The organism is Paenibacillus sp. CMM36 (assembly GCF_053570945.1).
The window spans coordinates 1-83,691 of record NZ_JBSEDY010000018.1; the positions used below are offsets into that span (position 1 = coordinate 1).

77 protein-coding genes, 1 pseudogene and 1 other annotated feature are annotated in these 83,691 nt (G+C 44.5%); of the genes and pseudogenes, 12 read left to right on the plus strand and 66 right to left on the minus strand.

The features are described from left to right. Positions 1-245: 245 nt before the first annotated feature. The 8 genes and pseudogenes from ACWA2B_RS24330 to ACWA2B_RS24365 all read right to left on the minus strand — a co-directional run bounded on the left by ACWA2B_RS24330 (position 246) and on the right by ACWA2B_RS24365 (position 8,994). Positions 246-1,657: pseudogene (locus ACWA2B_RS24330) on the minus strand (helix-turn-helix domain-containing protein). Positions 1,658-1,989: 332 nt separating this feature from the next. Beyond that, on the minus strand, positions 1,990-2,172 hold the full coding sequence (locus ACWA2B_RS24335; protein WP_069010248.1) for a hypothetical protein: 183 nt from the start codon (positions 2,170-2,172) through the stop codon (positions 1,990-1,992). Between the two features lie 391 nt (positions 2,173-2,563). Continuing rightward, positions 2,564-3,448 carry a protein tolB gene (locus ACWA2B_RS24340; protein ID WP_342435062.1) on the minus strand — a complete coding sequence of 295 codons (885 nt, stop codon included), beginning with the start codon at positions 3,446-3,448 and terminating at the stop codon, positions 2,564-2,566. Between the two features lie 46 nt (positions 3,449-3,494). Beyond that, positions 3,495-4,400 (minus strand): copper amine oxidase N-terminal domain-containing protein, encoded by a 906-nt coding sequence (locus tag ACWA2B_RS24345; protein ID WP_069010250.1) that lies wholly within the window; start codon positions 4,398-4,400, stop codon positions 3,495-3,497. An 86-nt stretch (positions 4,401-4,486) separates the two neighbouring features. Further along, complete coding sequence (locus ACWA2B_RS24350; protein ID WP_241081085.1) at positions 4,487-5,371, minus strand: copper amine oxidase N-terminal domain-containing protein; 885 nt, start codon at positions 5,369-5,371, stop codon at positions 4,487-4,489. Positions 5,372-6,344: 973 nt separating this feature from the next. Further along, positions 6,345-7,226, minus strand: a complete 882-nt coding sequence (locus ACWA2B_RS24355) for a copper amine oxidase N-terminal domain-containing protein (protein ID WP_069012758.1) — start codon at positions 7,224-7,226, stop codon at positions 6,345-6,347. A gap of 122 nt (positions 7,227-7,348) precedes the next feature. Beyond that, positions 7,349-8,239, minus strand: coding sequence for a copper amine oxidase N-terminal domain-containing protein (locus ACWA2B_RS24360; protein ID WP_449292705.1), 891 nt, complete (start codon positions 8,237-8,239; stop codon positions 7,349-7,351). Between the two features lie 470 nt (positions 8,240-8,709). Further along, entirely contained in the window at positions 8,710-8,994 is a 285-nt protein-coding gene (locus ACWA2B_RS24365) for a hypothetical protein (protein WP_029517074.1), read from the minus strand. Between the two features lie 1,113 nt (positions 8,995-10,107). Here ACWA2B_RS24365 and ACWA2B_RS24370 point away from each other — a divergent pair. Further along, complete coding sequence (locus ACWA2B_RS24370; RefSeq protein ID WP_029517073.1) at positions 10,108-10,371, plus strand: hypothetical protein; 264 nt, start codon at positions 10,108-10,110, stop codon at positions 10,369-10,371. Between the two features lie 150 nt (positions 10,372-10,521). On the opposite strand, the gene ACWA2B_RS24375 is transcribed toward ACWA2B_RS24370, so the two are convergent. Then, positions 10,522-11,592, minus strand: coding sequence for a hypothetical protein (locus ACWA2B_RS24375; RefSeq protein ID WP_449292706.1), 1,071 nt, complete (start codon positions 11,590-11,592; stop codon positions 10,522-10,524). Further along, complete coding sequence (locus ACWA2B_RS24380) at positions 11,582-12,157, minus strand: sigma-70 family RNA polymerase sigma factor (RefSeq protein WP_449292707.1); 576 nt, start codon at positions 12,155-12,157, stop codon at positions 11,582-11,584. Before ACWA2B_RS24380 ends, ACWA2B_RS24375 begins: the two co-directional genes overlap by 11 nt. A 611-nt stretch (positions 12,158-12,768) precedes the next feature. Between ACWA2B_RS24380 and ACWA2B_RS24385 the strand changes: the two genes are divergently transcribed. After that, positions 12,769-13,977, plus strand: coding sequence for a helix-turn-helix domain-containing protein (locus ACWA2B_RS24385; RefSeq protein ID WP_449292708.1), 1,209 nt, complete (start codon positions 12,769-12,771; stop codon positions 13,975-13,977). Between the two features lie 136 nt (positions 13,978-14,113). Here the strand turns inward: ACWA2B_RS24385 and ACWA2B_RS24390 are convergent, their stop codons facing one another. Then, complete coding sequence (locus ACWA2B_RS24390; protein WP_449292709.1) at positions 14,114-14,884, minus strand: SDR family NAD(P)-dependent oxidoreductase; 771 nt, start codon at positions 14,882-14,884, stop codon at positions 14,114-14,116. Between the two features lie 817 nt (positions 14,885-15,701). On the opposite strand from ACWA2B_RS24390, the gene ACWA2B_RS24395 reads away from it, so the two are divergent. Next, positions 15,702-16,676, plus strand: coding sequence for a stalk domain-containing protein (locus ACWA2B_RS24395; protein ID WP_449292710.1), 975 nt, complete (start codon positions 15,702-15,704; stop codon positions 16,674-16,676). A gap of 452 nt (positions 16,677-17,128) precedes the next feature. On the opposite strand, the gene ACWA2B_RS24400 is transcribed toward ACWA2B_RS24395, so the two are convergent. Next, positions 17,129-17,374, minus strand: a complete 246-nt coding sequence (locus ACWA2B_RS24400; RefSeq protein ID WP_341011428.1) for an NAD(P)-binding domain-containing protein — start codon at positions 17,372-17,374, stop codon at positions 17,129-17,131. Between the two features lie 594 nt (positions 17,375-17,968). Here ACWA2B_RS24400 and ACWA2B_RS24405 point away from each other — a divergent pair. Continuing rightward, positions 17,969-18,805, plus strand: coding sequence for a copper amine oxidase N-terminal domain-containing protein (locus ACWA2B_RS24405; protein ID WP_449292711.1), 837 nt, complete (start codon positions 17,969-17,971; stop codon positions 18,803-18,805). Between the two features lie 261 nt (positions 18,806-19,066). Here ACWA2B_RS24405 and ACWA2B_RS24410 read toward each other — a convergent pair whose 3' ends face one another. The 10 genes from ACWA2B_RS24410 to ACWA2B_RS24455 form a co-directional block, all read right to left on the minus strand. After that, complete coding sequence (locus ACWA2B_RS24410; RefSeq protein ID WP_161626997.1) at positions 19,067-19,225, minus strand: hypothetical protein; 159 nt, start codon at positions 19,223-19,225, stop codon at positions 19,067-19,069. A gap of 259 nt (positions 19,226-19,484) precedes the next feature. Beyond that, positions 19,485-20,294, minus strand: coding sequence for an SDR family oxidoreductase (locus ACWA2B_RS24415; protein WP_023988269.1), 810 nt, complete (start codon positions 20,292-20,294; stop codon positions 19,485-19,487). A 265-nt stretch (positions 20,295-20,559) separates the two neighbouring features. After that, entirely contained in the window at positions 20,560-21,396 is an 837-nt protein-coding gene (locus ACWA2B_RS24420) for a hypothetical protein (protein ID WP_340932003.1), read from the minus strand. A gap of 12 nt (positions 21,397-21,408) precedes the next feature. After that, the gene (locus ACWA2B_RS24425; protein ID WP_013309992.1) at positions 21,409-22,161 is read right to left on the minus strand and encodes a vWA domain-containing protein; all 753 of its coding nucleotides are present in this window, start codon (positions 22,159-22,161) and stop codon (positions 21,409-21,411) included. An 84-nt stretch (positions 22,162-22,245) separates the two neighbouring features. Further along, positions 22,246-24,291, minus strand: a complete 2,046-nt coding sequence (locus ACWA2B_RS24430) for a serine/threonine-protein kinase (protein WP_029517065.1) — start codon at positions 24,289-24,291, stop codon at positions 22,246-22,248. A gap of 201 nt (positions 24,292-24,492) precedes the next feature. Next, positions 24,493-24,768: a WXG100 family type VII secretion target gene (locus ACWA2B_RS24435; protein WP_013309990.1), complete on the minus strand. Its 276-nt coding sequence runs from the start codon at positions 24,766-24,768 to the stop codon at positions 24,493-24,495. A gap of 249 nt (positions 24,769-25,017) precedes the next feature. Beyond that, on the minus strand, positions 25,018-25,554 hold the full coding sequence (locus tag ACWA2B_RS24440) for a WXG100 family type VII secretion target (protein WP_029517064.1): 537 nt from the start codon (positions 25,552-25,554) through the stop codon (positions 25,018-25,020). A gap of 5 nt (positions 25,555-25,559) precedes the next feature. Beyond that, positions 25,560-26,402, minus strand: coding sequence for a hypothetical protein (locus ACWA2B_RS24445; protein WP_029517063.1), 843 nt, complete (start codon positions 26,400-26,402; stop codon positions 25,560-25,562). A 16-nt stretch (positions 26,403-26,418) separates the two neighbouring features. After that, positions 26,419-30,414: a type VII secretion protein EssC gene (gene essC / locus ACWA2B_RS24450; protein WP_029517062.1), complete on the minus strand. Its 3,996-nt coding sequence runs from the start codon at positions 30,412-30,414 to the stop codon at positions 26,419-26,421. Between the two features lie 67 nt (positions 30,415-30,481). Beyond that, entirely contained in the window at positions 30,482-30,802 is a 321-nt protein-coding gene (locus ACWA2B_RS24455; RefSeq protein ID WP_029517061.1) for a hypothetical protein, read from the minus strand. A 389-nt stretch (positions 30,803-31,191) separates the two neighbouring features. Here ACWA2B_RS24455 and ACWA2B_RS24460 point away from each other — a divergent pair, with 389 nt between their 5' ends. Beyond that, entirely contained in the window at positions 31,192-31,431 is a 240-nt protein-coding gene (locus ACWA2B_RS24460; protein ID WP_013370782.1) for a hypothetical protein, read from the plus strand. Positions 31,432-31,560: 129 nt separating this feature from the next. On the opposite strand, the gene ACWA2B_RS24465 is transcribed toward ACWA2B_RS24460, so the two are convergent. Continuing rightward, positions 31,561-31,710 carry a hypothetical protein gene (locus ACWA2B_RS24465; protein WP_023988262.1) on the minus strand — a complete coding sequence of 50 codons (150 nt, stop codon included), beginning with the start codon at positions 31,708-31,710 and terminating at the stop codon, positions 31,561-31,563. A 216-nt stretch (positions 31,711-31,926) separates the two neighbouring features. On the opposite strand from ACWA2B_RS24465, the gene ACWA2B_RS24470 reads away from it, so the two are divergent. Beyond that, complete coding sequence (locus tag ACWA2B_RS24470; RefSeq protein ID WP_449292712.1) at positions 31,927-32,946, plus strand: flagellar motor protein MotB; 1,020 nt, start codon at positions 31,927-31,929, stop codon at positions 32,944-32,946. Between the two features lie 118 nt (positions 32,947-33,064). On the opposite strand, the gene ACWA2B_RS24475 is transcribed toward ACWA2B_RS24470, so the two are convergent. The 3 genes from ACWA2B_RS24475 to ACWA2B_RS24485 form a co-directional block, all read right to left on the minus strand. After that, positions 33,065-33,403 (minus strand): L,D-transpeptidase, encoded by a 339-nt coding sequence (locus ACWA2B_RS24475; RefSeq protein ID WP_029517059.1) that lies wholly within the window; start codon positions 33,401-33,403, stop codon positions 33,065-33,067. An 82-nt stretch (positions 33,404-33,485) separates the two neighbouring features. Further along, positions 33,486-34,583, minus strand: coding sequence for a ribosome small subunit-dependent GTPase A (rsgA, locus tag ACWA2B_RS24480; RefSeq protein WP_029517058.1), 1,098 nt, complete (start codon positions 34,581-34,583; stop codon positions 33,486-33,488). A 479-nt stretch (positions 34,584-35,062) separates the two neighbouring features. Further along, positions 35,063-35,659, minus strand: coding sequence for a DUF2087 domain-containing protein (locus ACWA2B_RS24485; RefSeq protein ID WP_029517057.1), 597 nt, complete (start codon positions 35,657-35,659; stop codon positions 35,063-35,065). 294 nt (positions 35,660-35,953) lie between these two features. On the opposite strand from ACWA2B_RS24485, the gene ACWA2B_RS24490 reads away from it, so the two are divergent. From ACWA2B_RS24490 to ACWA2B_RS24500, 3 genes are all read left to right on the plus strand, one after another. Continuing rightward, positions 35,954-36,925 (plus strand): YpdA family putative bacillithiol disulfide reductase, encoded by a 972-nt coding sequence (locus tag ACWA2B_RS24490; protein WP_029517056.1) that lies wholly within the window; start codon positions 35,954-35,956, stop codon positions 36,923-36,925. Positions 36,926-36,947: 22 nt separating this feature from the next. Beyond that, complete coding sequence (locus ACWA2B_RS24495; protein WP_029517055.1) at positions 36,948-37,391, plus strand: DUF441 domain-containing protein; 444 nt, start codon at positions 36,948-36,950, stop codon at positions 37,389-37,391. Between the two features lie 115 nt (positions 37,392-37,506). Next, on the plus strand, positions 37,507-38,019 hold the full coding sequence (locus ACWA2B_RS24500) for a hypothetical protein (RefSeq protein WP_029517054.1): 513 nt from the start codon (positions 37,507-37,509) through the stop codon (positions 38,017-38,019). Positions 38,020-38,152: 133 nt separating this feature from the next. On the opposite strand, the gene ACWA2B_RS24505 is transcribed toward ACWA2B_RS24500, so the two are convergent. Both ACWA2B_RS24505 and ACWA2B_RS24510 read right to left on the minus strand, forming a co-directional pair. Beyond that, entirely contained in the window at positions 38,153-38,455 is a 303-nt protein-coding gene (locus ACWA2B_RS24505) for a HesB/YadR/YfhF family protein (RefSeq protein WP_029517053.1), read from the minus strand. A gap of 348 nt (positions 38,456-38,803) precedes the next feature. Further along, the gene (locus ACWA2B_RS24510) at positions 38,804-38,998 is read right to left on the minus strand and encodes a hypothetical protein (protein WP_080658615.1); all 195 of its coding nucleotides are present in this window, start codon (positions 38,996-38,998) and stop codon (positions 38,804-38,806) included. A 40-nt stretch (positions 38,999-39,038) separates the two neighbouring features. Here ACWA2B_RS24510 and ACWA2B_RS24515 point away from each other — a divergent pair, with 40 nt between their 5' ends. Both ACWA2B_RS24515 and ACWA2B_RS24520 read left to right on the plus strand, forming a co-directional pair. Further along, entirely contained in the window at positions 39,039-40,796 is a 1,758-nt protein-coding gene (locus ACWA2B_RS24515; protein WP_318626636.1) for an ABC transporter ATP-binding protein, read from the plus strand. After that, complete coding sequence (locus ACWA2B_RS24520) at positions 40,796-42,880, plus strand: ABC transporter ATP-binding protein (protein ID WP_449292713.1); 2,085 nt, start codon at positions 40,796-40,798, stop codon at positions 42,878-42,880. The genes ACWA2B_RS24515 and ACWA2B_RS24520 overlap by 1 nt, the downstream gene beginning before the upstream one ends. Positions 42,881-43,005: 125 nt before the next feature. Here the strand turns inward: ACWA2B_RS24520 and ACWA2B_RS24525 are convergent, their stop codons facing one another. The 3 genes from ACWA2B_RS24525 to ACWA2B_RS24535 form a co-directional block, all read right to left on the minus strand. Then, positions 43,006-43,974: an S-layer homology domain-containing protein gene (locus tag ACWA2B_RS24525; protein ID WP_318626638.1), complete on the minus strand. Its 969-nt coding sequence runs from the start codon at positions 43,972-43,974 to the stop codon at positions 43,006-43,008. 262 nt (positions 43,975-44,236) lie between these two features. Beyond that, entirely contained in the window at positions 44,237-45,967 is a 1,731-nt protein-coding gene (gene argS / locus ACWA2B_RS24530; RefSeq protein WP_340931993.1) for an arginine--tRNA ligase, read from the minus strand. A 62-nt stretch (positions 45,968-46,029) separates the two neighbouring features. Next, positions 46,030-46,286 (minus strand) — a binding site (T-box leader). 77 nt (positions 46,287-46,363) lie between these two features. After that, on the minus strand, positions 46,364-46,693 hold the full coding sequence (locus ACWA2B_RS24535; RefSeq protein WP_023988251.1) for a four-helix bundle copper-binding protein: 330 nt from the start codon (positions 46,691-46,693) through the stop codon (positions 46,364-46,366). Positions 46,694-46,957: 264 nt separating this feature from the next. On the opposite strand from ACWA2B_RS24535, the gene ACWA2B_RS24540 reads away from it, so the two are divergent. After that, positions 46,958-47,473, plus strand: a complete 516-nt coding sequence (locus ACWA2B_RS24540; RefSeq protein ID WP_029517048.1) for a MogA/MoaB family molybdenum cofactor biosynthesis protein — start codon at positions 46,958-46,960, stop codon at positions 47,471-47,473. 66 nt (positions 47,474-47,539) lie between these two features. Here ACWA2B_RS24540 and ACWA2B_RS24545 read toward each other — a convergent pair whose 3' ends face one another. From ACWA2B_RS24545 to ACWA2B_RS24715, 35 genes are all read right to left on the minus strand, one after another. Further along, the gene (locus tag ACWA2B_RS24545) at positions 47,540-49,003 is read right to left on the minus strand and encodes a nicotinate phosphoribosyltransferase (protein WP_023988249.1); all 1,464 of its coding nucleotides are present in this window, start codon (positions 49,001-49,003) and stop codon (positions 47,540-47,542) included. A gap of 118 nt (positions 49,004-49,121) precedes the next feature. Then, positions 49,122-49,688 carry a cysteine hydrolase family protein gene (locus ACWA2B_RS24550; RefSeq protein WP_029517047.1) on the minus strand — a complete coding sequence of 189 codons (567 nt, stop codon included), beginning with the start codon at positions 49,686-49,688 and terminating at the stop codon, positions 49,122-49,124. A 67-nt stretch (positions 49,689-49,755) separates the two neighbouring features. Next, on the minus strand, positions 49,756-50,544 hold the full coding sequence (locus ACWA2B_RS24555) for an NUDIX domain-containing protein (RefSeq protein ID WP_023988247.1): 789 nt from the start codon (positions 50,542-50,544) through the stop codon (positions 49,756-49,758). Positions 50,545-50,609: 65 nt separating this feature from the next. Continuing rightward, complete coding sequence (locus ACWA2B_RS24560) at positions 50,610-51,032, minus strand: PaaI family thioesterase (protein ID WP_029517046.1); 423 nt, start codon at positions 51,030-51,032, stop codon at positions 50,610-50,612. 122 nt (positions 51,033-51,154) lie between these two features. Further along, on the minus strand, positions 51,155-51,607 hold the full coding sequence (locus ACWA2B_RS24565; protein WP_023988245.1) for a RicAFT regulatory complex protein RicA family protein: 453 nt from the start codon (positions 51,605-51,607) through the stop codon (positions 51,155-51,157). 80 nt (positions 51,608-51,687) lie between these two features. Next, positions 51,688-53,241: a tRNA (N6-isopentenyl adenosine(37)-C2)-methylthiotransferase MiaB gene (miaB, locus tag ACWA2B_RS24570; protein WP_029517045.1), complete on the minus strand. Its 1,554-nt coding sequence runs from the start codon at positions 53,239-53,241 to the stop codon at positions 51,688-51,690. Positions 53,242-53,541: 300 nt separating this feature from the next. Next, positions 53,542-54,114 (minus strand): phosphate propanoyltransferase, encoded by a 573-nt coding sequence (pduL, locus tag ACWA2B_RS24575; RefSeq protein WP_013309962.1) that lies wholly within the window; start codon positions 54,112-54,114, stop codon positions 53,542-53,544. 142 nt (positions 54,115-54,256) lie between these two features. Beyond that, positions 54,257-55,345, minus strand: coding sequence for a low temperature requirement protein A (locus ACWA2B_RS24580; RefSeq protein ID WP_029517044.1), 1,089 nt, complete (start codon positions 55,343-55,345; stop codon positions 54,257-54,259). Positions 55,346-55,522: 177 nt separating this feature from the next. Next, the gene (locus ACWA2B_RS24585; protein WP_029517043.1) at positions 55,523-56,590 is read right to left on the minus strand and encodes a dipeptidase; all 1,068 of its coding nucleotides are present in this window, start codon (positions 56,588-56,590) and stop codon (positions 55,523-55,525) included. Positions 56,591-56,712: 122 nt separating this feature from the next. Further along, on the minus strand, positions 56,713-56,973 hold the full coding sequence (locus ACWA2B_RS24590; RefSeq protein WP_007430104.1) for a stage V sporulation protein S: 261 nt from the start codon (positions 56,971-56,973) through the stop codon (positions 56,713-56,715). A 129-nt stretch (positions 56,974-57,102) separates the two neighbouring features. Then, positions 57,103-57,897 carry a TIGR00282 family metallophosphoesterase gene (locus tag ACWA2B_RS24595; RefSeq protein WP_013309959.1) on the minus strand — a complete coding sequence of 265 codons (795 nt, stop codon included), beginning with the start codon at positions 57,895-57,897 and terminating at the stop codon, positions 57,103-57,105. Between the two features lie 77 nt (positions 57,898-57,974). Beyond that, positions 57,975-59,519 carry a ribonuclease Y gene (gene rny / locus ACWA2B_RS24600; protein ID WP_449292714.1) on the minus strand — a complete coding sequence of 515 codons (1,545 nt, stop codon included), beginning with the start codon at positions 59,517-59,519 and terminating at the stop codon, positions 57,975-57,977. 374 nt (positions 59,520-59,893) lie between these two features. Further along, the gene (locus tag ACWA2B_RS24605) at positions 59,894-60,643 is read right to left on the minus strand and encodes a regulatory protein RecX (RefSeq protein ID WP_069011415.1); all 750 of its coding nucleotides are present in this window, start codon (positions 60,641-60,643) and stop codon (positions 59,894-59,896) included. A 195-nt stretch (positions 60,644-60,838) separates the two neighbouring features. Beyond that, the gene (gene recA, locus ACWA2B_RS24610; protein ID WP_023988239.1) at positions 60,839-61,900 is read right to left on the minus strand and encodes a recombinase RecA; all 1,062 of its coding nucleotides are present in this window, start codon (positions 61,898-61,900) and stop codon (positions 60,839-60,841) included. 241 nt (positions 61,901-62,141) lie between these two features. After that, the gene (locus ACWA2B_RS24615; protein ID WP_449292715.1) at positions 62,142-63,410 is read right to left on the minus strand and encodes a competence/damage-inducible protein A; all 1,269 of its coding nucleotides are present in this window, start codon (positions 63,408-63,410) and stop codon (positions 62,142-62,144) included. A gap of 95 nt (positions 63,411-63,505) precedes the next feature. Continuing rightward, positions 63,506-64,093 (minus strand): CDP-diacylglycerol--glycerol-3-phosphate 3-phosphatidyltransferase, encoded by a 588-nt coding sequence (gene pgsA, locus ACWA2B_RS24620; RefSeq protein WP_013309954.1) that lies wholly within the window; start codon positions 64,091-64,093, stop codon positions 63,506-63,508. A 209-nt stretch (positions 64,094-64,302) separates the two neighbouring features. After that, positions 64,303-64,794, minus strand: a complete 492-nt coding sequence (locus tag ACWA2B_RS24625; protein ID WP_013309953.1) for a YajQ family cyclic di-GMP-binding protein — start codon at positions 64,792-64,794, stop codon at positions 64,303-64,305. A gap of 144 nt (positions 64,795-64,938) precedes the next feature. Next, positions 64,939-65,103 (minus strand): hypothetical protein, encoded by a 165-nt coding sequence (locus ACWA2B_RS24630; RefSeq protein WP_023988236.1) that lies wholly within the window; start codon positions 65,101-65,103, stop codon positions 64,939-64,941. An 84-nt stretch (positions 65,104-65,187) separates the two neighbouring features. Continuing rightward, positions 65,188-66,324, minus strand: coding sequence for a helix-turn-helix domain-containing protein (locus ACWA2B_RS24635; RefSeq protein WP_449292716.1), 1,137 nt, complete (start codon positions 66,322-66,324; stop codon positions 65,188-65,190). Between the two features lie 30 nt (positions 66,325-66,354). Next, a complete protein-coding gene (locus ACWA2B_RS24640) occupies positions 66,355-67,128 on the minus strand; it encodes a DUF3388 domain-containing protein (RefSeq protein WP_013370747.1) in 774 nt (257 codons plus the stop codon). A 227-nt stretch (positions 67,129-67,355) separates the two neighbouring features. Then, positions 67,356-67,610, minus strand: a complete 255-nt coding sequence (locus ACWA2B_RS24645) for a DUF3243 domain-containing protein (RefSeq protein ID WP_013309950.1) — start codon at positions 67,608-67,610, stop codon at positions 67,356-67,358. A gap of 102 nt (positions 67,611-67,712) precedes the next feature. Continuing rightward, positions 67,713-68,480: an elongation factor P 5-aminopentanone reductase gene (gene ymfI, locus ACWA2B_RS24650; RefSeq protein ID WP_029517039.1), complete on the minus strand. Its 768-nt coding sequence runs from the start codon at positions 68,478-68,480 to the stop codon at positions 67,713-67,715. 20 nt (positions 68,481-68,500) lie between these two features. After that, positions 68,501-69,781: an EF-P 5-aminopentanol modification-associated protein YfmH gene (gene yfmH / locus ACWA2B_RS24655; RefSeq protein ID WP_165147547.1), complete on the minus strand. Its 1,281-nt coding sequence runs from the start codon at positions 69,779-69,781 to the stop codon at positions 68,501-68,503. Between the two features lie 2 nt (positions 69,782-69,783). Beyond that, positions 69,784-71,064: an EF-P 5-aminopentanol modification-associated protein YfmF gene (gene yfmF, locus ACWA2B_RS24660; protein WP_029517037.1), complete on the minus strand. Its 1,281-nt coding sequence runs from the start codon at positions 71,062-71,064 to the stop codon at positions 69,784-69,786. A gap of 160 nt (positions 71,065-71,224) precedes the next feature. Beyond that, the gene (gene sleB / locus ACWA2B_RS24665) at positions 71,225-72,076 is read right to left on the minus strand and encodes a spore cortex-lytic enzyme (protein WP_342425964.1); all 852 of its coding nucleotides are present in this window, start codon (positions 72,074-72,076) and stop codon (positions 71,225-71,227) included. A 225-nt stretch (positions 72,077-72,301) separates the two neighbouring features. Then, positions 72,302-74,974, minus strand: a complete 2,673-nt coding sequence (locus ACWA2B_RS24670) for a DNA translocase FtsK 4TM domain-containing protein (RefSeq protein ID WP_449292717.1) — start codon at positions 74,972-74,974, stop codon at positions 72,302-72,304. A 103-nt stretch (positions 74,975-75,077) separates the two neighbouring features. After that, positions 75,078-75,290: a YlzJ-like family protein gene (locus ACWA2B_RS24675; protein WP_023988229.1), complete on the minus strand. Its 213-nt coding sequence runs from the start codon at positions 75,288-75,290 to the stop codon at positions 75,078-75,080. Next, entirely contained in the window at positions 75,287-76,135 is an 849-nt protein-coding gene (locus tag ACWA2B_RS24680; RefSeq protein WP_029517034.1) for a ClpP family protease, read from the minus strand. Before ACWA2B_RS24680 ends, ACWA2B_RS24675 begins: the two co-directional genes overlap by 4 nt. Positions 76,136-76,364: 229 nt before the next feature. After that, complete coding sequence (locus ACWA2B_RS24685) at positions 76,365-78,044, minus strand: ribonuclease J (RefSeq protein ID WP_013309942.1); 1,680 nt, start codon at positions 78,042-78,044, stop codon at positions 76,365-76,367. 349 nt (positions 78,045-78,393) lie between these two features. Continuing rightward, entirely contained in the window at positions 78,394-79,275 is an 882-nt protein-coding gene (dapA, locus tag ACWA2B_RS24690) for a 4-hydroxy-tetrahydrodipicolinate synthase (protein WP_029517033.1), read from the minus strand. A gap of 39 nt (positions 79,276-79,314) precedes the next feature. After that, the gene (gene dapG / locus ACWA2B_RS24695; RefSeq protein ID WP_069011410.1) at positions 79,315-80,532 is read right to left on the minus strand and encodes an aspartate kinase; all 1,218 of its coding nucleotides are present in this window, start codon (positions 80,530-80,532) and stop codon (positions 79,315-79,317) included. Positions 80,533-80,555: 23 nt separating this feature from the next. Then, on the minus strand, positions 80,556-81,593 hold the full coding sequence (locus tag ACWA2B_RS24700) for an aspartate-semialdehyde dehydrogenase (RefSeq protein WP_013309939.1): 1,038 nt from the start codon (positions 81,591-81,593) through the stop codon (positions 80,556-80,558). Positions 81,594-81,727: 134 nt separating this feature from the next. Then, a complete protein-coding gene (locus tag ACWA2B_RS24705) occupies positions 81,728-82,321 on the minus strand; it encodes a dipicolinate synthase subunit B (protein ID WP_029517031.1) in 594 nt (197 codons plus the stop codon). Beyond that, a complete protein-coding gene (gene dpsA / locus ACWA2B_RS24710) occupies positions 82,318-83,217 on the minus strand; it encodes a dipicolinate synthase subunit DpsA (RefSeq protein ID WP_029517030.1) in 900 nt (299 codons plus the stop codon). The genes ACWA2B_RS24705 and dpsA overlap by 4 nt, the downstream gene beginning before the upstream one ends. 33 nt (positions 83,218-83,250) lie before the next feature. Next, on the minus strand, positions 83,251-83,691 hold a 441-nt coding region (locus ACWA2B_RS24715; protein ID WP_449292718.1), incomplete at its 5' end, for a transposase.

Sequence of the window (83,691 nt, forward strand, 5' to 3'; positions counted from 1 at the left end):
AGATCCTTCACCCATGGCTGATCCGACAAATCCTCCAAGTACTCCAACCACGTATCGCGGTCCTGGTAGCCCTCATTTGTAAAAATGTCCGGCTGATCGCCTGAAACTTTGGAACCCTTATAATCGTCAGTTGTAAAGTTAGCAGAGCATTGTTTGTGTTTCTCCTCTGTTACATACCTCCAATTTGATCATTAAGTTGAATGTGACTATGCGATTGAACTGGCACAGTAGCAATAAACAAAAAACTAGTCGCGATGATCAGCAGTACCATCTTTTTCAACATTCTCTAACCACACCTTTTCAATAAGATTTAAAAAATCTGCTTTGGTTTCAAGAACCGCATAATCCCGAAAATGTAAAAACAGCCCCATACAATTTATAAAATAAGTCTCATTATTTAGTGTATGATAACTTACCATTGCATACATCAAATATTTAAAACCATCACTATATATACCTTGATGTAAATAATAATAAGCCAATTCATATCCAAAACGTGCACATTGCTCTGGTATTACTTGATTAGTATACATATCATCAAACAACGTTTCCGGCTGAGTGAGAGAACTAACTTCAGTTTCAAAACGCCGAAGTATTTTATCTACATCAATCTGATATCGGTTAGCAGCCATCAAAACATTTAGCAGTTTGGTGACCATTTCTTTATTTGTTTTATTTGTTGATGCAATGTATTCAACATAATCCGCAAGCACACCTGTATCTCCAGATAAGAGTTTATTAACGTAAGTATTACCTTCGGACCAATGTTTGTACAAATTGACCCAGTGCTGAGTATCCTCGTCTGTCTCTATGACCCAATCTAAATTAGCGTAGGCGTATGTATATTGCAGAGCTTGTTTATAATCGCCTTGAGCTTCACAGACACATGCACACAACAGGTCAGCATAAGCGATGTAACCGAATAATGGACTCCTTGTTTTCTTGCCATAATCCTTTCGCTTTTCCTGCTTATGCTTCATAGTGTATTGAATTTTCGCTTTATCCCTCATTTTACAAGCTGTTGCATCAAGCTTGTCCCATTTACGTAAAGACCTATACACATTCGCCAAATCCTTTAATGCATCAAGCTGAACTATTTCATCCAGACGCTCGACATAAGGTTCAAATAGTATGGCTGCCTTGAGATTTCGGCTTTGATCAGCTCCAACTTGAATCGTGAATATACGATATTGGCAGGTGGCCAAGCGTTCAGAATGCTGATATTTCTCCACTTCTGCGACATTCTCATAGAGAGGCAGCGCAGCAGCATGTCGTCCCTGTTCAAATAATGCTTCTGCAACATCAAATAGCCTGGACGCATACAGCGGATTATCCATGATATGCCCTACCATTCGACGGATTGCATCCAGCTTGTCCAGTTCTGCACAACGATACAATAATGGCTCGATTCGCCTAAAATTCGGGGAAAGATCAATGATGTAATTTTCTATGTATAGGTCATAAAAATAGCCTTCTGGCAAATCCATAGCCACAGTAATTCGGTCCAGCTGCTGTACGGAAACAGGACGATGCTGAGTAATCCAATTACTAAGCGTTCTTTGATGTACCCCTGAATATTCGGCAAATTGACTCAACGTCATATCATTTGTTTTAGATAATACTCAAACTCCGCTGAAATCGTAGGTGTATGCTTCAAGTCATAACCACCCTTCACATAAAAATTCCATTATTTTAAAAATCACCCTCTATTCTTCTCCATAATTAACCATCTGTCAATATATTATGCAACTAATGTTCATAACGAAAATTCAGCATAACTTACACATATTGAGACATATTGGACGAACGACATCCTGAAATGATTGGATGGTTCCAAGTAAAAGGTTTCACAATGTTGACATGACTATAGCATTTCCCTATGTGCATTCTCACCAGTAAATGATATAGAGATCCCATGCAGAAACTCTGTTGGACCTTTTAATTACATGAAAAATCCCCTGATGTTGATGCAATCAAGGGATACATAGGTCATTTCTCTCGCTTTGATAATGCAAAGTTGATTATTTCTCCAGTCACAATTCCTGTCAAAATTGCATAGATTCCCATAGCGCTCATCTTATACCCCAAAGCGTAAAATAAGCCTATACCTATTGCGTAGCTCAATAAAATCGCTGCATAACGCCTTAGAAACTTACTCATGAAAATGCTCATAAGCAACTCCCCGGTTAATTTTATACTTCAATTATTGTAAAAGTTTGGTATCAATTATCAACACAAATTCCGTAATTGTTTCTCCTAGCTGTGAATATCCTTCCGACCGCATTCTCTAACTTTGTGCCTCTTCATTCTAGACAGATTGCATTGCTGATATCGAGTATTTGCGCGTCATTGCGAACCACACATACTTTCGTCCCATGATCAGCGCGGCTAATTTCCATCACATATGCTTTTTTCAGCCCTTTGTTGACCACAAGCAATCATTAAATATTCAAAAGTAAATCTATAATGTTGATAGAGTGCATTAAAGTTGAAAAAAGTGGAGTTTAAAATTATGACTATATAGATGATACGGTTTCAAAAATGCTCTCTCTGTATATGTCAATCAAGATTTCGGTGTTAATTGAGATATCTTCTGCTCATCATTCTTAGTTAAAGAACCCTTCTTTAAAATTGATTTTTTTGTTTCTGAGTAAGTATAGAGTACTGCTTGTGGAGAATCGTCACCTTTACTCACAAAGTCAAAACTTTTCCCATCTTTATGCCAAACTATAGATGAAATCAATGTAAAGTCCTTATCGGACACATGCATATAGCTCTTACGCTCAACATTGTATAGTCCGATATAACTTGAACCTAGATCACCGATTCCAAACGCAATCTTTTTTCCATCAGGCGACCAGTTATAGGCATCAATCTTTTCGCTCCCGGCTCCGTCACTATTCATCTCAAACATGTTTACAATAGTTTGAGTCCCATCGGATAAATTAATTAAAATAAGTCTACTTCCCTCGTGATCGCTTACATGAAGAGCTACCTGGTTGCTTTTAGATAATGAAAGTGAGTTAACTCTCAAAGGTCGTGGGTTGAGCTTAACGAGTTGCTCTCCGCGCTTACTTTTTATTTTCATAGAATCCACAACTTCATTGGCTTCGGCGGCTTCTTCCCCCTTAGCGTTAGTTAATTTTGCGGTAAAAGTAACGTCTTTATTTTTCCATACAATCTGTTTTCCCGAAACTACAACCTTAGATTTGTCTTGGTTATTATCATACTGAGAATAATCTAAAGTATTCACCTTTTTAACAGTTGCTCTAGATGTTTCTACAGTTGCTTTTTCGTCTACTTTTTTTACACCTTCCTTTGTGCTGTTTACCCCGGTATTATTCACTTCGGTCTGAGGTAGTTGATGATTTGAGCTTGCCTTACCACTACACCCTGAAATCACTAACATCACTATCGCACCTACAGACATAATCTGCACGAATTTCATAGTTTCCTCCTTACAATACAATGTGTCGTTATCCCTGCGTTCCCTTTTATAGTTGTTCTTCTTCTGGAATAGAGAAAAACATTTGCTTCGCCTGATCTTCAGTCGCTTCCCCCAGACGAGTTTTTTTGCCAGCTTTATCAATAGTCCCGAACGTGGTGCCACCCGGAACGCTATAATTATAATAAACTACGCCCTTTTGGATCGTTGGCATTTTGCCGCTTTGTTCAACAATTTTGTTGGTGAGGAACGGCAGGCTTGCATTTTTAGCTTCCTGTTGCAGGTTCAGCCTTGCAGACCAGAGCAGCTCTACATGCGTGTCAATGATACGATAGTAATTCACACTGTCCATGTGTTGTTCAAAAAATTCACTGGATTGGTTTTTTGGGAAGTAGCGAATATAAGCCATACTATCCCCTTCTTTACCTGACAGTACATTAACTTTGGCAATACGTGGAAGACTGTATGCACCATGACGAGCTACAGAAATATCGCTAGATTGGATTTCTTTCAGCATCTCTTCTGTCGGCTTAGCTACGTAAACTGTACGATCTGGGGCATCCCAGTACACTTGAGAACCGGACGCATCTGCAATGAAACGCAGCGGTACCATAACACGACCATTTTTCATTGCAGAAGAGGTAGACAGCGTTACTTTTTTATCACCTACCATTGTCTCTTTTTTACCAGCCACCAGTGTTGATTTTGTTCCGTTATTATCTACAGTTACCGTTTTAGAAGTATTGTTCCAGTTGATCGTTACACCAGGAATCGATCTTATCATATTCAATGCTACTAATGTGGAACCATTCTGAACATAGGGGTCTACATCCCCTGGCATGGGTACGTTATTCACTTGCACAATAATGGACTTGGAGGCTGCTCCAGAAACACCGCTAGCAAGCATACTAAAAGATATTGTTGATGCAAAAGCCGCTTTGAAAAATGTATTCATAATTATATTCACCTCAATAGTGTCTTCTTGTCAGCATTTCAAACTAAATTGAGCTTAGTAGTATTAATACATCGATTCAGTATTAGCTAGTGTTTTCTCGTCTCATTAGGAATAGGTTGGATAATATCTGTATAGGATTTCGCCTTTGCAGTGAGATCTTTTTGTTGACCTTTATCATCTTTGTATACAGCTTTGATATTTCCATGCTCATCATTAAACATCAAGATATCAGTCACCCATTGAACGTAATTATAGCTAGGTCTCTTTCCAGCACTTGATGCAATATCTTCCAGACCCCTGGATACAGTAAACTGCCAGACTGCCTTGGCCACTCCATCTTTAACTTCAACTACCGTATTACCAACATTGTTTCCATACATGTATCTGGAAGAATCCCCTCTTGGGAAAATGTAATTGTATTCTTTATTAGCCCCAGGTTTTTCTAAAGAAGAAAGCGATTTGAAAGAAAATTGAACCGGCAACGATATAGCAGCCTGACGAGCGGTTTGTAAATCTTCTGCCTGTAAGTTCTCTTGGTCTACCTTATAATTACCGTCTTGAATAAATAGAATAGACCGAAGCTTCTCATAGCTTGCCTTATAGCCAAAATTCTCCGACACAAAACGAATAGGAACTAATATCCTTCCCTGAGTTACTTGGACAGGAACATCTACCTGAACCGTTTTGTTATTTTTAAATGCTTCTTTTTTGTTGGCCGTCAACTTAATTTGATCTGTGCCTTTTGTGATGAAAGCAGATTGACTTTTACTATCCCAGTGATAGGTTACCCCCAGTGAAGCAAGCGTGCGTATAGGGACCAAAACACGCCCGTCCTTAATAATAGGTGAAACATCGGTTGCTATAAACTTCCCATTCACATTCACCGCGTTAACGGATATCGGATTGGCAGCATCAGCAATCGCCCAGGATTGAAACATAAGTACGAAGAAAAACACAATAACCTTTTTCAAGATAAATTACCTCCTTTTTCAATAAGCACCCTTACATAAGACGTATGAAATAATTCGAAAGTTTCTAATCTATACCAAAAAATTCATATGTTTTGAGATGATGAGCGAAATGTAGCGTTCATGGTGTTTTTTGCCCTCCCTAATCCCTTTTCAAGGTCCTTCATTCGCTCCGTGGGTCTTGCCACCTTAGAGCCAGTAGCAATGAGCCTGCTTCCCTGTCTTATCCTGCCTACTCTCCTGCTCACCGATCTGGAAGCCAGCCGCTTGCTACAGTATCCAGGCTGGTTCAAACCAGCCTTTAGGGTTACAACCGGCCATTAAAAAAGAACGCTCTTGGATTCCTCCAAAAACGCCTTTTCTAAACAATGACCTTTTCCGAAATTACTTTCCTTTACGAATTATGCTCATTTTTGTAAACTTGCACGCAAAAACTGTATAATAATTGTATAACTGTAAACTAGGTGAGGGGAGAGAACGATGCTAAAAAATCCTTATTATTTAACTTTTGTTCTTTTGGTATGGCTCATAGCTAGTCTAGTTTTGCGAATTTCATATAATTATCCGAACACTCTTTATAACTGGTTGTTAGCATCATTAATAATCCGTTTAATTGTACGCGCTATTCATGCAACATATCAGAAAAATGGGAAGACCAGTAGGATAACTGATTGGGTTGTAGAATTATTTATGCTTCTCATTTCATTCGGAGTTATCATATCCATATTTTCAACTAAAGACTTTTTATGGTCAGATCAATTAATTTTTCTGCTTGCAGAGCTATATTTACTTATTGGTGTGTGCGTTAATCTTATCAAAATCAGAAAAAAGGGGTGCTCCTAGATTTCTCTAGCCCCCTACTAATTGTTTTTTTTAGCCTATCGACTTCCTGAAGCTCGGATCAGAAAACTTAAAAGGAAAGCATAGATAAAGGACGTCCCTTATTGCTCAGAACGTCCAAAATGAAGTGAAAAATCTATTTTATTTGATCTTTCCTTACTTCGCCGGAAATAGGTACAATAATATCTGCTAATCCTGTAGTATTTTTAGGCAAAGCTTGCGTTACTGGCTTCTCGGTCCCCACTTTACCATATGTGACACTATGATCCACACGTTCTTGTAAAAAATAATATTGTGTTTTGTCTTCCGATGGACGCTTTCCTTTTTCTTTCATTTTCTTCCTCGAATCTTCTTCTACACCTTCCCAAACTATATGTTTAACATCATCCTTAATTTCATAGTAAGTATATAAATTCCCAACAACATAATAATATCTCAATGCTTCTCCTTCAGGAAAGATATACTGATAATAAACACCCTCCTCGGTATTATGAAGCGCATTTTCATCCTTAGAAGGAAGATTTACAGCGATTTTACGTGCCGCCACCAAATCCGTACCTTGATACAACTTCTTATATTTTTCTGCTTGGTCAGCACTCCGAATAATGACAGTATTTTTGTCCGCTTTCCATTTTACCTCTGCTTTAAAGGCTTCGCTGATGAAGCGCAATGGTACAACTACGCGATTTTTGTTTAATTGAGCAGGCACATCCAAAGTAAGTGTTTTTTCTCCATAAAAAGCTTCTTTTTTGCCGATCGTAAGTACAAGTTTTTCTTTTACCCCAGGAGCATTGACAGTCACCGTCTTCTTGTCCGCGTTCCAGACTAGATTAAGCTTTAGCGGCTTTAAGGAAGCTAAAGAAACCATAGTCCTTCCTGCAACGGAAACAGGTGGAGCATCTGAATTAGCGACCTCACTATTGATCACCAATTGAATGGATGGTGCAGCAGAAAGCGGAATAGCAAATGTTAAAAGCATACCTAAAGTAAGCATAGATGAAAGAAAGATTTTTTTCATACCCAACTAACCTCCAATAATTTGTAATTCACTAAAAATCCATTGCTGCTTATAATTTGAATTCATAAGCAAAATAAAGAACATCCCTTGCTAAGGACGTCCTTAATAAACTGGTTCAGTTACTATTGTTTTCTCGTCTCATTAGGAATAGGTTGGATAATATCTGTATAGGATTTCGCCTTTGCAGTGAGATCTTTTTGTTGACCTTTATCATCTTTGTATATAATCTTGAAATTTCCATCTCTATCATTACCCATTGTAATGTCTGTTACCCATCCGACGTAATTATAACTTGGTCTTTGGCCAGCACTAGATACAATATCATCCAGACCATTTCCTTCTGTAAATTGCCAAACTGCCTTGGCTATTCCATTTTTTATTTCGACTACCGTGTGTCCAACATTGTTTGAATACATGTATCTGGACGAATCCCCTCTCGGGAAGGCGTAACCATAGTTTTTATTAGCACTGGGTTTTTCTAATGAAGAAAGCGATTTGAAGGAGGATTGAACTGGTAACGATATAGCAGACTGACGGGCTGCTTGTAAATCTTCTGCCTGTAAGCTCTCTTGGTCTACCTTATAATTACCGTCTTGAATAAATAAAATAGACCGAATCTTCTCATAGTTTGCCTTGTAACCAAAGTTCTCCGACACAAAACGAATAGGTACCAATATCCTTCCTTGAGTCATTTGGACAGGAACGTCTACCTGAACTGCTTGGTTATTTTTAAATGCTTCTTTTTTGTTGGCCGTCAGCTTAATTTGATCTTTGCCTTTTGTGATGAGGGCAGATTGACTTTTACTATCCCATTGATAGGTTACCCCCAGTGAAGCAAGCGTGCGTATAGGGACCAAAACACGCCCGTCCTTAATAATAGGTGAAACATCGGTTGCTATAAACTTCCCATTCACATTCACCGCGTTAACGGATATCGGATTGGCAGCATCAGCAATCGCCCAGGATTGAAACATAAGTACGAAGAAAAACACAAACACAATAACCTTTTTCAAGATAAATTACCTCCTTTTTCAATAAGCACCCTTACATAAGACGTATGAAATAATTCGAAAGTTTCTAATCTATACCACAAAATTCATATGTTTTGAGATGATGAGCGAAATGTAGCGTTCATGGTGTTTTTTGCCCTCCCTAATCCCTTTTCAAGGTCCTTCGCTCCGTGGGTTGCGTTAAGCGAGCGCCAGGAAAGTAGAGCGCCTTGGCCGGACGCTTTCTCCCGGCGTAGGCGCTCTAGTTATCGGCGTGAGTAGCGGCCCAGCGGTGCGTACTGGCTCTTAGGTGGCCGCTCTTGCCGCCTTAGAGCCAGTAGCATGAGCCTGTTTCCCCCACTCTTGTCCTGCTCGCTCCCTTACTTGCCGATCAGCGAGTCTATTTTTTACAGATATCCCGGCTGGTTAAAACCAGCATTTAGGGTTTCAACAGGCTCATAAAAAAAGACTCTTCGGGTTTCACAGAAACGTCCTTAATAATCTTCAACCCACAAAGATACATATATAAATAATACGTAAGCTAAAAGGAAGAACCCAATCACACTAAAAAGGATAATCCAGATAAAACGTTTTTTTAATGGAGACAGGATTTCCCCGCATCGTCTTAGGATTCTCTGACGGGTAGGCAACAACTCATATTCTAATTTCTTTATAACATGTTCTGCTTCTTCCTCATCTCTAACTAAAAGTTCACTCCATAATTGCTCATAGCGTTCTTGAATTTCTTCTTTTTTAGAACTATCTTCTAGAAAAGCCATTTAGCACCTCCATAATAATTCATTTATGTAGAAAAGATTTGGAAAATGTACAGCACCATTTTCCGAAGTTTTCTATTATCCAACCTTACACATTGCCTGCGTAACATAAAGAAAAACACAGGTTCCTTTTTGTTGGACCCGTGTTTTATCGTTTATACAATTAGCTGTGGTCGATGGATAAGGCCCCGCTTATGGTATTAGCACTGTTATATGAACACCAAAGAAATAATTTTTATTTTTATTTAAATTGTAAATGCGTACAAAAATGCGCTCACCTGTTTTAAAAGTGGAACTGGACACAGCGTTATTACTGCCTAATTCATATGCAGTAATGGTATAGCTTCCCGAATGTGGGTAATCCTCCATTCACAGCTCCTCTAATTTTTATTTCTCCTGAGCTGTTTGTAGGGAAATAGTAGTGAGTATAAATAGTGTCTCTTACACCTGAAAATTCAGCAATATAAGTACCTTGGCTGTTAATGTTCCAGAACGAGGTTGGGTACGTAATGCTGAATAACCCTAAGCTGCTTGAAGTGCTTATTTTCTTAGGATCAAGAGCAGACGTCTAATCTGTTGCTGGATCTAATATTTCGACTTTAGCATCACTCGTTGTTTCTATAACTGGTTTATTCATATTATCTACAATACCAATTTTATCTGCCGCTTTTTCGTTACTTCCAGTTCCTACTGGCAGAACTTCGACAGAAGGAGTCGCTTGATCTTTAGTTATTTGCTAGCGGCGGATACAGAAGCACCTAAAGCAGCAACCATTGTAAGTGTAGCAAGCATTGTAAACCATGTTTTCTTCATTTGCAATTCCCTCCATTATTTAATTTTTATTCTATTAATGTATAATTTTGTATGCAAATAGTTACTAATCTTTTTTTGTAATTTACAACTAATTTTTTATGGTTTTTGGAATATTCATGTTAATTATACAGGTAACTTGATAGTTTTTCCAACGTATTCAATTAATCAATAGCGAATATACCGGAATTGAGTATATAGCACTTTTTTTGTTAAATGCGTAATTTAGGAAGTTTCACCTTCCCCATGACAACTTGATTTTTCAACAATTATAATCTCGTATATTTTTTTCAGGGAGGAATTTACATGGGCTTTTTGATCTTCGTACCACAGCCTTCAGTGTCGAATAGCCTTCCGTGGAACAATGCAAAAAAGCAAAGATTTGGCCAACTGGCTGATCCCCGCTTTTCTATGTCCATTTCCGAAAAACGGCCTTATTCGGGCTTATCCTTCGGCGGCTCATGGACGTTTACTTCTCCAAAAGCTTCAGCACGTTGTCCCAATCACTCGGCAGTCGGATTTTTGCCTATTCTGCCGGCATTTCTTCGTCTTCAAATTGACTCAAAATGAACTTTCCCTTCTGTATCAATGATGGCCATAAACAACCAACCCATGCCCTACTTTTTGACTGTAAAGAAGCCATTATTGCATTTCGAATACAATGTAAGAATATCTAAAAAATAAAATACAGGCGCCATTTCTGGCGCCTGTATTGTCTTCCTACCAAGGCGTTTCCGTTTTGTGTTCAATCACTTTCAATACTTTGGGTTCCAGAATCCGTTTCAATAGTTCCAGCGTACGATCGTCATCAGTAGCTCCACCATGCGGATCGGCTTGGATTTGTTTTTTTGCCTGCGTACTTGCGATTACGTCCATGACTTGTTGTTTGGAAATCTTTTTAGATGCTGCGATCTCGACGACAGATGCCCCCTTTGCCAATTCTTGTTTCAAGTCTGCTGGACTCATGTGAAGTAAAGAAAAGAGCTCTTCATCGTTTAAAAAGGCATCTGCAGTATAGTCAGGCTTGCCGTTAGTCATGAAAAAGCCTTCCACGGATGGAGCAGGGCCGCCTCCGATCAGAGAAACGCTGATCGTATTCCCTTGAACGAATGCCTGATAAAAAGGCGTTGTTGATCCCTTTTCGGTGTAGTTCAATATAAATGTTTTTTGGTCCGGGTTCTGCATCGGCTCCATGTTACATTCGTACTTACTGGAGCTGCCGTACAGTTTGTTAATGAGGTCATCTACTTTCGATTTGATTTCTTGATCGGTTAAGGAGATGACCGGCTTCTCCTGGGGCTCCCAATTCTCTTGGTTCACTTGTTCGATTTCACCCGTGATACCGTTCAAATCAAGTCGGACCTTTTTGCCGTGAGCTCCCTTTTCCTGCAGCACGATGCTTGTTTGGATGGCTTTCCCCTGACTTGTATTCGCGGGGGCTCCTCCAATCTGGCTGGCGTCGATAATTTCAAACGACTTGGTTTCCGGATAAGAGCGATACAACTTTTCAAGCGCTGCTTGGCCAACCGCATCCATCCTGACTTGTTGGGCTGTCATCGGTGTCCTCGTAATCATTTCAATCAGGGGAGGGGCCGCGAATGCCGCGGTTGGAATCATAATTACTGCAGCAACAATGCCGCCGATCAATCGTTTTTTCATCGTTTTTTTGCTCCTTTGCCGTTGTACGTATTGAGAATACGATTGTTCGATTCGTTTGGAAACAGCCGGGGGACATTCCATGGTCTCTGCCTCTTGGTGCAGGTACTCGCTGATTTGACTTTCAATAGGCATTGTTCTTTACCATCCTTTCCAACGGGAGATTTCCCAATTGTTTTCGAAGCGACTGCAGGCCGGCATGATATCTGGACTTGACTGTACCCAGCGGAATATCGAGTAATGTCGCAATCTCCTCCAGCGTATAGTCGTGATAAAAGCGGAGGATGATCACCGTCCGCTGTTTATCGGTCAGCTTGTGCATGGCCCTCGATATCTCGGGGTCTGTCCCATCCGTCCTCAACGTGGGCTGATCCCAATGATACTCTTCCCGAGAAAAGACACGGATGCGTTCGAAAATTCGGAATCTCCTCCAGCTTTTCACCCGGAATCTTTGCACTTGTCGGATGACCAAGCCGTGCAACCAGAAGTGGAAAGGACGATTCGGATCGTAGTTGGGAAGCGAGGTCCACATTTGCATGTAGATCTCATTCATAATATCTTCGCGATCCTGCGGATGATCCACCAGAAAAGAGACGGTCCGGTAGACATCCTTATAGGTGGCATCATACAACGTATGAAACGCCTGCTGATCTCCTTCAATCATTTTTGTGAGCACGTGGTACATAGATTCACTTTGCATTCAGAGGGCCCTCCTGAGTAAGCAGCTTACACCCTATATTGTCGCTCGATGGAAAAAAGGTTCGGTTTTTTATGTTTTCGGTTGGGAGCCTATGGATTGTAAGAAGGCGAGCAGCGGCATGAAAGCGTGGAAGACATGTTGTTCTTCCGTCAGACTGCACGGTGAGCTCAAGGAATTAGGCCTTTGCAGGAGCTATCTGATCAAACCCAATAAAGATGAGTTCTGAACAATAAAGTTGAGTTCTAACTGAAAAAAATACAATAAAGTTGTGTTCTCAAAATTAAAGAGACCCGACGGTAGGTTACATCATAAGAACTCTTTTAGAGCAATAAGGGTAATTGATAATTAATTCAAAACTCAATATTATTGTATATGCTCGAATGAAAATGATGATTTTGTGAGACCAAGAACTCTACTTTATTGTCCGTAGAGGGTTACAGAAGAAAACACCATTTTTTTTTACTCTAGGATCTCCAAAAGAAAAAGTGATCGATGTTATGGGTACTTCAACGTCAATCATAGAAACTCATGGTCTATAGCAATAATGTGGTTATACTATAAATCTTAGTTATTGACTGACAGGTTACTTAATCAATTTAGGAGTGGCAATAATGGTGAAACAAAACTTAGAATATATCTCTCAATTGATCTATGACACATACAATATTCCTCTTTTTATTTTCAAGAATAAAAGTCATCGTATTACTAGAAGTGGAAAACAGCTAAGACATCCTCTTTTTGATTCAATAGAAACATTTATAAACAGGCTCATTCAACCTGGCGATCAACAAAACGTTCCTTTGATTAGAATAACAAACTATCTAGAAACGCTCATTGTATTTCATTCATCTTCCACAGAAACGATAATAATCGGACCTTTCACTTCCTTTGAGGTTACCGAGAACACCGTAAATGGTATTATGCATGATCATCAAATATCCTCTAGTTATCAGCAAGAGTTATGCCATTATTACAGTCAATTAGAGCTGTTAAACCAAAAACAAATTGTATCGCTTTGTTCACTCACGTATTTTTTAATCTACCAAGAGCCTATGGATGAAGAAATAGTGAGATCTCAATTAATGAATTTTGACGAAATTGAACCCACTCATATTGAACAAGCAATACGGCATCTTCGTCTGGAAACGTCTTTTCATTTAGACCATAAAACTGAGCAGAAAATATGGCAATATGTGAAAGAAGGAAAGAAGGAAAAGCTGTTACAGCATTTAGAATCAATTGAAATGGAGGGATTGAGTCAACTTTCGAAAAAAAGCCACCTTCGTAACATTAAAAATCAAATCATCATTTATATTGCACTTGCGACGAGGGCAGCTATTGAAGGCGGTCTTTATCCTGAAATTGCCTATACAATGAGCGATATTAGCATTCAAAAAGTTGAAGAAACGTTTGACCTACAAAAAGTTTTATTAATTGGTGATAACTTATTATTTTCATTAGTTGACCGTATGAATGAAAATAGGGAAAGTGCACATTCTAAGGCTGTGAATACTTGTAAAAACTATATATTCAATCATATATTTGAACAAATTTCGATAAAGGATTTAGCAGACCTCGTCCATTTAAATCCAGTTTATTTATCGCAGCTCTTTAAAAAAGAAACAAACAAACCAATTGGAAAATATATCCAAGAAGAAAAAATAAAAGAAGCACAAAAATTATTGATCCAAACGGACTATTCTGTAGCCGACATTTGTATGTTGCTTCATTTCAATAACCAAAGCCACTTTTCAAGCCTATTTAAAAAATTTACGGGTGTAACACCAAATCAGTACCGAAAAAATACACTCAATCATTAATTGATTGTTCACGAAAAAAACTGCTAATCCATTGCAGATTAGCAGTTTTTTCTTATTAGATGCGTCTATCTCTCCATTAACCCATACCTATTAATAGCATAGATCGCAATATGCACCATCTATTTCATTTAAGGTATTAAGCGTTAATAATGACACCGCCATCTACATTGATTGTTTGTCCCGTAATGTGTTTAGAGTCTTCACTCGCTAAAAACAGTACGACAGGTGCAATATCCTCGTAAGGCGTGCCAAATCTTCTTATAGCAGTTTGTGAGAAACCTAAATAAAGTGGATCTCGTTGACCTTCAGGCATTTGGTCTAAATATGCTTGAATCGCATCTGTAATGGCACCTGGGTTTACGACATTTACATTAATATTGTCAGGTCCCCATTCACGCGCAGCTACTCTCGAAAGACCACGAATTGCTTCTTTAATCGCTGCATATGCTGCATAGCCTTCTTGTCCTTCATTCCCACTTCCAGAGCCAAAGTTAATGATTTTACCACCATTTTCTTTCAGGTATGGATAGCAAAGTTTCATAAAGTCCCATGTTGTAACAAGACCCGTCTGGTAGCTTCGTTCTAGAGTCTCCCGCGTATGATCTAAGAACGAATGAGGTGGCTCAATCGCCATCGCTAAATTTACTAAAATATCTACAGTTTGATATTGTGCAACCGTATCCGAAATAAATGCTGTTGACTGTTTAAGATCAGTAGCATCAAATGCTTTTGCAAATACATCTGCACCTTTGCTTTTACATAATTCAGTAGTTTCGTTAAGCCCTTCTGCATTGATATCACATAATGCCAGTTTAGCAGCTTCTTCTGCAAAACGAAGTGCAATATATTTACCTAATCCGCCACCTGCTCCAGTAATAACAGCAACTTTTCCAACTATTTTGTTCATAATGTCTTCTCCTTCTTTGCTAACAATTGCTTTAGAATCGATGAAGTAGCCTGTTAGTCAATAACAAAGATTTGTAGTACGGTTTCATTTTAAGCAAATTTTTTAGTGTAAAATATGCATTTTTAAAGATTTTTATAAGGATTTATAGGGTGTTTACTTTTTGTTATTTCAAAATATTTAATTTATTTTATCAGGGTTACGTAAGACAATTGAAAGTGCAATTCGTAATGGAAAAGTAAAATCCAGTTTGGAAACAATCAATAATACTCCTGTTTTTAAAATCTTATTTTTGTGCTTAACGATGTAAATGCAATACCTAGAGTCATCCCTTATACCACAATCGGGCGCATTTGTGGAGTAACGCAGGATGAGTACTATTTTTTCTAATGAATAAATTTAAAATTATGGAATTTAGTACACAACTTTATTGTATGTACACACTATCAGCACCAAATATTAAGTTGGCTATAATTTTGTATATAAATCTGTTTGAGTGTAATGGACATGGCCGCAACCAATTTTAGAACTGAAAAATTACTAAAGGAGCTGGAGGCTCTTTTCCAAAATTGATTGAGTCACTTGCAGAGTAAATGGGATCAGAACACCAGACCACTTCAACCTTGAAGTGGTCTTTTTTATATAGAGAATAAGCTCTACAGGAATGTTTAGCGCAACAAGGCAGCTGATCCATGAGTCTGTGGTCAGCCAATCTATGGATGGAAACTTTTTCAAGTTCACCCGCGTCTAACATACGAATAAAGATTGCTGGTATGCATTCGGAAAGAACGCTGCCGTCATGAGAACAGGAGTGGATACTATGAAAAAGCTTCTATGCACATTCGCCGTCATCGGTGCATTATCCGTCGGTACAACCGCATTCGCCACCGTGGATATTGGCATTACGGTGAGGAGCAAGCCGATCGCGACCGACAGTCCCCCCATCGACGATCAGGGACGGGTGCTCGTGCCGATCCGAGCTGTCTCCGAAGCACTGGGCGCCGCCGTCGATTGGGATGCGAAAACGGACACCGTGGTCGTCCGAAAATGGTCGCAGACGATTAAGCTGACCGTCGGGAAGAAGACGGCCGCGACCGAGACGTTTGGGAATAACTCGTCCTCGTCGGGTCCGATTTCGCTCGACGTGCCAGCGAAGGCCGTCCATAATCGCGTCTACGTGCCTCTGCGCTTCGTCTCCGAGCAGTACGGCTACAAGGTGGAATGGAAAAACAACACTGTCGCCATCGAGTCGCCACTCTCCGATAAGCAGCGGGACGCGCTCTATACCGGCGATCTGGCCGCAAGCAGGAATCTGGTCATGGAAGCGATGTTCTCTGGAACCCATTACGAGCATACGCCACTGCGGACGCTCCACGAATCCGAGGATTACAGCACCGCCTTCCTCTTTCCCGAAGGAGAGGCACTCCGCTTCTTCACCATCGAGGGCAATGAGACGGCGACCTATTACGAATACAAGGACGATTTCCTTGTCGCGACATGGCAGGCCCATTTTGACGGAAGCATTGGAGATAGCTTTCAACTGCTGCTGGAGGAAAAGCTGAAGGACCGTACGGGTCCGACGCCGAAAATCGACAAGCCGCTGGTATTCTATAGCAGAGGCATTGCCGGAGATTCCAGCACCGAGGAAAGCGGCCTGATCGGACTGGACGGGAAGGTCACCCGGATCGGCTTCGAGCATACAGTCGGCGGTTCCGTGACCGACTCGTCTGGAAAGCTAACCGTGACGCAGCCGGACGAGGTGCGCAAGGAGGTCGTTCCCATCCCGCAAAATTAACAGCCTCAACGGATGTTCAAGTCTATTGCTCCTATCAGGAGGCGCCAGTAGGCAAAAAGGGATGGGATAAGATTATAAGTTCTTGTCCTTTTCGGGTACCGATTCATGTCTTGGGAAAGAACATGTATCACGATAAAAACAAAAATCCGCGAAATCCGCGAACCCGATACGTAATATGTTCTTTTCCTCCGACACATCCGTCAGGAGCATCGGAGAATTAACTGAATAGACCAGTGAATCTTGGCGTTTAACATGATTTTTTCGGATAAAAAATAAGTTGGGGCTACCGTGTGGCGCAGCCTCTTCGAAGTTAAACTAACGTTCTCCGTTAGCTTAGTCTTTTCTCAGGTTTTGAACAGGTTGTCCCCGTACTATGAATTTCTTAACATCTGTAGACTGGAATTGCTTAATAAAGCGGGTATTATCTCGTGAACGCGCACCGGATTTTGATGTTAGTCTTGTCTCTGCTCAATGCTCAAAAGGTCGACAATAGACTTGACATAGGAACGGGCGAGTCCACTTGTCATCGAGATGTGAACACCACCTGTTCCAAGCTTCTCTAAGAAGCCTTCGTTCATGACGACGCTTTCGACAGATGCATCATCCCATAAAATGGTTGCAACAATTCCCCTGCTCATTACTGTCTCAACCGGCCGGGACGCCAGCTGTGCGCCCTGAGCAACTAGGAAAAAATTAATGCTACTCTCTTACCTTGAACCAGCGCTCGAAGCGTTCGATGTTGGCCTGTAAATCAGCGCGGAATTGCTGTAACCCACCGATCTTCTGGTCAGCCTCTGCGAGATGCTACCGCAGGATAGAGAGGACTTTCTGCTTAGGTTGTACTCCACTAGGGTCAATGAAATAGAGATCAATAACGTCCCTTATTTCTTCCAGGCTGGCGGTTGATGTTGGTTTGCAGCATAGTACAGAATATAATGACTGGGCTCCTTTCATGCTCATTGAAAGTGTAAAAGAGCCTTATACTTTTAAGCCACGCTTTGAGCCTGATCAAGAAGTACAAATGAAATTTTATGTCCCTTCTGACTACAAGATCGACAAGACTATAATGACGGATCATACATTAGAAGAGTTCGTTGGGCTACATCCTACATTGGTAAAGATTCAGAAGATAATATTCCTTGGCGAAACAGTCAAACCTATGATTATTGTTCTATGCCACGGAGTAAAGTTGTAGTGGATTACGTACATGGAGGAGAGGAAACAGATAATATATTTTTAGATTGAATTCCGTGAGGGGCTGCTAGCCCCTCTCTTTTAAGGAGGATATTTTTATGGGAAAGATGTTGTTCAGAATTATGCTTATAGGTGCATTGTTTCTTTGTTTTTCTCTACCCTATATAGGAAAAATGTCAGCTCAGAGTATAACTCCAAACACTCCATTTTTGAAGATTAACAATTACTATGTCTTGTTCACAGCCCCCAAAGCACCTTATATTGATCAGAATAATCGCTATATGGTACCTTTGAGATCCATAAATGATTTGTTGGGAGGACAGACTACGTTTAACCCAACTTCTAATACGGCTACAATTAAGTTTGGAACACACAAGGTTGAGTTTAAAATGAACTCCACTGAGATTGTTACCGACTCGAGCTCGTCCGTGATGGATACCGTCCCTGTGCTTTATAAAAATGCGATGTTTGTCCCTTTAGGGGTACTTACTAAGCACTTAGACATACACCAGGAATGGGATCAGCAAAATAAACTGTATTCCCTCTCTGGGAAAGAATTAATGAAGACACCTATGATGGAGAATGTAGAAGATTTGGATCATTTTAGAGAACAAGTGGATAATGAAAATGCATTCCAGTTGTTATCGTACAAATTGACCATGGGAGAAAAAATTCATCTGGCCATTACAGCTAAGAATATGACAGGGAAAAAGATTAGTGAGGGCATTGAAGATTTAAATACCACTTTTATTTTTTCTGACAATAGCACGGCCGGGGAAAATAGAAATCGTAAAAGGCCCAGTATAGATAAGGATGAAATTGTAACTCGCGAAGATGACATAGATTATGTGAAAACAATAGAGAATAATAAAATTATCAAACATGAACTGTCGTATATTCTCTTTAAGGGCAGAACGCTAAAGACTCACAAGTAAAAAAGTACTTTTACTTGTAGAGTGGAATGGGTCAATAGTAAAGCTGATCCTAGAAAGGATCAGCTTTACTATTAAATATTAGATTTGTGAGTTTCAAATTCCTTACGTTCATAAAAATACCCCAACCTACTCCATTGTCAATTAGGGACAAACTTGATAAATAGTGATTGCTTTCTCCGTTCCGAACGGCGTTTTACTTGACTGATTATTTATGTATTAGAAAGTTTATCAAGAGTATGTCTATATTTTCGACTGCCTTCTTTATTCTGGGGTGTTATCATGACGATCATCATTTTTATTCATATAATCCTCCTCGTGCAAATCTTCGTTTATAAAATAAAAATGCTGACTGTACTGAACCACGACTTGTTCTAAACCAAACCTTTTACCAGCCAACAAATTCGCAATCCACGCACTCATATAGAGTGCGACGACAGCGAAAATGAAGGAATTAATACCCTAATGATATCAATTCCATGCATTTTCGAAAAAAACGATGCCAAACAAGCTTGAATCCACTATCGACTTCTATCAAAAAAATTAATTCGAATCCATTTCGACAAATTTCGAGGTGCGAAGGATCCAGGTTTTTTATGTGAGCTTCACATTCGCACCGTAACCAAGACAATACACTCAGGATACCACAAAACATTTCTCTGTCCCAGACAATGCTCTATTTCTAAAACAATAACGACTCTGCCCCATCAATGACAATTTGTGCGCCAGTAATATGACGCGAATGATCTGAGGCCAAAAATGTTACCAAATCAGCTACCTGCTCGGGTTGACCTGGTCCATCAGCCAACGGTTGTCCTCCTTCGGGAAACTTGACGGGGATGGTAATTTGCTTTAACCCTTCCGACTTCTCCGTGGTTTCATCAATATTCGTCGAAATGGCACCCGGATAGATGACATTGACACGAATACGAAACTTAGCCAGCTCCAGCGCAGCCATTTTAGCAAAACCAGTTTGACCCGCCTTCGATGTGCTGTAGGCTGACATCCCAAAGCTGGTAAAGCGCTGATTTCCATTAATGGAACTGGTAATAATAATGCTGCCGCCACCGTTCTTTTTCAAATGTGGAATTGTATACTTCACCGTCAGGAAGGTACCGTCCAGATTCGTGGACAATGTTTGCCGCCAATCCTCAATGCTCAGATCCTCGATCGGTCCGACGACCCCGTTAATCCCCGCATTAGCAAAAATGATATGCAGACCGCCAAATAATTCAACCGCTTCCAGAACTGCTTTTTCCACACGCACCGGATCGGCAATGTCCACGTCAAATGCCCGCGCTGACCCTTCACGTATAGCATTAATTTCTCTTTCTGTCTCCAAAATACGCTCATTACTTACGTCAAAAAGAGCGACATTCGCTCCTTCTCTAGCCATTTGAATGGCCGTTGCCTTGCCAATGCCAGAACCAGCCCCCGTGATCAGAGCCGTTTTTCCTTCAAAGCGTGCGCCTCCTGCATATGTGTAGCTCATATGTATCGCTCCCTTTCAGTAATCTGTATAATCACAAGATTACCCAAAAGGATATACTTTATAATCACCATTTTTGCGCATTTTTTGCTATTCCTTTGCGATATTTAAGAAAAGTACGAATATTACGCGCATTAGCGCGTCTTTCCTTCTCCTCCTCGTTACATTCTATAAATATCTTAACGAATCGTAATGTTCTATGTATTCATCAAAAAAAGGACGTATACATCCATATCCATGGTTGTATAACGTCCTTTTGCTTATTCATTTACCACTGCAGCTCAATAAATGCAGCATCATCATCAAGTCCCCCGGTATGGGATGCATCCAGCAGTACCTGTATCTGCTCATCAGGGACAGGCTCGCGAATGGGGTCCAAATCGGATAAACCGTCCGTATATACCTGTAATCTCATCGGCATATCTGCGGGAATGCTTCTTTCATACCAATGAGGCTTCCCTCCAATCGGCCCACGACTTGTGGACCAGCGCTCCGCTGTAGAGAAGGTATGATCGAACAGCTCGCTGATTTCTTCGGCATCGTTCCATAGTCGCAAACGTGAATCCCCTTGCCAGGCAAGTCGGAGACGGCCACGGCTGCCACGCTTCGGCAGTTCGATTTTACCGCAAATATACATGGACTGGCTACCCTGACGACGTTTATCTTCCAATACCGAACGCATTAGGCCTGATTCGTGATCCAAAGGCTGCCGATCCAGTTCTTCTGCCGCTGTACCTGCCAAACGTTCAAGGTACACTCTCAATTGATCAGCAGACAGATCTTGTCCCCGTTCCATCCAATCCAGTAAAGAAGAACCCAGATAGCGGGCCGCAAAATCTCCTCGGTAACTGAGCCCGACACCATCACACAAGACAAAACAACAGACGGATTTATGAATACGTACTGCGGCGAAATCCTGTCCGCTTTCTCCCATACTGGCAGATTCGGCAGACCTTCCATAGCCATAACGACACATAAAACGACTGTGATGAGATGATAAAGGCTGATCGCCTGTCTGAGAGCTTATGTAAGCAAATTGCTGAGTCAGCCTTGCATTCATTCCCTTTTTTTTGCTCACGGGGAGCAGGGACAGCGGTGGATTCATGCTTTTACCTCCTTACCGTACAGGCGTTGCGGCCGACATTTGGAACCCAATGGACACCAGTTCCGCACAGGTTCCGGGTAGCATCATAATGGCTCCTTCACCTAACTGATAATCTGCCTCAAATAGCATTTCCCGATAGCTTTCAGGCAGCACAGAAGACATATCACGCAATTTCACAGCATGTTCATCCTGCAACGGCGTATTATGTGTTAGACCTTTCCAGCGACGGGGGTCCTGAATAGGCGTTTCCAGCAACCTGTCGGATAAAAATATATTTTCCACCAGTACATTACCGTCCGGTACGCTCATGCTCATAATACGCTTCGCAATCGGTTCCGGATCATCACCTGTGGAAACTCCATCTGTCATATGACAGACCAAAGGTGCAGGACAGTCCTGCATCCCTGGTAATTCCGCTTGCAAAATACGCTCAGCTTGCAAGAAGGCCTTTGCTGAATCTGAAAACCGTTTGGGTGTCAAATCGGGCAACGAACCAATGGCCGCGATTTCATCAATTCCCTTGACACCATTCAGCAGGTCATACACATCGTCACTATAAGCCAAAATCGCAATCCGATAGCGCGCTGTCAGCCGATTTCCTTTGGTTGATCGAAAAACCATCTGCCGGATCGCCAACGATATAGCTTCATATACAACGTCAATACGCCGCCGCCCCTCCATCAGCATGTTCATCGACGCGCTGATGTCAATCAGGTAAATGATCAGGGCGGGAGTGCGTTGTGAAGCCTGTATTGTATAATTCATGGTTTGTACATGCTCCCCTCAGTTACCTTCTATCTCCATCTGTTTCGTATCTATCATTCCGCCTATATATAAACATATGAAATATTAAATTTTAGGCAGTCTAAAATTCGTATCTCCTAAAAAATTATAAATAGAGGAGGCCCGATATCCTACTTCACCTACCGAACGATAATAAGAAGGATTACTATCATATAGTGTTCTAAAACGCTTCGCAAAGCTCTTTGCCTTCGCAGCGCTGCCACCTTCCTGAGAGGCATACGCCTTGTTGTACAGGGAAATAAGCTGAAGAACGTTCTCCTTGTTTCGTGCATGCATGGACTCTTTTTGCTTTTGTTCCGCCTCGGCTGCTGCCTTACGAGCTGCCTCTTCCTGGGCGGCACGAGCTTCCTGCTCTTTTTTCAAAGCCAAGTATTTTTCATACTTTGCCTGTTGATCATACGCTTTTTGCTTCGCCAACTTGGCAGCCGCCTGCTTATTTTGTTCCTTTTGAGCGAGATAAGCTTCATATTTAACCTGTTGAGCGATAAGGGCTTGCTGTTTCTTCTGCTCTTCCTGTTGCTTTTGAGCAGCAAGTGCCTGTTGTTTGGTCTGCTGTTCCGCTTCCTGTCGTTGTTTCTCCGTCAGCAATTTTTGAGCCGCTTTCTGCTCGGCTGCCAGCTTTTCCTCGGCCGCCTTTGCAGCCTTCGCTGCCTCTTCCTGCTTGGCTGCCTCGATTTGCCGCTGATTGGACTGATCTGCAAGAATATTCACGGCTGGGATTCCAGCTGCCAATAGAACGACTGCGGCCGCAGTTGTCACGATAAACGCTTTGGAGCGATACCAGGCTTTTGTTTTTTCAGGTTGCTCTGGCGTCATGGGATTCAACTGCTCCTCTAGTCCTGTGATCGCAGCTGACACCTCCACATGCAAAGGACTGCCGTCTTCTACAAAATGATACAACGACCGGTATACTTCCAGCGCTGCAGCAGGTTTGTTTTGCTGCTCCAAATCACGTGCCTGTCGGAACAGCTTGTCCGTTACCCCACGCTCTCCTTGCTCCAGGGCGGCCTGATTTAGCAGTGCAGCCTGTTCAGTCTTGAGCGGTGCAGGCGCTGACAAAGAGGATGCAGCTTCACTGGAAAGGCCACCCACCGCTGCCGATTCTATTGTTTCTGTCGCAGCAGGTTCCGGTTCTATAGCCTCAACTGAAATTTCCTGCTCAGTAACCGCATTAAGTACAACCAGCCATTCGCCAAAAGTAGGGCAACTGCTTAAATCCTGACTATCCCAAGCACGGCTGAACAATTCTACCACCTTGCTGCCCCAACGAGATTCCAGCGATTTTCGTAAAATAAAATAACGTTCGCAAGGCGTCTGCATTTCATGCTGATCAAAATAACTTTCGCCCCACGCTTTGTCGACTACTACACGGTCAGACCAGCCTAACATTTCTCCTATAATGATTGCCCCTGCAAAACGGTCTGCATACGCACTCCACAACCCGCTGTGGACGGTACGATGGGCGGCATACCCTGGCGAACCTGCCAATAGAGCGTCTGGACGATCCATTTTAGTACTATACATTTGTTCCACGTCCACCAATTCCACAGCTGACGTGCCTTCAGGCAGTTCCACTTCAGAAAAAAACGGAAGCATCACATTCGGCGCCGATAAATCGCAGTGCGCCAATCCTTTTTGCTCCATAGCTGAACCGATCCCTGCCAATGCTCTGGCTAAAGCCAGACTATCGGAAGCCTCAAGCTGACGCTGATCTGTGAGACAATCGAACCATGTCATACCGTGAACCCATGGCATCAGTACCGCATACAGCAAATCAGGCTGCTCGGCAATCAGACTTCCGTTTTTTTCTGGAGTGAGCACATCACGCTTGCATACCTGCAAACCGGGAATATCCCCGTATGCTTCCATATGCTCAGATTGATAAACCATAGCCGGGATGCGGAACTTCGGAAAAAACACCTTAAGGGCTTTTGCCTCATGTGGCGCTCCGTTATTGGCATTTAGCTGGTATACAATTCCCTGACGCCCTGCTTGAGCATAGGCTAAACCGGGTGCAGCGGGATGTCGTCCAACCACATAAGCTGTGCCGTTTATGATCAATTCGTCTCCCGGATTCGGTTGAAAAGACATGAAACATCCCTCTCCTTACATCATTCAGTATGCTAGTTTTCCTCACCTTATTATATACATCTATGGATGGCAAGAAAACCGGGTATCCGAAGATCGCCCGGTTTTTCCTGAACATCCTGTGCCAAACCGTGAGGAATGGCTCACATATTGCTTCTTAATAGAGTGGTATATGATAAGTTAATGCCTATCAGGCAAGACAACTTATTTCGTTTGGTCAACCGTGCGGAATTTGTTAGCGATAGCTGTCAATTCTTGACTGATGCTGTTCAAAGTCGTTACGAAAGCTTGCATTTGTTTGCTAGCTTCCTGAAACTCTTGGAAGAAGCGTTGTTTAGTCATACCTTCCCATTGACCTTCCATACCTGAGATGGACTGTGTCAAACTGGAAACGATCTGCTGGCTTTGCTCACCACTTTGTTTAAATTGGTTAGCCACCTGATCAACCTGTTCTGGGGTAATTAAAATGCGTCCTGCCATTTTTTGAGTCCTCCTTGATGATAAATAATGTTTTTGTTTATCTGGTTCAAATTGTACTATGGCTATTTAATTCCCTACAAAAGGCAAAGGACCTAATTGTAACAATCCCACTTTTTAACTATAAAACAGCACCTAACAGTATAATATTAACAAAAAAAAACACCTAATAAGTCCCATAAAGCCGGGAATTGTGGAACGAGCTCAAGTAATTTTGCAATCGATCCAGATTGTCCCGGAACGCGATCCCAACTAAGCGACAGGCTGATCTCTTACTGTAGACGGATCAGTAAAATACCAATCCTGCGGACTGCTAGAAGACGCCTGCATCAGAATATCCTGATGCAACGTTTCTACATCCGAAGACTGTACACCAGAAATGGCATGTACGACAGACTGCGGGTTAGAAATCAGGCTGCTTCCTTCCGAAGCTTGCCCAGGCAGAATAGACGGTGATTGCTGATTCGACCAATCGAGCATCGTGACGGGTCGTCCCAATGGTTGGCTGGCAAATGACAGTATCGTTTGATAGTTGTGGTCAACAGACTGAAACTGCTCTGCCTTTCGGTTCAGTTGTGTACCTGATGTATGGAGGTAAGCATGGATCTGTTCTGACATCCGCTTGGCCTGCATCCAATGATTCAAGATCGCCTCGCGTGCAGATACATCCCAATCCAGCGATTGTAACGCCTGCTCCAAACCTGCTGTTAACTGTTGAATTTGCTCCGCCGCATGCTGTAGCTGCCCGCTAAGCCCCCGAAGCACATCCGGTTCAACTCGAATGCGCATATCCATCACCCTTCTTCTGTCACTTCTTCATTCACTGCCGACTGTTTCAACCAATTTAATAATAAATCCACAAACTGATCTCTTGAAGCCATAGCTGCAATCAGCCAGTCCCCGTTACCACTAGAGCTCATCCGAAATATCCAGTTCATTGCAGGACACAGGACAAAGGCTGCCCGTTGTGATTCCCACTCCCTGCCGTTCCAAACCAGCAATTGCAGTTCTCCCTCAGCTACACGGGAACTCAAAGACTGAGCCAGTCTTGCAGACCCCTCTGCATCTCCGCTAGCCTCGGTCAGTTTACTGCTGATCAAAGACACACTTTCCCCTGCCGATTGCTCGTAAATTTTATTAAACGCCTGCTTGGAGAACATTAGTGCGGGGGATTCAGGCACAAGTCGATCTACCCAACCCATTTTATCAATCAATGTCTCGCAAGCCTTTTCCACATTACCCAGATCGTACAATCGATACTCATCGGGTTCATCAGCGGATTTCACGAGTTCCACTACACGCTCGTTCGTGCAATGGAGATAGCCTTCAAATTGCTTACCTCCCCGCACATAGCGTATACGGCAAGCCCTGTTGGATAATCCCGCGATAGCGACTCTTGAAAAAACAGTAGGAGGCATTGCTAGCTCTTTGCCCTTATCTACCCGCTTTAGATAACCCTTTTCCAAAAGAGTAGCTTTTACTTGCTCCCACTCTTCCGCCAACTCCTCTGCTAGATAGCCCTTAAACGGATCTTCCACCCCAAGCAGTCGGTCAGAACCCAATACGCCTGCCAGAAAAAACAGTTCCTTCGCCTTGAGGGTTATTAACTTCTGCTTGGAAGCTTGAAACGTTAACATTATGAGCCACCTCCCTTCAAACTACAACATGCCATCGGTCACGAATTTTCGTTATCCAATCCTCACAGCTCACTTGCTCTGAGAAGGGAATTGCCGCTTTTATCCTGGTAAATTTGCGCCGTACGTAGTACCCCTGCCCAGGTGGCAGGACTTTTAGTCCACCAGTAGCGGCGTTCGCCTCCGAATAAGGGATACGAAAGAACGATAGATCATTCGAATCTAGTGTTCCAAATAGCATACCGCTTTGGCTTGCCTTGACATCATTAAACCAGTCCACACCAAAGGTAGGAAAATCAGATGGCACACCCGAGAGCACGACATGCACATTGCGATCACGTCCCAACCGTACAATGGCGGAGAGCTGATCCTTTATCATAAAATCATTCAGTTGCTTGCTTAACATATCCGCATCATCAATGACCAGGAGCAATTCGGGATCATTCCCCTCCTTGTTCCGTTGTTGAACAATATCATACACTTGCTGTACCAGAGGTCCCATTTCTTCCTCACTTTCAGCAGCAGCCTTAACATGAGGAAGATGTCGTAATCTAGATAGTCCCCCGCCTCCATAGCGTGTATCGATCGTATAGACTTCCAATTGATCGGGTGATGTGTAATAAGCCAGCGATATAATCCAGCTCATTAGAAAGGAGGTTTTTCCACCCTCCATTGGACTACCCACAATAAAATTGGGCCCTTCTTTCAGATTCAGGAGAAAAGGCTCAAGATCGTCACTCTGTAGGCCTACAGGTACTTCGTAAGGTAGTGCGCCCGATGGTCCACTCGTCCGATCCCACTGCTGAAGCAGCTCCGATAGTGGAATCCGCTCAGGTAATGGTAGGATAGCTGGTGCGTGCTTGCCTTTCCATTCCTGCACAATGCCAGCAATATTGCGGCGTAGCCGTGCTGATCGCTCCGCCTCATCTTCTCCTGGTGAAGGCAGTGCCGTCTGGAACTCCAGCGGAGGAACATGCCCTTTAACCAGAGCGCGACCTGGAATTAACGGTCCTGGCGTTTTGGCTGGTCGCCCTACCGCATAGTAATAGTCACTCGGGTCGGACATTTCAAAAGAAACAGCATTCGGTATGTTACTGCGGAATTTCTCAAACACATCGGTAATCCGGTTCGCTGTAATGATAAACGTGATGCCTAGACTACCCCCTTCTCGCAAAAGAGATTCCAGCAGTTCATTTTCATCTGGATAAGCATTACGGAAATTAAGATATCCATCAATAACTACGACAATTTGCGGAATATCCTCGACAGCAGAACGTCGATAAGAGCTTATTGTTTTGACTCCAGCCTCGGAAAGCATTTCCTTGCGTACGGCCACCATCTTGAACAGATAACGGAACAATCGCTTGATCCGGTCATCCTCCTCAGCCATCATAACAGCCCCGATTTGGGGAAGTTCCCCAAAGTCGCGCATCGTTCGACCCATGTCAATGATATAACCGTTCCAATGATTCGCAGCAAATCGCTGAGCCGTGGACATCAGCAACGTATGCAAAAAGGTTGTTTTCCCCATGCCGGGCATGCCATACACAGCCCAATGACCATGATCTAGCGATGCATAAATTGGCTCCTGTCGCTGATTCGGCAAATCATCCACTAGACCAATAAGAGCCTTCAGCTCCAAAGGTGATGATGTACTATCTATTTCGGTGCATGCCGGCAAATTTGTTAAATCCAGCAATTCAGGCAGCGGCGGAAGCCACGGTCCCTGAAGCCGTTCGATCCCTGCCTTAGCAGCCTCATTCGCAATATAATCAATAAATACTTGAAGCTGTTTAGGGGCTTCTTCTCCTTTTAAGCCCGAGCTTGCCCGTTCGCCGCCCGTCAGTAGCGCTTCACGTTTTCCGTTCAGTCTCACTTCATGTACAGGTAGTGCAGAAGAAATATCGCTGTTGCCTATATACGGCGCACCGCTCCAAGCAAACTGCATCTCTTCAAATACTTCGTCACTACCCACTTGGAAATATCCTCGTCCCGGCTTCGTAATCCACGCGGCATTCGGTATTTTCAACATGTCACGGCTATCGCCTTCGCTTTGCACCCGTAAGCAGATGCGGAATCTGGAGTTACTCCAAATCTTGTCATCCACGACACCTGCGGGCTTTTGCGTCGCCAAAATCAAATGGACACCTAGTGTCCGCCCAATCGCAGCAATACTGATTAGCTCGTCCATAAACTCTGGCTGATCCCGCTTTAATTGTGCAAATTCATCAATAATAATAACCAGATGAGGCAGCGGTTGTTCCTGCCGCTGCCGGAGTAGTCTGTAATATTCATCAATATGCTGTAAATTGCCTGCATCGTTCAATATCTTCTGCCGACGAACCAGTTCTGCTTTAAGAGATATTTTGGCACGTTCAATCAAATTATTGTCCAAGTTCGTGATCGTACCCACAACATGCGGCAAGTTAACGAACGTGTTGGACATGCCTCCACCCTTGTAATCGATCAGCATAAAAGCAAGATCATGCGGATGAAACTCGGCAGCAAGCGAGGCTACGATGGACTGGATAACCTCACTCTTTCCTGAACCCGTTGTACCGGCGATCAAGCCATGGGGACCATGCCCTTGACGCTCTATCTTATCATGCAGGTTAATCATAATCTTCTTGCCGCCTGCTCGCACGCCCATTGGCACAGGTAAGGTATCAGGATGGCGGTTACGTCGCCACCGATCTGCCACATCCAGTTCTTCCACACTTGCTACGCTCATCATATCAAACAGAGGCAGCACAGCGGGAATATCAGAAGCAGAGGAACGCTTCAAGCGAATAGGAGCCATGTACCGCGCTAATGCATCGGCTTCCTCTTTTGACAAACGATCCGGTTTAAAACTTTGCTGTTCAACCTCCGCCGACTCTGATTTACGGGCATATACGCCCTGCTCTTTGGAAGCCTCCACAATCAGCTGACACTGCATCGGCAAAGCCTCTTTACGAGAAGCCAGCACAATCGTACACGCATCAATGGTTCGGCCGTCTTCCAATAACAACGGCAGTAACGGTTCTTCCTCAATCAGCTGGGTGTCAGATAAAACAACGACATAACAAGGGACTTCCATCCCTTTGCCTTGACGCTCATTACGATTATTTTTACGGCGGTTCAGTCTGGCAAACAGAAAATCTGCTAATTGATGTGCACTACTACTGCGGTCTGACATCATTCTCTGGATTCGGTCATCATCCCACACATGTGGAAGCCAGCGCATCCAGGTCCATTCACTTTCCTCTCGCTCGTCATAGAAGGAAGCAATTTTCACTTCATCTGGCGAGTGACGAACCGTCACTTGTGCCAAAATGACTCTTAACGCAGCAAGGGTATGTTCCCGATCGCCGACCAATCCAACCACTTTGGATTGAAACAGCGGTAATGCAATGGAAGCAGCGTCTACCAGACGAAATTCTTCTTCCAGTTCATCCGCAGCTCCCAACAAAGGATCTCGGTCATAACCGTCTGGGCGTGGAATTTGCAATTTTATATGAAAGGGAACTTGTCCAGTTCCAATACGCACCTGCAAAAAGTCCTCATCCTCCGGTGATCGTTCCCAAAGTGAACTGTTGCGGTTTTTGACAATTTGAGTGCATATTTGCGGGTCACCGTGAATTTCATATAGTGTGCGAATTTGCTCCTCGCGTTTCATTTCAAGTTCTTCACGATGCTTTTGGAGCTGTTCCCGGTACATGCGGTCCCGTTCCTCTAGCTTGCGCTTGTATTCCTTCTTATTATTTAGATAGACAAAAAAAGGAATCGTATAAGATGTAAGCATCATGACCACAGTGACCATTTGGAACATCAAATAGTTACTGTTGCCCATCTTGCCTGTTTTGCTCATATATACGTAAAAGCCTATAGTCACCAACGTCATCATTAACGGAATAAGTATAGATATAATAGAAAAAGACGGCTTGCTCGGCTCAGCCGGAGGCCGTAAAATCTCCAGCTTCTCCTCTCGGAGCGCCGGCCTTAATCTCGGGGATCGCTGGTATAATGCATTCAAGACAAAAGTCCCCCTTTTCGCTTACTATTTCATTTTACCAAGGTTTCATATAATTTCATGTGTGTATTTACCCATTTTTTTCATTTTGAAACAGAGAACGCCTTCCATACACAGGCGCTTCGTCCTGAGTTGTCGAAAAAGCGCGCTGAATACGCACAGTACAGCCTTCCCGCAAGCCGGATCCTGTAAGTAGCTGGTTATCTCCCACCCTGAACCAGAGCCCTTCCGGGAACTTTGCTTCCATAATATATTGCATGCCTTCCGCCGGAGGCTCGCCGAAAATGCGCACACCCAGCATCAGCTTTAAATGTTCCACCGAGTATTCATCAGCTACCTCGATGTCAAACCACTCTGTTTCCTGTCGTCCTGAAAGCACGGTCAGGATCATCTGTCATCCCTCCCGATCCTTAATATATAGCAAAGTTCACGCAAAAAGCCTATTTCCACGGAAATATGGCTATCGTAACTGTAGCATCCGACTATTAGACTGTCAATTTGTTACAAAATACCCACTCCAAAAATAAAATAGTGACTTTGGTCATAGTTTCTCATATTAGTAGAGTCATTGGTATCAATAATATGTATTGGATCGGTTCTAATATGGGTATATACGTCATTTTGTCGATTAGTTAGAACTAAATTCGATTGTTACCTAGATTGTTGTGAACACTTTGTAAATTTTTCAGACCTTTATGTTTTTATAAGGTGTTTTTAAGGTAATTTTAAGAAACGGGCACTACAATTAAGCCATGAAATAACTCAGGCGAGGTGATTTTTGTGAGAACATTAATTACATTTCAAAACAAACGTATTCCCGTATACTTCAATCAAGAAAATAAGCAACCAGTACAAAAAACATTAAAACTTCTAAGTAACACTTTGGAGAATAAAATCTCCAGCGGCAAGCGTGCCCTTCAAAAATGCCTTAACTCTTTGATCAGTATAGAGATTGTCGGTTGTGAAGCCATCCTGCATAGTGTTAGTGAAAATGATTCATTGGCATTGTCCCTCTATTAAGAGGGACTTTTTTTTGTCCACTTTAGACACACAAAAAAGAGAGGGACATTTCAGCACCCTCTCCATATCAGCAGCTTTAAAACATGATACATGTGACTTACCGCAGCTTATGGATTGATCAGACTTTATTTAAAGTATTCTGCGATAACCTTTTTTACCGCCTCGTTCCTTATTCTGCGCCTTCTCAATCCGTATTCTAAACAGTTCTAGTAAATTAGCGCGTGTATGCTCTTCCCGGCAGTTGTCCAGCTTTTTTAAGATAAAACGGTCAATGGACATATGACTCAGGCTCCTTTACAGCAAGCTGCCCCTGCTTTTCAAGGGGATGATCAGGCTATCCATTTTTAACCATTCTGCCTGTTGTTTAAACAGGTACGTTCCTTATAGGATAAAGCAGGCGGGATTACATACCCTTTAATAAGGGTAAATACATAAAGTTTCGATAATTTTATCACGTTAAGCCTGGAAGCTATGGACAAGGAGCGAACAAAAACCATGAGTAAACACATGATTACCAAAATAGTCTGCAACCTTTTATTCGCATTCTTAATTCTAACGATGCTGGCTGCATGCAGCAGGGAAAAAGCTTCAACCCGGAGTATAGCCCAACATGAAGCTGAAACACGTGCCTACACCGTAACGGGTAATCCCAACCAAGGTGCATCATCCCTTGATGAACGAGCTGCCAATCATACACCTGTCCATCAGCAAGGCAGCAGCTATGTCGAAATATCAGGTGGCGTCAGCATTGATAAAAATACCGTGAAGGTTACAGGACATTCCAACCTCCCGGCCGGAGCACGGATCAAAGGGAATCTTGCGGTCAAAAACTCCCTGTTAACTGGGTACACGGATGAGACAACCGTTCAAAAGGACGGAAGTTTTGTACTCCAGGTACAACGCCCCGGAATACAGGGCAGTATGGATCTGACTGTTCTGTTCCGTCCAGATGACCAAGACAATGAAATACGAAATCTGTATGGCAGCGGTGGCAACAAATTGGAAGGTCCTTATGTATATCAATACGAAGAAAACAAACAGCTTCTGCATGAAGTTCGGATTGGGGCTGAATTTGATCCTGAACAAGAACGCAATACCCCTTTAGTTAAGCCCGTCTGGAACAAACCTAAGGACTACGGCAGCCCTCAAGTGTGGATTAAGCCTGATGTGAAGCAAGAGGGTAACTATTATCATGTATATGCGCGCAGCAATTTGCTGGAAGGGTCGGACGTCAAACTCAAGATTGATTTTCCGGGACGATGGCAGTTTGGCTACGATGATCAAACCAAAGTTATGCCTGACGGCTCCTTCAGCATGAGGGTCAAAAAGCCGAGCCTTGCCAACCGCTACATCATAATCATAAGTTTCGAACCAAACGAAGATATGTGGACCAACGCCAAACAGGCGTATGGTACACAAGGAGAACGTCTTTCGGGACCGTTAGTCAAATCTGCAGACGAAAAAGAGGGCTCCAAACAGATTGAAGCCCGTATCCCTATCCAACCCAAATCGTAACTAAACGCAGCATCTAACTTAAAGTTACGGCCGTTCGCCATGAAATACGCTTCACAGATACAGTCTATGACGCGGTTTCCACGTATGAGTAGATACAGAGTCTCATGTCGTCTAGCCGCTACGGCTGTATCGTGACTGGCGTGCCTATACTTACCCTCTCCTGAAGCTCAAGCACATCCTTATTCTGCATTCGAATGCAGCCATGTGACACCATCTTGCCAATGGACCATGGCTCATTGGTGCCGTGAATGCCATAATGCGGCTTGGACAGCCCCATCCAGAACGCTCCGAAAGGTCCGCCCGGATTAGGTTGTTTGTTAATAATCGTAAATTGCCCATGCGGTGTCTGTGTAGCCAGCTTGCCAATACCGACTGGATAATTAAGAACAATCTGATCTCCATCCTTCAAATATAAACGACGATCCGATAAATCCACCACAATGCTGTAGTTCGGCATATATTCACCCCTTTATACCATATGCCGACTACAACATAGATTTTCGTATATTTTTACATTTGATACTTCACTGCAGTTCGGCTCACCACTCCACATCACGTCGCCAGCCACTTCGCTGATCCCTACGCCCCGGGGTTGTGCTTGAACGGCTATCTTTCCTGCGCCGGTCTGCTTCCTTACGCGCCTGATATTCCAGCTCCCGCTGCATTTTGCGATAATTGTTCACTCTGGATTCCGACAATTCCCCTCTCTCTATAGCTTCCTCCACTGCACATCCAGCTTCGCCCTTATGCTTGCAATCTGCAAAACGGCACTGCTGCGCCGTTTCCATAATATCCGTGAAGGTATGAGCGACACCCATGGAATCATCCCACAGATTAAGCTCGCGCATACCAGGTGTATCCAGCAAAACGGCTTGCTTTGCGATAGGAAAAAGCTGTCGGTGAGTGGTTGTGTGCCTGCCCCGACTGTCTTCCTCCCTCACATCCTGTGTCAGTTGAACCTCAGACTCGGAGAGCCAGTTTACTATCGTGGATTTGCCACTACCGGAAGAGCCTGTCAAAGCAACTGTAGAGCCAGGCTGAAGAAACGTCTCCAGTTGCTCTCTGCCTTCATTCTGCAAAGCAGAAATAACGATAACAGGTACACCAGGGGCAACTCCCTCCGCTTCAGCAACCCGTTGTTCGACATCTTCACAAAGGTCACTCTTACTCAAAACGACAACCGGGTTTACCCCGCTGTTCCAAGCCATAATTAAATACCGTTCCAGTCTGCGCATATTAAAATCATGATTCAGCGCATTAACAAGGAACAGCGTATCCACATTGGTAGCGATCAGCTGCTCCCTCGTCTCAAAGCCCGCTGCCTGTCTAGATATTCGACTTTTCCGCGGCAAGACGGCATGAATTACTGCATCCGACACTTCATCTGGCGTAGTGATTGCTAGCCAGTCCCCTACAGCAGGCATTTCCGCCGGATCGACAACAGCATGTCGTAGCTTACCTGAAGACACTCCCCAGCGTTCTCCATCCATTGTGATAAGCTTCACCTTTTGTCCGTAATCGGCAATCAAGCGAGCAGGACGTACCTGTGTATTTCCTGTGCGTTCCTCAAAGCCTTGCTTCCATTGGTCCCAAAAAACGTTCCAGTAATCAGACCAACCGTATTCATGTATACTCATTGTTTTCCTCCTGAATTCATTGTTCATTTTTGATCGTAATGTTATTTGATAGGTGTACATTTTCTCCCCGCATGCGAACAACGCGAAAAATCCGCAGGGGTTTCCCTGCGGAGGGTATACGATTCAGGTCGATGCGATCCGTTCGTTCACTTAAGCAAGCAGTCTCTCACAGACCACTCCCCAGAACCAACAACTGGATAACAAGACGCCTAACCATAAAAAATCCGCAGGGAATCACTCCCTGCGGATTTTGTTGGTTCTACTGTCCAACCAACTGCTAAGCCAAGACTATAGATCTATACAGTCTTTAACTGTGCATTGTCCGTGCGGGAGACAAGTCATTCTGCTGCTGAACCCATCCATTCATGTTCGTACGCATATAACATCGCCTCCTCCTAAAATTTCCTTTATCATACAAGTCCATCAATTGTCTGTCAAGGCAGCTACGAAACTTTTTTGAAATCTTTGTCAAGTTTCGTTTAGCGTACCTGATCCCAGCGCGTCCACATCTCACGCGGGTTCAATTCGTACATTTCCCGTTCCCTGTACATAAACTGATGCATAATCAGCTCACGCCGAATCGTTGCAAAATCCTCATGGTATTGCTTGATCCACTCGTTTAATTCACGTTCAGGATACATGCGGCCTGGCTCCAGCTTTTCTGCCAGCATCTGAAGTACGATCAATTTTTTCTTATACTGCGCAGGGATTTGGCGCAACTTGCCGTCCTTGGAAAAAAAATTGCGTAAGACCGATGCCTCCAGCGTTTCATTCAACTCTGACATCTCTTCCTCCCCCTCTCCTTTTTCGAAAATAAATCGCACCGTCGCCTCGGCATGCTGCCGGATCAATTCTGGATTCAGTGTAAAATACACCGTGTTTTTATCACGTCGTTCCTTAATCAACCCAGTCTCACGAAGTTTGGAAGCATGATGCGTAACAGTCGGTTGGGACAAATTCAGCTTTTTCGCCAAAGCTTGGCCATGCATCTCCCCACAGGACAAAAGAAGTAGTATCCGCATTCGCGTTGGATCAGCAAGTGCTTTATGATAATTGACCATTTTATCCAGTTGCATCGTTATTGCACCTCTTTTCACTAGTACATACTTGCTATGCAAACGAATTCAATCACATAAATTAGATATATATATAATTATATGTTCACTAAATGTGGCTGTCAATCTTCACCGTCTGTCATCTTTTCTGAAAACGGCTGGATATTGTGTTCGCATTGCGGTAGGATTATTATTTGAAAACTTCTCACATACTGAGCGATTTGCTTCAATCCTGAGATCCGTTTTTAATCGTCAAAATAATGTTAACCCTACAAAACTGGCGTAATAAACCAATACAACTGGAGGTTCAACCAAATGCACGACGTAATCATTATCGGTGGCGGACCCTGCGGACTATCTGCTGCAATCGAATGCAGCCGCAGAGGTTTGCAAACTGTCATTATTGAAAAAAGCAACATCGTTCACTCCATTTTTCTGTATCCGACGAACATGCAGTTTTTTAGCACCGCTGAACTACTTGAAATCGGTGATATTCCATTCAGTACCCCTAATGACAAACCTTTTCGTCATGAAGCACTGGCGTACTATCGTAAGGTAGCCACTCATTATAACTTGAACATTCAGCATTATGAGGAGGCCCAGTCCATTCATCGCCAGGACGACGGTACATTTACGGTACACACCCTGAGCAAAGGAGAAATAACCAAAACGTATTCGTCACGCTATGTCGTTGTGGCTACAGGATATTTTGATCATCCGAACTATTTGGGCATTCCCGGGGAACAATTGGATAAAGTCACTCACTATTTCAGCGAAGCCCATCCCTACACAGGAACCCGGGTTGCAGTTATCGGTGGCAGTAACTCTGCGGTAGATGCTGCGATGGAATTAGTGCGGGTCGGAGCTACGATTGATATGGTATATCGTCGAAGCGAGTTGTCCCAATACATCAAGCCGTGGGTTCGTCCACTGTTTGACAGTATGGTACAAAAAGGGAAGATCACGCTGCATTTAGGCGCACGCATTACCGAAATTCATCCAGACCATGTCGTAGTCACTCCGCTGGACACTGAAGCATTCCGACTCGAAAATGATTTTGTACTGGCACTGACTGGATTTCACCCGGAACGAAAACTACTGGAGTCTGTCGGCGTTCATATGGCTGAAGATCTGGACAAACCAGAATTTAATCCTGCCACGATGGAAACGAACATCCCAGGTATATATGTCGCGGGGGTCATCGCTTCAGGCAGCAATGCCAATGAAGTGTTTATTGAAACAGGCCGCTGGCACGGGCGTCAAATCGCGGAGCATATCCAAAGCTAAATAAACGAAGGAGAACATCTGTATGGATTACAGCTCACTTATCTTACTGGTATTGGCTGGTCTTGGGATTGTTAGTGGCAACTCTACCGTGACTATTGCCATGGTTGTATTACTGCTACTGCGGGTAACCAGCTTTCACACTGCTTTCCCCTGGCTTGAAAAGTATGGCCTGACGATCGGAATTATTATTTTGACGATCGGGGTCATGACCCCGCTAGCCAGCGGTAAAATCAGTATCAATCAGGTGATGGAGTCTTTCCTGCACTGGAAATCTCTGCTCGCGATTGGTATCGGAATTCTGGTAGCCTATCTTGGCGGCCGCGGAGTAACTTTAATGTCTGGACAGCCCATTATTGTGACAGGTCTACTGATCGGGACCGTCATTGGCGTTGCCTTCTTTAAAGGAGTTCCTGTTGGACCTCTAATTGCTGCCGGATTGCTTTCCTTGTTAATCGGCCGCAGCTAAATTCGTACAACAAGTATAGGAATACATGATAGCAATCTGCATGTCGGGCTGAATTCAGTCCCGCTTTGTGGTATACTCATATCGCATAATTTGGTAAATGCAGGAGGCTTGACCGATGTCTCGACAATTTGTAACGGAAGCTGTAATGGTGGCTATATACGGCCAACTACTTACATCTCCCGCCCCTGTGGAATATATGGTGCCTTACACATCACTGCTAGAGCTATACGAATTCCAGGATAGCACAGAGCCGCTCATGGATAATCCTATGGACGATCAACATGTGAAGCAGAAGGTAAGCGAGTTGATCAGTTATTTTGAAGAACCGTTGAATCAGAAAAAAATTCGGCGTGCCCTTCAGATGCCTTGGGCCAAGAGCTTGCCTATTCTATTCGATGCCAATACATCACTCATTATCATTAATGCTGTTGATACAGCACATTACGGAGAATATTTTGATCCAATTGAGACTGAACTGGTGTTGACAGCTCAGCGTGAATCATTACCTATTCTGACGGATCAATTAGACTGGATTCACCGCATTATCGAAGCTTCCGTACCCGTACATGTGTACGACATTGATGATTTTGATTTTGCACTCGATGGCCCGATACTTAACAACCCTTAACATACGACATACCTGCCTTAACCACAAAAAAGCGGCGGAGCATCATGAACAGGTTCATCTCCTGTAACACGTTACTCCGCCGCTTTTCATGTCCAAGAACAACTATTTGCACGCTATGATTGACAGTGGAGCACTAAGCTTGTCCATCCTCAACATAGGTATAAATAATGTCATCATGTTCCTCCAAATACTTAACTTCCAGATGATGGCCCTTCAGATACCAGTAATCCTGGTCCTCCATATAAAACGTAATGCCAGCCGCTTCATGCTGTAATACGGGGTGCTGCGGAGGCTCTACGGCAATTCCCAGAGAAAAGCCTGGATGCAACCCACCGCCAGAGCTATAGCGAACAAAAAAACGGATCGAATCTCCAGGTTTCAAACCAAGCTCCTTAATGTACCACTGTGCCGCAGGTTCAGTTACCTGTATGCTCATACGTTATGCTCATCTCCTTGTACAATGACGTCTGCCAACTATATCATAGCATCTTTTAGAATGACCACCAACCGTCCCAACCCAGCGAGCTTCTTGGACAAGTCATATACATTTTTTTGAAAAAGGTTTGACAATTCGCAAAAAAGGGTGTTAAGATTCAACCATACGAGATCCATTTTGAAATTTATTACCAATTTGAACGATTACTCATGTTAGAATGAATCCATTTTGAGGAAGAAAGGAGTGTTACCGGTGCTAAAATTTCCTATTGCATTTTACCCACATCTACAAACACAACAACTTCATACCGGAGCATCTCCCCTGTCGCATCCTTCAGAATTGGGCCATTCATGTTGTATGGTTTAATACGAGTGGCTGCCTGCGTTTGAGCAGTTTTTCAGTGGTGAGTGTGCTGAAAATACCTGCGCGCCATATGATATTGAGATTTAAGGCATATCGTCTGCGGACGGTATGCCTTTTTTGCGCCTGTTGTCGGATCATACTTGTGGCAGCAAGCCCTGTTGTTTCTTCAAAATGGTACACAACTCTCGAATGAACTTGTCATGAAAGGATGGGATTCCTCTTGTTTTCAGTACTTAAAAATTTAAGCTGGTTTTTTAAAAGAGAACGAAGCCGATACTCCATTGGACTGTTTTTGCTGATAGCTGTTGGTGTACTGGAGCTTGCTCCACCTCGGCTGCTAGGTAGTGCCATTGATGAAATTGTGCGCGGTTCGATTTCCTGGTCCTCACTTTGGCATTATATTTTGTACATCATAGGCATTCTAGCCGTCATTTACTACATTACGTACATATGGATGCACAAGCTGTTTGGTGGTGCCAATCTGGTGGAGCGCTTACTGCGCACACGCTTTATGAATCATCTGCTGCGGATGACCCCTCCATTTTTTGAACGTAATCGCACTGGCGATCTGATGGCTCGGGCCACGAACGACCTTCGCTCCGTAGCAAGTACAGCGGGCTTCGGCATGCTGACACTGACAGACTCTACGGTCTATCTGAGCGTGGTATTAGTTGCCATGGGCACCCTAATCAGTTGGAAGTTGACACTGGCAGCTATCCTGCCCCTACCTTTTATCGCACTGGCTATGAGCATTTACGGTAAAGCCGTTCATGAGCGTTACACACTGGCACAAGATGCATTTGGTGATATGAACGATCAGGTGTTGGAATCCGTGGCTGGTATCCGGGTCATTCGCGCCTATGTGCAAGAGCGAATGGACGAAAAGCGTTTCGCTGATATTACTGACGATGTATTTCGTAAAAATCTGGCTGTCGCCCGGATGGATGCTCTCTTTGAACCGACGATCCGTTTATGTGTAGGACTTAGCTACGTCATTGGACTCGGGTATGGTATTTATCTGGTATTTCATAACGATATCACGCTAGGCGAATTGGTCTCCTTTAATATGTATCTAGGAATGATGATTTGGCCGATGTTTGCCATTGGAGAGCTGATTAACATTATGCAGCGCGGTAGCGCTTCCCTGGACCGGGTCAATGAAACGCTCGATGTCCAGCCAGACGTTCAGGATGCAGCTCAACCTGTTCCAGTAGACCGCCTCGAATCCATCAGGATGAAAGACGTTACCTTCCGTTACCCTACCTCTACTATTGACAATCTGTCACATGTGAGTCTGGAGCTCAAACGCGGAGAAACGCTAGGCGTCGTCGGTAGAACCGGCAGCGGGAAATCCACTCTGCTCAAACAGCTACTGCATGAATATCCGACGGGGAGCGGTGATATTTTAATCTCCGGCATAAGTTTGGAGGACATTGCAGTAGAACAACTACACAGCTGGATCGGCTACGTGCCGCAAGAGCAAATTTTGTTTTCCAAATCGGTGCGCGAGAACATTCAGTTCGGGAAACCTCATGCAGATGATGACGACATTATGGAAGCAATCCGTACTGCTGCCTTCGATCAGGATTTAGGTACCCTGTCTGACGGGCTGGATACACTGGTCGGAGAAAAAGGTATCGCTCTGTCCGGCGGCCAGAAGCAGCGCGTTTCGTTGGCACGTGCCTTTATCGGTGACCCGGATATTCTATTGTTAGACGATGCACTATCTGCAGTAGATGCCCGGACGGAAGCAAGAATTATTGACAATATCCGACGCAAGCGCTCGGGTAAAACGACCCTGATCTCCACCCACCGCCTCTCCGCTGTAGAACATGCAGACCGGATCGTCGTGCTGGAACAAGGACGCATTATTGAGGAAGGAACCCACAGCGAGCTGCTTCAGGCTGACGGATGGTACCGACAACAGTATGAACGGCAACAAGTGGAATCTGATCTGACCTCAGGGGAGGTATCCTAATGAAACCCAATATCGGCAAAAGACTATTCCAGTACGCACTGACGAGCAAAGCAGGCTTTATCGCCGCTCTCATCGCTTTGGCTATCGGAGTAGCCGCCGAGCTGGCTGGTCCCTTCATCGCCAAAACGATGATCGACGACCATATGCTCGCTATTGAAAAACCATTTTATGAAACAACTAGTGTGGACGGCACCGTAAGCTATGCGGGAACCCACTTTAAGCGTGAAGATCGCTTTGAGTCCGGGGAGACTAAAGGTCGTGAAGCGAGGATTTTACAAGTTGGAAAATCTTTCGTATTTGTGGATGGCTCGGTTCAAGTGGCTGACGGTAATCGCTCCTTTACGAACGGAACGCTGACTGTGACACGCGGCTCCGACACCTTTCGCTATGAAGCCAAGGCTCTGACAGCTGATGAACTGTATAGCTTTTACAAACCGGAAATGCCCGGTATCTTTCAGCTGATTGGTTGGTATTGCTTCTTCCTGGTTATTTCCATTTTTGCTGAATTTGGCAAAACATACTGGCTGCAATCCTCGGCGAACAAGGTCATTCAAAAGCTTCGGCTTGATCTCTACGCGCACATCCAGCGGTTGCCAGTTTACTTTTTTGATAACTTGCCTGCAGGCAAAGTCGTATCCCGTGTTACGAATGACACTGAGGCAGTCAAAGATTTGTTTGTGGCTGTGCTCTCAAATTTCACTTCTGGGATTGTGACGATGGCAGGAGTATATGTTGCACTCTTTTTGCTGGACTTCAGACTGGGTCTTATCTCTCTGTTTATTGTACCGTTACTGATCTTGTGGATTGTATTGTACCGCAAGGTCGCCACCCGCTATAATACGATCATTCGGTCCAGACTCAGTGAGATTAATGCGATTATCAATGAATCGATTCAAGGGATGTCCATTATTCGCGTGTTCCGCCACCAGAAGCAAACGCAGCAAGAGTTTGAAGAACTGAATGATGACTATATGAAGCATCAGAATAAAATGCTGAATTTGAACGCCTTCACTTCGCACAATTTAGTCAACGTGTTGAGAAATCTCGCCTTTGCCGTCGTGTTGTGGTATTTCGGATCTGAGGCACTCGGAACGACAGGTAGTGCTGTTTCACTAGGCGTATTGTATGCCTTCGTCGATGTGCTGGGTCGACTGTTCCAACCTATGACGGGTATGGTCAACCAACTCGCCGTACTGGATACTTCCATCGTATCCTCAGGACGCGTATTTGAGTTGATGGACGAAGCTGGAGAGCCGGTGACCGACGGCATGATGCCGCGCTACAAAGGCCAGGTAGAGTTTAACGACGTTTCCTTTGCCTACAAAAAGGATGATGTACTTAAACATATTTCCTTTACAGCACACCCCGGGCAAACGGTTGCCCTTGTCGGACATACCGGATCAGGCAAAAGTTCGATTATCAACCTGCTATTCCGGTTCTATGATCCGCAAAAAGGAACGATCACCATTGACAGAACGTCTGTCAAAGACATCCCTAAGCAATGGCTTCGCCATCATATGGGTATTGTTCTTCAAGATCCATATTTGTTCACAGGTACGGTAGCCTCCAATGTCAGTCTCGGAGACAGCCGAATCACGAGAGAACAGGTGAATAAAGCGCTGCATGATGTTGGAGCTGACAAATTGCTGGCCCATTTGCCGCAAGGATTCGATGAGCCCGTTATTGAGAAAGGTAGCACCTTATCAGCCGGACAACGCCAGCTTATTTCCTTCGCTCGTGCACTAGCCTTTGATCCCGCAATTTTAATTCTGGATGAAGCTACTGCCAATATTGACACCGAAACAGAAGCGCTCATCCAATCCGCTCTTGAGGTACTTAAGAAGGGACGTACGACCTTTATCATTGCTCACCGTTTGTCCACCATTCGCAGTGCGGACCAAATTTTGGTGCTGCATCGGGGTGAAATTGTTGAACGGGGTAGCCATGACGAGCTTATGGCCCAAGGCGGGCGTTACTTCCAAATGTATCAGCTCCAGTCGGGAACAGTTGCAACAGAATCCGATTCAATCTCTGCTACGCCTCCTGCGCAAAATGACTTACTTACTGGCAAAGTCAGCATTTAAAGCTAGAATAGCCCTATTGCTTAGGGCTAACGATGAACATTTGGCATGAAAAAACCAGCAAGTCTCCCCCCACAAATTGGAGGCTCGCTGGTTTTATTTATATCTATAACGTATGGCTTGTAATTTTATTTAGCTACAGACGTGCCCGTTCCTGTGGGCGGAAGCACTGTTCCATCTACTGCTTTAAGCGTAACCTTATACTTACTGTCTACCATTGTACTTGTGTGGGTATCCGTAATGACCTGAATATTCATTTCCCCTGGCTTTGGACTAGTCAACTTGTAGTAAATTACTGCATTTGTATCATCTACGTAGTCGATGTGATCCACTTCAATGCCGTAACCTGGATTAGGTGCCTGCAAACGAGTAATTGTCACTTTGTTCTGCTGGTCATTCGCCTTCTCTATACTCATACTAATGTTATTTTGTTGACCCGGATCTGCAGGCTCAACCGGATTTTCAGGAGTGGATTCAACTGGTTTATGATTTTGCACAAATTCGGATGCGTTATAGACCATTTCTGCTGCCTCCATCCGGGTTACTTTACGATCCGGGTTAAAGTTGCTCTGTTCGTCCAATTTTGCAATTTTGGTCAACAGTAGGAATTGAATTGCTGCGTTTGATTCCTGATCTAGTTTTTTGCCATCCGCTACATTAATGTACATACGGACAGTTGGATATTCACCCGTTGCACTCACTGCTTTATACAGAATATTAGCAAATTGTTCTCTTGTCATACGAGTGCTTGGATCAATATCTGGTGACAAAGGGATTTGGTGTTGGGCTGCAATCCGATAGGACTGAGCATACCATGCGGAAGCCGGAATGTTTGCAAAGGAACCCGTTGTGAAATCAGGCATCACCTGAAGATCCATTGCACGAACAACCAAGTGTACTCCTTGTGCATACGTGAGCGTTTGATCCGGTGCAAATTTATCCTTGGTTATTCCTTGAATAATTCCTTTGTCCTGAAGTGAGTTTACGATCTTCTCCTGTTCAGCTCCCTTTATATCCAGAAAAGCAGAAGCCGACGTAGCCACTGCCAATGAGCAGACGACAAGCAGGGCAGCTGTCACACTTTTGTTCTTTTTCATGAGATACACCTCCATGTTTACTTTGCTTCTACACTTACCGACGCAATAGAATCATCAAATGTTTCAAATATACACAAATTGGTTGCAAAACGGTGGAATTCCTGCGATTAGTGTACCCGTCTAACTCTTTTCTGCTCACAACATTTATGCATACCCAAAAGTGGCTGCAACAGATTAATCTTTTACAGTATTCCTTTAGAAGAGCCAAGTATGGGTAGCAGTCATCCCGCCAGCAAAAACTCGCTCCCTTCGTTCGCTTTGCTTACATCCGATTCGGTGCTTTCAGACCAAGAAGTTGCAGCGCGCATGCCAGAATATCCGCAGTTTGTTCCGCCAACTGAATACGCCATTGTCCACCATCGACAATCCTTTCCTTGGCGTAAAACCGGTTAAACGCCTGGGCCGTATCCAATGCAAATCTCGCAATTACCGAAGGCTCTAGTTGGCGAGCCGCACGTATCAGTTGCCCGTGATAGCGACCCAATTGCTTAAGCAGCGCCCAACCTGCGTCACCCAATATTTCATCCGATACGTCATTTAAATCACGAGAATGGCTATCTTGGACAAGGTCATTGTAGCTAGGGTTAGTGTTAACATCAACATCGGCGCGAGCGTGAGCTTTCTCCAGAAGGCTGCGTATGCGCGCATGAGTATACTGCACATAAGGCCCGGTCTCGCCTTCAAAGGTCAGCGCCTCCTCCAACGAAAAGTCCACTTCATTCAGCCGGTTGTTTTTTAAATCACCAAAAATAATCGCCCCAATTCCAACGTTCTCCGCTATTGCCTGTTGTTCCTGTAAACCAGGGTTCTTCTGAGTAATGATGCCTTGAGCACGCGCTACAGCTTCATCCAGCACCTCCTCCAGCTTCACAACCTTGCCACGTCTTGTGGACATTTTCTTACCCGCAAACCGCATTAATCCAAACGGCACATGCTCACATTGCTCCGCCCATGCCTCCCCTGCATGCTTCAGCACCGCAAACACCTGCTGGAAATGCAACTTCTGTTCTCCACCAACGACGTACAGCAACCGATCAGCCTTCATCACTTCATGACGATAAATCGCTGTTGCCAGATCACGTGTCGGATAAATGGTGGTTCCATCCTTTTTCAGAATAAGACACGGAGGCAGTTCCTCGTCTTCCAGGCGAACTACGAGCGCCCCATCACTTTCCTCCAACAATCCTTTTGCTCTTAATTGATCAATAACTGCCTGCATCTTATCATTGTAAAAACTTTCTCCCAGCACATGGTCAAATGTAATGTTTAGACGCTGGTACATACGATCAAATTCACCCAGACTGATTTCAACAAAAAACTCCCATAGTTGTTGAGCCTCAGCATCCCCATGTTCCAAACGTCGGAACCACTCGCGCCCTTCATCCTCCAAAGTCGGATCATGCTCGGCTTCCTGATGAAAACGCACATATAGCTTTAGCGATTCACCAATCGGATCATGTTGTAACTGCTCCTCATTTCCCCATCTTTTATAGGCCGCAATTTGCTTACCAAACTGTGTTCCCCAATCCCCAAGATGATTCACACTAATAGGTACATAACCTGTTTCACCAAGTATGCGATACAAGGTAGCACCGATAACCGTAGAGCGAAGATGACCGATACCAAACGGTTTGGCAATATTAGGCGAGGACATATCAATAACTACCCGCTGCCCGTTCCCGATATTAGGCCTGAGGAAATCAGCCTTGCTCAATTCAGCAAGCATAAGCGGAATATGAACCGATCGATCCAAGGTTATGTTTACATAGGCACCCGATGCTGAAGCGGTTAAACCTTCTTTATGGCCTACTAGTTCCGCCAATTCCAGTGCAATGTGCTGCGGAGACTTTCGAAACTTTTTAGCCAGCACAAAACACGGAAACGCCATATCTCCCCATTCAGGCTGCGGAGGCACCTCAAATAAAGATAAAATTTCTTTCTCCTCCAAGCCCGTATGGGCTAATATCGCTTGAGCAGCAATCCTCATTAACATGATGATCTCTCTCCTTCTTTTTATAGAATCTAACAAAAAAAGCCCCCGCCTCTTGAAATCATTCAAGAGACGAGAACTTCAATATCCCGCGGTACCACTCTTCGTAAATCGGTTGTGCAGCTAAAGCTAACTACACAAATCGCGATTTCACTCCAATGACTAATAACGGTGTCTGCCGGGCTGATCTACTAGAAGTTCTGCTCGTTGGATCAACCGTCTCCCGGGTGCGCTTCACATCGGATCTCATACCGGCTTCCACCTCTTCCGGCTCGCTGTAATGATATGGCTTCGCTGCTACTCTCCCGTTCCATGACGTTAATTCCAATCATTATACAAACCTATTCAGTAGAAAGCAACCTTTTATTTCCTCTTCAGGCACTAGTTCCATATATGTAATTACACTGCCACCAATTGGCGGCAGGCCTGAACGCAACGACGGCAGGCTTCTGCACAATGTTTGCAATGATCATGGGAATGCTTGCTGCATTCAGCAGCACATACCTCACAGGCCTTGGCGCACAGCTCACAGATTTGCTCGGCAAAATCCGTTCCACGCTGCAGCATTTGGGCAGCAAATCCACATATTTCTGCACATTCCCTACTCACTCGAATACATTCACGCAGCATAGCTAAATCATATTCCTTCAAACTCGCTACGTAACATACATTGCAAGCGTTCATACATTCCAGGCAAGCATCCACGCATTGTTGGTATGAATGATTCATATTACATTACCTCCCAGTTGTTGACCCTGCTGTACTATTACCCGCTGTCCCTTGAGGTTAATCATTTGATGTGCGCGCTTTCAATAATAAAACAAAACAATATAATCCCGACTTATGTAAGGAAGTGTACTATATTCCAGTGTGCAAATGCAAGGATATTAATCACATAGATTTTTAGCCCCTGTTTCTGACTTGCATACGCTCAGTCATTGCTCTATTGTAAAAAGTGTATGTCTAACCACCGATCAAGGAGTGAACATTTTAATGAATATGTCTTCTGTAGAGGAACACCGTCAGGAATCCCCCCAACAAGTGAATTGCATGGTCGTGACTGTCTCGGACACACGCACCGTGGAAACAGATACTGGGGGACGACTGCTCATGGATCTACTAGAAACCAATGGATATACAGTTGTTCGATATGTCATCGTCAAGGATGACTACGAAGGTATTCAGCAGTTAGTATCCGAAGCAGCGGCACAGGATGACATCGAGGCTGTTCTTTTGACAGGTGGTACCGGTATTTCTCCACGTGATACTACATATGAAGCTGTCTCTTCTCTACTGGATAAGGAACTACCTGGCTTTGGGGAAATCTTCCGTTATTTAAGCTTTGCTGAGGACATTGGTTCAGCAGCTATCTTAAGCCGGGCTGTAGCTGGCACTGTGGGCCAGACAGCTGTATTTTCTATGCCTGGCTCACGCGGAGCCGTTCGTTTGGCAATGGAACGCATTATTGTCCCTGAGCTACGACATGTGATGAGAGAAATTTATAAATAAGCTCCTATTTCCTACATGCTCCAACACAAAGAGGCACCCCATGCATTCATGAGGTGCCTCTTCCAACTATTCTTTTTCTTCAACTTCGGGCTGCATATAGCTGTCGATCAGCTTTTGCTTTAGCTCCCATACCTTCTCGCTCAGATTTACACGATAAATTTCAGGGTTCAGCTTCCGCAAATATTCTGGCCAGAACAGTTTCAACTGTGAAGTATGGTAGGCACGAATTTCATCCAGCTCGGGAAGCTCATATACCTTCTGTCCATTTATAAAAATAGGCTCAAGCATCGGCACGGCTTCGTAATTTTCTACATACTTCTTCATATACGGATGCAAAGGGTTAAACAGCTTCAGGCGCTTACCATTACGCGGACGCTCTTCATCCGGAAAAGAAATATAATCGGCTACAGCTCTCCCTTTCTTCTTATCCACAATGCGATATACATCCTTTTTGCCTGGTGTGGATACTTTTTCTGGATTCCCCGAGATCTTGATCGTCGGCAACATTTCGCCATCCACTTCACGTTCAACCAGCTTGTATACCCCGCCAAGCGATGGTTGATCTGAAGCCGTAATAAGCTGTGTTCCTACACCCCATACATCAATACGTGCCCCTTGGGCTTTCAGGTTAAAAATCGTATTTTCATCCAAATCATTGGAAGCTACAATTTGTACGTAATCTAATCCTTCAGCATCGAGCATTTCTCGTGCCTGAATGGATAGATAAGCCAAGTCACCGCTATCCAGACGGATTGCATTCATACGCTTGCCCTGACTCTCCAGCATTTTTGCTGTCCGAATCGCATGAGGAACCCCGCTTTCCAGCGTGTCAAAGGTGTCTACCAGCAGTGTAACCTGATCTGGCAATACCTTCGCATACACGTCAAACGCCTCCTGCTCCGTCATAAAGGTCTGCACCCATGAATGTGCATGTGTCCCCTTCGTCGGGATTCCAAAATGTTCGCCTGCCAGCATATTAGAAGTCGCGTCAAAACCAGCCACATAAGCTGCTCGTGCTCCCCAAATCGCTGCATCTGCTTCCTGCGCACGCCGTGTTCCAAATTCGAGCAGTGTATCATCACTTGCCACCTGCTTGATGCGCGATGCCTTTGTCGCAATAAGTGTCTGATAGTTCATAAAATTCAGCAATGCCGTTTCGACAAGCTGCGTTTCCATAATCGTTCCTTCAACACGGACCAGAGGCTCGTTGGGAAAAACAAGGGCCCCTTCTTTCATCGAATGGACCGTTCCACCAAACTTAAACTGGCGAAGCGCCTCCATGAACATGGGATCGTACTTCTCCTCCTGTTCAGACAGGTAGCGAATGTCCTCTTCTGTAAACCGCAAATTTGCAATATAATTCACAATGCGTTCCAGACCCGCGAACACGGCATATCCATTACCAAAAGGGAGTTTACGAAAATACGCCTCGAACACAGCTTTACGCTGGTGACTTCCGTTCACCCAGTGGGCGTACATCATATTAATCTGATATTTATCTGTATGTAATGCGAGGCTCGTTGACTGCATTGTAATCATCCTCTCTGACTGTCTCCAGGTTTGTGGCGCTACCGCCTCATCTGCCCAGATTCAGCAATATCCGGCTCCATTTTGTTATCGGACATTGGTACACAATCGTTAAGTTATTTTACTTCTTCTGGCGTAAAACCGTATCCTCAGCCGATCGTACCGCGGCTCCAAGACTTCCCTCAAAATGACCCAAAGCCCAATCATGTCCAGCTTGATTAAAGCTCGCCACAGCGTCCTTGTATACAGTAATAGCAAAACCTTTGTTATAAGCATCTACAGCCGTATGCAGTACACATATATCCGTACACACACCAATCAGATGAACTTCCACAATACCACGTTCACGCAGCCTGAGTTCCAGATCTGTGCCCGCAAAAGCACTGTACCGTGTTTTATCCAACCAGTAGATAAGATCACTTTGTTGCTCATAGAGGCTATGGAGCTTGCCATACAAATGTCGTCCGTTGGTTCCACGTATATTATGTGGAGGAAACAGCTTGCTCTCCGGGTGATAAAGGTCGTTCTCCTCATGCAAATCCACAGCCATGACGACAAAGTCCCCTTGATCTACATATGCCTGCGTAATTGCTGCGATCCGTTCATCCAACTCAATCGCAGGTTGTCCTACAGGCAAACTACCGTCCACAAAATCTTTCGTGTAATCAATCACAATTAGTGCTTGCATCGTACGGTCAGCTCCTTATCCTCAAAGTGAAATTGTACGTTCTATGCGTGACCTATTACATTAGACGTTACGTGTAGATAGATAAACGCGGTACTCTGTCACTAAAACGGTACAACTGTGCCGGTCTTTGTGAATACTGGTTGGAACTGAGCGGTTTGCCGTTCTCATCACGCACCTCTTCCAGAATTCCCTGTCTGCTACGAGTCGATGTTATTTTGCGAATAAAGTTTGGCTCTTCGAAGTCCGGTACGACACTCTGTATCACCTGATATAATTCACCCAGTGTAAAATGTAGCGGTAAAAACTGTTTGGCGATCGTCGTCTGAAGCATCTGCAACTGAATTTTGCGATAAGCATCTACTATGATATCCCGGTGATCGAATGCCAGCTCCAATTCCTCCAACGCTTCGCGGATTGTGAATAGCCCCACCTCGGAAGCATCATCGGCCGCCTGACGCTGTTCCAACATCCATTCTTCTACCAGCGCAAAAAATGCATGCGATATGATCCAGCCGCGCGGATCACGTCCCGGTCCACTATATACACCCAAATACTCCAGATGCCCGCCGTCCACACCCGTTTCCTCTAACAGTTCCCGCTTGGCAGCTCCATACATGGATTCATCTTCCTGACAAAACCCTCCAGGCAACGCCCAGCGTCCTGCAAACGGCCAACTGCGGCGCTTGATGAGCATCACTTTCAGCTCCCGAATCGGCAATGTCTTTGTTACCGTCTTGCGCTCCCGCTTCGTTAAGGTAAACATAACGATATCCGCCGGAGCTCCATCTGGAGTGCGGTATTTCTTAATGTTATACGACGCCTTTTGCGCCTCTTCGTTTATACGATTGCTATCCATTGGCATCACCATATTATATCGTTTTGATAAATTCATTATGACATAATAAAAATTTTTGTCAAGCGTCAGGCCTTACCTGAATCACTTGCTTGTGTACGTAATACTCGGAAGGTTGCTGTAGATGTAGACCCAAGTGTGCCTTCACTATCCCTTACTTCCGCCTCAGTGGTTATAGTCCGACCTCCCTGATGAAGAATCCGCGCCCTAACCTCCAGTCGGCCTTGCCTCATGGCTGACAAGAAATGAACATTCAGGTTCGTCGTTACACATGGATCCATATTTCGTGAAGCCATACTGACCATCCCCATCGCCTGATCCATCAATGAAGTAAGCACACCCCCATGGACAATACCCATCACATTGGTATGCTCTTGTTTGGCTTCCAAAGCGATCTGTACCTCGTTTGCATCAGCTGCAATCAGCTCACACCCTAAATACTCCCAAAAAGTATTATTTTCGCCCTCTAGCATCTTACCGAACTTATCCATTCCCTTGCTTCCATCCCTTCTATGTTGTCCCATTTCTCTTGATGTCTTATAAATATATACGATGGCAAATTGCTTTCGAAAAAAAGGCGTGGAAGCTACGCCTCCACACCATAAATTTCATTCTAATCACTGCAATTCGACGAGGAAGTACTTTTTCCCTCTTCAACGTTCACCTTCTCAGCAACGGTATCACGAATCGCCATGATCACCATTTGCAGTAGCTCATTAATTTCCACCTGACTCTGCTGAAACTCCGTTACAATTGGAATACCATCAAGTTCTTCCTGTAGCTCCTGTAGCTCGGCCTCTATTTTGGCAATCATTTTTTGATTTTTTAAGGATTCAAATGCAACAATTTCCTTTTGCTTCTTTTTCATCGTTGCAATCAGTTGCTGAATGCGCCCATGATCCTGAATCTTTTCTTCTGCTTTCCGGAATACCTGTACTTCCTCACTGCTACCCAAAATACCTGCTAATTCTTTGGCTTTTGCCAATATCATTTCGCGATTGACCAAATGATCATGCTGGCGCGCCGCCGATTGAAGTTCTGTTTGTTGCAACCGCTCCTCTGTCATTGTCCATCGCTCCTTTTCTCACTTAGACGGCCCTGCACACAACCTTACTCAGACCGCATGCAACCCGCTAGAATATTCTTTTATCCGTTAACTGCTACAGCCGTTTCAACCAGATCACCTTTGATGTAAAAGGTCATAGGTTCCGTAATTTTCACTTGAACAAAGGAACCAATCAGGTCCTGAGAACCCTCAAAATGTACAAGCTTATTGGAACGGGTCCGACCGGCAAGCACTTTGCTGTCATTTTTGCTCTCGCCTTCCACCAACACTTCAACCACTTCGCCACGCAATCGACTATTAAAGCGAAGGCTGTTTTGGTTCACCGCAATGTTCAGACGCCGGAGACGCTCTTTTTTGACCGACATAGGCACATTATCTTCCATCGAAGCAGCTGGCGTACCTTCACGTGGTGAATAAATGAATGTGTAGGCAAAGTCATAGCCGACCTCGCGCACCAAAGATAGAGTATCTTCAAACTGCTCGTCTGTTTCGCCCGGGAAACCTACAATGATATCCGTTGTCAGAGAAACATGCGGAACAGCTGCTTTAATCTTCGCTGCCAGTTCCAGAACACGCTCACGGGTATATTTTCGGTTCATTTTCTTCAATATATCCGTATTACCGGATTGAACAGGCAGATGGATATGCTCCACCAAATTACCACCCTTACCGAGCACTTCTACCAAATGGTCATCAAAATCACGTGGATGTGATGTTGTAAAACGTACACGCGGGATATTGATTTTGCGCATATCATCCATCAGATCCCCGAATCTGTAATTCAAATCTTTCAAATCCTTACCATAAGCGTTAACATTCTGCCCCAGTAAGGTGATTTCTTTAAAACCTTGACGTGCCAAATCCCGTACTTCAGCGATAACATCCTCTGGACGACGGCTTCTTTCCTTACCACGTGTAAAGGGAACAATGCAATAGGTGCAAAATTTATCACAGCCGTACATAATGTTCACCCAAGCCCGCATACCCTCGCGCTTCTTCGGCAAGTTTTCGATAATGTCGCCTTCCTTAGACCACACTTCGACCACCATTTCTTTGCTAAAGAGTGCTTCCTTGACGAGCTGAGGCAGACGATGAATATTATGGGTACCAAAAATCATATCGACAAAACCGTGTTTTTGCATAATCCGGTTAACGACGTTCTCTTCCTGTGACATGCAGCCACACACGCCGAGCAGCAGTCCTGGCTTTTCTGTTTTGAGATGCTTGAGGTGACCCAGCTCGCCAAACACTTTATCCTCCGCATTTTCACGGATAGCACAAGTGTTTAGTAAAATGATGTCTGCTTCCTTCCGATCCTCGGTTGATTGGTAGCCCATTTGCTCCAGCAAACCTTTTATGGTTTCGGAATCATGCTCGTTCATTTGGCAACCAAATGTGTATACGATGTAATGCTTTCCCTCACCGATATGCTTTAGCTCATCCGGGACTGCGTTATCATATAATACCTGTACATCCTCTTTACCGCGTTGCTTTTCTTTTCTATGGTTCGGCTCCGCCATAATGTTGATTTCACGTCCGCGAATACGGATCTTTTTGCTATGCTCATCTTCAGAAATAATCTTCGCATCCGAGAAATCAAAATATTTGGAGTAATCTTTTGTTTTCTTTTCCATTCCTTAGTCACTCCTTACACCATCTATTTCACGAGCTAATTTGTGATTTTACTGTATCTTTAGGCATGGGTAAATTTATTTTAAGTTCTAAAAAAACCTTTAAAAAAGGCATTACACTAAATTATAGCATGATTTATAGGCCATCGCCATAGATCAACCGCAGATACCATTGAGTGCAAAGTGAACTCATGTTCTTTTTGTACATAAGTGAAGTATTTGTGAATTATATAGTATGTAAAAAGCCCGATTCTTTTGCAAGAATCGGACTCTTTAAGCCTTCCGGCATTTAAATCGTGTATATTAGTCTACGATTTCAGCGTTGTCACCGTTTTTCACACCGGCACCGTTCGCTTCATCTGTATCAATGTGCATATCCAAAGCAAAAGAATCGGACACACGTGCAAGAACATTTTCAAATACAAGACCACGTTCGCCGCCAACACGTACTTTCAGCAACTGCTTGTCCTTAATGTCCCATTTAGCTGCATCAGATGTATGGAAATGAATATGGCGGGCTGCTACAATCACGCCTTCTTGCAGTTCCACTTCACCAGCTGGTCCTTTTACTGTGATTCCTGGTGTACCATCAATGCTACCCGATTCGCGTACAGGTGCTTTTACACCAATAGCAAAGGAATCAGTGCGAGAAATTTCCAACTGGGAAGCGGGACGAGCAGGTCCCAAAATGCGAACCTTATCAAATTGGCCCTTAGAACCAATTACAGCTACCGTTTCATTTGCGGCAAATTGTCCTGGTTGGGACAAAGGTTTAAATTCGGTTAATTGATAGCCTGCTCCGAACAAAATTTCAATATGCTCTTGAGTCAGGTGAATATGACGGGCGGAAACGCCGACAGGTACGATTTTACTCATCGTGTGGTCACTCCTTTTTCTCTATACAATACTTTACACATCCATGCTATTATACTCCTATTTTGCCAAGAAAGAAAAGAAGAGCGTATAAAGTTCCCTTTTTCGCCCCAATCATCGTTAAATATCATCCCTATAAATCAGATCAAATCGTCGTTTTAGCGAACAGGAGAAAGAAAAGCATGATTTCAGCTACAATGAGATGAGGGGGGACGACAATAAATATATTAAGGATAAACAGGACACAGAGTATTCCAGTTAAGAAAAAAATGACTCTGAGACGGGGTTTAAGATGACTTAATCTGTACTGATGAAATACCAGTAAAACCGACAAAAAGTAAATAAAAACAGAAGCAAAGGTAAAGCAAAGCACAAAGATATAGTCTACTTGTCCCAAAAACAAGAGCTGAATCGAAGCAGCTAGCATGCTAAGGGAAAGATAAATAAACAAATGACCATAAATAATAGTCTGTCCTGCTGATTGTTTTGATTTATCTACGCGCTTCTCCATATTCTCAAAATATTGCCACCAGATTGCGATGACTAATATAAAAGCCAAAGCGGCAAATACAACGGAAGAAACCGTAAAATGATCGGATTGTAAAACAGAAAGCATACTTATCACAGATTCGCCAAGCAGAATTAAGGTGAACTGTGCAAATCGTTCTAAAAGATGCTCCGTATGGATTGGTGTGATCACCAACTTTTTACGACCAATCAAAGGAACGAGGATATCAACAGCTATACCGGTATATAAAATCAAATATCGAACCCAAGAGTCAAAGAAAAGGGAGAAACTAGAGATGACTATTCCAATCCAAAAATAGGTTCCGAAAAAACGAGCTGTTTCCTGTTTATGAGCCGTTTCTTTGGGCGCCGAAAGTAAATATTGAACGACAGTTAAACCTCTTAACCCAATATAGCCAACAAAAAAAGATACATAATACGCATCAAAATCTATATTCAAACTGGCAGTCATGATTAACACGAAAAACAATTGCAGGATCATAAAGATTCGATGCGTTATACTGTCTTGACCAAAACGGTTGTTGTAGACAGTTTGCCCCACCCAAGCCCACCATATCGGGATAAAAATCATAATGAACTTCTCCATATGTTCCCACGAGATACTACCATGCTCAACATGTAGTAAAACATGAGTGGCCTTAGAGACAGCAGCTACGAATAGTAAGTCATAAAAGAGTTCAAGCCAGGTAACCTTTTTTATTAACATTGTGTAATGGAGCCCCCTCTGGTATAGCGGTGCAGCATGGTGCACCATCAGTCTCGCTCCATTGTCTGCCGTATTTCTGCAAATATTATTTAAAATCTAAGATACTTCTCATTATTTCGTAATCGTTCTCGCTTTGTCAAGAGTGTTCGCAGCCAAAACATCCCCTTAAATAGCTATTTAAGAAGACATTTTAGAAGGCAGATTCGTTTGCAGGTATTCCAGGGCATGACCTCCCAGCCATCCTTTGACTAGCTCCTCAGGGTAATGCTTCAGCAGCAGTTCTGCAAAAGCCGGATATTTCCCCGAGTGTTCCAAGCCTTGCACATGGTGCTCGATACCGTCAAAATCAGAGCCAAACATCAAATGCCTTTCGCCCCCTAATGAACAAATATGCTCAATATGCGGTAGCAGATCCTCAGCAGTTACTGTATCCTGCTCTTTGAGAAACATGGTGACGAAGGTCAAACCAATCCGTCCGTTACGGGCGATCAGTGCACGAATCTGTTCATCCCGCAGATTACGAGGATGAGCACATCTCGCAAAGACATTCGAATGCGAGGCGATGGGCGGTAGAGTAGCCTCCTCCAGCACCTCCCAGAAGCCCTGTACGGACAGATGCGACACATCTAACAGCAGTCCCAGGTCATTACAGCGATTGACCAAATCGCGCCCCTTGCTAGTCAGCCCGCCACCTCTATGTTCCATAATGCCGTCAGCTGCCCAGTTCGCATAATTCCATGTCAGCCCAATCAATCGTATTCCCATGGCATAGCATAATTCTGCATAAAAAGGGTTCCCTTCCAGCGCATCTACCCCCTCCAGTGAGAGCAAAGCCCAAGGTGCCCATATATGATCCGTCCCATTACCATCCAAATACGTTATCTTTTCCGTGCGCTTCTCTTCTCCTGCCTGCTTTACTTGCTCTTCCTGATGCACTGCGGACGCATTTTTCCACATTGCCAAGTCTTCCTTCCACAGCAATGGTCTCAACCCACCGGAGATAGAGGTAACATGCTGCCTGAACAGCTCAATTTGACGTACCACATGCTCAAATCTTGGTGTGCCTAATACCTGTGAAATATATATAGCAAACGTTTGCAACTGCACGTTACCTTCTAGCAAACGTTCTTTTGTGACATCAAGCGATGGATGACTGAAATCGATCTGCGCATCGAGCTGCATTTTACATAACACATCACAATGAAAGTCAACAACTGGCCAATTCACTTTTAGCTTATCATTCATGCATCTTACCTCCATTTATAGATTGAAGCACCACAAATTTATTTTAAAAATCATAGTAACAGACTCACAATGCAAAAAAGCCCGTTTACAAATCGTAAACAGGCTCAGGCAACTTACATTTATTATCTTGGCTCTACAATCAATTTGATCGCAGTCCGATCTTCTCCATCAATAACAATGTCTGTAAAAGCAGGAATACAAATCAAATCCACTCCGCTTGGTGCGACAAATCCCCGGGCAATGGCTACCGCTTTAATGGCTTGGTTTAGTGCACCCGCTCCAATCGCCTGTAATTCTGCATTTCCGCGTTCACGCAGTACTCCTGCGAGTGCGCCTGCAACTGAATTAGGATTGGATTTTGCTGATACTTTTAATACATCCATAGTAAGTACCTCCCCTGGGAATGATGATGGTTTGATTCCACTATTAGATGTTATTCGAGGGTCAGCAAAAAATTCCTGCTTTTTGGTGACAGTTTTCCTTATTCTTTCCTTAAGCAGCTTACAAAAAAGTTAATCCATCCGCCATTCATCTTCTTTGAGTCTGATTTTCTGAATTTTGCGGGCTTTTCCATCGTTATCATTCAGCTCTACGCTGATGGCATGGAAATGCCATTTGCCCATGTCCACTTGAAAACGCACCGGAAGCTGGGTCTGGAATTTCTGTAACACAGCCTCTTTCTGCATTCCAAGCACTCCCTCATAAGGACCTACCATTCCCGCATCTGTCTGATACGCAGTTCCTTGTGGCAAAATTGTATCGTCATTGCTCTGTACATGTGTGTGCGTACCTACCACGATTGAAGCACGTCCATCCAAATGCCAACCCATAGCGATTTTTTCCGAGGTTGCTTCGGCGTGAAAATCAACTAGGATATGTTTATGTTTTTTGCGCAACTCATCGACAATTTCATCTGCTGCACGGAATGGATCGTCAATAGCTGGCAAAAAGGTTCTACCTTGCAGATTAACAATAGCCAGCTCCTTACCTCCACCCTTTACAACGGTATAACCTCGGCCCGGTGTTCCTGGTGGAAAGTTAGCCGGGCGAATGATCCGTGGCTCATCATCTATAAAATCAAATATTTCCTTATTGTCCCAAGTATGATTTCCCATCGTAATCCCATGGACGCCCCAATCAAAAAACTCTCTGGCGATAGCAGGGGTTATGCCTCTTCCCGAAGCTGCATTTTCTCCGTTCACGATAATAACATGCGGATTGTATTTTGATTTGAGCGAAGGAAGATTTTCCCTCAGTGCCTTTCTGCCTACACTGCCGACGATGTCTCCAATAAATAATACGTTGATAGAAAGCCCTCCCTAGTCTGCCTTACATAAATGAAAAGTGGCCCTACAAACAGTGGCCACTTTTCATTGAAATGCTTTTATTTTGCGTATTCTACCGCACGGGTCTCGCGAATAACAGTAACTTTGATATGTCCCGGATAGTCCAGTTCATTCTCAATCGTTTTCGTAATATCGCGGGCCAGTCGGAATGCTTCCGCATCATCAATTTTCTCTGGCTGTACCATGACACGAACTTCGCGTCCGGCTTGAATCGCGTATGATTTTTCAACGCCTTCAAAAGATTCGGAGATGCGTTCCAGCTTCTCAAGACGACGGATGTACGTCTCTAGCGTTTCACGCCGCGCTCCCGGTCTTGCTGCTGATAGAGCATCTGCCGCCCCAACCAGCATGGCGATCACTGAAGTCGCTTCGCAGTCGCCGTGATGTGAAGCAATGCTGTTGATGACGACCGGGTGTTCCTTGTACTTCTTCGCCAGTTCCACGCCAATTTCAACGTGCGATCCTTCCACTTCGTGATCCAGCGCCTTCCCGATGTCATGCAGCAATCCTGCCCGTCTTGCCAGTACAACGTCTTCGCCCAGTTCCCCGGCCATTAGACCTGTCAAGTATGCAACTTCCATCGAGTGCTTTAATACGTTCTGTCCGTAACTCGTACGGAACTTAAGACGTCCCAAGATCTTGATCAAATCCGGATGTAAGCTATGCACGCCCACCTCAAAGGTGGCCTGCTCACCATATTCACGGATTCGTTCGTCCACATCTTTACGGGATTTTTCCACCATCTCTTCAATACGAGCCGGATGTATCCGTCCGTCCGCTACGAGCTTTTCAAGCGCAGTACGCGCAATCTCTCTACGAATCGGATCAAATCCGGACAAAATAACAGCTTCCGGCGTATCATCAATAATGAGGTCAATTCCTGTAAGGGTTTCAAGTGCACGGATATTACGGCCTTCGCGCCCGATAATCCGGCCTTTCATTTCTTCGTTCGGCAATGTGACGACAGAAACCGTCGTTTCTGCTACATGATCTGCCGCACAGCGTTGGATGGCCAGTGTGATGATTTCACGAGACTTTTTGTCCGCTTCTTCTTTGGCCTGCTGTTCAATTTCTTTAATCATCTGAGCTGTTTCATGACGAACTTCCTGCTCTACGTTGGTCAGAATAATACTTCTTGCATCCTCCATCGTCAGATTGGAAATACGCTCCAACTCAGTTACCTGACTCTTGTAAATCAAATCAATTTGCTGCTGGGTTTCATCGATTCGTTTCTCTTTGTTGGCCACCTGTTCTTCTTTGCGTTCCAGCGATTCCAATTTTTTATCCAGCGATTCTTCTTTTTGCAGCAATCTTCGTTCCTGTCGTTGAATTTCATTGCGACGTTCACGAGTTTCTTTTTCAGCTTCGGCACGGATGCGGTGAATTTCATCTTTCGCTTCCAATACCGTTTCCTTCTTCAGCGCTTCTGCCTCTTTTTTCGCGTTCTCCACGATTTGCGCGGCAGCTTCTTCCGCACTGGAGATCTTAGCTTCTGCAATAGATTTGCGAATAAAATAACCAATCCCGAACCCAAAGAATAACGCGGCTACAGCAACGAGAACGAACCAGATCGCAGTCATCATACTGTTCACCTCCCCGTTGGTTCCTCCAAGGCATTCCTTGGGACTTTTTGCAATTGTCACATTTACTTTGATCGTCAAACTAAGATAACGACACAAGGTCGTTTCATTTCATATGCACATGCTTTCACATGTACAATTCCGCCTGGCATAGCGGCATCACTTGTTATTTGGCGATGAGAACTCACCGGTGGATTCCGCTTTTTTGGAAGGAAAAAGGGCGTTCCACAAGTATCGTTTCATATATATTTTATTATTTGACAAATGGCATTGTCAAGGGAATGCAAACATTAGTAGAGTACCATGCAGCTTTCCATGTAATAACTAGCTCATCCTATCCGTTCATACTAGCCCAAGGTTCAGCAGCCGTTTGGCAATTATTCCTCCCACTGCAACAATTCCTCGTCATCTGAAGCAGCGTCATGCTCGGCCGCAGTGAGATGATTGACCACTCGGCGTGTCATATCCCCCGAATATCCGCGTCTCATGAGAAAAGGGTAGGTTTTCCTTTTTTTCTCCATTATATCACCACGTACCTGATTCCATTTCTTACGTCCGATCGTCAAAGCACTCTCCCACTCCTCATTATCGGTGATTTCACCTAACGCTTCCCCAATAGAGGCTTTAGAGATGCCTTTCTGACGGAGTTCTTGCCTAACCCACATCTTCCCCTTACGTTGGCTAGTTATACGCTGCCTTGCCCATTGGCGGGCGTACAAATCATCATCCACGAGTTGCTCCCTTTCCAGTCGGACCATTACTTCGTCAATAACAGACTGATCCAGTTCTTTTTGCACCAAACGCTGGGCAATTTCCTGACGTGTGCGAGGCTTTCGCCCCAAATATCGAAGCGCGAGTACATAGGCCTGTTGCTTTTCATCTGCCAGAACAATATCTTCCAGTTCTTTTTTGACGAATGACGTTCCTTTGAACATATTGTACTTGATCATTACATCTTCTAATACAGACAATGAATACGGGCCAAAATGAATGATATAGCGTCCACGTTTGCGTCCCTGTCCCTGCTCTACCCTAGTAATCATCAATTCCTCATGATCCGGAAAAAGAGAAATCTCTTGTTGCTTATTTGCTTCCGCAGAATATTCATCTTCATCGTCCAACTGCAATATGTTTCCCTCACTTTGAAATTCACGAAAGCAGTCTTTGGACAACTGCTACGCAAAAGTTAGATTCCGCTGACAAAGCAGCTTTAATTGATGCAAAAATGCCCTGCACAACTGTGCAGGGCATCAGAATCATGCTATTCAACCGGATTGTGCCATAACCCTGGCTCCAGTTCACAAATCAGGATTCACCAAGCTTTATTCAAGCTCCAACAATTCCTGTTCTTCCTTGGCTTGCTGTGCCAACTCTTCTTCTGTAGGCGGAGCAACCGTCGTAATCAAATTGCTTGCCACCCGAATTTTTTGCTCGATCGTACTAGCAATGTTCGGATTTTCCTTCAAAAATTGCTTCGCATTCTCACGTCCCTGACCAAGGCGCTCACCTTCGTAGGAATACCAAGCTCCACTCTTGTCGACAATGTCATGCTCCGTACCGATATCGATCAAGCTACCTTCTTTGGAAATGCCCTCACCGTACATAATGTCCACTTCAGCCTGACGGAATGGAGGGGCAACTTTATTCTTCACGACTTTAATACGTGTGCGGTTACCCACAATGTCGTTACCCATTTTCAAACTTTCAATACGACGAACATCCAAACGTACCGTAGAGTAAAACTTCAAGGCACGTCCACCTGGTGTTGTTTCAGGGTTACCGAACATAACACCTACTTTTTCACGTAGCTGGTTAATAAAAATAGCAATAGTTTTCGATTTGTTAATGGCTCCAGACAGCTTACGCAATGCCTGCGACATCAGACGTGCTTGAAGACCGACATGGGAATCTCCCATTTCGCCTTCAATCTCTGCCTTCGGCACAAGTGCCGCTACGGAGTCAACAACTACAATGTCTACTGCTCCACTACGTACAAGGGCTTCGGCAATCTCAAGCGCCTGCTCTCCTGTATCTGGTTGCGATAGTAACAACTCATCAATATTGACACCCAGCTTGCTTGCATACGACGGATCAAGCGCATGCTCGGCGTCGATAAAGGCGGCTTGTCCGCCTGTTTTTTGCACCTCTGCGATAGCGTGAAGAGCTACTGTCGTTTTACCGGATGATTCCGGTCCGTATATTTCAATAACCCGGCCTCTTGGAAAGCCGCCCGTTCCTAACGCAATATCCAAAGCAATCGAACCACTGGGGATCGTTTCCACTTGCATGTGGGTAGACTCACCCAACTTCATAATGGAACCTTTACCAAATTGCTTTTCTATTTGACGGAGCGCCATATCCAGCGCAGCACGACGATCTGACAATAAACTCACATCCTTCATTGTTTGTACTTTAATAATACCTTGTTTTGACACGCTTGCCAAGCATTTTTTCGAACATACATTCGTTTTTTTATTCACACAGCTCTCTTCTGTAATTACACCTGTCTCTTAAAACAAAAAAAGAACCGCTGGCAAAAGGCTTTGCAACGGTTCTTCCGATAAGGTGATTATATCATGAATATCTATCTAAAACAACTCTACGACCCACACTGTACATAGATGATTAAGAGAGTTTCTCGTTCTCTACCAGCCTGCGCCACAATCTGTACAGAATCGCTTTGACTGATCGCAGTCGGATTGTTTCGCGGTTACCACTCAGTCTCAGTTCATGTACTTCCGTTTCCTTGTCGCGTTCAGCAATGCCAATATACACTAGACCGACTGGCTTACGTTCGGAATACCCAGGTCCGGCTACACCAGTAACTGAAAGTCCAAAATCGCTGTCCATGATCATTCTCGCCTGCTCTGCAAGCACAAGGGCCACTTCCTTACTCACTGCACCTGGCGCTTGATCCCCCTCTAAATAATCACAAGGCACGTTGAGTAATTTCATCTTCATTTCATTGGAATAGCACACGATGCCACCTTGAAACATAGTAGCACTGCCAGGTATAGAAGTGAGGTGTTCCATCAGCAGTCCACCTGTACAGCTTTCTGCCGCACTCACAGTGAGTCCGCGATTGGCCATTAGATCTACGATAACCTTCTCCAGCGTAACATCTTCGCTTGCATACATAAATTCCGAAAGACGCTGCTGAATTTCTACTTCCGTAGCCGTCAGCTTAATCAATGCTTCACTTTCGCTGGCCGCCTTGGTGGATATACGGATCGTGACTTCCCCTTCCTTGGCATAAGGAGCAATCGTGGGGTCTGTCTGGGATTGGATCAGATCTAACAAACGGGTTTCAAGAGCTGACTCACCAATCCCTGCAAATTTTAGCATTTTTGAATAAATTGGCGTTTCCTCACCGCTCAATGCCTGCTGAAGCAACCAAGGTTTGGCCTGGTTTGCAAACATCGGTTTGAGTTCCTTAGGAGGTCCAGGCAAAACTACATAAAATTTACCATCCTGTGCAATTGCGTCGCCCACAGCTAGCCCTGTCTCATTTTCAAGCGGAGTAGCACCTTCAATAGAAAGCGCCTGCCGGCGGTTATTTTCGGTCATTTCTACCCCACGGTTACGAAAAAATTGATCTAGCTTGTCCATTGCAAGACGATCTATGTGCAATTTTCGCCCCAATACAGACGCTATCGCATCTTTCGTCAAATCATCCTGGGTCGGTCCCAGACCGCCAGAAAATAAAATAATATCCGCACGCTTCTGAGCAATTCTTATGGCTTCCTGAAGCCGATCTATGTTATCGCCAACCACAGTCTGAAAATATACATCGATTCCAATTGTAGCCAACTCTTGTGACAAATATTGAGCATTTGTATTCACTATTTGTCCGAGCAATAACTCTGTTCCTACCGCAATTATTTCAGCTTTCATCAATTCTTCCTCCTGTACTGCGAATATGATGGGAATTATATAAAGAAACAGCAATAAGTTTAGTCCCTATTGCTGTTTCCATAAAATTTATACTGTTAAACCTTGGAGGAGCTCAGCAAATGGATATTTTTCACGAAATAATCAATACCCGAATAAATGGTGATCAACACCGCTGCCCATATCGCTATTAAATCAAACGGTATACCAAGAAAAACAAACGGGAAATTATTAATGAGCAGCGCTACGATAGCAACAATCTGAATGATCGTCTTTAATTTGCCCCAATTGCTTGCAGCAACCACAGACCCATCCAGCAAGGCAATCTGACGCAGCCCCGTAACCGCAAACTCACGGCTAACAATCACAACAACAATCCACGAATCAATTTTCCCCATTTCTACCAAGGAAACCAAAATGGCGGTTACCAAAAGCTTATCAGCAAGGGGGTCCAACAGCTTGCCCAAATTGGTGACCATATTATTTTTACGTGCCAAATACCCGTCAAGACCGTCCGTGCTGGCTGCTACAAGGAAAATGATAGCCGCAATCAGCTGATTATACGGCAGCTTGAAAGCTCCGATCTCAATCGGTGGCGGATAAAAATCAAAGTCCACCAGCAAAGCCAGCATCATCACCGGGATAAGGCAAATCCGCGTTATTGTAATTCTGTTGGGTAAATTCACAACACACTCTCCCCTGATTATCGTACTTGATTACAAATGGCAGTTTTCGGATTAAATTCAACCCTATGTAAATCGCTTTCGGCGAGCGCTATACACCTGAATTGTCTGCATTTTCGTTACAAGTATAATATGGCGCAAAACGCATGTCAAAATAACCTGCCGCACATCAAGCAACGTTTTTCCTGCAAAATATATGAGGGAAAACGTCTTTATTTCATGTTTGTAAATTGAAGCTCCAATGGCAAATCAGCTTTACGTAGCAATTGAATGATCGCCTGTAAATCATCCCTGTTTTTCCCGGTCACCCGGATTTGATCACCTTGAATCTGACTTTTAACTTTTAGCTTGGAGTCCCGAATAAGAATGTTAATTTTCTTGGCATTATCCTGATCAATTCCCTGCTTCAGCGAAAGACGCTGACGCACTGAACCTAGAGAAGCGGGTTCCAATTTGCCATACTCCACATTTTTGAGGGACAGACCTCGTTTAGCCATTTTAGACTGCAAAATATCAATCACCGCATTCAGCTTGTATTCGTCTTCCGATGCAATCGTAAGAGCTTCTTTCTCAAGCTTGAGGCTACTTTTGCTATCCTTGAAATCAAATCGTGTTTCAATTTCACGCTCCGTCTGATGAACCGCATTTGTTAACTCCTGCATATCCATTTTGGAGACGATATCAAATGAATTTTCTGAAGCCATCGTTTCACTTTCCTTTCCACAACAAAGTTCAATATCTAATTATAGGCTAGTCATTTACAAAAATCCAATAATCGGTTGACTAAAAAGGCGTTCTTGCCAGTTTTCCTGACAAAAACGCCTTTATTTCATTTACGGTCAAAATATCTAATTATGGCTTCGTGTTGGAGTTCGGAACATATCCAAAAGTCCAAGCACAATGTGAGCAAGACCAAAGCCCAGTATGCCATAGCCCCATGCATTCGGTGTCAGATAATAGCCCAGTAAACTGACAATTATACCGAGCCCAGTCACAATCCAGCTGACGGTCATAACGTATACACCTCACTTTGCGGAAAATGAAATGACTGCCTTTCCAGGAATTACAGTCATTAGTATTTCCTCGCACCAAGGCGTTTATTCACCATTAGTAGTTGTAGAATCTGTACCACTTTGTGCTGAATCCGTACTGCTACCTGTCGTAGAATCTGCAGGTAAACCCGTCACCCCTGCACTCGTTCCGGTCGAAGAGGCTTCTCCTTGCTGTAACAGTACACGAGTAGTCGATTTATTATCTGTTATCGGTTGACCTGCTACGGAAATATCTGTGGCAGAAGACCGCCCTGATTTGATATATAAACCTTCTGGACCAATATCGAAAGACATGGCATCTCCACTTTTAGTCATACCATAACTCAGCTTTTCTCCACGGGAATTTTCTCCCTTGTACACTTCAAGCCAGCTTTCACCCGTAGCTTTAATATCAACCTTGGCTGTGGCTCCCGTTGCACTGGAAACTTTAAAAATCGTCGTCTTGCCTTGCTTGCCGTCCTGTGCCACAGTTACACCTTGTTGTGGAGTAGTCGTATCCGGCTGTTGTCCAGTATTTGGAGTAGTAGCATCCGTATTCCCCGTACCATTTGGCTGAGTTTGCCCGGTTTGCCCCGCACCAGGAGTCTGCCCACCAGCACCATTTGGAGCCGTCGTTTGACCATTGTTCGGCTGTGTCGTAGTGGTATCAGGAGTAGACGTGTTTGGTGTTGTACTCGGTGTTGTACTTGGTGTTGTACTTGGTGTTGTACTTGGTGTTGTACTTGGTGTTGTACTTGGTGTTGTACTTGGTGTAGTAATCGGTGTTGTGTTTTCTGCTGTTTTTGGAGTTGAATGGTTGTTGCTCACCCAATAAGCATAAATAACCCCAACAATGAGAACTAGAAAAAGCCACATTAACGCTGTAGGCAACCATTTAAGATTACCAATCGTGGCGGGACGGCTGGAGCGTTTCTGTGTAACAGGCTCCATGACTGCTTCCGGTTCAGGTTCAGGCACATTGCTTTGATGCCCTTCCAGAATCTCATCAGGATTCAACCCGACCGTTTCAGCGTATGTTTTAATAAAAGCTCTGACATAAAAGCTTCCCGGCAGCACTTTGTAATCGCCCGTCTCAATGGCTTCCAGATAACGTTTGCGTATCTTCGTCATTTCCTGAACATCGTCAAGGCTCAATCCTTTTTGCAGCCGGGCCTCCTTTAATTGCTGACCCAGTTCTGACATGTCATCATCTCCTTGTGTAATTACGCTTATTTAAAGATCTTCTGTATAACTGGCTGTAAAGGTATCATAAATAATTTCCTCAGCCGGATTATTGCGAAGTTCAATAATGATATTGAAATCGTCAAAGCTGTATCCCGACTCACGTACAAATACATCAGGATGCTCAATCACTTTAGTACTTGGCATGCTCATAATTTCCTGAAGCAGGTGATAATGTCTTTCATTTGACCGAATTGTACTCACAATACCATCAATAATAAACACATTGTTTGGGTTCATTTCTTCTTCAGAGAGCTGACTGCGTACCGTCTGTCGTAGTAGCGTCGAAGATACAAAAGTCCAACGCTTCATTGCGCATACACTACTGGCAATAATGGATTCCGTTTTGCCCACACGTGGCATCCCGCGAAGACCGATTACCTGATTGCCGTCCCTCTTTAATACTTCACCCAAAAAATCGACCAGCAACCCAAGCTCATCGCGTGTAAAGCGAAATGTTTTACGATCATCCGAATCCCGATCGATGTAACGGCCATGTCTTACTGCCAATATATCAACCAGTCTCGGAGCACGTAAGGCCGTGACTGTAATGTTGCTCGCTTTTTTTAACGTGTCTCCGAGAATACGTATCTTCTCATCATCGTCTGTTTCAAGCAACATCCCCCGTCTTTCACCTTCAACACCGTTGATCGTCAGTATATTAACCCCCAGAATACCAAGCATGGAAGCAATGTCTCCCAGCAGTCCGGGTCGATTTTTATGTATCTTGTACTCCATGTACCACTGTTTCGTTTCTTCCGTCACGTTAGCACCTCATTCACATTCAAACCGTCAACAACTCCAAATCAAAGCATTATTGTATCATAAAATAACATCTTTCGACAAAACCAATTATTGAAATTTGATAGGCTGCATTGTGTTGTAAGCCTCAATCACGTTTATGATATATAAATTACAATGGAATTACAAGAACAGCTCTGTAACCATTACAGAAAAGCCCCCAAAAGGGAGCTTTTCATGTTGGTTCTTACTTATGCGTTGCTCTTGGCCAATTTAACCATTAGCCGGGCGATGGTGTGACGCTCGTCCTCATCGGCAACTCCCCACAGTTCTTTCAATGCGCGGTTGGAGTGGTTGGCTGGATCGACCTTCTCATCCAGAAAATCACCGATTTCATAAGCAAGCTCTGAAATGGTATCTTGGCTGATTCCCAGCTTCTCCGCTTGCTCTACACGCTGACCGAGGAACTTTTTCCAAACATCAAAATTCTGAACAACTGTTGACATACTTAAATCCTCCTTAGATGATTCAGATTTAAAATCAACAGTTGTAATATGCTCTTCTCAGACGCTTACTATACTGGTGGATTCCTCCAAGCGCTATTTCCCTTAAGTCACCCATCCTCCGTTAGGACTTATGACCTGGCCATTAATATAACCTGACTCAGGAAGCGCAAGAAAATAAACCAGGGATGATATCTCATCAGGTCGAGCCAATCGTCCGGCAGGAATTTCTTCTTCCAAACTGGTAATTTCGCCTTCATCTAAATGATCCAGCATCGACGTATTCACTGCACCTGGAGCTACTGCATTCACTGTCACCCCGGAAGGTGCTACTTCTTGAGCCAGCGCTTTAGTGAAAGCGTTAATGCCTCCCTTCGTGGTGGAATACAACACCTCGCACGAAGCGCCACATATCCCCCACACGGAGGAAACATTCACAATGCGGCCATAGCGTTGGGAAATCATATGTGGCATAAAAACCTGCGTACACAGAAAGGTTCCCTTAACATTGACTGCCATCACTTCGTCCCATTCCTCTTCCGAAACATCTGTCAACAGCCCATAATGAGATAATCCGGCGTTGTTCACAAGAATATCCGGCTTCATCCCGTGATTATCCAGCTTTTCCCGCATGCGTTCGATCTGCTCCTTGCTCCGCAGATCCGCTGACACGGTCATAACCTTGCCCGAATAAGCCATGCAACGACGGGCAACTTCATTTGCTTTTTCATGGGACTTCATGTAGTGAATGACCACATTCATCCCTACAGCTGCAAAACGCTCAGCAATAGCCGCACCAATTCCGCCACTCGCTCCTGTAATCAGCACAGTTGTATCGCCAATCGCTTTTAATTCTCCGCCCTCAGTGGTCATCGTTTCCCTCTCCCTGGACATTACGGACTCACCACTAGTGATATTGCGAGTTGATCCCACTGGATATGATCTTTCAGACGGCGATTTACATCCTCAAGCGTAATACTTTCATAAACCGGAAGCAGTTGGAAAAAATCACTGCCCCGGAAGCGATGTCTTGTAAATTCATGCGCAATATTTTCTGGTGAATTGAGTGTACGCAGATAACCACCGATTTTCTTTTTGCGTGCCCGTTCAAAATGTTCTGCTGCGAAGCCCTGCTTCTGGATGGACTCCACCTCTTCACGTATTCTCGCCAACAGCCGATCCGGGTCTTTGGTATCTCCACCGATTGCGGAAAATGCATATTGCTGCGTACTATTGTACTCATGGCCAAAACTGTCCGAAATCAGATCCTCATCGTAGAGCTTTTGATACAGTTGTGTACTGGAACCAAATAGGAGATCAAGCATCAGCTTGGTTTCCAGATCATGACGAAGCAATTCTTCACCCGTTAAACCTACTTCTGCCTCCTTGAATCCAAACAGTAGCTTTGGCAGAGAAACGGCCAGCTTCACCTCACGACGTGGTTCTGCAACTGTAGTGGGTTCATCGTCGAAAATCCGCTCAATCTCTCCCTGCGGCTTATAGTCCTTTTTGGCCTGATTGTTACGTACCAGCTCTATTACTTCAGCTGGATCCACTCCTCCCACTACAAAAAGAATCATATTGCTTGGGTGGTAGAAAGCTTCATAGCAACTGTACAGCGTTTCCTTTGTAATCGTACTGATGGATTGAATCGTACCTGCGATATCAATATGCACCGGATGGACCTTGTACAACGCCTCGATCAGACCAAAGTAACTCCGCCAATCGGGGTTATCTTCATACATATTGATTTCCTGGCCAATAATGCCTTTTTCCTTCTCTACATTTTCATCTGTAAAGTAAGGATGTTGAACAAAATTGACCAGCGTGGTCAAATTTTCTTGAATACGCTCAGTTGCCGAAAACAGATATACGGTTTGATCAAAGCTCGTAAATGCGTTCGCCGATGCACCATTAGAGGAAAAGGTAGCAAAAATATCTCCTTCAGGCTCTTCAAACATTTTATGCTCCAAAAAATGGGCTATGCCATCCGGCACCTTTACGGGCTGTTGACCTTCTACGCGGAAATGATTATCAACCGAGCCGTATTTAGTCGCAAATGTGGCGTACGTCTTCTGAAAACCCGGTTTGGGCAACACATAAACGTGTAAGCCGTTATCCATTACTTCATAGTACAGCGTTTCCTGCAAATGCTCATAAGGTATATGCTCCACCGTTATTCCCCTTTCTGGTCTCTCAAGAAATAAATAGTGTCCAGTCGGAACGTCCGGGCGGCATCCTGAACATCCTGCACCTTGACTGCCTCCACCTGACTCAGCAGCTCATCTACCGTCCGCTCTTTACCGGAAAGCTGTCTGTTAAAATCATAGGCGATCATCTCAAAAGCGGAATCCTGCATCTCCTTCAGCAAGTTGCGAATCATCGCCTGCGTTTGGGTCATTTCCAGCTCAGTAATCGCTCCGTTTTGCGTATCTTCCAGTTGCTTGCGGATAATAGTAACCGCTTTTTCATAATTAGGAATTTCAATACCAGATTGAATCGTACCAATCCCTTTATGCCCGTCATATCGCGATGAAGCGTAATACGCCAAACTTTCCTTTTCCCTTACATTAACGAACAGCTTTGAATGCGGATACCCGCCCAGAATGCCATTGTACATCAGAGCGGATGCATAGCGATCGTCACCATACGTAATAGGGGTCCGCAATCCCATGTTGAGCTTGCCCTGGTTCACATCAAGACGCTCTACAACAGTTTGAACATCACGCTCTACCGACTTGGGCTGTTCCGGAACATACCCTGCTTCCGCTGAACGGTTCAATTGAAAATAGCGATCAACAAACTTCTCAACTTCTTCTAGCGTCGTATCTCCCACAACGTATAAATCCATGCTGGCATGATTCAGCCATTCTCCATAAGCCTCATACAAGCTCTGTGCATCTATACTGTCCAGATCAGATCGTTGACCAAGAGGGTGCAGACGATAAGGCTCATCTTTGCACATTTCCTCCATGCAGCGCTCACCAGCATAACGTATTTTATCGTTAACTATAGATTCCAGCTTCTTGCGCACATTTTCTCGTTCCTGCTGAACGTATCCAGTTTGAAATGCATCATTTTCCAATGCAGGCTTCGTCAGCACTTCTCCAAGGAAAGCAAACGAACGATCCAGCAAACTATCCGGACTGTTTACAAAGCTGTCATTAATCGTATCCATGCGAAATTGCACGATCTGATAATCTCCACGTTTATACACATCGAATCCGAAACCTGCGCCATACAATTGCTCTAACTGTTCTCTGAATTGTGTAGTCTGCGGATACGATTCTGTACCCCGGCGCAGAACGAAAGGTACCAGCCCCACTCGAGTTACGGTTTCCTCCCGTAGCGGAGTGCCTACATACAATGATATAGCAAACGTCTTAAAGCGCTTGGTTGGCAGTACATGAATCCTCAGTTGTCTGCGTGTGCCACGCTCGAAACCTGTTTTGTTCAAGTCCAAAACTCCTTTGTGACGTCAATTGGCGTCTAGCCTTTGATTAGCATTAGCTGCTGTAAATCGTCCTCCTGTAAAGAGGTAAAGTGTACCAATCTTTATTCTAACCATGCAAAAGCCAAGAAGCAACCGGAGACAAGCTCCCGGCTGCTTCGGCGTTTTACATGCAAAAAATATGTTCCCCGATGGTTTTCACCTGCGGACGGGTCCAAATCCATTTGGAGGTGGCTGTTTTTGGGTTAAAATAATAGAGACATCCTCCGCTTGGGTCCCAGCCGTTCAGCGCCTGTCGTACTGCCTTCTGTGCAGTTTCATTCGGCGTAAGCCAGATTTGTCCGTCTGCTACAGCTGTAAAGGCCCCCGGCTGGAAAACCACCCCAGATGGTGTATTTGGAAAACTAGGTGACTTAACCCTGTTCAAAATAACCGCTGCCACGGCAACCTGCCCTTCAAAGGGCTCGCCACGGGATTCACCGTAGACCGCATTAGCCAAAATCTTAAGATCGTTTGCAGATAGTCCCATGGTGTTGGCCGATCCCATCGTTTCATCTTTTTGATCCGCTTTATCATTATTGTCCGCTGTGTGTCCCTGAGCGGAACCTTGATTGTTACGATGCATAGGAGTCTCCGTTGGCTTCCAGTTAGGGGTAGCATTCACCAGCTTTAATTTCGTCTTTGCTCCGACCACTCCATCGGGACGGATACCAAATTCCTTTTGAAAACCTTTAACAGCTTTTAGTGTACTGCTGCCAAAATGGCTGTCCACTTTCCCGCCAAAAAAGCCCAGCAACTTCAAACGTGATTGCAACTCATATACATCCTGACCGTAAGATCCAAAATCAACCGCTCCCGAGCTGAATGTCGGCTCGGATGGTTGCGCCGCTTGTACTTTCTGCTGTGTGTTGAGCGACTCTGTTTGCTGCTGTGCAGAGTCATTTTTAAAAAGTCCTGTGTACGTAATAGCCGAGGCTGCGAGGATACCCGTGCAAATCCAGACCATTGTCTTTTTCATATGCTGCGCTCTACCTTTCTTTTGTGGGATTAACAGGATGGCTACGTTTATTATGACAAGCTCCGCTTAAAGCTATTCACCCTTTTAATCTTCTTTCAGCAGGTAGTCGCCACACCTCAAAAAAACATCACAAAAAACGCTGTTTGTACACTTGGAGTTGTCATTTTAGAACAACTACCTTGCGAACGAACAGCGTTTTAATGTAGTGCTGGGTAGAGATAATGCTTAGGAACTAACTTTATTTTGCTGATATTGCTCCATTGAGATAAGAACCTCACGGGGCTTGCTGCCCTCGTAAGGGCCGATGACTCCGCGAGCTTCCATGGAGTCAATCAGTCGAGCAGCACGTGTATAACCGATCCGCATACGGCGCTGAAGGAGCGAAACGGAAGCTTGTTTAGCCTCTAAAATGATGTTGACAGCCTGATCGTACAGCTCATCCAGCATTTCATCTGCATCAGCCGATACCTCTTCCACCTCCGGCACTAGCGTCTCATCATACTGCGCTTCACCCTGTTCACGTACGTAGTTAACAATATTTTCGACTTCTTGATCGCTCATGAACGCTCCCTGAACGCGGACTGGTTTAGAAGCACCCATTGGCATGAAAAGCATATCACCACGTCCGAGCAGCTTCTCGGCTCCACCCATATCCAATATGGTACGGGAATCTACCTGCGAGGAAACGCCGAAGGCAATACGTGAAGGAATATTAGCTTTAATTACCCCGGTAATTACATCAACCGAAGGTCTTTGCGTTGCAATGATAAGGTGGATGCCTGCTGCGCGCGCCATTTGGGCAAGTCGTGCAATCGCATCCTCCACATCTCCCGCAGCTACCATCATTAAATCTGCCAACTCGTCCACAATAACGACGATGTAAGGCAGAAATGCATCCGGGTTATCTTTCATCAAATTATTGTATCCCTCAATATTACGGGTTCCTGATTTGGAAAATAACTCATACCTTTTTTCCATTTCGACTACAATTTTCTTCAATGCAAGTGAGGCACGCTTTGGATCAGTCACGACCGGAGCCAACAAATGCGGGATTCCGTTGTACACGTTCAACTCCACCATTTTAGGATCGACCATCAAAAATTTGACCTCATCCGGCTTTGCTTTGTACAAAATACTCGTGATGATCCCATTGATACACACTGATTTACCCGAACCTGTTGCCCCAGCTACAAGAAGATGGGGCATCTTGGCCAAATTACCGACAATCGTCTGTCCTGCAATATCACGTCCGAATGCAATAGACAAGCTGGAAGCTGACTCCTGGAAAACGGTTGTCTCCATTACCTCACGCATCGTTACAATGGAAACTTCATTATTCGGAACCTCAATTCCGATAGCAGATTTGCCAGGAATCGGAGCCTCCATACGGATATCTTTGGCAGCAAGTGCAAGCGCAATGTCATCCGTCAGACTCACAATACGGCTGACCTTCACTCCAATGTCCGGCTGAATTTCATAACGTGTTACGGCAGGGCCACGGACAACCTCCAGCACCTTCGCCCGCACACCGAAGCTTTCCAGCGTTGCTTCCAGTTTGCGTGCCGTTTGCATATAATCCTTTTGTCCCATACCTTTGCCTGCATTTTGTGGTTTAGCAAGCAAACGAAACGATGGTAGCTTGTACGGTTTAGGCGGCGGCGGAGCCGGGATAGCTGTATGGGTACCTTCAACCTCTTCGCCTGCCACCCCAGTTGCAATCGTCTGAGCTTGTCCCTGAGCACCTTCTAATGTCCCCTGAATCGTAGTCGAATCATCCATATCCTTATTCGCATTGGCACCCATAAAGTCATCATCCAGGGGTTCGTCAATAATGGAAGTCGTCTGCTCTGCCCCTGTCAGGGACTCTCCAAATTCAGCTTCCGTTCTTCTTTCCTCATGCTTTACTTGTTCGAAGAAATCCCTAATAATCGGCGACCTTTTTACCGGAATTGCAGCTTCCTGCTCAGCGTGTTCGACTACGTCAGACAGCTCTTCACTCTGGTTGCCATTTCTCCACTGGGCCTGCGCGTCCTCAGCTTCATATGGAAAATCATGCTCATCCTCATCGACGGAATGCTCTTCCTTGTCCGCTTTATCTGAATTCTTAAGACCAAACAACTGAAAGAAAATCGGTTGTTTGCGTGCAGGAGGCTGCATTTCGTCAAAGTCATCATCCATGTCTTCCTCATAGGCAGGAATCGGCTCAGACTTGATCTTTCTATTTCCATTACCTTTGCTAGATGCCGAAAGCGGAGTAGCTTTACCAGTCCACTTTTTGCGCACACTTCCCCCAGCTGCTAGCAGCTTGGTCTTTACAATCCGCACCAAATCCACATAGGACAGTTGAGTCATCAGCATGAAACAAATGACGAACATAACAATCATGATCAGTTTAGCTCCCGTGAGACCAAACAGCCACAACAGAACAGTAAGCTGCAACGCGCCTACGTAACCCCCGCTGATATCCTTGTTCAGCATTGAGGAATGGCCCTGCTGATCAGGCGACAGCAACTGCTCGCGCATATCTATATGTATCTGGGTCATCACTCCGCCCGGCTGAAGCGCGTTGATCGGCCCCAAACGCTGCTCCATAGATGAAATAGAACTCATAAGTGTAAAGGCAAATACCAACAGGAGCAAACCCGTTTTACGCGAGTTCCACTGGTTCGGCCACTTGCGGTGAATCATCACCATCAGACCATAATAAATGCCAATCAGAGGGATAACAAAATAGAATTTCCCCAATACGAGCCCAAACATCTTGGATAGCGACCGACCAACTGCCGCTTCACCCGATAACGCAATGACCGCTAATGTAATCAGCACAATGCCGTAAATTTCAAATTTTAGAACTCCGCCAAATGCGGCTTTCTTTTTTCTTTTTCTTCTTCTGGACATACAAGGTCACCCCCCAGAAGAATATTATACCACGTCACCCGGTATCCGCACATATGTTCTTTTTCAGCAGTAAATGACCGATTTCTATACTATTCGACACCTTTTACGACCATTCGATGACTTGACCGGGTCCATAACGCGGATTCAGGTAGGCTTCCAGCGGGCAGTCCAACAACCGTACAATGATCCCCCGACGACTTTCAAGCGGCTGTACCTGCATAAGTAGACCGTCTACTCGAACCTCTGCAAGCTCCTCAGCCTCTTTCCACATCCCTTGCCACACCATTTCCATTGGCATTACAGTATATAATGTCATTGAGATAGCTCCCCGCTATGCTCCCCTGACAGTGTCTCTGTAGGAGTTCCTGTGGCACTGGGAATAAAAGGAGCATACGGAGCCTGCTGTTGGATCCCAGCGTTCCCGTTTTGCTGACGCCGCGTTTCAATAATGGTGTTCAGCTGTTTTAAAGCCTCTCCGATCCCTCCAACCGCGTCCATCAATCCATACTTCACTGCATCGGCTCCCCCAACCGCTGTACCAATATCGCGGTTTAACTCACCGGTTTTAAACATCAATTCCTTAAACTGCTCTTCTGTAATACGAGAATGAGAAACGACAAAGCGTACGACACGTTCCTGCATTTTTTCCATATATTCAAAAGTCTGTGGGACTCCAATGACCAGGCCGCTCATACGAATAGGATGAATGGTCATCGTCGCACTCTCCGCAATGTAGGAATAAGTGGAAGACACAGCAATCGGCACACCGATGCTATGCCCCCCGCCTATCACAATGGTCACCGTTGGTTTACTCATCGATGCGATCATTTCAGCAATAGCCAGTCCTGCCTCTACATCACCACCAACTGTATTCAGCAAAATCATTAATCCTTCGATACGAGGATTTTGTTCTGCCGCTACCAGTTGGGGAATAATGTGCTCATATTTTGTCGTTTTGTTTTGAGGCGGTAAAATGAGATGCCCTTCAATCTGACCGATAATCGTCATGCAAAAAATATTGGACTCGCCTCCAGGCATGGAGGTTTGACCCAGTTGCTGCAAAGCCTCCATAGCAGGTAACGCGGGTCTTTGCCCAATTTCTGGTTGATCTGGCGTTTCCGTTTCCTCGTTGCCAGATGATAGATTGCTGTATTGTTCCATATGGGTGATCTTCCTTTCGCTTTACGCATCTATATGACCCGTAGTCACCCTATAGTATGGGATGTAAATGGAATATTTTATACCTACCCCCATGCTTTTCCTTACCCCGAAAAATCAAAAAAGCCTCTCCTTCCGCGGAAACCGTCCAATATTTCCTGCGGGAAGAGAGGCGACTGTGTGCCTGTGACTTAAGTTTTTAATTCAGGTTTTTGAACAAATTTCAATTGAATCACACTTCCATTATAATTGGCAGGATCATCGGTCTGCGACGAGTTTGCTCATACAAGAAGCGACCCAGTGCATCCTTGACATTTGTCTTGAGGGAAGCCCATTCATTTACATTTTCACTCATGAGCTTATGCAGTGTACTTGAGACAATACGATTCGCTTCATCAAGCAAACCTTCCGATTCACGGACATAAACGAAACCGCGGGAAATGATATCTGGACCCGATTTAATCGTTCCGTCTTGCTTGCTCAGCGTGACAACCACCACCAAAATACCGTCCTGTGACAGCAATTTACGGTCGCGCAATACGATATTTCCTACATCCCCTACGCCTAGTCCATCGATCAGTACGTTACCTGCTGTAACTTTACCAGCTCTGCGTGCTCCGCCATTCTGAATTTCAATGACTTCACCGATATCCGTGATGAAAATATTTTCAGGCTCAATACCTACGCCTTCAGCAAGAAGGGCGTGACGACGTTGCATTCTGAACTCACCATGAATTGGCAAGAAGAACTTTGGTTTCATCAGATTCAGCATCAGCTTAAGTTCTTCCTGGCTTCCGTGTCCAGAAACGTGAATACCTGGATTAGCTGCGCTGTAATATACATTGGCACCCAGACGGAACAGTTCATCAATTGTGCGTCCAACGTATTTTTCATTACCCGGTACCGGAGTAGCTGCAATGATGACTGAATCCCCTGGAAGAATGTCAACCTTTCGATGTGTGGAACGAGCCATTCTTGTCAAAGCGGACATCGGTTCGCCCTGACTGCCTGTGCAGAGAATAACTACACGGTCCGCTGACATTTTGCCAACTTCTTCAGGCTCAATCAGCATTCCATCCGGAATTTCCAAATAGCCCAAGTCCGAAGCAATGCCTACGACATTAACCATGCTTCGACCAATAACTGTTACTTTACGTCCCGTTGCTTCAGCAGCATTAATTACCTGCTGAATACGATGTACGTTAGAAGCAAAAGTGGCTACGACCACACGCTGTCTCGACTTGCGGAAAATGTCTTCCAGCACAATACCAACGCTCTTTTCCGAAGGTGTAAAGCCCGGTTTCTCGGCATTCGTACTGTCTGACAAAAGAGCCAGTACGCCACGTGTGCCAATTTCAGCCATACGCTGCAAATCTGCATATTGTCCGTTCACCGGAGTATGGTCAAATTTGAAGTCACCTGTATGAACAACAGCGCCTTCAGGAGTATCAATACATACACCTACAGAATCCGGAATACTATGGTTGGTTCTGAAGAAGGTTGCTTTTAGTGTGGAACCCAGCTTGATTTCGGAATCAGCATTGATCAAAATACGTTTGGTTTCACCAAGCAGATTCGCTTCCTTCAGCTTGTTTTCCACCAATCCCAGCGTCAATTTGGTACCATATACTGGTACATTCAAATGTTTCAACACGTAAGGCAAACCGCCGATATGGTCCTCGTGACCATGAGTCAGCACAATGCCTCTTACTTTGTCGCGGTTCTCTGTAAGGTAGGAAATATCAGGAATAACGATATCAATGCCCAGCATGTCCTCTTCCGGGAATTTCAGACCGGAATCCACCACGACAATGTCATTGCCGTATTGAACGACATACATATTTTTCCCGATTTCACCGACGCCGCCCAAAGCGAAAATCATCAATTTATCGTTGTTTGTTTTTTTAGACAAATGAATCTAAACCTCCTATGGTAGTTGGACGTCGTACCTTGATTTGTTATTTAATTTTCAAAAAAATACCGCACCCAGTCACTTGACCCCATTATACATGATTAAAATACGAAAAAACAAGTCATCCTGTTCGTTACGCTAGGTTTCCCATTGCCGTCTCAAACCATTAGTATCTGTCATTTTATCTATATGCATGGTTAAAAGCACAGCAAAAAGGACGTCCTATAAGAACGTCCTTCATGCTGGAGGACCTTGTCAGACAATAAACTCTATCGGTTTTGTACCTACCGACTGCCCTTAACAAGGTTACTCCTTAGTATTAATTAATATCCTACATTCCTATTTGTCTTTAGCGGGTAAATAATTTCTTAATAAATTCCGCTTCATCCTCAGTTGGAGGAATGAGCGGCAACCGAACCGAACCAACCCTAATCCCCCGTAATTCCAATGCATATTTTACTGCCACTGGATTAGGCAGAGGATGAGGACAGCCAAACAAACCCTTGAAAATCGGGAACAACTGCTGATGCAACTTTGCTGCCTCCTGAGAGTGTCCTCCTACAAGTGAATCGATCATCTGCTTCATTTCAGCACCTACCACATGGCTCGCTACGCTGATAATACCATAAGCACCTACAGCCATAGCAGGCAACCCAGAAGCATCATCCCCGGAATAAACCAGAAAACCCTCTGGCGCTGCCGCTGCAATCTGTGTAACCTGCGCAAGTGATGCACATTCTTTGGTTCCCACAATATTTGGAATTTGTGCAAGACGCAGCGTTGTTTCAGCTGTTAGACTCGCTCCAGTACGGCTTGGAACATTATACAGTATAGCTGGAAGGGATGTGGAGTTTGCAATACTTTCGAAATGCTGATACATCCCTTCCTGATTCGGTTTATTATAATATGGCACTACCAGTAGAACACCATCTGCTCCTGCCTGCTCCGCGGCACGGGTAAGATGAATGGAGTGACGCGTATTGTTGCTGCCAGTCCCGGCAATAATTTTACATCGTCCAGCTGCTTTTTCTACAACAAAAGCAAACAACTTGATTTTCTCATCATCGCTCAGGGTAGGAGACTCTCCTGTTGTTCCAGATACAACAAGTGACTCTGAATGCTGTTCTTCTATTAAATAATCAATCAACGAGGACAATGCAGTCCAGTCAATCTCTCCTTGCTGATCAAAAGGTGTCACCATCGCGGTAATCAATCTGCCGAAGTTCACCATGCTGCCTCCTTTTTGCAAATCCGAGCACGGACCATGCACCTATTGATGGAGTTCAAATTTATTATGCAATGCGCGTACAGCCTGCACCATATCTTCTTTTTTAACAAGTACCCAGATCGTCGTGTTGGAATCTGCGGATTGAAGGATCTGTACGTCTGATTCTGCCAATGCCTCCACAATCGTCGCCATAATGCCCGGTACCCCGTTGATACCACCGCCTATGACAGAAACTTTAGCACATCCGGCCAGTATCTTAGGTTCTAGACCCAACCCGTTCAATACTTCAACCGCTTTGCTTCCATCATAATCGAACACAGTATAAACTGCCCCCGATGGCGTTACATTAATAAAATCAACGCTGATTCCATGTTCAGCCATAGATTTGAACACTTGTAATTGCAAGTGCTCCATACCCGGCTTTAATTCAACATTAATCTGAGTGACATTGCCAACATACGCAATACCGGTCACGAAACGGTCTACGATGTCTGCCTGCACGTCTTTAAAGCCTTCCGGATGGGTAACTAACGTACCTTCTCCTTCGGAGAAGGTAGAGCGAACACGGACCGGGATATTAGCCTGCATGGCGATTTCAACAGCACGAGGATGGATAACCTTTGCTCCCTGATGAGCCATATTACAAATCTCCGTATAGCTAACATGTGTAAGCGGCTTTGCGTTTTCCACAATGCGCGGATCGGCGGTCAATATACCATTCACATCCGTATAAATATCAACCATATCCGCATGTAGAGCAGCACCTAGAGCAGTAGCTGACGTATCGCTGCCTCCCCGACCCAAGGTAGTCATATCACCGTCTGCTGTTTGTCCCTGAAAACCTGTCACAATGACAACTCTGCCTTGGTTCAACTCTTCAACAACACGGTCTGGCTTTATATCCAAAATACGAGCATTGCCGTATTGATCATCCGTAATAAAGCCCGCCTGTGCCCCAGTTAGCACTGTAGCAGGAATACCTTCCTTCTCCATCAGGCTGCATAATGTAGCAGCAGAAATAATTTCACCACAGCACAGCAATAAATCCCGTTCGCGCTTTGGCAGACTGTCGCCGTTAGACACCGCCCAATCCAGCAGCGTGTCGGTGGCATAAGGCTCTCCTTTTCTCCCCATGGCCGACACAACAACAACCAATTGAAGATTTTGTTCCAGCTCCCTCTTCACATGTGCCAACACAAGTTTACGTGCTTCAGGTGTGGAAAGCGAGGTTCCTCCAAATTTTTGCACCAAAATACCCATTATTTTTCCCCCATATTGGAACGTTACTCCGCGTTTGCAGCAATAATTTCCGCGATTTGCACCGCGTTCCATGCCGCTCCTTTGAGCAGATTGTCGGATACGACCCACAAATTCAATCCACGGCTATTGCCCAAATCACGGCGTACACGCCCCACAAATACGTCAGGTTTTCCTGCAGCTTCAGATGCCAGTGGATAAAGCTGAGCAGCAGGATCGTCCACTAGCGTTACTCCCGGTGCTGAAGCCAGCAAATTACGGATTTCTTCTAAATCATAATCTTTTTTAAGTTCTACATATACAGATTCCGAGTGACCATATACAACAGGAATACGTACACACGTTGCTGTTACGTCCACCGATTCGTCACCCAGTATTTTTTTCGTTTCACGTACCATTTTCATTTCTTCCAGTGTATAACCATTGTCCTGGAATTTATCAATTTGCGGAATAGCATTGAAAGCAATCTGATGTTTTACTGGCAACGAGCCTACTGGCAACAGATCAGGCTGAACTTCATCACCGTTAAGAATCGCTGCGCTTTGACGATTCAATTCATCAATAGCTCGGCTTCCAGCCCCGGAAACGGCCTGGTATGTGGATACTATGATACGAGAAATGCCATACTGATCATATAATGGTTTCAAAGCAGCTACCATCTGAATGGTGGAGCAGTTCGGGTTCGCAATAATGCCTTGATGCTCGGCAATTTTGTCGCTGTTCACCTCAGGCACTACAAGAGGAGCTGTCGGATCCATTCGGAATGCATTGGTGTTGTCAATACAAACTGCCCCATGACGAACAGCATGCGGCGCCAATTCCTTACTTACGTCTCCACCTGCACTAAACAAAGCAATGTCGATTCCCTCAAAGCTGTCGGGGGTAGCAATCTCTACTGGAATTTGCTGACCTTTAAAGCTAATTAACGTGCCGGCAGAACGAGGCGAAGAAAGAAATTTGATTTTGTCCACAGGAAAATCCCGTTTTTCCAGCAGATTTACGATCTGTTCTCCTACAGCGCCTGTCGCTCCAACGACAGCTACATTAAACTTTCTATTGCTCATCTGGTATATCTCCCCTTCTCGACTAAAAAACCATTTTTTATTCTGAAAGCATCCACCGCCAACAAGAAATTAGACCCGATACAATATCGAATCATCTTCTAGGCGAAGGATGCTCAGCAGTTAACTATAATACTTCATGGGGTCTTGCGTTCCACAATCATCGGCTGAAGCTGTTTGCCCTGCAATGCTTCATAAGCAGCCTCCGGAATCAACTCCATGTTAGCTACAAGCGAGTTCGGCTTTTTAACTGGATTGTCCTGTCCGAACGGTACAAAAAAGATATTTTTGGCTACGAGTAATTTGGCGATATTGGCAGCATTTAGGCCCAGTCCATCATTAGTAGATATGGCTAAAAGAAGTGGACGGCCGTTGCGCAATTGCGCCTTGGCAGCCATCAAAACCGGACTGTCTGTCATCGCATTCGCTAACTTACTCATCGAATTCCCCGTCAAAGGTGCAATCACCAGCACATCGAGTATTTGGGAGGGACCCAGTGGCTCAGCCTCCACAATTGTAGAAATGATATCATTCCCTGTTATATCTTTCAACTGTTTTTGCCAACTTTGCGAAGTACCAAAGCGAGTATCCGTTGTTAGCACTGTATTGGATATAATAGGGACGACCTTTGCACCCTCATCAACAAAGCGCTGTATAACAGGCATTACCTCTTCAAATGTGCAATGTGAGCCTGTAATTGCATAACCTACTGTTTTCCCTTGCCAACTCATTGTGCATCCCCCCGATCAGGATTATCTTCCATTAACAACTGCACCAGCGTATTCGCTATAATGGCACCAGCAGTTTTGGGAGCAACAATACCGGGAAGACCAGGGGCAAGCATAGCCTTGATTCCACGCTTTTCCGCATAACGGAAATCACATCCGCCCGGGGCGGAAGCAAGATCTATAATCACGGTGCTCAGTGGCAATTTAGACAGGATTTGCGCTGTGATAATCATAGAGGGTATCGTATTAAAAATCAAGTCAACTCCCTTTGTCTCATGTGCTAAATCCCTTGTCATAAAAGGCTTCCAACCCATTTCCACGGCTCTCGCTGCATCCTCTGCCCGCCGTACTCCAACCTTCACTCTAGCTCCCAATCCCTGTAGTGCCCTTGCCATGGTAAATCCAGTCCGTCCCATGCCTAGAACCATACAATCTGCACCGTGAATCGTAAAATCAGTATGCTGAATGGCCATCATCAGTGCGCCTTCGGCCGTAGGTATAGAGTTGTATATGGCCACATCATCTCGCTCCAGCAGCTCTACCAGCTTTAACTCATGTCTGGTACAAATTTCTTTTAAGTACGTCCGCGCCATTCCTGTATATACAATACAATGAGGTGGAAGAGCAGCAGCATGCTCATTCAGGAACTGAAGCTTCTGTGCTCCGAAAAGTGCATTTACGTTGCCTTCCTCATCGCATCCCACCACCGGCAAAATCAATGCATCTGACGATTCCAGCAGCTTGACAGACAGTGGTTCTAGTGTCACTCCTTTGAGTGGTACTTCAAGCTTGTCAAAACCGACCACACTGACGGTAGCATCCATGTCCACACATTTACGGATTACCTCAAGCTGCCTCGCATCGCCACCCAAAACAACGACGCGTATTCCTGTTAGCATCCGGATCACTCCTTTCCGAGACACGATATGCTTTTAGTCTATGCGAGTGCCCGGAAAGGGGTGAAAAAACACAAAAAAAGACCGCCTCTTTATGAGGCGACCAGATTGTCGAGAAACCCCGTCATTTTGAGACGTGGGTTTCTTTTTTACATCATAATGCTTTGGTCTCTGGAGAAGCAGGGGGGGGTACCCCTGTTTCTCCAGGCGATCTAGGTGGATCGCCATCTTCTTCATGTTCTGCACGACTGCCGTCATAAGGGCTTGTTCCCTGACGTTTGGAAGACCGCGCAAACGGCAATAGCGAAACCCATGGAGCTCTTTGGCATCCGCGAAGCTTCGCTCAATCATCTCTTTTCGTTTGCGGTACAGCTTTTTACCAGATGGGCTCAGCCGGTTGCTCCGTACCCACTCTTTGCTGTCTTCCCAGACATGCCGAGTCACCACTTTGCGGTGGTTTCGAGACTGGGTACACTG

Bases quoted from the DNA above. Each gene is read 5' to 3' on its own strand.
- ACWA2B_RS24335 (WP_069010248.1), bottom strand. From the start codon at position 2,172: ATGAGCATTTTCATGAGTAAGTTTCTAAGGCGTTATGCAGCGATTTTA.
- ACWA2B_RS24340 (WP_342435062.1), bottom strand. From the start codon at position 3,448: ATGAAATTCGTGCAGATTATGTCTGTAGGTGCGATAGTGATGTTAGTG.
- ACWA2B_RS24345 (WP_069010250.1), bottom strand. From the start codon at position 4,400: ATGAATACATTTTTCAAAGCGGCTTTTGCATCAACAATATCTTTTAGT.
- ACWA2B_RS24355 (WP_069012758.1), bottom strand. From the start codon at position 7,226: ATGAAAAAAATCTTTCTTTCATCTATGCTTACTTTAGGTATGCTTTTA.
- ACWA2B_RS24365 (WP_029517074.1), bottom strand. From the start codon at position 8,994: ATGGCTTTTCTAGAAGATAGTTCTAAAAAAGAAGAAATTCAAGAACGC.
- ACWA2B_RS24370 (WP_029517073.1), top strand. From the start codon at position 10,108: ATGGGCTTTTTGATCTTCGTACCACAGCCTTCAGTGTCGAATAGCCTT.
- ACWA2B_RS24375 (WP_449292706.1), bottom strand. From the start codon at position 11,592: ATGCCTATTGAAAGTCAAATCAGCGAGTACCTGCACCAAGAGGCAGAG.
- ACWA2B_RS24380 (WP_449292707.1), bottom strand. From the start codon at position 12,157: ATGCAAAGTGAATCTATGTACCACGTGCTCACAAAAATGATTGAAGGA.
- ACWA2B_RS24385 (WP_449292708.1), top strand. From the start codon at position 12,769: ATGGTGAAACAAAACTTAGAATATATCTCTCAATTGATCTATGACACA.
- ACWA2B_RS24390 (WP_449292709.1), bottom strand. From the start codon at position 14,884: ATGAACAAAATAGTTGGAAAAGTTGCTGTTATTACTGGAGCAGGTGGC.
- ACWA2B_RS24395 (WP_449292710.1), top strand. From the start codon at position 15,702: ATGAAAAAGCTTCTATGCACATTCGCCGTCATCGGTGCATTATCCGTC.
- ACWA2B_RS24405 (WP_449292711.1), top strand. From the start codon at position 17,969: ATGGGAAAGATGTTGTTCAGAATTATGCTTATAGGTGCATTGTTTCTT.
- ACWA2B_RS24410 (WP_161626997.1), bottom strand. From the start codon at position 19,225: ATGAGTGCGTGGATTGCGAATTTGTTGGCTGGTAAAAGGTTTGGTTTA.
- ACWA2B_RS24415 (WP_023988269.1), bottom strand. From the start codon at position 20,294: ATGAGCTACACATATGCAGGAGGCGCACGCTTTGAAGGAAAAACGGCT.
- ACWA2B_RS24420 (WP_340932003.1), bottom strand. From the start codon at position 21,396: ATGAATCCACCGCTGTCCCTGCTCCCCGTGAGCAAAAAAAAGGGAATG.
- ACWA2B_RS24425 (WP_013309992.1), bottom strand. From the start codon at position 22,161: ATGAATTATACAATACAGGCTTCACAACGCACTCCCGCCCTGATCATT.
- ACWA2B_RS24430 (WP_029517065.1), bottom strand. From the start codon at position 24,291: ATGTCTTTTCAACCGAATCCGGGAGACGAATTGATCATAAACGGCACA.
- ACWA2B_RS24435 (WP_013309990.1), bottom strand. From the start codon at position 24,768: ATGGCAGGACGCATTTTAATTACCCCAGAACAGGTTGATCAGGTGGCT.
- ACWA2B_RS24440 (WP_029517064.1), bottom strand. From the start codon at position 25,554: ATGCGCATTCGAGTTGAACCGGATGTGCTTCGGGGGCTTAGCGGGCAG.
- ACWA2B_RS24445 (WP_029517063.1), bottom strand. From the start codon at position 26,402: ATGTTAACGTTTCAAGCTTCCAAGCAGAAGTTAATAACCCTCAAGGCG.
- ACWA2B_RS24455 (WP_029517061.1), bottom strand. From the start codon at position 30,802: ATGATCCTGACCGTGCTTTCAGGACGACAGGAAACAGAGTGGTTTGAC.
- ACWA2B_RS24465 (WP_023988262.1), bottom strand. From the start codon at position 31,710: ATGTCCATTGACCGTTTTATCTTAAAAAAGCTGGACAACTGCCGGGAA.
- ACWA2B_RS24470 (WP_449292712.1), top strand. From the start codon at position 31,927: ATGAGTAAACACATGATTACCAAAATAGTCTGCAACCTTTTATTCGCA.
- ACWA2B_RS24475 (WP_029517059.1), bottom strand. From the start codon at position 33,403: ATGCCGAACTACAGCATTGTGGTGGATTTATCGGATCGTCGTTTATAT.
- rsgA (WP_029517058.1), bottom strand. From the start codon at position 34,583: ATGAGTATACATGAATACGGTTGGTCTGATTACTGGAACGTTTTTTGG.
- ACWA2B_RS24485 (WP_029517057.1), bottom strand. From the start codon at position 35,659: ATGCAACTGGATAAAATGGTCAATTATCATAAAGCACTTGCTGATCCA.
- ACWA2B_RS24490 (WP_029517056.1), top strand. From the start codon at position 35,954: ATGCACGACGTAATCATTATCGGTGGCGGACCCTGCGGACTATCTGCT.
- ACWA2B_RS24495 (WP_029517055.1), top strand. From the start codon at position 36,948: ATGGATTACAGCTCACTTATCTTACTGGTATTGGCTGGTCTTGGGATT.
- ACWA2B_RS24500 (WP_029517054.1), top strand. From the start codon at position 37,507: ATGTCTCGACAATTTGTAACGGAAGCTGTAATGGTGGCTATATACGGC.
- ACWA2B_RS24505 (WP_029517053.1), bottom strand. From the start codon at position 38,455: ATGAGCATACAGGTAACTGAACCTGCGGCACAGTGGTACATTAAGGAG.
- ACWA2B_RS24520 (WP_449292713.1), top strand. From the start codon at position 40,796: ATGAAACCCAATATCGGCAAAAGACTATTCCAGTACGCACTGACGAGC.
- ACWA2B_RS24525 (WP_318626638.1), bottom strand. From the start codon at position 43,974: ATGAAAAAGAACAAAAGTGTGACAGCTGCCCTGCTTGTCGTCTGCTCA.
- argS (WP_340931993.1), bottom strand. From the start codon at position 45,967: ATGTTAATGAGGATTGCTGCTCAAGCGATATTAGCCCATACGGGCTTG.
- ACWA2B_RS24535 (WP_023988251.1), bottom strand. From the start codon at position 46,693: ATGAATCATTCATACCAACAATGCGTGGATGCTTGCCTGGAATGTATG.
- ACWA2B_RS24540 (WP_029517048.1), top strand. From the start codon at position 46,958: ATGAATATGTCTTCTGTAGAGGAACACCGTCAGGAATCCCCCCAACAA.
- ACWA2B_RS24545 (WP_023988249.1), bottom strand. From the start codon at position 49,003: ATGCAGTCAACGAGCCTCGCATTACATACAGATAAATATCAGATTAAT.
- ACWA2B_RS24550 (WP_029517047.1), bottom strand. From the start codon at position 49,688: ATGCAAGCACTAATTGTGATTGATTACACGAAAGATTTTGTGGACGGT.
- ACWA2B_RS24555 (WP_023988247.1), bottom strand. From the start codon at position 50,544: ATGGATAGCAATCGTATAAACGAAGAGGCGCAAAAGGCGTCGTATAAC.
- ACWA2B_RS24560 (WP_029517046.1), bottom strand. From the start codon at position 51,032: ATGGATAAGTTCGGTAAGATGCTAGAGGGCGAAAATAATACTTTTTGG.
- ACWA2B_RS24565 (WP_023988245.1), bottom strand. From the start codon at position 51,607: ATGACAGAGGAGCGGTTGCAACAAACAGAACTTCAATCGGCGGCGCGC.
- miaB (WP_029517045.1), bottom strand. From the start codon at position 53,241: ATGGAAAAGAAAACAAAAGATTACTCCAAATATTTTGATTTCTCGGAT.
- pduL (WP_013309962.1), bottom strand. From the start codon at position 54,114: ATGAGTAAAATCGTACCTGTCGGCGTTTCCGCCCGTCATATTCACCTG.
- ACWA2B_RS24580 (WP_029517044.1), bottom strand. From the start codon at position 55,345: ATGTTAATAAAAAAGGTTACCTGGCTTGAACTCTTTTATGACTTACTA.
- ACWA2B_RS24585 (WP_029517043.1), bottom strand. From the start codon at position 56,590: ATGAATGATAAGCTAAAAGTGAATTGGCCAGTTGTTGACTTTCATTGT.
- ACWA2B_RS24590 (WP_007430104.1), bottom strand. From the start codon at position 56,973: ATGGATGTATTAAAAGTATCAGCAAAATCCAATCCTAATTCAGTTGCA.
- rny (WP_449292714.1), bottom strand. From the start codon at position 59,519: ATGATGACTGCGATCTGGTTCGTTCTCGTTGCTGTAGCCGCGTTATTC.
- ACWA2B_RS24615 (WP_449292715.1), bottom strand. From the start codon at position 63,410: ATGAAAGCTGAAATAATTGCGGTAGGAACAGAGTTATTGCTCGGACAA.
- ACWA2B_RS24625 (WP_013309953.1), bottom strand. From the start codon at position 64,794: ATGGCTTCAGAAAATTCATTTGATATCGTCTCCAAAATGGATATGCAG.
- ACWA2B_RS24630 (WP_023988236.1), bottom strand. From the start codon at position 65,103: ATGACCGTCAGCTGGATTGTGACTGGGCTCGGTATAATTGTCAGTTTA.
- ACWA2B_RS24635 (WP_449292716.1), bottom strand. From the start codon at position 66,324: ATGTCAGAACTGGGTCAGCAATTAAAGGAGGCCCGGCTGCAAAAAGGA.
- ACWA2B_RS24645 (WP_013309950.1), bottom strand. From the start codon at position 67,610: ATGTCAACAGTTGTTCAGAATTTTGATGTTTGGAAAAAGTTCCTCGGT.
- ymfI (WP_029517039.1), bottom strand. From the start codon at position 68,480: ATGACCACTGAGGGCGGAGAATTAAAAGCGATTGGCGATACAACTGTG.
- sleB (WP_342425964.1), bottom strand. From the start codon at position 72,076: ATGAAAAAGACAATGGTCTGGATTTGCACGGGTATCCTCGCAGCCTCG.
- ACWA2B_RS24670 (WP_449292717.1), bottom strand. From the start codon at position 74,974: ATGTCCAGAAGAAGAAAAAGAAAAAAGAAAGCCGCATTTGGCGGAGTT.
- ACWA2B_RS24675 (WP_023988229.1), bottom strand. From the start codon at position 75,290: ATGACATTATATACTGTAATGCCAATGGAAATGGTGTGGCAAGGGATG.
- ACWA2B_RS24680 (WP_029517034.1), bottom strand. From the start codon at position 76,135: ATGGAACAATACAGCAATCTATCATCTGGCAACGAGGAAACGGAAACG.
- dapA (WP_029517033.1), bottom strand. From the start codon at position 79,275: ATGGTGAACTTCGGCAGATTGATTACCGCGATGGTGACACCTTTTGAT.
- dapG (WP_069011410.1), bottom strand. From the start codon at position 80,532: ATGGGTATTTTGGTGCAAAAATTTGGAGGAACCTCGCTTTCCACACCT.
- ACWA2B_RS24700 (WP_013309939.1), bottom strand. From the start codon at position 81,593: ATGAGCAATAGAAAGTTTAATGTAGCTGTCGTTGGAGCGACAGGCGCT.
- ACWA2B_RS24705 (WP_029517031.1), bottom strand. From the start codon at position 82,321: ATGAGTTGGCAAGGGAAAACAGTAGGTTATGCAATTACAGGCTCACAT.
- dpsA (WP_029517030.1), bottom strand. From the start codon at position 83,217: ATGCTAACAGGAATACGCGTCGTTGTTTTGGGTGGCGATGCGAGGCAG.